This window comes from Streptomyces sp. NPDC037301, from assembly GCF_055602785.1.
The window spans coordinates 1-94,827 of the sequence record NZ_JBVJWD010000032.1; the positions used below are offsets into that span (position 1 = coordinate 1).

A 94,827-nucleotide genomic window follows, 5' to 3' on the forward strand; every position below is an offset into this window, starting at 1 on the left:
AACACCCCCCAGGTCATCGACTTCGACAGGGGGCACACAGCCATACCGGACCCGGGGGCCAGGCGCCCCATTGCGGGGCCACGAAAACGGTAACGTGGGAGAAGGAGCCTGGCTGGGTGCGTGCAGCTGCAAGGCGGAGGATTGAGCCAACGCGATGGGGTCTCCCCTGCTCAAGTGAAGCCGAGGGCTTGGGGAAGCCGGTGATTGACGACAACGCCGCAGGGGGTCCCCCCTTGGGGGAGTGCGTGCCCAGCCCCGCGACGCCCCCTCATTTGCCGGTCGGTCTTAGGTGCCGGACAGGCTTGATCCGGCCGGACGGACGGGCTCGAGGATTCGGTCGGGCAGCCCGTCGGCCCGGGTCAGGGTGTGCTGGGCTGGGTGGGCTTCGTATGCAGGGCTATGGCGCGCTGCATGGCCTTTCGGGCGCGGGGGGTGTCCCTGGCGTCCTGGTAGGCGACGGCCAGGCGGAACCAGCAGCGCCAGTCGTCCGGCGAGTCCTCGGTCTCCTCGCGGCGGCGTGCGAACACGGCGTCGGCCGAGGCGCGGTCGATGCGGCCGGACGGGGTGCGGACCAGCTCGTCGACCGGCAGGCCGCCCTCCGCGTCCAGTTCCGCGGCCAGTGCGTTGGCCCGCGCCACGAACTGGGTGTTCTTCCAGAGGAACCAGATACCGATCACCGGCAGGATCAGCACCGCGACCCCGAAGGTGACCGTCAGCAGCGTGCCGTGCTGGATGAGCAGGACGCCACGGCTGCCGACCAGGGCGAAGTAGAAGACCAGGACGGCAGCGGTGACGATGTAAGTGATCTTTGCGCGCATGGCAGGGCTCAGTCAGTTCAGGTCGAGGAAGTGTTCCAGGCCGAACGTGAGGCCGGGAGTGGTCACCACGCGGCGTGTGCCGAGCAGGATGCCCGGCATGAAGCTGCTGTGGTGCAGGGAGTCGTGGCGGATGGTGAGCGTCTCGCCCTCACCGCCGAGCAGCACTTCCTGGTGGGCCAGGAGACCTCGGAGCCGGATCGCGTGGACCGGGACTCCGTCCACGTCCGCGCCGCGGGCGCCGTCCAAGGCTGTGGTGGTGGCGTCCGGCTGCGGGGCGCAGCCGGCCTTCCTCCGGGCCTCTGCGATCAGCTGGGCAGTGCGGGTGGCGGTGCCCGAAGGGGCGTCGGCCTTGTTGGGGTGGTGCAGTTCGACGACCTCGACGGACTCGAAGTAGCGGGCGGCCTGCTCCGCGAACTTCATCGTGAGGACGGCGCCGATGGAGAAGTTCGGCGCGATGAGCACACCGGTCTCCGGGGAGCCGGAGAGCCAGGTGTTCAGCTGCGCGAGCCGTTCGTCGGACCAGCCCGTCGTACCGACGACGGCGTGGATGCCGTGCCGGATACAGAAGTCGAGATTGCCCATCACCGACGCGGGGGTGGTGAGCTCGACGACGACCTGAACGCCGGATTCCGCGAGGGTCTCCAGCTTGTCGCCACGCCCCAGGGCTGCCACCAGCTCCATGTCGTCGGCGGCCTCGACGGCTCGTACCGCCTCGGATCCGATACGGCCCTTGGCGCCGAGAACGGCCACGCGCAGCTTGCTCATTGCTCTGTTTCCTTAACGGTGGAGTTAGGAGACCGCTTCGTCGAGGCGGTCGGCCTGCTTGTCCTTGAGCGGGCCGATGACGGAGAGTGAGGGGCGGTGTCCGAGGACCTCGCCCGCCACCGTGCGGACGTCATCGGGGGTGACCTGCGCTATCCGGGCCAGCATGTCGTCGACCGACATCTGGTCGCCCCAGCACAGTTCGCTCTTGCCGATACGGTTCATCAGCGCGCCGGTGTCCTCCAGGCCGAGGACCGTGGAGCCGGAGAGCTGCCCGATGGCGCGGCCGATCTCCTCGTCGCTCAGCCCTTCGGACGCTACCCGGTCGAGTTCGTCCCGGCAGATCTTGAGGACATCGTGGACCTGGCTGGGCCGACAGCCCGCGTACACGCCGAAGAGTCCGCAGTCGGCGAAGCCCGAGGTGTACGAGTAGACGCTGTAGGCGAGGCCGCGCTTCTCCCGTACCTCCTGGAAAAGGCGTGAGCTCATGCCGCCGCCGAGCGCGGTGTTGAGTACGCCGAGCGCCCAGCGGCGGTCGTCGGTGCGGGCCAGGCCGGGCACGCCGAGAACGACATGGGCCTGCTCGGTCCTGCGGTTCAGCAGCTCGACGCGGCCCGCGGTGCGCAGGGTGCGGGTGCCCTGGCGCGGGGCGACCGGGACGGCTTCGGTGCGGGACAGGGCGCCCGCGCGCTCGAAGGCCTTGCGGACCTGGCGTACGACCGTGGCGTGGTCGATGTTGCCCGCGGCGGCGACGACCAGGTGCGTGGGGTCGTAGTGCTTCTTGTAGAAGCGGGCGATCCGGCCGCGGTCGAGCGCGTTGATGGTGTCGACGGTGCCGAGGACCGGGCGGCCGAGGGGGGTGTCGCCGAGCAGCGTGTGCGCGAACAGGTCGTGCACGCAGTCGCCCGGGTCGTCCTCGGTCATCGCGATCTCTTCGAGGATGACGCCGCGCTCGGCGTCGACGTCCTCGGCGGTGATGAGCGAGCCGGTCAGCATGTCGCAGACGACATCGATGGCCAGCGGCAGGTCGGTGTCGAGGACCCGCGCGTAGTAGCAGGTGTACTCCTTCGCCGTGAAGGCGTTCATCTCGCCGCCGACCGCGTCGATGGCGGCTGAGATGTCGAGGGCGCTGCGCTTGGCGGTGCCCTTGAAGAGGAGGTGTTCGAGGTAGTGCGTCGCACCGTTCAGGGTGGGGGTCTCGTCGCGTGATCCGACGTTGGCCCAGATCCCGAAGGTGGCGGAGCGGACGGAGGGCAGCGTCTCGGTGACGACCCGGAGACCGCCGGGAAGGACGGTGCGGCGGACCGTACCGATGCCGTTGGTGCCCTTGAGAAGCGTTTGGGTACGGGCGACGGCCCGCGCCTTCGAGGAGGCGCGGGCCGTCGTCACGGAACTACGGGACGTCACTTGGCGGCGTCGTCCTTCTTCTCGTCCTCTTCACCCTCGATGACGGGGATCAGGGAGAGCTTGCCGCGGGAGTCGATCTCGGCGATCTCGACCTGGACCTTGGCTCCGACGCCGACCACGTCCTCGACGTTCTCCACGCGCTTGCCACCGGCGAGCTTGCGGATCTGCGAGATGTGCAGCAGGCCGTCCTTGCCCGGCATGAGGGACACGAACGCACCGAAGGTGGTGGTCTTGACGACCGTACCCAGGTAGCGCTCGCCGACCTCCGGCATGGTCGGGTTGGCGATCGAGTTGATCGTGGCGCGGGCGGCCTCGGCGGCCGGTCCGTCGGCGGCACCGATGTAGATGGTGCCGTCGTCCTCGATCGTGATGTCGGCGCCGGTGTCCTCCTGGATCTGGTTGATCATCTTGCCCTTGGGGCCGATGACCTCACCGATCTTGTCCACCGGGATCTTGACGGTGATGATCCGGGGGGCGTTCGGGGACATCTCGTCCGGAACGTCGATGGCCTCGTTCATCACATCGAGGATGTGGAGGCGGGCGTCGCGTGCCTGCTTCAGCGCGGCGGCCAGGACCGAGGCGGGGATGCCGTCGAGCTTGGTGTCGAGCTGGAGCGCGGTGACGAACTGCTTCGTACCGGCGACCTTGAAGTCCATGTCGCCGAAGGCGTCCTCCGCACCGAGGATGTCGGTGAGGGCGACGTAGTGGGTCTTGCCGTCGATCTCCTGGGAGATCAGGCCCATGGCGATACCGGCGACAGCGGCCTTGAGCGGCACACCGGCGTTCAGCAGCGACATGGTGGAGGCGCAGACCGAGCCCATGGACGTCGAGCCGTTGGAGCCCAGCGCCTCGGAGACCTGGCGGATCGCGTAGGGGAACTCCTCGCGCGTCGGCAGCACCGGCACGATGGCGCGCTCGGCGAGCGCGCCGTGGCCGATCTCGCGGCGCTTGGGCGAGCCCACGCGGCCGGTCTCACCGACGGAGTACGGCGGGAAGTTGTAGTTGTGCATGTAGCGCTTGCGGGTCACCGGGGAGAGGGTGTCCAGCTGCTGCTCCATGCGGAGCATGTTGAGGGTGGTGACGCCCAGGATCTGGGTCTCGCCACGCTCGAACAGCGCCGAGCCGTGCACGCGCGGGATGGCCTCGACCTCGGCGGCGAGCGTACGGATGTCCGTGACGCCACGGCCGTCGATGCGGACCTTGTCCTTGATGACGCGCTCGCGGACCAGCTTCTTGGTCAGCGAACGGTACGCGGCGGAGATCTCCTTCTCGCGGCCTTCGAAGGCCGGGAGAAGCTTCTCGGCGGCGATCTCCTTGACGCGGTCCAGCTCGGCCTCGCGGTCCTGCTTGCCGGCGATGGTGAGCGCCTGGGCCAGCTCGGGCGTGACGGCGGCGGCGAGCGCCTCGAAGACGTCGTCCTGGTAGTCCAGGAAGACCGGGAAGTCGCCGGTGGGCTTGGCAGCCTTGGCGGCGAGGTCCGACTGGGCCTTGCAGAGGACCTTGATGAAGGGCTTCGCGGCCTCGAGACCGGCGGCGACGACCTCTTCGGTCGGGGCCTCGGCGCCGTCCTTGACGAGCTGGATGGTCTTCTCGGTGGCCTCGGCCTCGACCATCATGATCGCGACGTCGCCGTCCTCCAGGACGCGACCGGCGACGACCATGTCGAAGACGGCGTCCTCGAGCTCGGTATGCGTCGGGAAGGCGACCCACTGGCCCTTGATCAGGGCGACACGGGTGCCGCCGACCGGGCCGGAGAAGGGCAGGCCGGCCAGCTGCGTGGAGCAGGAGGCGGCGTTGATCGCGACCACGTCGTACAGGTGGTCGGGGTTGAGCGCCATGATCGTCTCGACGATCTGGATCTCGTTGCGCAGGCCCTTCTTGAAGGAGGGGCGCAGCGGGCGGTCGATCAGCCGGCAGGTGAGGATCGCGTCCTCGGAGGGCCGGCCCTCACGACGGAAGAAGGAGCCGGGGATCTTGCCCGCGGCGTACTGCCGCTCCTCGACGTCCACCGTGAGGGGGAAGAAGTCGAGCTGGTCCTTGGGCTTCTTGGAAGCCGTGGTGGCCGACAGCACCATGGTGTCGTCGTCCAGGTACGCAACGGCGGAGCCGGCGGCCTGCTTGGCCAGGCGGCCCGTCTCGAAGCGGATGGTGCGAGTGCCGAAGGTTCCGTTGTCGATAACGGCCTCGGCGTAGTGGGTCTCGTTCTCCACTAGCGTTTTCTCCGATACATATCGTCTTCTCGCCCCCACGCCCGTGTGGCGGGGGACGGTTGCGGAGAAGCGCTCCATCGGCGGGCCGGTCTTCGATCGAAGCACCCGGGTTGCTGTGTCCGGGGGCCACTACCGAGGACCGGCGGCGGGGAGTCTTCCTCTCGCTCGTCTGTGGGACGTTCTGCGACCAGGTTACTGAGATTCGGCTCAGCTTGGCATTCCGGTCGTGCGGGCGGGCCCGCCACATCCCGTACATACATACGCACGCACAACCGTACGTACAACAAAGGGAGCGGCCCCCTCAGTCGTGGGAACCGCTCCCTTCACGGCGTATTACTTGGCGCCGCCGGCCGCACCGCGGCGGATGCCGAGGCGGTCGACCAGGGCACGGAAGCGCTGGATGTCCTTCTTGGCCAGGTACTGCAGAAGGCGGCGGCGCTGGCCGACCAGGATCAGCAGACCACGACGGGAGTGGTGGTCGTGCTTGTGGACCTTGAGGTGCTCCGTCAGGTCCGAGATGCGACGTGAGAGCATCGCGACCTGGACCTCGGGGGAACCGGTGTCACCCTCCTTGGTGGCGAACTCGGCCATGATCTGCTTCTTCGTAGCGGCGTCGAGCGGCACGCGGTACTCCTCTTTGGTGTTCGATGCGTCCACGAGCGCCCCTGGTCTTGATCGCAGGGGGTCTTCCGTTACTCGGGGGCGAAGGTCCGATGAGCGCAGCTCCCAGGATGATCCGGGAGCGCGTACACAAACGGCCGTCACACAGCGTACCAGTCCAGCGGAGCCGGTTCGGTCGGGGGTGCGGTGGCCCGAGAACGGCCGGGGAGCCGCTTTGTCCTCAATCGCCGGACGGGCTCGTTTGCCCGGCTGAGCCGGGTTCGGCCGGGCGGGCCCCAGGGTCAGCTGGTGAGGGCGCGGATCGAGTGGTAAAGATCGAAAACGGCGAGGCACAGGGGCATCAGCGTCAGGAGCACACACGCCTCGGCGATCTCCAGGAAGCGCCCCCAGAACGGGGTGACCCCCTTGCGCGGCACGATCAGCCCTATGGCAGTGATCAGGGCGGCGGCGCCCGCAACGGCTGCGGTGATCCAGATCGTACGGATGTCGAGCGCGGTGCTGTCCCCCATGACAGCCTCGCGCAGCATTTCGGTCGGCGGATTGAGGGACAGGCCCAGGCCCAGAAGCACAAGTCGTTGGGAAATCCGCAAACCGGTTGTGTGTCTGCGGTTTCAAGCGGTGAGTTCGAGGCGGGCCATGTGGGAGGTTCTGGTCGTGCCGAGCGGGGTGCCGGTGAGTCAGGCGTCGAGGCGGATGATGTTGATCGCGGTGGCGGCGAGGACGTTGCCGAGGCGCGTTTCGGGTAGTCCGGTGCAACGGGTGCGGCGGATGCCGGTGCGGCGGACGGCTTGCGAGATGGTGCCTTCGACGCCTGCCCGGATGTCGTACCGCTTCTTCCACTGTTCGGTTTGCTGTTCCTGGCGGCGCTGGTCCGGAGTTTCTTGCTGCTCGCGGTTGAGCAGCGTCAGGCTGCGTCCGTAGCGGCCCTTCTCGGAGGCCCGGGTGCGGGCCGGCCGAAGCGGGCAGGGGCGGCAGTCGGTGGCGGCGAACTGGACCCGGGTGATCGGGGTGCCGCTGGATTTGACCTGGCCGGACCAGCTGATGCTGACGGCGCCGCGTGGGCAGGTCACCTTGCGCTGGCCCCAGTCGACGGTGAAAGCGCTCTGGGAGAGATCGGGGCATCGCCGTCCGGCTCGCCGTGGTGGGTGTCCAGGCCGACCGGTCCCAGCAGTTCGATGCCGTGCTCGTCGCGGGCGGTGACGATGTGCGCGGCCGTGACATGGCCGGCGTCCACATCGTGCTCATCTGGCGTCAACTCCCGTTCTGCCAGGCTCTGGTGGATGGTCTCGGTCATCTCGGTGTCCGTGACCGTGGCGTCGGTGGTGGCCACGTGGGTGATCAAGTGTGGGGCGTCCGGGTCGCAGGTCTCGCTCAGGTGGGTCCTGTAGCCGCACCAGTCAGAGCCCCGCTTGGTCCCGGAACGGGCGTCGGTGTCGTAGGGCGAGGAGAGCCGGAATCCGCCTGGCGGGAGGTCCTTGCCCTCCCGCCAGCGCACCCCCTCGCCGTCGCGGTGGTCCTGCTCCGCCCAGGCCCGGCGCAGGACCTGGACGGCCGGGACCTCCCGCAGCCGGCGCGGGGCCCGGGCGCGTGGATGGCCTCAAGGATCGTGAAGCCGTCGCGGCCAACCTGCTCGGCCCACTTCTGGCGCACGTTGTCGCCCTTGGGGAAACGGTAGGAGTCGATCCTGGCACCGTAGTGTTTGACCCAGTCGGCGGTGACCAGGGACGACAGCCATGCCGGGGCGGCTGCGGCCAGGGCTTCCAGCGCCGCGCGCAGGGTCTCGCCGACGAACTCCATCCGGTTCAGCGTCCGCACCGCGGCCAGGACATGGGTGGAGTCGGTGCGCTGCCGACCGCCCGCGCGCAGCAGCCCGAGCTCGGAGCACCTGGCCAGGACCAGGTCCAGGACGTGCTCCTCCAGTCCGTGCCCGATCAGTCGGGTGCGGAAGTCACTCAGGACGGAGAAATCGAACCCCGGGTCATCTAACTCCAGGCCGAGGAGGAACTTCCAGTCCATGCGGGCCCGCACCTGGTCAGCGGCCTGCCGATCGGCCAGTCCCTCGGCATACTGCAGCACCGAGACCAACGCCAGCGCCCCCGGCGACACCGCCGGACGCCCCCGGGCCGAGAACTCCTCAGCGAAGGACTCATCCTCAAACAGCGGGCCGAGCGCGTCACGCACCCGGACAGCCGGCGTCCCCTTCGGGAACGACGCCCGCACCACCCGAGCGGACAGCTCCGGCACCCCACCATCGTCCCGAGACTCCAGCGACACCCAACCCCACCCTTCGCTCCGACGAACAGAACGATCAGGAAACCTCAGCGAGTTCAGCGAAGCCGGTTTGCGGATTTCCCAACGGCGTCCTGAAGTCCCGGGCTTGCTGCTCGGGTCATAGATGGCTTCGATGAGTCCGGCTGCGTCCAGCTCTCACGCGATCAGCGTGAGGGCAGGGGCCGTTGACTCGACCCCGCAGACCCACACGTACCTCCCTCTGTGGGCGATGTCGTGGGACGAGTTGTGGTCTGCGTGCTCCACGAAGCCGCAGGGCGCCCGCGCACTTCTTCGCCCACCGCTTCGCGGACTTCGTGCCCTTCTTCTGCAGCTTGGAGCTCAGCTTCCGGTCGTTGGCCCGCCTTCGGTTGACCCGGCGCCCGGAGTATTTGACGCCGTCACTCGTGGCGGCGATGTTCACGATCCCGAGGTCCACACCGATGAACACGGCCGGGTGCGCGTTCGGCACGGTCTCGGGGATCTCGCAGGTCGCGAGCAGATACCACTGCCCGCCCTCACACAGCAGGTCGGACTCGCCCTGCCGGTGCCGGGCCGAGACCTCCAACTGTTGTGCCTGTCCGGTGAAGGCCACGTTCTTCACGCGCCCGCCGGTGGTCCAGAGCGACACCGTGCGCCGCGCGTGCTGCCAGGACAGCATCCGGTCGTCGTACGGCTGCGCCGCTTGGGGCCGGAAGGCGACCGGCTTGCCCGAAGCCCGGGTGTGACGCTGCGAGCCGGGCTTGCCGTATCGGCCGTTACGGAGGTTCGCAGCCAGGGTGGTGTAGGCGTCGCAGGTCTTCTTGACCGCATGCTGGGCGGCCTGCGCCCCGAGCCCCCACCGGGACTTGATCTCCTGGTAGGTCAGCCTGCGCAGCGGCAGGTTCTTGCGCACGCCCTCGTCGAACGCCACCTGTGCGGCCCAGGTCGCGGCCTCGTTGCAGGCGGTCAGGGTCGCCTCAAGCGCCGACGCCTGCACGGGCGTCGGCAGCAGCTTGACCCGCACCACCGGGCGGCTATGTGGACACTCCGCGCCCGCAGGCATGACGCTGCGGCGCTCCGCGCCACCCACCAAGGACGCGATTCCTCCCGGGACCCCGGGGTTCATCGCGAGAATCCGCTGAATACTGTTTCGTTCGCGACCCCGGACCTGCCGCTTCCAGGGAGGATGACCGGGGAACGACACGGTTCGATCGAAGGGACGCCGACATGGGCACCCAGCAGGAAAAGGAAGAGCTCTACGCTCTCGACATCTCGGATGTGGAGTGGCTGAGCGCACCGGGGACCGAGAACGTCGAGGAACGGGTCGAGATCGCGCATCTGCCGGGCGGTGCAGTCGCCATGCGCTCGTCACTGGAACCGGAGACCGTGTTGCGGTACACGGAGGCCGAGTGGCGCGCCTTCGTACTGGGCGCACGGGACGGTGAGTTCGACCTCGCGTAGGCAAAGGTCAGGTGAAAGGGTGGCTGCCCGAACACGGCGGCCACCCTTTCACCACGCCTGGACATGTATCGAATTGACCGCTTCGGTCTGTGTGCTCTGCCGTACTCGGTTCACTTGAGGGCAGTACGTGATGTACGGGACAGCTCTTGCAGTGCCGTACGGCCTGCCGGAGCGGGCCCCATGACGATTAGGGTGGGTCCGGGCGCGGCAGAAGAACCTGCGGGCAGGCGATGCGTGTCCCGGGGGGAGAGCCGGGCGGTTAGGAAGACGGAAACGGTCGCCCCCACCCACCACGGCACAAGGGTGCTCGACCACACCAGGAGGCAAAGTGAACGGCGATCGGGACGAGATCCGCGGGGGCTGGAACAAGCCCGTCGACGAGTCGTCCGACGCGGAGCCCGCCGAGATGACGGGTGAGTTCACCATCGACTACACCCCGCCCGCCTGGTACACGCAGAACGCGCCGGGGGACTCGTCGGGCGGTGCCGGATCGCACCTGGCGCCGCCTCCGCCGCCCAGCGGTGCGCCGTTGTCCGTGCCCGCGCCGGCGGTCGGGGGCGGCTTCGACCCCAACTGGGCTCCGGCGCCGCCCGCGCCGGCACCGGCTCCGGCACCGGCTCCCGCACAGGACCCGGCTCCTGTTCCGGCTCCGGCTCCTGTTCATTCCGCGGCGGGGGACTCCGCTCCTTCTCCTGCTCCTGCGGAGGGGGCAGGGGCGGGGGCATCCGACGGGATGACGGACCCGTTCGGAGGCGGTGATGTGGAGAGCGGCGCGACCGTGCGGTTCGCACCGTCCGCGCTGAAGCGGGAGATCGCGGAACGCGAGGAGGCGTCGAGGAACGCGGACGGGGACGGCTCGGGTTCGGGATCCGGTGCCGTGGGGACCGGTGCTGACGGTGCGGACGAGGGCGAGGCCCCCGGTTCCGGTTCCGCGCAGGCGACGGACTCGGCTGATGAGCCGGACGGCGCTGCCGCCGCGTATTCCGGTGCCGATGCAGAGGCGACTGCCGAGACTCCGGGCGACGCCACAAGCGGTGCTGCCGACGGACCGGAGGGCGCCGCGCCCTCGGAGGCCGTCACGGACGCGGCGCCCCAGGACGTACCGCCCACCGACGCACCGCAGGGCGCCCCGGCGCCCGCCATGCCGACCGCCTGGACCCCGGCGCCGCCGCAGGGCGGTCTGCCGCCGCTGCCGCCCGCCTTCCAGCCCGCCACGCCGCAGCCCTCCGCGCCCCAGTCGGCGCCGCAGTGGCCCGCCCGTACGCCGGCCGACCAGGCGCCCGGCGGCTACGGATTCCCGAACGCCGGAGCGCCTCAGCCGCCTCAGGCACCACAGCCGCCGCACGGTGGCTATGGATTCCCGCAGCAGCCCGCTCCCCCGCTGCAGCAGGGACCGGCGCAGGGCGGTTACGGGTTTCCGCAGCCACCCCAGACGCCGCACACACCGCAGCCACCCCAGACCCCGCAGGCTCCTCAGCAGCCCCAGGGTGCTCACGGCTTCCCCCAGCCGCAGCAGGCCCCCCAGCAGCCCCAGGCACCCCAGTGGCCCGCGCAGCAGGGCGTGCCGCTGCCGCCGCAGGTCCCCCAGGCGCCCCAGCAGCCCGTCCAGGGCACGCCCGATCTGCCCGCGCAGGTCGCCCCGCAGCCGCCCGCGCACCAGCAGCCGGCCCACCCCCAGCCGCAGCAGCAGCAGCCGCAGGGACAGCCCGTCGACCCGCGGACCGGCGCCGCCTGGCCGACCCCGGTCACCCACGACCAGCGCGAGCGCTCCGTGCCCGGCGCCCCGCTCGGGTACACGGCAGCCGTGGAGCTCTCCTCCGACCGACTGCTCCGGAACAAGCAGAAGGCGAAGAGCAGCCGTACGCCGTCCGGCGCGGCCCGTTTCAAGCTGGGCGGCAAGAAGGAGGAGGCCGAGCGGCAGCGCAAGCTCGGCCTGATCCGTACGCCCGTGCTGTCCTGCTACCGGATCGCGGTCATCAGCCTCAAGGGCGGCGTCGGCAAGACCACGACGACCACCGCCCTCGGCTCGACGCTGGCCACCGAGCGGCAGGACAAGATCCTCGCCATCGACGCCAACCCGGACGCGGGCACGCTCGGCCGCCGGGTGCGCCGGGAGACCGGGGCCACCATCCGTGACCTGGTCCAGGCGATCCCGTACCTCAACTCGTACATGGACATCCGCCGCTTCACCTCGCAGGCGCCCTCCGGCCTGGAGATCATCGCCAACGACGTGGACCCGGCGGTCTCCACGACGTTCAACGACGAGGACTACCGGCGCGCGATCGATGTGCTGGGCAAGCAGTACCCGATCATCCTCACCGACTCGGGCACCGGTCTGCTCTACAGCGCGATGCGCGGAGTGCTGGACCTCGCCGACCAGCTGATCATCATCTCGACGCCGTCGGTCGACGGTGCGTCCAGCGCATCCACCACACTGGACTGGCTGTCGGCGCACGGGTACGCGGAGCTCGTGCAGCGCTCCATCACCGTCATCTCGGGTGTCCGCGAGACCGGCAAGATGATCAAGGTCGATGACATCGTGCAGCACTTCGAGACGCGCTGCCGCGGCGTGGTCGTCGTACCGTTCGACGAGCATCTGTCGGCCGGTGCGGAGGTCGACCTCGACATGATGCGGCCCAAGACCCGTGAGGCGTACTTCAACCTCTCCGCGATGGTCGCGGAGGACTTCCCGCGCGCCCAGCAGCAGCAGGGGCTCTGGACGTCGAGCGGCTCCAACCCGCCCCCGCAGTTCGCCCCGCCGATGCCCGGCCAGCAGCAGTACGCCCCGCAGCAGCCGCAGCAGCCGTACCCGCCGCAGCAACAGCCGTACGGCGGGCAGCAGCACCCGCAGTCGTACCCCCCTCAGCCCGGCCCCGGAGTGCAACAGAACGGCTGGCAGCAGTCGTTGCCCTCCCAGGCCCAGTCCGCGGCGAGCCCGGCCGGACCGCCGCCGCCTCACCAGCAGCAGCCCGGTCAGCCGGGTCAACCCGGACAGCCGATCCCGCCCGAACTGCAGGGCCCCGTACCGCCCGCGGGTTGGCCGCAGCAGCCGCCGCCAGCGCCTCAACAGTAAGGCAACAGAGGTCTAAACCAATGAGGGCCCGCACCGTCTCCACGGTGCGGGCCCTCTGCGCATTCCCGCAGACCACACGCCGTTTCGGTGACCGTTGACGCGGCTCGACCCCCGCTGATAAACCTTCGCTTCACCAGCTGGCGAACCACAGATCAACCCGCCTTCTCCGTGCGAGTCATGACGCGAGGTCCCCGACCATGGTCGAAAGAGTTCCATCGCCCTCTGCCCAGCCACGCTCACGTCTGCGTGTCCTCCTGGCCTCCGGGGCCGCTGCTCTGGCGCTGGCCGCCGGATCCATCGTCCCGGGCGTGCCCCTCGGTGCCGCGCCGCAGCAGGCGCAGGCCGCCGACAGCGACAAGTCGACGCTGACCGTCGCCGTCGCACAGAGCGTCGACTCCCTGAGCCCGTTCCTCGCTCAGCGGCTGATGAGCACGAGCATCAGCCGGCTCATGTACGACTTCCTGACGAACTACGACCCCAAGGACAACCACGCGGTCCCCGGCCTCGCCACCAAGTGGCAGCCGTCCGCGGACAAGCTGACCTGGACGTACACGATCCGGTCGGACTCCAAGTGGTCGGACGGCCGGCAGGCCACCGCCGAGGACGCTGCGTGGACGTTCAACAAGATCATGACCGACGAGGGCGCCGCGCAGGCCAACGGCAACTTCGTCGCGAACTTCAAGAAGGTGACGGCCCCGAGCCCCACGCAGCTGGTCATCGAGCTCAAGGAGCCGCAGGCCACCATGGCCGCGCTCGACGTGCCGATAGTCCCGAAACACGTCTGGGAGAAGGTCGGTGACTTCTCCAAGTTCAACAACGACACGAAGTTCCCGATCGTCGGCAACGGGCCGTTCATCCTGACGGACTACAAGGTCGACCAGTACGTGAAGCTCAAGGCCAACAAGAACTTCTGGCGCGGTGCGCCGAAGTTCGACGAGGTGGTCTTCAAGACGTACAAGGACCAGGACGCCGCGGTCGCCGCTCTGCGCAAGGGCGAAGTCTCCTTCGTCGCCGGCTCCCCCGCGCTGACGCCCGCCCAGGCCGCGTCCTTCAAGGGCGAGAAGAACGTCAAGGTCAACGAGGGCCCCGGCCGCCGCTTCTTCGCGCTGGCCACCAACCCGGGCGCGCAGACCAAGGACGGCAAGAAGTTCGGCAACGGCAACAAGGCCCTGCTCGACCAGAAGGTGCGCCAGGCCCTCTTCCTGTCGGTCGACCGCCAGACCATCATCGACAAAGTCTTCCAGGGCCACGCCGTCGAGGGCCAGGGCTACGTCCCGCCGCGCTTCTCGGCGTACTACTGGCAGCCGTCCGCCGACCAGAGCCTCGCCTACGACCCGGCCAAGGCGGCCAAGCTCCTCGACGACGCGGGCTACAAGCTCAAGGGCGACCAGCGCGTCGGCAAGGACGGCAAGCCGCTCGACCTGCGCATCCTGTGCCACGCCACGGACCCGAACGACAAGGCGATCGGCAAGTACCTCAAGGAGTGGTGGGGCAAGCTCGGCATCGGTCTCAAGGTCGACTGCCTCGACGACGTCTCGGTGCCCTGGTACGCCGGTGAGTACGACCTCGCCTTCGACGGCTGGTCCGTAAACCCGGACCCGGACTTCGTCCTCGGCATCCACACCTGCGGCGCGCTGCCCGTCAAGGCGAAGGAGAGCGCCGCCACCGACAACTTCATCTGCGACAAGACGTACGACGAGCTCTACAAGAAGCAGCTCGCCGAGTACGACCCGGCCAAGCGCGCGGACATCGTCAAGCAGATGCAGTCGTGGCTGTACGACTCCGGGTACATGAGCGTCATCGCGTACCCGAACGCGGTCGAGGCCTACCGCACCGACCAGATCAAGTCGATCACGACCATGCCCGAGGCGGCAGGCAACATCTACGGCCAGGACGGGTACTGGAGCTGGTGGTCGGCCGTTCCGGCGGGCAGCAGCAGTTCGGACAGCTCCGGCGAGTCCAGCTCCACCGGAGTCGTCATCGGCATCATCGTGGTGGTCGTGGTGCTCACCGGTGGCGGTCTGTTCTTCGCGATGCGCCGCCGCACCACTGCGGACGACCGCGAGTAATCACGCGGACGGTTCGAGAGGGGCCGGCCGGGGCGACGCGAAGCCGCCCCACCGGTTTCCTCCAGGAACGACCGGCAAATGGGGGTGCGACGCCGCCCTCCATTTGCCGGTCGGTCTCAGTGCAGCACGAGTAGCGAGAGTTCCCTATGACAGCTGAAAGCACTCCGGCGCTCGTGCAGGTCGCGGATGCGGACACCGAAGGCCCGGTTCAGACCGGCCCGTCGGCCGCCCGCGGTCCACGGGCGCGTAACACCAAGGTCTATCTCCAGTACGTCGCGGGCAAGATCGTGGGAGCGGCCGTCTCCCTGTTCGCCGTGCTGGTCACCAGCTTCTTCCTCTTCCGGCTCATTCCCAGCGACCCGGTGAAGCAGATGACCGGCGGCCGCCGCGTCTCCGCCGAACAACTCCAGTCGCTCCGGCACCAGTTCGGGCTCGACCAGCCGCTCTGGAAGCAGTTCACGAGTTACGTGGGCGACGCGCTGACCGGGGACTTCGGTACCTCGTTCCAGTTCCACGCCCCCGTCATCGACAAGATCACCGAGGCACTCCCGGCCACGCTGCTGCTCACCGGGACGGCGTACGTCCTCTACACCGCGCTCGGCATCTGGCTGGGCACCCGTACCGCCTGGCGCAACGGCTCCATGAGCGACCGCTTCAACACCGCGTTCGCGCTCACGCTCTACTCGGTGCCGTCGTTCTGGCTGGGCCTGCTCCTGATCATCGTCTTCTCGGTGGGCGTCGGTCCGGTCCCCGGGATGTTCCCGACGGGCGGTATGGAATCGGGCGGCGAGAGCGGATTCGCGTACATCCTCGATGTGGCGCATCATCTGGTCCTCCCGGTCATCACGCTGGTCGCGGTCGGGTATGCGCAGACGCTTCTGGTGATGCGCTCCTCGCTGCTCGACGAGATGGGCAGCGACTATCTGACGACGGCCCGCGCGAAGGGGCTGCGGGACGATGTCGTACGCCGCAAGCACGCCGTACCGAACGCGATGCTGCCGACGTTCACGCTGATGTTCGTGAACCTGGGGCATGTGGTCGCCGGGCAGATCCTGGTCGAGACGGTCTTCTCCTGGCCCGGCCTCGGCGGTCTCTTCTACCAGGGGCTCAGCGTGCCCGATCTCCCCCTCGTACAGGGGCTGTTCTTCGTCTTCGCCACCGCGGTGATCCTGGCGAACACCCTTGCCGATGTGCTGTATCCGTTGCTCGATCCCCGGGTGGGCCGATGACGACCGAATCCATGCCCACGCCCACGAAGGCCGAAGCGGCGGCCGAGAACCCGCGCGCGCTGGCCCGGGCGCGCAAGCGCCGGTCCGTCGCCCGTTTCTGGCGGGAGTACCGCAGTCACAGGGGCGGACTGTGGGGTCTGGCCGCGCTCGTCCTGATCGCGCTGATCGCCCTGTTCGCGCCGCAGCTCGTCGGCGTCGACTCGCAGAGCGTCACCGGCGCGCCGGGAGGTGCACTGGAGTCGCCGAGCGGTGAATTCCCGCTCGGTACGGACCAGTTCGGACGCAGCGTGCTGGCCCTGCTGGTGTGGGGCGCCCGGGTCTCGTTGACGGTCGGCCTGCTCGCGGCGTTCCTGTGCGTCGCCATCGGTACGGTCGTCGGCATCGTCGCGGGGCACTTCCACGGCTGGTACTCGACGGTCCTGATGCGAGTCACCGACTGGTTCCTGGTGATGCCGACCCTGGTCCTCGCGATCGCGCTCGCCACCGTGATGGACCGCTCGATGTGGACGGTCATCATCGCGATCGGCGTCACGACCTGGCCGACCACGGCCCGGCTGGTCCGTGCCCAGACCCTCGCCGTGGAGTCCCGCCCGTACATCGAGCGTGCCCGCGCCCTGGGCGGCGGCCACGGGCACATCATGGTCCGGCACGTGCTGCCGAACGTGATGCCGCTGGTGCTCGCGCAGACCACGCTGGTGATTTCCAGCGCGATCCTCACCGAGGCCACGCTGGCCTTCCTCGGCCTGAGCGACCCGACCACCACCTCCTGGGGCGGCATGCTCCAGGACGCCCGCGAGGCGGGCGCGGTGAGCGCGGGCGACTGGTGGTACCTGGCACCGCCCGGGATCGCCATCGCCGTGGTGGCCCTGTCGTTCACGCTGTGCGGCCGCGCCATCGAGTCCGTCCTCAATCCCAAGCTGGGGGTGGCCCGTTGAGCACGACGAGCATCCAGAAGACGCCACTTCTCGACGTACGGGACCTCACGGTGACGTACGCGGGTGGGGCGCAGGCCGTCCGTGGCGTGAACCTCACCGTCGATGCGGGGCAGAAGCTCGGCATCGCCGGTGAGTCCGGCTGCGGGAAGTCGACGCTGGCCCTCGCGCTGCTGCGGCTGCTGCCCGCCGGGACGAAGGTCTCCGGCCAGATCCTGCTGAACGGTGAGGACGTCCTCACCATGAAGTGGGGCCAGGTCAGGGCGGTGCGCTGGGCGGGGGCATCGATCGTGTTCCAGGGCGCGATGCACTCGCTCAACGCGGTGCACCGCATCGGGGAGCAGATCGCCGAGCCGATCCTGCTGCACAGGAAGGCGACGCAGGCCGGGGCTGCGAAGAAGGCCGGGGAACTCCTGGAACAGGTGGGGCTGCCGGCCGCCCGCGCGGACGCCTATCCGCACGAGCTGTCCGGCGGGCAGCGGCAGCGCGTGATGATCGCGATGGCGCTGGCCTGCGATCCGGGCCTCATCATCGCGGACGAGCCGACCACGGCTCTCGATGTGATGATCCAGGCCCAGATCCTGCGGCTGATCGAGCAGTTGGTGTCCGAGCAGGACCTCGGCCTGATCATGATCAGCCATGACCTCGCGGTGCTCTCGGACACCTGCGACCGGCTCGCGGTGATGTACGCGGGCCGGGTCGTGGAGGAGGGCCCGGCGTCCGAGGTCTACGAGAACGCGCACCACCCGTACGGCAAAGCCCTGTCCGGCGCCTTTCCGCGCATCGGCGACCCGGCCTCCCGGTTCGCGCCCCGCGGGCTGCCCGGCGATCCGCCGGACCCGTCGGCGCTGCCCGGCGGCTGCACCTTCCACCCGCGCTGCCCGGTGGCCCTGGACTCCTGCACGACGCAGGACCAGGAGCTGCGGGACGCGGGGCCACAGCGGCGGGCCGCCTGTGTGCTGGTGGAGCCGGGGGCGGCCGCGGCCTTGGCCCGGCCGGGTGCCGAGGAAGCAAGGAGCACATCATGACCACCACCACTCCCCTGCTGAGCGCCCAGGGGCTGAAGGTCACCTTCCCCGGCCGGCGCGGGGCTGCCCCGGCGCGTGCCGTGGACAGCGTCGATCTGGACATCCGGCCCGGCGAGATCGTCGCCCTGGTCGGCGAGTCGGGCTGCGGCAAGACGACGCTGGCGCGTTCGCTGCTGGGCCTCGTCCCGCCGACGTCCGGGCAGGTGACCTTCGGCGGGCAGCCGCTCGACTATGCGAGCCGGGCACTGAAGGCGTACCGCAAGCGGGTCCAGTTGGTGCTCCAGGACCCCAGCGGTTCGCTCAACCCGAGGCACACGGTGTACGACGCCGTCGCCGAAGGTCTGCGGATCCACGGGTACGCGGGTGACGAGCGGGCGGCGGTGGCCGAGGCGCTGTCGCGGGCGGGGCTGCGGCCTCCCGAGCGGTTCTTCCTGCGCTATCCGCACGAGCTGTCGGGTGGCCAGCGCCAGCGGGTCGTGATCGCGGGCGCGCTCGTGCTGGAGCCGGAACTCATCGTGGCCGACGAGCCGGTGGCCTCGCTGGACGCTTCGGTGCGCGGCGAGATCCTGGCCCTGCTGCTGCGGCTGCGGGACGAACTGGGTCTGTCCGCTCTGGTGGTCACGCACGACCTCGGCCTGGCGTGGAACATCGCCGACCGGGTCGCGGTGATGTACCTCGGGCGGATCGTGGAGACGGGCGAGGTTGAGCAGATCCTGACGGCTCCGCAGCACCCGTACACCCAGGCGCTGTTGTCGGTGCTGCCGGAGGCCGGGGATGATCCGGTGATTCTGACCGGTGAGCCGCCGGACCCGTCCAGGGTACCGTCCGGGTGCCGGTTCCATGCCCGCTGCCAGGTGCTGGCCTCGGGCGAGGCCGAGCGGGCGGGTGTCGCGGACGCGTGCCGTACGAAGGACCTGCCGGTGCTCGCGGGCGGCGGGCAGACACAGGTGGCGTGCCACTGGGCGGGCGCGGCTGCGAAGGCGCGGGCGTAGCGGGGTGACCTGGGGCCTGTCCGGCGGATCGCCCTCGGACGGGCCCCGGCTCGTGCGGCGGACACCGCGCCGTCAGGCGCCGGGCGGGCTGCCGGTTGCCCGGCCGTGGATCGTTCCGGTCAGCTCGCCGAGCGGCCTGCCTGTCCCGCCCCACCGGTGCTGGATGATCTCCGCGGCGATCGAGACGGCGGTCTCCTCCGGTGTGCGCGCACCGAGGTCCAGCCCGACGGGCGAGGCGAGCCGCGCCAGTTCGGCCGCTTCGACCCCCGCCTCCCGCAGCCGCGCGGCCCGGTCCAGATGGGTGCGCCGGCTGCCCATGACCCCGATGTACGCGGCAGGTGTGCGCAACGCGGCCACCAGCAACGGAACGTCGAACTTCGGATCGTGCGTCAGTACGCAGATGACCGTCCGCTCGTCGATGTCCGTCGCCCCCAGGTAGGTGTGCGGCCAGGCGCAGATCACCTCGTCGGCGGTGGGGAAGCGTTCCCGGGTCGCGAAGGCCGGACGGGCATCGCAGACGGTGACCCGGTATCCGAGGAAGGAACCCATGCGTGCGGTGGCGGCCGCATGGTCGATGGCGCCGAAGACGAGCATCCGGGGCGGTGGCGCGTACGTCTGGACGAAGACGCACACCTCCTGCATCCGGCGCTCGCCGTGCGCCCCGTACCGCAGGGTGCCGGTCGCACCCTGGGCGAGCAGTCCCCGTGCGTCGTCGGTGACGGCCGAGTCGAGCCCTTCGTCGCCGAGCGTTCCCTGTGTGGTCCGTGCCCGGACGACCAGGCAGGCGCCGGGCTCCGCCTCGCCCGAGATGACGGTGGCGACGGCGACGGGCTCGCCCCTGCCGATACTGTCGACGGCCTCCCGCAGCCGGGCCCGGTCGACCGCCGACGCGAAGGACCTGACGAACACCTCGATCGTGCCGCCGCACGTCAGGCCCACGCCGAACGCCTCGTCGTCGCTGATCCCGTACGTCTGCAGCTGAGGGCTCCCGGTGGCGAGGACCTCGCCCGCCGCCTCGTACACCGCGCCCTCGACGCAGCCTCCGGAGACGCTGCCCACCACCGCGCCGTCTGCGGTCACGGCCATCATGGCGCCGGGTGCGCGCGGGGCGCTGCCGCGTACGGAGACGACGGTCGCCAGCGCGAAGGGGATGCCGGCGTCGTGCCAGGCACGCAGTTCCGACAGCAGTTCACGCACGGCACGGACCTCCTCCCGGCCGGATGCGGTCCGGCTCGATGCGGCCTCACCATAGACGATGCTTTAGTAGTCAGATACTGACCACTGGGCGCTCCGGGTGCGGCCCTTCCGTGTGGCCGCTGTGAGCGCCTCGGGGTCGGGCGGGGTCCGTTCGGCCGTTTCCAGGGAGCGTTCCAGCTTTCCGAGCAGCCGGCCGAGCTGGCGGCGCTCGCTCTCGGTCAGCTCGGCCAGCATCCGCTGTTCGTTGGCGAAGTGCGCGACGGCGACCACATCGGCGATCTCGATCCCCCGCTCGGTGAGCCGTGCGTGCACCACCCGGCGGTCGTCGGGATCGCGTTCACGCGTCACCAGGCCGGCCTTCTCCAGACGGTCCAGCCGCAGGGTGATGCCGCCGGTGGTGACCAGGGCGATGTCGGCGAGTTCGCCGGCCGTCTGCCGGTAGGGAGGTCCTGACCTGCGCAGAGCCGCGAGTACGTCGAAGGCCGCCATGTTCAGGTCGAAGCAGTCGAAGAGGTCGGACAGCAGGCCCTGGTAGCGCAGAAAGCTGCGGTGGAGCCGGCCGAGCACCGCCATCGGGGAGGCGTCGAGCTCGGGCAGTTCCCGCTTCCACTGTTCCAGGATGAGGTCGACCGCGTCGGGGCGGCCGGCGGCTCTACGAGTCATGTGCGGTGGGAGGGCGGCGTCGGCGCCGGGACCTCGCGCCTCCTTCCTGGAGTGCCGCGGACGGTGCGGTCGAGGGTGCCCACGATACAACCGGCGCCCGTCGCCGAACCCTTATGGGAGGTATTCCCTAAGTGCTAGAAATCTCAGCATTAGCTGTTTCGGCCATTAAATAACTCTCTGTGGTGACGCCGAGAGTCCAGGAGGCACGGTCCGTATGCTCCTGCTCCCCACCGGGATGGTGGCGCCGACCCAGCGCACCCTTCCCGCTTTCACCCTGGAACGCCCTGCGACGACGGCCGAGGCCGTGGCTGCGGGGGCGCTCCCCGGTGCGGTCCACGCACAGGGCTGCAGTGACCTGTACGCGCAGTTCCGCGAGGGGCTGGGCTGCCGCTCCCTCGTGTCGCTGGAGCGGGTTGCGTAGCTCGGCGCGATCGAGTGGGACGGCACGACGCTGGAGATCGGCTCCGGGGCCGACCGCCACACGGGCTCGCACGACGCCCGGGTGCGGGCCGCCCCGCCGGGACCGGCCGCCGGCTGGGGCAGTATCGCCACCCAGCGCATCCGGCGCCGGGCCACCATCGGCGGAAACCTGATGGCACGGCGTACCCGGTACGAGATGCCGGTGATGCTCGGCGCACTCGGAGCGGAACTGGACTTCCTGACGCCCGACGATGCGGTCACGCCACCCCCGGCGACCCTGCGGGAACGGGCCGAGCCGTCGGGCGGCCCCGCCGGTCGCGACGGCCGTCGCCAATGCCGTGCAGGATGCCACGGGCGCCCGGGTGACCACTCTGCCGCTCTCCCTCGAACGGGTCTTCGACGCAATGCGCCCACTGCCCGGGGAGCGTGTCGACCGGCCTTGATCCCGCCTCACCCACCGGCCCGTAGCACTCGTCACCACGGGCCGGTGAGCCATGTCCACACCTCCGCGCCGGACCCAAAACCCCTGTTCAAACGCGGTTCCACTTCGTTATGAAATCTAAGTGCTTAGTTATTGACCCCTAAGGCACTTCTTCCTAGGGTCACCGCAACTCCTCTGTCCGCGGAAGGATCCCCATGTCAGTCGTGGCCACCGGCCCCACCGTGAGCTCCATCTCGGCCAGGCTCGAACGCCTGCCGAGCTCCCGTTGGCACATCAAGGTCCGCACGCTCATCGGCACCGTCACGTTCTTCGAGGCGTTCGATCAGCTGCTGACCGCCTCCGCACTGCCCGTCCTGACCGAACAGTGGAAGCTGAGCACCGGTCAGGGCACGATGATCGTCACCAGTGGTTCGGTCGGCATGCTGCTCGGTGCACTGGTCGCCGGCTGGCTCGGCGACCGCATCGGCCGGGTCCGAACGGTCGCGCTCGGCGTCGCCGTGACCGCACTGGCCAGCCTCGCCGTCGCCTTCTCCCCGGGCTTCGCCCTCTTCACCGCCTTCCGGTTCGTCCAGGGCCTCGGCATCGGCGGTGTGGTGCCCGTCGCCGCCACGTACATCAACGAGATCGCCCGGGCCGACCACCGCGGCCGGTTCGTACTGCTCTACGAGCTGATCTTCCCGGCCGGTCTCGCCTCGGCGACGCTCGTCGCCAGCTGGGTGGTGCCCAGCTTCGGCTGGCGGGTCATGTTCCTGATCGGCGCTCTGCCCGTGCTGCTGGTGGTCGTCCTGCGCCGCCAGGTCCCCGAGTCGCCCCGCTGGCTGCTTTCGCGCGGCAGGGTCGAGGAGGCCGAGGAGGTCATCGCCCGGATCGAGAAGGACGTGGCCGAGTCCATCGGCTCGCAGCTGCCGGAGCCCGGTCCCGCGACGCCCGTCGAAACCGCACGCGGCGGGCTGCGCGATCTGTTCGCCGGCCGCTACCTGCGGCGCACGCTGGTCGTCTCGGCGCTGTGGTTCGTCGCGTACTACGTCAACCACGGCATCGCGACCTGGCTGCCCTCGCTCTACACCAAGACGTTCGGCCTGGATCTGCGGACCGCCCTGAACTACTCGCTGCTGTCCAATGTGACCGGGCTGATCGGCTGTCTGCTGGTCGCCCTGGTCATCGACAAGGTGGGGCGCAGGATCTCGCTCACCGTCGGGCTCGGCGGCGCAGCGGTCGCGTTGCTCTCGCTGGCCGTCTCAGGCGCCACCTCGGGCGGCCAGGTCGCGGTCTGGGCCTCGGTGGCGACGCTCTTCGTGTTCGCCACCAATGTCAGCCTCTACCTGTACACACCCGAGCTGTACCCGACCCGCAGCCGGGCGCGCGGGGCATCGTTCGGCGGGGTGTGGAACCGGCTCGGCGTCATCCTCGGGCCCATCGTGGTCGGCGCGATCATCGGCTCGGGCGGCAGCCTCGCGATGGTCTTCACCCAGCTGGGCTGCGTCGCGGTGGCCGGCGCCGTGGTCGCATGGTTCGCCGTGGAGACCAAGGGGCGCACACTGGAGGAACTGAACAGCTGATTCCGACACGACCGGGGCCTGGGCCGCGGAGAACGGTCCCGGCCCCGGTCGTGCACGAGGAAAGGTTCAGCCGCGCTCGTACGCGGAGATCAGCTCGCTGCACCGCTTCACATCGGCGGCCATCGCCACGAGCAGGTCGTCGATCGAGTCGAACTTCAGCATCCCGCGTACGTACGCGAGGAAGTCCACCGAGACGTGGAGCCCGTACAGGTCGAGGCCGACGCGGTCGATCGCGTATGCCTCCACCGTCCGCTCCGTAGCGTCGAACTGCGGGTTCGTGCCGACCGAGATCGCGGCGGGCATCGCCTCGCCGTTCACATTGAGCCAGCCCGCGTAGACGCCGTCGGCGGGGATCGCGGTGTGCGGCAGGGTCTCCACGTTGGCCGTGGGGAAGCCCATCTCACGGCCGCGCTGTGCGCCGCGGACCACGACGCCCTCGACCCGGTGCGGCCGGCCCAGGATCTCGGCGGCGCCCGCGACATCGCCCTCGGCGACCAGCCGTCGGGTCAGGGTGGAGGAGAACGGCCGGCCGCCGCCCGCCGCACCGCTCACATACAGGTCGATGACCTCGACTCCGTAGTCGTACGTCTCGCCGAACTCGGTGAGCAGCTGCACATTCCCGGCTGCCTTGTGACCGAAGCGGAAGTTGGGGCCCTCGATGACCAGTTGCGCGTGCAGCTTGTCGACGAGCACCTTCACGATGAAGTCGGCCGGCGCGAACTTCGAGAATTCGGTGGTGAACGGCAGGATCAGCACCGCGTCCACCCCCAGCTCCGCCATCAGCTCGGCGCGCCGGTGGTGCGGGGCGAGCAGCGGCGGGTGGCTGCCGGGCCGTACGACCTCGCTGGGATGCGGATCGAAGGTCACCACGACCGACGGCACACCCAGCTCGCGTGCCCGCTCCACGGCCCGCCCGATGATCAGCTGGTGTCCGCGGTGCACCCCGTCATAGGAGCCGATGGTGACGACGCTGCGTCCCCAGTCCTGGGGGATGTCCTCCAAGCCACGCCAGCGCTGCACTGTGACCGCTCCTCGCCCGAACCTGTGTACGTGAGATTGCCTGTTACGCAGGTCTAAGACTGCCATGCTCACACCCCGCGGCCTGCATCGGCATCGTCCTGGGGCTTCCCAGCGCCTCCACCGTCCGCCGTGCGCTCGGACCGACGAGCGCCACCCACTCCTGCGGGGCGTCGGCCAGCCACCCGGTGACCAGCGCCGCGAATCCGGGCACATCACGAGCGAGTTCGACCAGTCGGCGGTCGAAGCGGACCGCGCCCTCGGGGGTACGGACCAGCAGCATCCCGGTGCGGTGGACCAGGGCGCGGGTGCGGGCCGGTGCGCGTCCGCCGGAGCCGGTCGCGGCAGCCCGCAGCAGGGCGTCGAGCACGGCCGGGTCGCGGTGGGCGTCCTGCTCGAATTCCAGCAGGACCTCCAGCAGCTCGCCCCTCAGCTGCCCGGAGGCGGGGCTGCCGGGCACCGCGAGCACCCCGGCGAGCGCGCCGCGCACCGGCGGCGGGACGGGACGGTCCCGCAGCAATCCGGTCACCAGGGGCAGCAGCAGGGCGCGGGCGGCGGGTCCGTGCTCCAGCCTCCGGTCGATGTACGAGGCGGCGTGCACGGCGTCGTCCGGGTGGCTGTCGATGTACGCCCGCACGAGCCCGGCGGCGTGCAGGGCCAGCGCGGGGGCGTCGATCCCGGCGAGCGAGCACAGCACCTCGCCCGCCCCCTCGTCGGGCCGGGTGAGCCGCTCCCGGAACCCGGTGAGCACCTGCTCCCCATGGGAGGACAGCGCGATGGCGAGCGCGTCCGCGGGCAGCTGCGGCTCGCCCGCGACGAAGGCCCGCAGAGCCTGCGGGAGATAGCGGTCCCTGGTCTGCGGATCCTGTACGAGGAGGGTGAGCGCGGCCCCGTGCAGGGAGGCGTCGGCCGGGCGGGCCAGCAGGGCGAGGGCGGCTCGGCGCAGCAGCTCGCGGTCGGCGTCGAGGGTGACGTGCGCCGCGGTGACCAGTGCGTACGAGGCGGCGGCGGTCCGGCGGGCGTGCCGGTCCTCGTCACGGGCCCATCTGTCGACGGCCCGGCAGAGCGCGGAGGGCTCGTCCTCGGCCAGCGCGGCGAGCAGCTCCTCGGCCCGGGGGTGGGCGGTCGAGACTAGTGCGTCGGTCAGATCGTCGACGGCCAGGTCCCGACGGGCATAGAGCAGCGCCTGAGCGGCGGCGGCCACGGTCGGGCGGATCGTGACGCCCTCATCACCAGGGAGGGGACGCTCGTCGGTGAACCAGCCGCAGAGCAGCGGCTGCATGGTCCGGGGCTGCGCGACGAGCCGCCGCGCGACGGCATCCAGAAACCGCTCGCCGCTGTCGCCGTCGGGGTACGAGTCGCAGGTGCGGTCACCGTCATCGACACGGGGATCGGCGCGGTGCGGGCCGTCGGCGGGAACGAGACGCCGGAACAGATCGATCCGGTCCGCCTCGGGCAGCCTCAGCCGCCGCCAGAACCACGGCCCGAACTCGGCATACACCCCCGCCCCCGGGCTCCCCGGCCCGCGCGTGGCCGCACGCCGGACCATACGGCCGGCAAGCAACCGCAGCACGCCGAGATGGGGCCGGGCATCGGGCACCCGGAGCAGAGTCTCCGAGAGCAGGTGCACCGCCCACCAGCGGGCGTCATGGGCGGTCTCCGCACGCGCCCCCGGCCCCGGCGACATCCGGTCCAGGGCCTCGACCAGATCGGCCAGCCGGTGCGCCAGCACGGCAGGGCCCTGGCGGCGGCCCAGGAGCAGCAGGGCCTGGATCACCGGGCCGATCCGATGGCGCGGTACGGGCAGGGTGCGCGGCCCCGTCGTCACCGCGGCCTCCATTGCCACTTCGGGCACGGGCGCCCGGCTGCGCCCGGTACGCGGGCTCCTCGGCTGCGGAACGCGCGGCTCCACCGCCACCGCTCCCGGTCCCTCCTCCGCATGCCACCGGTGGACCAGCGCGTGCAGCGCCGCGTCCAGGTCCAGGTGGGCGCCCTGCACCCAGTCCCCCAGCTCCTCGTGCGCGAAGCGGTAGCCCGCTCCCGCCGGGACGAGCAGCCCCTCGGTGAGGACCGCCGACGCCCAGCCCGTGCGCCAGGGGAACACCTCCTCGAACGCCGCCCGGTCCAGCTCCCCCTGTCCGGGACCCAGACAGCGCCGCGCCGCTTCGTGGACCTGCCCCGCCACCTGCGCGGCCAGCCGGCGGACCGCGGTGCCGCCGGGCGCCGGGCCCGATACGGCTGCGATGCGGACCGCGATGCGCAGGCACATCAGGTCCAGGTGAGCACCGAAGACGTCCTCCGCGTCCGGCTGCCCGGCGACGTCCCCGGGCAGCGCCTCGCGCACCTCTGCGAGAAGGCGCAGGGTGAGCGGGTGCCGGCCGTGTCCCGGGGCGAGCGCGTCGGGCGGGATGGCGTACCGTTCGCGGGCCTGTTCGGCCTGGCTCGCGGTGAGGTCGCCGAGGCGGACCGCGGACGGCAGCCGCCTCGCAGGCCTGGCGGGGCGGTGCAGGGAACCGGGCGGGCAGAGTGCACCGGCCGCCTCCCAGTGCTCGGGCGTGCACGCGACCACGAGCCGCGCCCCGCACTCCCGCAGCCACTCGACGGTGCCCGCGGTCCACCGGGCCAGCCCGTGGGCCAGTACGGGAGGCATCTCCTCGGGGCCGTCAAGCAGGACGAGCAGCGGACTCCCGGACTCTTCGGCCAGCCCGGCCACCCGCTCGGGGGTGGCGCTCGCCATGTCGCCCCTCGCACCGGCGGCGGTGACGATCCGCCCGGCCCGCCGGAGCGCACGGGCGATCGCGTCGGCGACCGAGGCGTCGTCGGCCAGCAGATCGGCGCCGCGCAGCCAGAGGGTGGGTGCGGGTACGGCGCCGCGGGCCCGGCGGGCGGCGAGTGCGGCCAGTTCGGTGGTGCGGCCGGTGCCCGGCGCTCCGACGAGACCGAGGACCACGGCGGGGCCGTGCAGTGCGGACGAGGGGTGGCCGGGGGTCGAGAAGTCGCTGAACTCCGCGATGACGTCCGGGCGTTCGACCGGATCGGAACAGCCGGCCGGCCCGCCTGCCGAGCCGAGCGATGTCGCGGTGAGGTGCAGGGCGCCCGCGAGATTCAGGTCGCGTCCGTATCCGGGAACGCTCGTCGCGTTGCGCCGCAGCAGCTCGTCCAGCGGACCGTCGGCGCCCGCGCCCCTGAGCGGCACCGCGAACCCTGCGGCGGCACGCCCGGCGCGCAGCGCGGTGCCCAGCACGGCGATGACCGCGCCGCTCTCCGGATCGAGGACGGGCCCGCCCACCGCCGCACCGCCGAGCCGCAGCGCGTCTGTGCCGTCCGTACCGAGCGCCAGCTCCACTGCCGCACCGATCCGATGGGAGCTGCCGTTCGCGGTGTACGTCACCGGGGCGGTACCGAGCACCCGCGCCTCACGCCAGCCGTGGGCGGCGATCGTCACATACGTACCGGTGCCGATCCGGTCCCGTAAGGCGATCGGCGTCGGATCCACACCAAGCGTGGAGAGCCCTGAGGTGCGCAGCAGGGCGAGGTCCAGTTCGGGCAGCGCGGTGACATCGGCGGCCTCGACGGGGCAGCTGCGACCGTCCGTTCCATACAGGACGAGCCGGGTGAGGCCGTCGACCGCTTCGTGGCTGGTCACCACCGTGCCCCGGTCGTCGGCGACGAATCCGGTCCCCCGCGACCGGCCGGCCGAATCGCAGATACGTACCAGCGCTGCCCGGTCCCCGCTTCCCATGGTCCGACGTTAGGCCGACGGTGATCGGCGCGAATACCACTCGGAGTAAAAGCGCCCCCGAATGCACCCCTGATTCACTCCGAGCGCCTGCTCGTTGGGGTGAATTCATGGCGTCCGATGGACAGAAACCGTTGGGGGATCGTGGAGCGGGCACAGGGGCCCCGCCCGCTCCACGACGGGGTCTCAGGACCCGGGTCGCCGGTCAGGCGAAGACGGCGAGGCTCTTGGCCTTGCCCTTCTGTTCCTCGACGAGTACCAGGAACCGCCCGTCGGGCCCGAAGACCCCGACGGGTCCCGGCGGGAAGGCCGGCATGTCCAGCCGCACCCCGTGCAGCAGCAGCTTGGCGCGCTTCTCGTCCACGTCCCAGCGGGGGAACGCCGAGGCGGCGGCCTCGGCCACCGGCATCACGCTGAGCTCCTGCTGGTGCTGGTCGAGCGTCCGCGCCGCATCGAGGCCGTACGGCCCGACCCTGGTGCGCCGCAGCGCGGTCAGATGCCCGCCGACGCCGAGCCCGGCGCCGAGGTCGCGGGCGATCGCGCGGATGTACGTACCCGAGGAGCAGACGACGGAGACGACCAGGTCGACGACCGGCGTCCCGTCCTCGGCGACCGCCTCGCGGACGTCGTAGACGTTGAAGGACGAGATCGTCACCGGCCGGGCCGGGATCTCGAACTCCTCGCCGCCGCGCACCCGTGCGTAGGACCGCTTACCGTCGATCTTGATGGCGCTGACCTTGGACGGCACCTGCATGATCGGTCCGGTCAGGGCCGCCACCCCGGCGTCGATGCCCTCACGCGTCACACCGGACGCATCGGTGGACGAGGTGATCTCGCCCTCCGCATCGTCCGTGACGGTGTTCTGGCCGAGCCGGATCGTGCCGAGGTACTCCTTCTCGGTCAGCGCGAGATGGCCCAGCAGCTTGGTGGCCTTCTCCACACCGAGCACGAGAACGCCCGTCGCCATCGGATCCAGCGTGCCGGCATGGCCGACGCGGCGGGTCCGGGCGATGCCACGCATCTTGGCGACAACGTCGTGCGAAGTGAAGCCGGACGGCTTGTCGACAATGATCAAACCGTCCGGCGTCTTGTTCTGCGATGTCATTCGGAGGCGGTGTCCTCGTCGTTCTCGTCCTCCGCCTTGCGGTACGGGTCCGCCCCACCGGCGTACGTGGCGCCCGAGGACGCCTCGCGCACCCGTGCGTCCGAGGCCCGTGCCCGGTCGAGGAGGTCCTCGATCGCCTTGGCGTTCTCCGGGAGGGCGTCCGCCACGAAGGCCAGCGTGGGGGTGAATTTCGTCCCCGCCGCCGCTCCGACCGCCGAACGCAGGATGCCCTTGGCGCTCTCCAGGCCGGCGGCCGCGCTCGCCCGCTCCTCGTCGTCGCCGTAGACCGTGTAGAAGACCGTGGCCTCCCGCAGGTCACCGGTGACCCGGGTGTCCGTGATGGTCACGTGCGTACCCAGACGCGGGTCCTTGATACCGCGCTGCAGTTTCTCGGCGACCACCTCCTGGATGAGGTCCGCCAGCTTTTTCGCCCGCGCGTTGTCGGCCACTGGTCCGTCTCCTTCTTTGCCTTGCTCAATCGTCTTCGTCGCTGTGCAGCCGTCGTCGTACGGACAACAGCTCCACCTCGGGCCGGCCGGCGATCAGCCGCTCGCACCGGTCGAGTACGTCTGTGAGGTGTCCGGTGTCCCCGGAGACCACGGCGAGGCCGATCTCGGCCCTGCGATGGAGATCCTGACCGCCCACCTCCGCCGCACTCACCGCGTATTTGCGCTGCAGCTCGGCGACGATCGGCCGGACGATGGAGCGTTTCTCCTTCAACGACCGTACGTCGCCGAGAAGCAGATCGAAGGACAGTGTCCCCACATACATGTATGTCCGGATGTCCCGCCGGTTCGGGTTCGTGCCCTGCCAGCGCTTGGCAGGGACACAAGAACCGTACACGGAACGGCCGGGGCCGATCGACGGAAATACGACCCGTCGACCGGCCCCGACTGTTGAGGTACGGGTCAGCCTCGCGGCTTCTCGCGCATCTCGTACGTCGCGATGACGTCGTCGATCTTGATGTCGTTGAAGTTTCCGAGGTTGATACCGCCCTCGAAGCCTTCGCGGATCTCGGTGACGTCGTCCTTGAAGCGGCGCAGACCGGAGATGTTGAGGTTCTCCGCGATGACCTTGCCATCGCGCAGCAAGCGCGCCTTGGTGTTGCGCTTGACCTCGCCGGACCGGACCAGCACACCGGCGATGTTGCCCAGCTTGGACGAGCGGAAGATCTCGCGGATCTCCGCCGTACCGAGCTCGACCTCTTCGTACTCCGGCTTGAGCATGCCCTTGAGGGCCGCTTCGATCTCTTCGATCGCCTGGTAGATGACCGAGTAGTACCGGACGTCCACGCCTTCGCGCTCGGCCATCTGCTGCGCACGCCCTGCGGCGCGCACGTTGAAGCCGATCACGATGGCGTCGGAGCCGGTCGCCAGGTCGATGTCCGACTCGGTGACCGCACCCACACCGCGGTGCAGGACCCGGATGTCGACCTCGTCACCGACGTCGAGCTGGAGCAGCGAGGACTCGAGAGCCTCCACCGAACCGGACGCGTCGCCCTTGATGATGAGGTTGAGTTCCTGGACCAGACCGGCCTTGAGCGCCTCGTCCAGGTTCTCCAGGGAGAACCGGACACCCTTGCGGGCGAAGTTGGCGTTGCGCTCACGGGCGGCACGCTTCTCGGCGATCTGACGGGCCGTACGGTCCTCGTCCACCACCAGGAAGTTGTCGCCGGCGCCCGGGACGTTGGTGAGACCGAGGACGAGGACGGGGGTCGACGGACCCGCTTCCTCGACGTTGTTGCCGTTGTCGTCGAGCATCGCCCGGACACGGCCGTACGCGTCGCCGACGACCATCGTGTCACCGATGCGCAGCGTGCCGCGCTGGACCAGGACGGTCGAAACGGCACCGCGGCCGCGGTCGAGGTGGGACTCGATCGCAATACCCTGCGCGTCCTGCTCCGGGTTGGCCCGCAGGTCGAGCGAGGCGTCGGCGGTGAGGACGACGGCCTCCAGAAGAGCCTCGATGTTGAGGCCCTGCTTGGCGGAGATGTCGACGAACATCGTGTCGCCGCCGTACTCCTCGGCCACCAGACCGAACTCGGTGAGCTGACCGCGCACCTTGGTCGGGTCCGCACCCTCGACGTCGATCTTGTTGACCGCGACCACGATCGGCACGTCGGCCGCCTTGGCGTGGTTCAGCGCCTCGATCGTCTGGGGCATCACACCGTCGTTCGCCGCCACCACGAGGATCGCGATGTCGGTCGACTTCGCACCACGGGCACGCATGGCGGTGAACGCCTCGTGACCCGGGGTGTCGATGAAGGTGATCCTGCGGTCCTCGCCGTTGACCTCGGAGGAGACCTGGTACGCACCGATGTGCTGCGTGATACCGCCGGCCTCGCCCGCAACGACGTTCGTCTTGCGGATCGCGTCCAGAAGTCGGGTCTTGCCGTGGTCGACGTGACCCATGACGGTCACGACCGGCGGACGGGAGACCAGAGCCTCTTCGCCGCCCTCGTCCTCGCCGAACTCGATGTCGAAGGACTCGAGCAGCTCGCGGTCCTCCTCCTCGGGGCTGACGATCTCGAGGACGAAGTTCATCTCGTCCGCGAGGAGCTTCAGCGTCTCGTCGGAGACGGACTGCGTGGCAGTGACCATCTCGCCGAGGTTCATCATCACGCCGACGAGCGACGCCGGGTTGGCGTTGATCTTCTCGGCGAAGTCGGTGAGGGAGGCACCGCGCGACAGACGGACGGACTGACCGTTGCCGCGAGGCAGCATGACGCCGCCCACCGACGGGGCCTGCATGGCCTCGTACTCCTGGCGCCTCTGCCGCTTCGACTTGCGACCACGACGCGCGGGACCGCCGGGACGGCCGAACGCACCCTGTGTGCCACCACGGCCACCGGGGCCGCCGGGACGTCCACCGAAGCCGGGACGACCGCCGAAGCCGCCGCCACCGCCGGGACGACCCGCACCGCCGCCGCCACCGCCGCCACCGGGACGACCGGCGAAACCGCCGCCACCGCCACCGGGACCGGCCGGACGGCCTGCGAAGCCGCCGCCACCGGGACGGCCTGCGCCGCCACCGCCGCCGGGACGACCGCCGCCGCCGGGACCACGGCCACCGCCGGGGCCACCACCGGGACGCGGGCCCGCAGCGGGACGCTGCGGCATCATGCCCGGGTTCGGACGGTTACCACCGGGGGCACCGCCCGGACGGGGAGCCTGCGGACGGGGCATGCCGCCCGGGGTCGGACGGGCACCACCCTGGCCCTGCGGTCGCGGGGCGCCACCGGGGCCGCCCTGCGGACGCGGGGCGCCCGGACGATCCTGGCCGCCACCGGGACGCGGGGCGCCGCCGGGACGGGGCGCCTGCGGACGGGCCATGCCCGTCGAGCCGCCGGAGGTGAAGGGGTTGTTGCCCGGACGGGGACCCGCCGGACGGGCGCCGCCGGGGCGCGGGGCGCCCTGGCCTGCGGGACGGGCCGGACGGTCGCCGCCACGGCCACCGTCGCGCTCGCCACCACGGCCGCCGTCACGCTGACCACCGGCCGGGGCCGGACGGCCACCAGCAGGACGGGGCCCGGGGGTGGCACCCGCGGGACGCGGGGCCTGCTGCGGCGCGGCCGGCTGGGCCGGGGCCGGAGCGGAGAACTCTGCTGCGGGCACCGGGGTGACCGGAGCGGGCTTCGGCGCGGGCTTCGGACCCGGACGCGGGCCCGCCGACGGCGCGGCAGGCGCGGCAGCGGAAGGGGTGCTGCTGAGGGCCTCGGCTGCGGCCGGCTTGGGGGCCGGGGCGCCGGGCTTCGGGGCAGCGGGACGTGCCGCAGCGGCCGGGGAGGGCGCTGCGGGCTTTGCGGGCGTCGCCTTGCGGGGCGCGCCAGGCTTTGCAGCGGACTTGCCGGCGTTGCCGCCGGGCCCCTGCAGTGCGTCAGTCAACTTGCGTACAACCGGCGCCTCGATCGTCGAGGACGCCGAACGGACGAATTCACCGAGCTCTTGGAGCTTGGCCATGACGACCTTGCTCTCGACGCCGAACTCCTTGGCGAGTTCGTATACCCGGACCTTAGCCACTTCGCTCCTTTTAGGTCCGGGTTACCGCCGGACCGTCGCTACTTCATGGGCGTACTCATCGCGTACTCATCGAGTGCTCATCGCAATCTCGACCTACTTCCAACTCGCGAGGTACCTGACCGCACGGGGTCCCGTGCCGTTCATTTCTTACGGTGTCACCCGCTCGACGAACCGCTGCACTGCGGCGGGGTCGAACGGCCCCTTGGCCTTGAAGGCCCGGGGGAATGCCCGGCGGCGAACCGCCAGGTCCAGACAGACAGAGACGGGGTGTATGTATGCACCCCGGCCGGGCAGCGTACCGCGAGGATCAGGGACGCAGGCGTCCTCGTCCGCGACGATGCGCAGCAGCTCACTCTTGGCCGCCCGCTCCCGGCATCCCACACAGGTTCGCTCAGGGCAAGCGCGGGCGTGCGTCCGGCCAGACACGTCTAAGTCTACCTCCCCGCACCGACCTCACCCCTTTGGGGCAAAAATCGAACGGATGTTGTCGTGTTCTCAGCGGCATGCCGCCCAGATGTATTCCCTGCGGCCCGCGCGACCGAGCCCCTGGCACCCCTTCCGGGGAGGCACCAGGAGTCCGGCGCGGGCCGCAGCCCGGCGACCGCCGGGTTGGTCAGCGGCGCTCCGAACGCTCGCGGGCCCGCTCGGCCCGCTCCCGGTCGGCGACGTCGCGCTCGGCGTCGGTCTCGGTGTCCGGACGGATGTCGATGCGCCAGCCGGTGAGGCGGGCGGCGAGGCGGGCATTCTGCCCCTCCTTGCCGATCGCGAGCGACAGCTGGTAGTCCGGAACGGTGACCCGGGCGGACCGTGCGCCGAGGTCCACGACCTCGACCTGGCTCACCCGCGCGGGCGACAGGGCGTTGGCGACCATCTCGGCCGGGTCGTCCGACCAGTCCACGATGTCGATCTTCTCGCCGTGCAGCTCGGCCATGACATTGCGCACCCGGCCGCCCATCGGGCCGATGCAGGCACCCTTGGCGTTCAGCCCGGAACGGGTCGAACGGACCGCGATCTTGGTGCGGTGACCGGCCTCGCGGGCGATCGCACAGATCTCGACGGAACCGTCCGCGATCTCCGGGACCTCCAGCGCGAAGAGCTTCTTCACCAGGTTGGGGTGGGTCCGCGACAGCGTCACGGACGGACCGCGCACGCCCTTGGCGACCCGTACGACATACGTACGCAGACGCAGGCCGTGGGTGTACTCCTCGCCCGGCACCTGCTCCTGCACCGGCAGGATCGCTTCCAGCTTGCCGATGTCGACCAGGACGTTCTTCGGGTCCTTGCCCTGCTGGACGACGCCGGTGACGACATCGCCCTCGTGGCCCGCGTACTCGCCGAACGTCCTGTCGTCCTCGGCGTCGCGCAGTCGCTGCAGGATGACCTGCTTGGCGGTGGTCGCGGCGATCCGGCCGAAACCGGACGGGGTGTCGTCGAACTCCTTGGCCTCCTGGCCCGGTTCGAGGTCGGCCGGGTCCTCCTTCGCCCACACCGTCACGTGGCCGCGCTCGTCGAGCTTCACGCGCGCGCGGCGGTGGCTGCCGTCCGTACGGTGGTAGGCGATGAGGAGGGCCGACTCGATCGCCTCGACGAGCACGTCGAAGGGGATCTCCTTGTCCTGTGCCAAGCCCTTCAAGAGCTTCACATCGATGTCCACGGCTACGCCTCCTCTTCCTTCTTGTCCTTGCGGCTGAATTCGATCTCCACGCGCGCCTTGGTGATCTCGTCGAAGGCGACCCGGCGGGACGTGGGCTTGCGGCCCTTGACGCCCGGCACTTCGAGGTCGAGTCCTTCTTCGTCCACGGCGAGGATGCGAGCCACCAGCTCGCCTCCCTCGCGCAGGTGCAGCTTGGCCAGGCGGCCCGTGGCACGTACGTAGTGGCGGTGCTCCGTCAGCGGACGGTCGGCACCGGGGGAACTGACTTCGAGGACGTACTCGCCCTCGCCCATCGCGTCGGTCTCGTCGAGCTTCTCGGAGATCGCGCGGCTCAGCTCGGCGCAGGTGTCCAGCTCCACGCCTTCTTCGGAGTCCACGGTGATCCGCAGCACCCGGCGGCGGCCCGCCCGGGACACCTCGATCTCTTCGAGATCCAGCTGCTCGGCGCTGACGAGCGGTTCGAGCAGTCCGCGCAGCCTCTCGCTCTGGGTGGTGCTCATCCGGGTGACTCCTCGGCCGCGTGTGCTGTTGTGGGGATCTCGCGTGTCAGGTCAAAGGGTATCCGGTCCCGAGGGGTGTTGCCGTCCGCCCGCTCCGCTGCCGCGGGTACGCTCGCCTGCGGTGATCACTTCAGGACAGATCCAGTCAAGACAGGTCCAAGCCCGAAGGAGAACAAGTGCGGCGCACGGGGACGACGCGCAGAGGTGCGTTCACCGCGACGGGGGCGTTCGCCATGGCGGCGGTGCTGGCCGGCTGCGGCGACGGGACCGGGCCCCGGGAGGGCTCCGCACGGGCCGACGCGGCGACCGCGGCCGAGCAGGCCGCCGCCGCACGGGCGGAGAAGACGCTCCGGGCGGGTGCCGCGCGTACCAGCAGGGAGCTGCTCGCCCGGTACGAACAGGTGGTCAGGGCCTATCCGGCGACCGCCGCCGGGCTCTCGCCGCTGCGGGACGCCGTACGGGCCCATGCCAAGGCGCTGGTGCCTGATGGCGGCAAGACGCTCGTGTTCTCCCGGACACGCACGACCGACGCCGCGGCCGCCCTCAAGGAACTGGCCGCGGCGGAGCGCCGCACCGCGGACGCCCACACGGCGACGCTGCTGAAGGCGCCGCCGGAGCTGGCCCGGCTGCTGGCGTCGATCGCGGCGGCGGGCGCGGCCCATGCCTATCTGCTGACCGAACTGGCCAAGGAGACCTCGTCATGAGCGCCGGAACACAGAAGGCGGCTCAGGCGGCCCTGGCCGCCGAACACGCGGCGGTGTACGGGTACGGGGTGGCCGGCGGCCGGGTCGCCGACGGCCGACGGGCCGAGGCCACTGCGGCCTACCACGCGCACCGGGCCCGACGCGATGCGCTGGCACGGACCGTGCGTGACCTGGGCGGTGAACCTGTGGCGGCTCAGGCCGCGTACGCTCTGCCGTTCGCGGTGCCGGACCCGGCTGCGGCGGTGCGACTGGCCGCCCTGCTGGAGGACCGGGTCGCGGACGTGTACTCCGATCTCGTACGGGCCGCCGCGGGTCCGCTCAGGCGGGAGGCCGCGGATGCGCTGCGGGAGGCCGCGGTGCGTGCGGTCCGCTGGCGCGGCAGCGGCGTACCCTTTCCCGGGCTCGCCGAGCGGACCGCCGCCGGGACCCGCACGACGGCAGGGCCCGATGCGAGCGCCGGGTCCGACGCGATCCACGGGACCGATATGACGAACGGGACCGGCGCGACGCACTGAAGAAGCTCTGAAAGGGAACAAAGCACGTATGGGTTTCGAACCGCCGCAGCGTCTGGTGCGAGCGCTCGGCGAGTCGTACGGGGATGCGGCCGCCGCCGACTGGCTCGCGCAGCTTCCCGCACTGACCGAGGAAGCGCTGTCCTCGACCGGGCAGCAGCTGACCGTGGAACGGGTCGCTGCCCCCGGGGGCCGCAGCAGTCTGGTCCTGCTGGTGACATGCTCCGACGGCACCCCGGCCGCGCTGAAGATCGCTCCGTCCGGGGCCGCGCCCGAGCTGGAGCAAGCGGCGCTCGCTCACTGGAACGGCTGGGGCGCGGTGCAGCTCCTCAACGGCGGCCCCGGCGCACTGCTGCTCGAACGACTGCATCCCGAGGTGTCGCTGCGCTCACTGCCGGAGGCGAAGGCGCTGCTGGAGGCGGCGGGGACGGTGCGCCGGCTCTGGGTCGAGCCGCCGGCCGGCCATGGATTCGAGACGGTCGCCGAGCGGACCGGGCGCCGTACGGAGCCGATGCGCGCCCACGCCGCGGCCGACCCCAGCTTGGAGCCGCTGGTCTCCGCGGCGCTCGCGGCGCGTGCGGAGCTTGTCGCCCACTCCCCCGAACTCCTGCTGCTGCACGGCAATTTCCGCCAGAGCAAGGTGCTCGCGGGCGAGCGGGTGCCCTGGCTGACGGTCGGGCCGGAGCCGCTGGTCGGTGAGCGGGCCTACGATCTGGCGCGCCTGGTGCGTGACCGCGTCGAGGACCTGATCGCCTCCCCCGGCGGCCCGGTGACGGCCCGTCGGCGGATCAAGAAGCTCGCCGATTCGCTGGACGTGGACCGGGAGCGGCTGCACGGCTGGACGCTGTTCCGCGCGGTGGAATCGGGAACCCGGGCGCTGGCGGTCGGCCGTCGCCAGGAGGGCGAGCTGACGCTGGAGTTCGCAGGCTGGCTGTAAATGCCTCGCAAAGCCGTAGGCCCCCGCGGTGCGCGGGGCCTACGGCTTTGCGCTGCGGTGTCAGCCCTGAACGGTCAGGCGGGCGATCGCCTCGTCGACCGTGAGCTCCTCGCGCTCGCCCGTACGGCGGTCCTTGAGCTCCAGGACGCCCTCTGCCGAGCGGCGGCCGGCGACCAGGATCTTCGGGATGCCGATCAGCTCGGCGTCGGTGAACTTCACACCGGGCGAGACGCCCGCGCGGTCGTCGACCATGACCCGCACACCGGCGGCGGCGAGCTTCTCGGCGACGTCGAGGGCCAGCTCCGTCTGGAGCGCCTTGCCCGCCGCGACGACATGGACATCGGCCGGGGCGATCTCGCGGGGCCAGCACAGCCCCTGCTCGTCGGCGGTCTGTTCGGCGAGCGCGGCGACGGCGCGGGAGACGCCGATGCCGTAGGAGCCCATGGTGACCCGGACCGGCTTGCCGTTCTGGCCGAGCACATCGAGCTGGAAGGCGTCCGCGAACTTGCGGCCCAGCTGGAAGATGTGGCCGATCTCGATGGCGCGGTCCAGCTTGAGGCCGGTGCCGCACTTGGGGCACGGGTCGCCCGCCGCGACGACGACGACGTCGAGGTAGTCGTCGACCTCGAAGTCACGGCCGGCGACGACGTTCTTCGCGTGGGTACCGGGCTTGTTCGCGCCGGTGATCCAGGCGGTGCCGGCGGCGATGCGCGGGTCGGCGATGTAGCGGACCTTCTCCAGACCCTGCGGGCCGACGTAGCCGCGTACCAGGTCGCCGCGGCCCTCGAAGTCCTCCGCGGTGACCAGTTCGACGACGGCGGGGGCGAGGTGCTCGCCGAGCTTGCCGAGGTCGACCTCGCGGTCGCCGGGCACGCCCACGGCGACGATCTCGCCGTCGACCTTGACCAGCAGGTTCTTCAGGGTCGCGGAGGCCGGGACGCCCAGGTGCGCGGCGAGCGTCTCGATGGTCGGGGTGTCGGGGGTGTCCAGCTCCTCGACGGGGCCGTGCGCCGAGCCGTCCACGGGGGTGGCCGTGAAGGTCACCGCCTCCGTGTTGGCCGCGTAGTCGCAGGCGGGGCAGTCGGCGAAGGTGTCCTCACCGGCCGGGGCGGGGGCCAGGAATTCCTCGGAGGCCGAGCCGCCCATCGCACCGGAGACGGCGGAGACGATGCGGTGGTCGAGGCCGAGCCGCTCGAAGATCCGGATGTAGGCGGCGCGGTGCAGCTGGTACGCCTCGATGAGCCCCTCGTCCGTGGTGTCGAAGGAGTACGAGTCCTTCATCTGGAACTCGCGGCCGCGCAGCACACCGGCGCGGGGGCGGGCCTCGTCCCGGTACTTGGTCTGGATCTGGTAGAGGATCACGGGCAGGTCCTTGTAGGACGTGATCTGATCCTTGACGACCTGGGTGAAGATCTCTTCGTGCGTGGGGCCGAGGAGGTACTCGGCGCCCTTGCGGTCCTTGAGCTTGAAGAGCAGATCGCCGTACTCGTGGTAGCGGCCGCTGGCGTCGTACGACTCCTTGGGGAGCAGCGCGGGCAGCAGCACTTCCTGGCCGCCGATGGCGTCCATCTCCTCGCGCACGACGCGGGTGATGTTCTCCAGGACCTTCTTGCCGAGCGGCAGCCAGGTCCAGATTCCGGCCGCCGTGCGACGTACGTATCCGGCCCGGACGAGCAGCTTGTGGTTGAGCGTCTCGGCGTCCGCCGGGTCGTCGCGCAGTGTCTTGATCATCAATCGGGACATGCGCTGGACCTGGGCCATGATGAACTCCTGCTCGGAAGGGTGATGTGCAGGAGGTTAGCCGGGTGGTACGGGTGGGCGGAAATCCATTGGCTTCCGTACTAGCCCTTGCGACGCAGCGGAAGCGGGGCTCCCATCACCGCATACGGCTTGGGAGCGCTGGGAAAGAGCACCTGCCGGGCCAGGTCCTGGTAGCCGAGACTGCGATAGAGACCACGTGCCGGGCTCTCCGTGTCGATCGCGGAGAGGATGGACCGGGGCTGGTCGACGGCGTCCGTGATGGCGGTGATCAGCGCGCGGCCGATGCCGCGGTTCTGGAACTTCGGCAGGACGTGCAGTTCGGTGATGACGAACGAGTCGTCGAGCCAGTGCGCGGAGCCGGTGGCGCGGAGGTAGGGCTCGACGACGGTGGACCACCACTGGCCGCGTTCGTTCGGCATACCGTAGACGAAGCCGACGAGCCGGCCGCCCGGGGTGGTGGCGCCCAGCGCGCGGGCGCAGGGGTGGTCGAGGTGTCTGAGGACGATGTGGCGCCGTACCTCGATCTCTTCCGGTCCCAGGCCGAAGGCGACAGCCTGCACCGCGAGCGCCTCGTCCACGCGCGCGGCGAGATCGATCGCTCCGATCCGGACGCTGGGAGTGTGAGGGCCGTCCCCGGAAACTGCTGCCATGCGCCGACCCTACTGGCCCGGGTGGGGTGGGTGGTACGGGTCGGTGGCACCGGCCGCCGACCGGTCAGAACAGCACGCTCATGAACGCGCCGGCCTCGCGGAAGCCGACCCTGGTGTAGGCCTTGCGCGCAGGGGTGTTGTAGTCGTTCACGTACAGGCTGACGACGGGTGCGACATCAGCCAGTGCGTAGCGCAGAACCGCCGCCATGCCGGTCTCGGAGAGTCCTCGGCCGCGGCGTTCGGGGGCGACCCAGACACCCTGGATCTGGCAGGCCTGCGAGGTGGCCGCGCCGATCTCCGCCTTGAAGACGACCCGGCCGTCCTCGATCCGGGCGAACGAGCGGCCGGCACCGACGAGCTCGGCGACGCGTGCCTGGTAGAGGAGTCCGCCGTCGCCCGCGAGCGGGGAAATGCCGACCTCCTCGGTGAACATCGCCACGCAGGCCGGCATCAGGACGTCCATCTCGTCCTTGCGGATCCGGCGGACCAGTGGGTCGGGGGTGACCTCGGCGGACGGGCTCTCGGTGACCATGAGCGGCTGATGGGCCCGGACCTCGCGGGCGGGGCCCCAGCCGGGTTCGAGGAGCCGCCACAGCTGAGTGGTGGGCTCTGCGGGGCCGACGATCGAGGAGCAGCGGCGGCCGACCCGGCGGGCCCGGTCGGCGAAGGCCCTGACGGCCTCGGGGGTGGCGCAGATCGGTACGAGGTTGGCGCCCGAGTAGCACAGCGAGCGCAGCCGTCCATCGGCGTACCAGCCCCACATCTCGCCGCCGAGGCGCCAGGGATCGAGACCTGCGATCTGGACCCGGGACGTCACGAAGGCGTTGGCGACGGGTTCGCTCTCCAGGATGGCGAGAGCGGCGCCGAGGTCGCTGGGTTCGAGGACCCGGGTGGTGGTCTGCGTCAACACGAGGGGGCCTCACCATGCGGTCTGCTGATTTCCGCACTGTACCCAAAGAGGCTCATCGGCGCCGCCCGTGCCCGGGAACAGCGGCCGCGGGGGCCCGTGAGGTCGCTCACGACCGCGCCCCGCCGGGCGGTGTTCGTCCGGCGGGGCGCGGGGGTGCGAGTTCTGGTTCAGCTGATGGAGACCTGGGGCTCGCCCGAGGCGATGCCGTCCTTCTCCATCTGCTCGGCGATCTTCAGGGCTTCTTCGATCAGCGTCTCGACGATCTTCGACTCGGGCACGGTCTTGATGACCTCGCCCTTCACGAAGATCTGCCCCTTGCCGTTCCCGGAAGCAACACCCAGGTCCGCCTCACGGGCCTCACCCGGACCGTTGACGACACAGCCCATCACGGCCACCCGCAACGGCACCTCCATGCCCTCAAGACCCGCACTGACCTGATCCGCCAGCTTGTACACATCCACCTGCGCGCGACCGCACGACGGACACGACACGATCTCCAGCCGCCGCTGCTTCAGATTCAGCGACTCCAGAATCTGCAGCCCGACCTTGACCTCCTCGGCCGGCGGCGCCGACAGCGACACCCGGATCGTGTCCCCGATCCCCTCGCTCAGCAGCGCACCGAACGCCACCGCCGACTTGATCGTCCCCTGGAACGCCGGCCCCGCCTCCGTCACCCCCAGATGCAGCGGATAATCGCACTGCGCCGCCAGCTGACGGTACGCATTGACCATCACCACCGGATCGTTGTGCTTCACCGAGATCTTGATGTCCCGGAAACCGTGCTCCTCGAAGAGCGACGCCTCCCACAGAGCCGACTCCACCAACGCCTCCGGAGTCGCCTTCCCGTACTTCTTCAGCAGCCGCGCATCCAGCGAACCGGCATTCACACCGATCCGGATCGGCGTACCCGCGTCCTTCGCGGCCCGCGCGATCTCCTTCACCTTGTCGTCGAACTGCTTGATGTTCCCCGGATTCACCCGCACCGCCGCACAGCCCGCATCAATCGCCGCGAACACATACTTCGGCTGGAAATGAATGTCCGCGATCACCGGGATCTGCGACTTCCTCGCGATCGTCGCCAGCGCGTCCGCATCATCCTGCGTCGGACACGCCACCCGCACGATCTGACAACCCGACGCCGTCAGCTCCGCGATCTGCTGCAACGTCGCACCGACGTCCGACGTACGCGTCGTGGTCATCGACTGCACCGACACCGGCGCATCCCCGCCCACCGCAACCGACCCGACCTGGATCTGGCGGCTGACCCTCCGGTCGGCGAGCTTGGTCGGAACGGACGGCATTCCGAGAGAAATCGCAGTCATGCGCTGAGCATCCCCAAGGTGTGGATCAAGGTCCCGAGATCGGCGGGCTCCGGGTTTCGAGGTTACGGCACCGGCGACACCCCCGAGCACACCGCGTCCGGGAGTGCCGCGCAATGGGACGGGCCCGTACACACGCTGTGTGCCGGGCCGTCACCCATGGTTCACCGGGCCGGTCGGGAGATCAGGAGATCTTGACCGGGTTGACGATGTCGGCCACCAGCACCAGCAGTGTGAAGCAGATGAATACACCTGCGACGACATAGGCGACCGGCATCAGTTTGGCCACGTCGAAGGGGCCCGGGTCGGGGCGCCTGAAGACCCGTGCCACATTGCGGCGCAGGGCCTCCCAGAGCGCTCCGGCGATGTGCCCGCCGTCGAGCGGCAGCAGGGGCAGCATGTTGAAGAGGAACAGCGAGAGATTGAAGCCGGCCAGCAGGAACAGCATCATCGCGATCTGGTTCGTCGCCGGGACGTCGAGCGTCATCACCTCGCCGCCGATCCTGGCCGCACCGACCACGCCGACCGGGGAGTCCGCTGCGCGCTCACCGTCGCCGAAGGCTGCGCTCCACAGGTCCGGGATCTTGGAGGGCAGGGCGATGATCGAGTCGACGCCGCTCTCGATCATGTCTCCCATGCGGACGACCGAGTCGCCGAAGGAGAGCGGAACGATCTCGGTCTGGGCGGCGAAGCCGAGGTAGCCGGCCGTCACGTACTGACCGGGGACCACCTCCCCCTTGGAGTCCTTCTTCGCCACCGCGTTCTTCTTCAGCACCGCGTGGAGGGTCTGCTCCTGGCCGTCGCGCTGGACCGTGATCGTGGCGGGGCCGATGGTGTCGCGGATCTTGTCGGAGAGCGTGGCCCAGTCGTCGACCTTCTGGCCGTCGAAGGCGACGATCTTGTCGCCCTTCTTCAGTCCTGCGGCCTGTGCGGGCGAGACCGGGTCGGACTTCTTACAGGTGTCGCGGTTCGCGCTCTGGGCGATCACGCACTTCTGGACACCCGCCACCTCCGTGGTCTGGGTCTGGAACCCGAAGGTCATCGCCACACCGAGGAAGATCGCGACGGCGAGGACCAGGTTCATGAACGGTCCGGCGAACATCACGATGACGCGCTTCCACGGCTTGCGCGTGTAGAAGAGCCGCTTCTCGTCACCCGGTTCGAGCTCCTCGAAGGCCGCGGACCTGGCGTCCTCGATCATGCCGCGCCACGGTGACGTGGACCGCGCCTCCAGGCGCCCGTCCGGACCCGGCGGGAACATGCCGATCATGCGGATGTAGCCGCCGGCCGGAATGGCCTTGATCCCGTACTCGGTGTCGCCCTTCTTCCGCGACCAGACCGTCGGTCCGAAGCCGACCATGTACTGGGGGACGCGGATGCCGAAGAGCTTCGCGGTCGACAGGTGCCCCAGCTCGTGCCAGGCGATCGAGAACAGCAGCCCGATGACGAAGACGACGATGCCCAGAATCGTCAACAGGACCGTCGTAATACTCATGCGCGCGCCTCCGCTGTCGCTTTCGCCGAGAGTTCACGGGCCCGGGCGCGTGCCCAGGTCTCCGCTTCGAGGACGTCTGCGACCGTGAGCGAAGTTCCCGTGGCGGGGGTGCCGTGTTCGGCCACCACCGCCGTGACCGTATCCATGATTCCGTTGAACGGCAGCCGTCCTGCCAGGAATGCGTCGACGCATTCCTCGTTCGCAGCGTTGAACACGGCCGGGGCGGTGGCGCCGAGCGTGCCCACGTGCCTGGCCAGTCCCACGGACGGGAAGGCCTCGTTGTCGAGGGGGAAGAACTCCCAGCTGGACGCCTTCGACCAGTCGAAGGCCGGTGCGGCGTCCGGGATGCGCTGGGGCCAGCCGAGGCCGATGGCGATCGGGCCCCTCATGTCCGGGGGTGTGGCCTGGGCGAGGGTGGAGCCGTCGGTGAACTCCACCATGGAGTGAACGTACGACTGGGGGTGGACCACGACCTCGATCCGGTCGAACGGAATGTCGTAGAGGAGATGCGCCTCGATGACCTCCAGTCCCTTGTTGACCAGGGTGGCGGAATTGATCGTGATGACCGGTCCCATGGCCCAGGTCGGGTGCGCGAGGGCCTCCTCGCGGGTGACGCTCACGAGCTCGCTCTTGGTTCGTCCCCGGAAGGGGCCGCCGGACGCTGTGACGACGAGCTTGCGTACGTCGGCCCTGGTCCCGGCGGCGAGCGCCTGGAAGAGGGCGGCGTGCTCGGAGTCGACCGGGATGATCTGGCCGGGCTCGGCCAGCGCCTTGACCAGCGGGCCGCCGACGATCAGCGACTCCTTGTTGGCCAGGGCGAGCGTGCGGCCCGCTTCGAGTGCGGCGAGTGTGGGGGCGAGACCGATCGATCCGGTGATTCCGTTGAGCACGGTGTGGCAGTCGCCGGCGGCGATCTGGGTGGCGGCCTCGGGCCCTGCCAGGATCTCGGGGAGCGGCTCGCCCGCCCCGTACTGCTCGCGCAGCGCCTCGCGGAGAGCCGGTACGGCGTCCGGTGCGGCGACGGCCACGGTACGCACCCGCAGCTGCCGCGCCTGCTCGGCGAGGAGTGCGACCCGGCCGCCCGCGGCGGAGAGCGCGGTGACGCGGAAGCGGTCGGGGTTGCGCAGCACCAGGTCGATGGCCTGGGTGCCGATGGAGCCGGTGGAGCCGAGGATGACGAGATCCCGGGGGCCTTCCGTGGCATCGAAGACGACGTGCGGGTCGGCGAGGGGGGCAGGGCTGTCGCTCATGCCCCCCATTGTTGCCGCATCGGCTGTGAGTGTGGACAGTGCGTCCCCCGCGCCGGGCGGGCGCAGTCCGCCCGGGGCCGATCTCAGCCGTCCTGACGCGGAACCTCGCCCACCGGGCCGCCGTGATCCGTGGAGTCGCCGGGGCGGTCATTTCGACATGGGGTGAGCGCACAGGGTCTTCTTCTCCGCGCTGTACTCCAGGTACAGCAGCCAGTCCTTGCCCCAGCACTTGTCCCCGTCGGAGATCCAGTACTCGGCCTCGGGGGAACTGCAGCCGACCTCTTCGAGGTCCTGCTCGGGCCATTTCGCATGGTTGCGGATGCAGTCACCGGCGGTGAACGTGGGCTGGGTGTGCGGAATCAGCTTCGGGACCACGACCGCGCCCAGGGCCACGACCAGGGCGGCCATGATGACCAGCGCGGGCGGCCGGGCCAGGACCCGGCGCCCCGGGGCGAGTTGGGGCCGCAGATTGCCCACCGGGTGGGGCAGGGCGCGGATCCGGGAGCGGGCGCCGATGTTCATCACCATCGTGACCGGTGCGGCGAACACCGACAGCAGACCCCACCAGCCCTGCCAGAGGGTGTCCGAGGTCATCCTGCGGTACGTGGCCGTTCCGCAGGTCCGGCAGAAGGCGCCCTCCTCGGTCAGGAAGCGCAGTGTGACGACGAGCCCGCGGTGTCCACGCACCACGGCATGGACCGCCGGTATCGCGCCGCAGATGTGGCACGACGCAACGGATCCGTAGGAGGTCGGCAGGTGGTGCGGCGGCGTGGACATGAGAACTCCCAAAGACGGCGTGGGCCCAGGAACCCTAACGGTTCGTGAGTTCCGCGAACCCGGCGAAGGCCTCGTGGAACCCGGGAAACGTCTTCCGTACGCAACCGGGGTCGTCGAACGTGATGCCCGGCACCCGCAGGCCGGCAACGGCGAACGACATGACGATGCGGTGGTCGCCGTGGGTGGCGATCTCGGTGGGGCGGGGTGCGCCGGGGCGGATCTCGATCCAGTCCCGGCCCGTCCCGACCGTGATGCCCATCCGCCTGAGGTTCTGGGCGCAGGCCTCCAACCGGTCGCACTCCTTCACCCGGGTGTTGCCCACGTCCTCGATGCGTACCGGACCCGAGGCGAAGGGGGCGATCGCCGCCAGCGTCGGCATGGTGTCGGAGATGTCGCGCATATTGACGGTGAGGCCCGAGAGAGTGCCGCCGGAGCTGACGGTGGTGGACTGGGCTGTGGTGTGCACCTCGGCGCCCATGCGGCGCAGCACATCGACGAACCGGAGGTCGCCCTGGAGTGCGTCCGTGCCGAGGCCGGGGACGGTGATCTCACTGCCGGTGAGGGCCGCCGCGGCGAAGAAGTAGCTCGCGGTGGAGGCGTCGGGCTCGATGGCGTAGGTGGTGGCCCGGTAGCCGCCGGGTGGCACGGTGAGGACGTTGTTGTCGTGGCTGCCGATGGTCACCTCGACGCCGAAACTGCGCATCATCGCGAGGGTGATCTCGATGTACGGGGCGGAGACCAGGTCGGTGACGGTGATCCGGAGCCCCCGAGCGGTCAGCGGTCCGAGCATCAGGAGCGCGGTGAGGTACTGGGAGGACTCGCCCGCTTCCAGGGTGAGTTCGCCGCCCCTGATGCCGGATGCGCTGATCCGCAGCGGGTGGTGGCCCTCGGCCGCGTCGTGGCGCAGGTCGACGCCGAGCGTGCGCAGGGCCTCGGTGAGCGGGGCGAGGGGGCGGCGGCGCATCTGGGCGGAGGCGTCGAAGCGGTACGTGCCGGAGGCGGCGGCCGCGGCGAGGGTCGGCAGGAAGCGTGCCGTGGTGGCGCCGTCGCGGCAGTAGACGTCGGCGTCGGTGACGGCGGGCCCGGAGGGGCGGCCCTCGATGTGCCAGCGATCCGCTTCCTGCCCGATGCGGTAGCCGAGGCGCGTGAGGCCTTCGGCGAAGCCCTCGGTGTCGTCCGAGCGCAGGGGCCGTACGAGGGTGCTGGTGCCGTTCGCGGCGGCGGCCAGGAACAGGGCACGCGCGGTGACGGACTTGGAGCCGGGGATGTGGATGACGGTCACGGACCGTCATCCTGCCGTACCCCGCACGGCCGGGCGGGGTACGTCCGGTGAGTGGACGTGCGCCCCGCCCGATGGTCCGCGGTTCAGCGAACGGGTCGGTGGACGTTGTCCCGGACGGACGGCCCGGGAGTGGCGTCGGCGATCCACGGGCCTTCGCCGCTCGGGTCGATGATGCCTTCCTCCAGCCACGTGTACGCGCCGGACAGGACGCCGTCGACCACGCGCCGGTCCAGGTCGTCGGTGTTGGACCACAGGCGGGTGAAGAGTTCCTCGACCCGGACGCGGGACTGGCGGCAGAAGGTGTCGGCGAGCCGGTAGGCCTCGCGGCCGTGGTCGTCGGAGGAGCGCAGCAGTTCGGCGCGGACGCAGGCGGCGCTCATCGCGAAGAGTTCCGCGCCGATGTCGACGATCCTGCCGAGGAAGCCCTGCTTGGTCTCCATCCGGCCCTGCCAGCGCGACATGGCGTAGAAGGTGGAGCGCGCGAGCTTGCGGGCGGAGCGTTCGACATAGCGCAGATGGGTGGACAGGTCCGGGTGTCCGGGTGGGTTGAATTCCCCGTAGGTACGCGGGAGTTGTCCCGGACCTGCGACGAGCTTGGGCAGCCAGCGGGCGTAGAAGCCGGCCGCGTTCGCGCCCGCTTTCGCCTTGGCGGAAAGGGGTTTGTCGGGGTCGATGATGTCCCCCGCGACCTTCAGATGGGCGTCGACGGCCTCACGGGCGATCAGCAGATGCATGATCTCGGTGGAGCCCTCGAAGATCCGGTTGATCCGCAGATCGCGCAGGAGCTGTTCGGCGGGGACGGCCCGTTCGCCGCGGGCGGCGAGGGACGCGGCTGTCTCGAAGCCCCGGCCGCCCCGGATCTGGACCAGTTCGTCGGCCATCAGACAGCCCATCTCGGAGCCGTACAGCTTGGCGAGGGCCGCTTCGATCCGGATGTCGTTGCGGTTCTCGTCCGCCATCTGGGAGGAGAGGTCGACCACCGCTTCGAGCGCGAAGGTGGTTGCGGCGATGAAGGAGATCTTGGCGCCGACAGCCTCGTGCCGGGCGACCGGCCTGCCCCACTGCTCACGGACAGCCGACCACTCGCGGGCGATCTTCAGACACCACTTCCCGGCGCCGACGCACATGGCGGGCAGGGAGAGCCGTCCCGTGTTGAGCGTGGTGAGGGCGATCTTGAGCCCTGCGCCTTCGGGGCCGATGCGGTTCGCGGCCGGGACCCGGACCCGGTGGAAGCGGGTGACGCCGTTCTCGAGGCCGCGCAGGCCCATGAAGGCGTTGCGGTTCTCGACGGTGATGCCCGGGGAGTCCGCCTCGACGACGAAGGCCGTGATGCCGCCCTTGTGGCCTTCCGACTTCGGGACGCGGGCCATCACGACGAGGAGGTCGGCGACGACACCGTTGGTCGTCCACAGCTTCACACCGTCGAGGATGTAGTCCGGTCCCTCCGGAACCGCCGAGGTGGCGAGCCTGGCCGGGTCGGAGCCGACGTCCGGTTCGGTGAGCAGGAACGCCGAGATGTCGGTGCTGGCCAACCGGGGCAGGAAGGTGTCCTTCTGTTCCTGGCTGCCGAAGAGTTTCAGCGGCTGCGGTACGCCGATGGACTGGTGGGCGGAGAGCAGTGCACCGATCGCGGGGCTGGCGGAGCCGACCAGGGCGAGGGCCTTGTTGTAGTAGACCTGGGTGAGGCCGAGGCCGCCGTACTTCGGGTCGATCTTCATCCCGAGCGCGCCGATTTCCTTGAGGCCGTTGATCACCTCGTCGGGAATCCTCGCCTCACGCTCGATGAGGGCGCTGTCGATCCTGGTTTCACAGAAATCGCGCAGCCGGGCGAGGAACGCCTCGCCGCGCCGGACGTCGTCCGCGGCCGGCAGCGGATGCGGATGGATCAGGTCGAGCCGGAAGCGTCCGAGGAAGAGTTCCTTGGCGAAACTGGGCTTGTGCCAGTCCTGTTCGCGAGCGGCCTCGGCCACTTGGCGCGCTTCACGCTCAGTGACCTTGGGTGTGTTCTTCGGAGCGGATGGTGCGGACATGAGGAGCTCACCTCGCCGCTTTGTGGGGTGGGCGGACGCGGCCGGTCCGCGCGGAGCGCGCATGGGCGCCTGCCGAGCCGTACCAACCGGTGCTACTTGTCCTGATGTACCCGATTACCGGCACTCCCACCATCCCCCGGACGCCGATCGGGTCGGGAGCCACTCCACTGGCCAGCCCCGCAGTGACACGGTGGCCAGGCCGTGAGCGGGGGAAGCAGAAACTGCGGGTACGCGTGCGCGTCCGCGCTGGTGCGGCCATGGCCACACGGGTGCGGCCACACGATGGTCATGGCCTGACCGGGTAGGACTGGGGCACGATCCCGACATGCACGGCCTTCCACCCGGTCCCGGCGGGCCGGCCCCACGCGAAGGTCCTGACATGCCATTGGCTGGAGCAATGACCAGCCCGAAGCGTTGCAGCGCAGCAGGATGGACGTCTTGACCACGTCATGTGCCAGGAGTCCCGCGTGTACAGGCTGTTTGAGTGGAGCCGCCAGGAGCACCGTCGGCATGCAGGCCCACATGGCGGTTCCGTCCTCCGACTGGGCAGCGTCCGTGCTCGCGCCGCTCGCTCCGCGACGGAATGAGAGCCGTGAGGTGGCCGGGCCGCCCCGGGGCGGTGAGCGACTGGGCAGCGCCGCCCGGCGGTGGGGGCCCGCAGGTGCCGGTCGCGCCCACGTGGATGCGCTGGCTGCCCGCCTTCTATATCGCGGGCATCCTGGTGCTCGAACCCCTTACGCCCGTGCAGTGGCCGGTGAGCTTCCTGCTCATCGCCCTCCCCGTGATCGCCGCCTTCGCCCACGGCCCCACTGCCGTCGCCGGCGTCACCGTGTTCGCGATCGCCTTCGAAGGGGTCCTGGCCGGCACCCCGTGCTGCGCGGGCCGCCCGGTGAGCTACGTGTGGGAGCGCCACTACGTGGCCACCTACCTGAGCACCGCTGTGGTCGGCGTCCTCGGAACAATCCTGGCTGCCCACCGCGTGCGCCGGGAACGCACCCTCGCCAACGTGCGCTTCGTGGCCGAGATCGCGCAGCGTGTCCTGCTCAGCCCGGTCCCGCACCGCATCGGCCCACTTCTGGTTGAAGCCCTTTACCTGTCCGCCGCCGCGGAAGCACGCATCGGCGGTGACCTGTACGAGGCCGTCCCCACCACGTACGGACTCCGCATTGTCATTGGCGACGTCCGCGGCAAGGGACTCCCCGCCGTCGAGACGGCCGCCACCCTCCTCGGCGCCTTTCGCGAGGCCGCCCACGACGAACCCGACCTCGCCGCCGTTGCCCGCCGGGCGGAGACGAGCATGAATCGCAGGGCCGCCCGCCTGGCCGGAAACGATGTGGGCGAGCGCTTCGTCACCGCTGTCTTCGCGGAGATCCCCAGCCGCCACGTGGTCCGCATCGTCAACTGCGGCCATCCCCCACCCCTCCTCATCCGCTCCGACGGGGTCACTGAGCTGGAGACGGCCGACCCCGCACCACCCCTCAACCTGGGCATGCTCCTCACAGAGGCCTACCGGGTCGACGAGTACCCCTTCGGTCCCGGCGACCAGTTGCTGCTCTACACCGACGGCGTCACCGAAGCACGCGACCACACCGGGGCCTTCTACCCCCTCCCCCAGCGTGTCCTCTCCTGGGGTCCTCTCCAGCCCCGGGAACTCCTCGACCGCCTCCACCACGATCTCCTCATCTACAGCGACAACCGCCTCCATGACGACACCGCGGCCCTCGCCGTCTACCACCTGCCCGACTAGTCGGGCCCGGTCAAGCCCCGCCGGCCACGGAGTGCGGGAGAGGGAGGCACAAGCCGCGTCCCCCCCGGGGACGGCGGGCGGACGCGTCGTCTCGAACCCGGCTGAAAACGTGCAGCTACGCGAGTGCAGCAAGCGGAAAGCCGGAACGGAGTGCCGACGCCAGATCGTCCCGCCTGATGTACGTCGCCGGGAGCTCTCCGAGCGGCCGCTCCGGGACGGCCGGCTCGGTGAGCGACGCGCCCGGGTGCGGCATGGAGCCGTCGACGACCCGGGCGATCTGCTCGTCGGTGAGCCCCTGCCCCGCGTACTCGGGCACGGTCATCGGCGCCCAGTCGCCGCCGTTCTCGGCGAGCGCCGTCTCGAAGACCGCCTGCCCCTGCCACCAGGCGGAGGCCATCGAAGCCCCGTGCGTCGGCACGCCGGAGTCAACGAAGACGACCCGGGTCAGCCGGTCACCGATCCGCTCGGCAGCCTGTCCAACGGGGGTGCCCGAGTAGCTGTGCCCGACGAGCGCAGCCCGAGCCGCTCGACCCGGAGCACGAGTTCGATGCTCGTCACCCCCTCACGCTCTGCGGTCTGACCGCCTCTCGGGCACCTGCCCCGGAGAGCCCAGGCGTTGCCCCGTCCGGTCAGACCACACTGCCCCTGGATACCTGGACCAGCGCACGCTCACCGCGTATCCAGGAAGAGTTGGACGCCCCACGCCGGAAAGAGGGTCCCTTGCGCGATCACGAGATCCACCGAACCACCGGAGCCGACAGCGGGCGCATCACCTCCTTCAAGCCTGCGGCCACGCCACATACGGCCCCTCTCGGCCTCTTCGCTCTTCAGGCCGGCATCGGGAACGCCGCCGTCGTCCAGATGCTCCGTCGGGCCGGCCATCTCGCAGCGCAATCCGACCAGCACCAGCAAGGCCCCGACTGCGGCCACCAGGAAGGCCAGACGACGGAACGACCCGCAGCGCAGCGCTCCGCGGTGCACGAGGTCCTGCGCACCAGAGGCCGGCCGTTGGACAAGGCGACCCGCACCGACATGGAAGCCCGGCTCGATGCGGACTTCTCCGACGTCCGCATTCACAACGACAGCACGGCGAAGGCGTCCGCGGCCGAGATCGGCGCCCGCGCCTACACCTCCGGGAACCACATCGTCCTCGGCGACGACGGCGGCACCAAGCACACCTTGGCCCACGAACTGACCCATGTCATTCAGCAACGTCAAGGCCCCGTCACCGGGACCGACAACGGTTCGGGGCTGAAGGTCTCCGACCCCTCTGACCGGTTTGAACGCGAGGCCGAAGAAAACGCCACACGGCTGATGAGCGCCCCCAGCCCACAGGGTGGACGCCTGGACGACGGACAGAACCAGGCAGACCGAACGACCGAGAGCGGGGGGGCCCACCGTCCAACGAGCGATCGGGCTGGAGATCGAGGTCGACCGTCCCGTCGTCCGGCACGGCGGCACGAACGTCATGAGTGGCAGCAGCACCGGATTTACCTTGGTTGAAAATCAGCAGCGCGGCATCAAGGTTGTCTCGGATGCGCGCTGGCTCCCTGGCAAATCGGGGCTCTACACGAATGCGGAAATCGTGTCGGGACCCGCTTCAGTACTGCCTGGCGAGGAGTTCCCTCCCCTCAGTGACACCCTCGATCATCTTGAGGATGCTCACAGGCGGCTCTATGGCCCGACCGCGGGCTCCCTGAAATCCGAGAAGGAGATGAAGACTCTCTTTGCCGACGACGGCTATGTCGCCAAAGAGGGGTTCAAGACGGCCAGAGTGGCACCCGAGAACCCTCACGTGGAGCGCGGCGGACCAGGCGGTGACGGGCTGTTCGTCCATCAGACCGTGGGAGTTCCCCTGCATGGCATGGCAGGGTTCTTCACCAAAGCACTCAACGAACCTGACGGTAAAAACAGCTCCGGGAACAAGATCCGCACCACGAATAACCATTCAGAGAGACACCTCGCCAAGTCACTCGAATTCGGTTCGACTCTGGCTGAAATGTACGCGACCAGCACGTTTGCGAATGATCAGACGATGCACTTGGATCGCGAGGAGCTGCGCGGGTTCGGCGCCTTGTTCTACACTCAGGTGGCCGCCTTGGCCGACAAGGGCCGCAAGAACAGTCCCGAACTCTCCATCGGCCAGATAAAGAACAAGACCGCCGCACTGTCCCGCGTCGGTCTCGAATCGGTACGGCACACTCTTTCCGGAAGTGCTCAAGAATTCCTGCGGGAGAACTTCGAGAAAATCGATCAGGCCTTCTGGAGGCACTACGGGGAAGTCAACCCGATGAAGGAAGGTGAGCACATAGCCACCGAGGACGCGAAGATCTTGAAAACTTACGCCACGTCCGCTCTTCAGGGTGAACAACCCATTGAATCCGGATCTCAGAACTACGCCTTCGGCGGCATGACGGAGCTGCCGGGTCCGGACAATGTCCAGGGCGTCCCGGTGGTTCCCCTGGAAATGCGCTCATTCGGCCCCTTACTCACAAACTTTCAGGACTTGCGAGGAGACGTTGGGCTGCTGGAGAACTGGTCCCAGGAAGCATTTGCCGGCGCCCTGGCGGCACGCAATGGGCCAGCTACCCCGTCGGCGCAACAGGAACCGGCCGGCCAGCCGACCGTCACGTGGGAAGTTTTCGCCGAACAGGCAGCAGACGAAGCCAGTCGCCTCTACTACGAAGACCAAAGCCGTCAACGCCAAATGGTGGCCACGCTTGTCCAGATCACCGCACGCAGTGCCATATCTCCCGAATCGCAGCAAGCGGCCGCAGAGTGCATCAGTCGCCTCATACGAATCCTCAAGAATGAGCTGGCTTTGCAGGAGATCGGCGGAATAATGGATGCCCTGACCCCGATGGTCCCTGCGAATCCCCTACTCGCAACAATCAGGCGAAAGTTGACACCGCTCGGAGCACCATCGTGATCAGTGTTTCCTGAGGTGTTTCCTGAGGCGTTCCCCCTCGTACGGTTCTCGATGGACTCTCGGGACCAGCGGCCGAAGCGGTAACGCAGCTCGTCGGTAGCCGTGGGGGCGATGTACTCCTCGCCCTTCACCCAGCCGGGGGGGCCAGTTCTGCCCGGCCTCGTCAACGGCCTCCTTGAAGACCTGGGCCGACTTCTCGTCATCGAAGCGTTCGGTCTGCCGCCTACCAGACTGCGTGCCGCCGCCTTTCCACCGCACCTGGTAGCTGTGGATCTCCCCGTCCTTGTTCCTACGCGGAACGTTGCTCGCCATCGCGGGAGACCAGCTCCGTTTTCCCACCGTTTTCCCAGCCGCCTGTTTGAAGCAGCCAAAATCCAGCGGTACTTGCAGGTCGGAGCCGATAGAGACGAAGACGGCCGGAGCCCCCGCACAGTGGGCTCCGGCCGTTCATCTGCCGCCTGCTGTCGTGCTGTCCAGGCGGATCACAGGCGACGCTGGTGGATCGGTTCGATCCTGTTCACGGACCTACAGGGCGAGGCCGGTGAGGACCAGCACGCGCTCGTAGGTGTAGTCGTCCATGGCGTAGCGGACGCCCTCACGGCCGACGCCGGACTGCTTGGCGCCGCCGTACGGCATCTGGTCCGCGCGGTAGGAGGGGACGTCGCCGATGATCACGCCGCCGACCTCGAGGGCGCGATGGGCGCGGAAGGCGGTCTGCAGGTCGTGCGTGAACACACCTGCCTGCAGGCCGTACTTGGAGGAGTTGACGGCTGCGAAGGCCTGGGCCTCACCGTCCACCTTCTGCACGGACAGCACCGGTCCGAAGACCTCCTCGGAGAAGAGGGTGACGTTGTCCGGGAGTTCGGCGAGCACGGTCGGCGCGTAGGTGGCACCGTCCCGCTTGCCGCCGGTGAGCAGCTGGGCGCCGGCCTCCACGGCCTCGTCGACCCAGGACTCGACGCGCTTGGCGGCGTCCTCGTTGACCAGCGGGCCGACGTCGGTGGCGGCGTCGGACGGGTCGCCGGTGACCTGGGCCTCGACGGCCGCGACGATCTTCGGGAGGAGCCGGTCGTAAACCGCGGCGTCCGCGATGACGCGCTGCACCGAGATGCAGGACTGGCCGCCCTGGTAGTTGGAGAAGGTCGCGATACGGGTCGCGGCCCAGTCCAGGTCCTCGTCGGAGGCGTAGTCGCCGAGGACGACCGCAGCGCCGTTGCCGCCGAGCTCCAGGGTGCAGTGCTTGCGCGGCACCGACTCCATGATCGAGTAGCCGACCGGGGCGGACCCGGTGAAGGAGATCACGGGCAGCCGCTCGTCCTGGACGAGGGCGGGCATCCGGTCGTTGGGGACCGTCAGCACGGACCACGAACCGGCGGGCAGGTCGGTCTCGGCCAGCAGCTCACCCAGGATCAGCGACGAGATCGGGGTGGCCGGGGCGGGCTTCAGGATGATCGGGGCACCGACGGCGATGGCCGGGGCCACCTTGTGGGCGCTCAGGTTCAGCGGGAAGTTGAACGGTGCGATGCCGAGGACCGTGCCGCGCGGGAAGCGCCGGGTCAGGCCGAGACGGCCGGTGCCACCGGCGTCGGTGTCGAGGCGCTGGGCGTCACCGCTGTTGAAGCGGCGGGCTTCCTCGGAGGCGAACCGGAACACGGAGACGGCACGGCCGACCTCGCCGCGCGCCCACTTGATGGGCTTGCCGTTCTCGGCGGAGATCAGCTGGGCGATCTCCTCCGTGCGCTCCACCAGGCGCCGTACGACGTGATCGAGCGCGGCGGCCCGGACGTGGGCCGGGGTCGCGGCGAACTCCTCGCGCACGGCGTGCGCGGCCGCGACGGCCTCCTCGATCTGCGCGTCGGTCGGCACGCTGACCGTGCCGACGAGACGGCCGTCCCAGGGGTTGGTGACGTCGAAGCTGTCCTCGCCGGTGGCCTGGCGGCCGGCGAGCCAGAAGGCGTGGGTGGAAGTCATGGAGGTTCCGGCCCTTCGGAGTCGTGGGGTGTGTTGCCCCCACCGTAGGGCCGTGCGGCCGACCTGGCGTTTGTCCGGCGTGGAGCAGAGCGCGACGGGTACACGCCGGTTTGTCGGATGCGTCGGCGTGAGCAGGGGCGCATGGCCTTCCGGCAGCGGCTACGGCACCGGCTCCGGCGTCGGCGGGGAACTCGTTGCCCTTCCGCCGACGACGACGGCAACCGCTACGGCTCCGGCGTCGACGGGGAGCTCGTGGCCTTCAGCGCCAGCCACAGCTCCATCCGGACGTCCGGATCGTCCAGTGAACGGCCCAGGATCTCCTCCACCCGGCGCATCCGGTAACGCAGGGTGTGGCGGTGCACTCCCAGGTCCGCCGCTGCCGCGTCCCACTGGCCGTGGTGGGAGAGCCAGGCCCGCAGCGAGGCGACCAGGTCGCCGCGGCCCTTGGCATCGTGTTCGTGCAGGGCGCGGAGCATTCCGTCGGCGAAGGCCCGTACGGCGTCGTCCGCCAGCAGCGGCAGCACCGAGCCGGTCGCCAGCTCCTCGTGCTCGACCAGCGCCCTGCCCCGGCGGCGGGCCACCGACAGGGCCTGCTCCGCCTGCTTGTACGCGGCGGAGACGGCGATGGGGCCCGCCGGTGCGGACAGACCGACGACCACCTGGCCCTCCTCCGCCGTCGCCGGTTCGCGCGGGGGCCGCGACTCCTGGGCCTCCTGTGCCTCCGCGTACGCCGCACAGGCCGCGACCGCCGCTCCGCCGTCCGCGGCCAGGACAACGAGCCGTTCACCCTCGGGCACGGCCAGCAGGGTCTCTCCGGTCCGGAAGGCCGCCGCCTCCATCGCCTCGCCGAGCGGGGCCGGTGTCGAGGGGGCGGACGCCTCCGCGATGAGCAGCCGGAACGGGGCGTCGAGCAGCCCGCCGTACAGATCCCCGGCGACGGCCCGTGCGTGGTCCGGCTGGCCGGCGAGCAGCATGCGCAGCACCGCCGCGCCCAGTCGCTGCTCCGCGCCCTGGAGGGACCGGGAGCGGGCGGTGGTCAGGGTCAGCAGCGCGACCGCCGAGTGCACGGCGTACCGCTCGGCGGTGCCCAGTGCCGCGCCCGTACCGACGGCCAGCGCGCCCCGGACCCGGCGGCCGGTGCCCAGAGACTGGAGCTCGACCCGGTCGTCGGTGTCGCCGACGACCATGCTGGCCGGGGCGGGGCGCTCCCGCAGCCGTTCCACATCGGGGGTGAGCCGGGCGGCCCGGCGGGCGGCCCAGTCGGGGGCCGCGGCGACGACCGCGCCGGAGGCGTCGTACAGCGCCGCCCAGCCGTCGACATGAGCGGCGAGCCGGGTGAGGATTTCGCCGGGGCCGTCGCCCGCGAGTGCGGCCTTCGTCAGCTCCCGCTGGGCCTCGAACCCCGCTGTCACCGCCCGGTACTGATCTGCGGCGATCTCCGACGACACGGCCTTGGCGATGGCGAGGAACGGGGTGCGGCGCGGCACTTCGAGAAGCGGCAGTCCCGATTCCTCGGCGGCGTCGATCAGCGCCTGCGGTACGTCGTCGTAGTGGACGCCGACGGCGAAGCCCAGCCCGACGACTCCGGCCCCGGCCAGCCGCCGCACGTACCGCCGCATCGCCTCGGGATTCCCGGCGTCGAGGTTGGTGGCGGTGACGAGCAGGAGCTCGCCGCCCTCCATGTACGGGACGGGGTCGGTCAGCTCGCTGGCGTGCGCCCAGCGGATGGGCGCGTCGAGCCGGTCCGCCCCCGCACGCACCGTGAGTTTGAGCGCCGAATGCTGGACGAGCGAGGCGAGAGTGGGGGGCATGGGGACCGCGGGACCTCAGGGAGTCGATTTTCGCCGTCCCGTACGAACGGCTCCTACCGATTCTGCCAGGGCGGCAGGGTCCGCCGTAACCGCTCCGGCGCCGCGGACCACTCTGCGTACCACTCAGCCGTTCAGATCCACCAGCAGGGGCGGCGCGTGCTCCCCCCGTACGGTCGTCAGGGACAGCACCGCGTGTCCGGCGGGTACCCGGTGGGCCAGTTCGGAGGCCGACCAGCGTTCCCGCTCGACCTGGCGCACGGTCACCGCGTCCGTGGTGACCGCCTTGCCGGTGACCAGTTTGCGGAAGGCGTGGATGGCCCGGGTCATCGGCTGGTCGGCGAAGACGGTGCGCTGGGTGACGTCGCGGGTCTCGACCCACTCCGTTCCCCAGGCCTCGGCGAACTTCTTCCCGTCCCACGTCGTGATGCCGGAGAACGCCATCCGGCAGCCGACCGCACCGAGCAGCGCCGTGTGCAGTTGCTCCGGTACGTCGTCGAGGGTGCGCAGGGTGAGTACGGCCCCGGCGTGCGCGGAGCGCAGCCGCTGGATTCCGCGGACGGTGTCGGGGGTCAGGGTGTGGGTCGCGTCGTCGAGGACCAGACAGGCGAAGAGGGAACGGTCGGTACGGGCCGCGGCGCTCGCGGTGAACTGGGCGAGTACCAGACGTGCCAGTACCCGGGACGCCTCGGCGTGGCCGCGTTCGGGTAGATCGATACGGACCCGGAGCGGGTGTTCCAGGGCGCGCAGCGAGAAGGGGCGGGCCTTGCCCGTGGTGTCGAAGAACTCGGTGAAGGCGGGCCGGTCGAGCAGGGCGACGCGATCGGCGAGAGCCGGGCCCGGATCGCCGGGCGCACCGGACTGGCGGGCGCGGCCGTCGAGCTCGCGCTGCATGCCGGGGTGCCCCGTCGCGTCGAGCGTCTCCCGCAGAGCGGCGAGGGCACCGGGCACACCGTCCAGGAGTTCCCGCAGCTCCGGTACGGAGGGGAAACGGCCGTGGGCGGCCCGGAAGGGGCCGAGGAGCTGGGCCAGGGCCGTGGCGGCGCGTCTGCTGTCCACCTCGGGAAGGTCACCGACCAGGCCGTCGGCGAGGACGGTCGCGGCCTCGTCGGGGTCGGTGGTGCCACCGTACAGATCGAGATCGTGCACGGATGACGGGTCGCCGACCTTGATGACGACGTCGAACCCCTGGTCGCCGCCGAGCTGGGTACCGGCGGCGCACACGGCGACGACGGCGGCCTGTCCGGCGAGCGCCTGCAGTGCGAGGGATTCGACGACGGGCCGGATCAGTGCCCGGCTCTTGCCCGCGCCGGGCGGGCCGACGGCGAGCAGGGACGTGCCCAGCAGCCCGGGATCGAGGGCGATGCCGCTGCCGCGGCGGGCGTACGGGTTGCGCTCGCCGTCCTCGACAGTGCCGAGCCTGACCTGCTGGACCAGCAGATCGTGCCGGGCGGCGCGGACCGGGAGGTCACGTGCGCCGGAGGGATGGGTACAGGCGGCGGAGCCGTTGCGCAGCACGGTGTCGGTGAAGGCGGAGAGCCTGGAGTGGTCGGCGCGCACGGATGTCCAGGCGCGGCGGATGCGGGCGTAGTCGACATCGTTCATCCGTCCGGACCTGGTTTCCCTGGCGAGCGCGGCGGCGGCCTGGTGCTGTCCGGCGGCGCGCAGATCGGGCCACTCGGCCGGGTCCTCCTCGCTGCCTTCGACGATGGCGTCCGCACCGCCGGGCGTGTGCGGCTTCGCCGGGTCGCGCCCGTCCCGGCCCGGTGCCTGTTGCGGGGACCGGCCGCGGCGCCACATCTCGGTCCAGCGCCCCAGCTTGGCGAAAGGCCACACGATCACCAGGGTGAGCACGATGTACAGCCCGTAGCTGATCACCGGGGACATCGGCTGGTCGGGGCCGAGCCAGGAGCCGGGGACCAGGCCGAAGGCCAGCCCCATCCCCGGCACTGTCCCGTTCCAGACGAGGATCCAGACCAGCAGCGCACCGATCGCCGCACCGCCCGCCCGTGCGGCGGCCCCCTTGGCGGCGACGCACCGCTCGAAGGCGGCGGGCCAGTTGCCCAGCCGGCCGAATCCGTAGACAAGGCCCCCGGTGATCAGCAGACGGTAGATGTCGAGCGCACGTACCGCGCCCCGGGTCTGTGGCTCGTCGCCGAACGGCCCCCACCAGTCGCCGGGGGTGAAGAGCTTCAGCGGAACCCGCCAGTACGGGATGTAGTTGTTGCGCCAGAGCGACCAGACGAGGATGCAGGCCAGCAGCGAGATCACCGCGCCGCTCACCAGCGTGCGGTCCGGGGTGAGCTCCTTCTCCTCGGCGGGCCGGGGGGCATGGCCGAGCCGCCAGACACCGGGTTCCGCGGCGGGCCTCGGGGTGCGGAGCCAGTCCCCGAGGGAGGGGCCCGAGGCGGGGGCGTAGCCCGGCCTGGGCGGCAGTCCGGGCGGTGGCGGGCCGGCCGGGCGCGGCACCGGATGGCCGGAGCGGGTGCCGCGTGAGTCGTACGTGCCCTCGGTGTCCATGTGCTGTCCCTCGTCCCCTGACCAGCGCCGACCGGTAACTCCGGGCGCAGGCGCCCGAGGTCATCAATCTAGTGCCCCGTACCACCCCGTCAGACGCGGTCCGGCGGGAAGTCTTCGCCCGTGCCCCGGGGCCCTTCGTCCCGCCCGTGCACCGCCGCAGCCCGGCCCCCGCACCCCGTCGCTATGTCCGTGGAGGACAACCGCGTCCGGCCATCACTCCCGAACGGAACATGCCGGACCCCGGGCCTCGCCCATAGCCTGCAGAAAGAGAAGCGTCCGAAACACCCCACAGGAGCCCCTCATGACCGCAATTCCGCAGGAGCGCCGCGTCGTCACTGCCATTCCCGGCCCGAAGTCGGTGGAGCTGCAGGCCCGCCGTCTCGCGACGGTGGCCGCAGGTGTGGGCTCCACCCTGCCGGTGTTCACCGCCCGCGCCGGTGGCGGGATCATCGAGGACGTGGACGGCAACCGTCTGATCGACCTCGGTTCCGGTATCGCCGTGACGTCGGTCGGCGCCTCCGCCGAGGCCGTCGTACGCCGTGCGTCCGCGCAGCTCGCCGACTTCACCCACACCTGTTTCATGGTCACGCCGTACGAGGGGTACGTCGAGGTCTGTGAGCAGCTCGCCGAGCTGACGCCGGGCGACCACGACAAGAAGTCCGCGCTGTTCAACTCGGGCGCCGAGGCCGTCGAGAACGCCGTGAAGATCGCCCGCGCGTACACCAAGCGCACCGCGGTCGTCGTCTTCGACCACGGCTACCACGGCCGCACCAACCTCACGATGGCGCTGACCGCCAAGAACATGCCGTACAAGCAGGGCTTCGGCCCGTTCGCACCCGAGGTCTACCGGGTGCCGGTGGCGTACGGCTACCGCTGGCCGACCGGTGCCGAGAACGCCGGCGCCGAGGCGTCCGCCCAGGCCATCGACCAGATCACCAAGCAGATCGGCGCGGACAACGTCGCCGCGATCATCATCGAGCCGGTGCTCGGCGAGGGCGGCTTCATCGAGCCGGCCAAGGGCTTCCTCCCGGCGATCGCGCAGTTCGCCAAGGACAACGGCATCGTCTTCGTCGCCGACGAGATCCAGTCCGGCTTCTGCCGTACCGGCCAGTGGTTCGCCTGCGAGGACGAGGGCATCGTCCCCGACCTGATCACCACCGCCAAGGGCATCGCGGGCGGTCTGCCGCTCTCTGCCGTGACCGGCCGCGCCGAGATCATGGACGCCGCCCACGCCGGTGGCCTCGGTGGCACCTACGGCGGAAACCCGGTGGCCTGCGCGGGCGCGCTCGGTGCCATCGAGACAATGCGCGAGCTGGACCTGAACGGTAAGGCGAAGCGCATCGAGGAGGTCATGAAGGGCCGCCTCGCCGAGATGCAGGCGAAGCTGCCGAACGGCGATGTCATCGGTGACATCCGCGGCCGCGGTGCGATGATCGCGATCGAGCTGGTGAAGTCCGGCACGAAGGACCCGAACCCGGAGGCCGCCGCGAAGCTCGCCAAGGCCTGCCACGCGGAGGGCGTGCTGGTCCTGACCTGTGGCACGTACGGCAACGTCCTGCGCTTCCTGCCGCCGCTGGTGATCGGCGAGGACCTGCTGACCGAGGCTCTCGACGTCATCGAGCAGGCTTTCGGCCAGATCTGATCTGTACGAACCCCGGCGGTGACGGAAGGCGTTTTCGCCGGGATGGGCCGCGTGAAGGCCTGTCACCTTCCCGGCCGTGAACGGCCGAGTGTGTATGTACTCGGTCGTCCACACCTTGCCGCGCTCCCGACTGCCCCCTATGACGGAACGGTCACGGGTCGCACCCGCACCCTCCCCCGGACGAAGGTCAGGGGGAGGGTGCGGGTGCGGTGACGAACACCCACGCCGAGCGTGCGCGATCACGCACATTGACCCCGGCGACGACATCGGCGAGCCCGCACCGACGACACTGAAAGTGTCCCGGTCGGGCCGGTTGGCCCGACCGGTGTGCCCGCAGCGCGGACAGCGTTGCGAGGTGTAGGCCGCATCCACGTCAAGGAATGGCACACCGGCTCGGCGGGCCTTGTACGCGAGGTGCCGGCCGAGCTGGTGGAAAGGCCAGGAGGAGAGCGTGCCCCTCCCCCAAGCTCTCGGCTTCACTCGAGCAGGGGGCACCCCCTCGTCGCGGCGTAGCCGTACCCGCTCGCGGATGCCGCCGAGGTCCTCGACGGCGATCCCGCGACCGGTGCGTTGCGCGACGGACACGGTCTCCTTGCCGATGGTGTGGTTCATCTGCGTGGCATGACGCTTCTCCTTCTGCGCGCGGTGGGCGAGGCGGCGGGTGGCGGAGCGGTGCTCCTGGCCTGGAGTTCGGCGCGTTTGCGGGCCTGCCATCGCCGGTAGCGCGACAGAGTCGCCTCGAGCGCCGACGCTTGCTCGGGCGTCGGCAGCAGCTTCACCTGAACCACCAGCTTCATGACACCGGACCGCAGTACGACCACCACCTACATGACCGCCGCTCCCTCGGCCCTCACCGGCTCCAGCGACAAATGGGAGACTTGTTCGAATCACCTGGCTTCGCCGGGGGCGGGAGGTGAAGAAGGTGTGCGGGGCCGATGGCGGGATCCGTTTCCATCTGTCGGTCCGCCATCGGCTGACGTACGGTTTCTGCAGATGAGAGAAACACCCCGCCCGCAGGGGACTGCCGGCGACGCCGGGCCGGAGCTTCCCCAGCACCGTCCTGGCTGTGCCTTCGCGCACACCACTGGAGCCTCTGGCTCCGGAACTCCTCACCGATCGGATGGCCGCTCGCCCCAAACCCCCCGGGGCGCGCGGCAAACCGATCCGACCGGCCGCCCCGGAACCACCCCCCCTGTTCCCGGGCGGCCGGCTCTTTTCATTTCTCTGGTGTCGTCCCTCCTGGCGCTGTTCGCGCTCACCACCTGGCAGGTCGCAGCCGACGGTCCATTGCGCTCGCTGGACGAGCGGACCGGCCGGGCCGTCGTGGGACACGGCCCCGCCCGGCTGACCGAATTCCTCGCCGATCTCGGCAATATGCAGCTCGCACTCCCGGTGCTGGGTTGCGCGATCGTCTGGGCTCTGGTGCGCGGCGCCCGCCGTGCCCCGTTGTACGCGGCGCTCACCATGGCAGCGGTGCCTCTGCTGGTCGTCCCGCTGAAGGAGTGGATCGCCCGCCCTGGACCGCTGACCGACGCCACCGGCTACTATCCGTCCGGCCATGCGGCGACGGCGATGGTGGCGTACGGCGCCGCGGCGCTGCTGACCGCGCGGTACACGAGGCGGGCATGGATGATGCCCGTCGCCGCTGCCCTGCTGACAGTGGCGGCGGGCATCGGTCTGGTGCTGCGCGGCTATCACTGGCCGCTGGATGTGCTGGGCAGCTGGTTCCTGTGCGGGCTGCTGCTCCTGCCGCTCGGCCTCAGCTGCCCGCCGCTCCCCGTCAGTCCCCGCCGCTCTCGGCCCTCCCCGCCGCCGCCTCATGTATCGCAAGCTCCAGAAGTGTCGCGTCGGTGAGCGTTCCCGAACCGTCCGGCGGGATCAGCCGGCGCGCCCCGCCCGCGGCCCCCGCCCCGGGTGCGGCACGACTGTCCAGGTCCCCCGCCCCACTCCCCGTACACCGGTGCCGACCCAGCGGGTGACGGTGCCCGGCCGCACGACGAAGCCCATGCGGGCATCGCCGAAATCGGAGAGAACCGGCCCGGGGCGGTCGATGAGACGGGTGAGCACATCAAGCGTGGGACAGCCCAGCTCCCCCGGAAGAATCAGTACGTCCCAGCGCCGGCCGGCGGGAAGGAGCGCACCCCCCTGGGGATTGCGCTCCCACTCCCACCGGCAGGCGTCCGGCTCCGGTGCCACCGATGCGAGCCACTCGACTGCTGCTCCGACCACCGTGCCGGCCATGACCGGCCTCCATTCCGTGTGCACCGGCCATGCGTTGCCGGTGCGTCCACACGGAAGAGAGGGGTGGCGCCGATCCGTTACGCGGGTTCGGGCTACCGGCTGGCAGTGAACTGGACCCCCGCCCCCGGGGGCGGGGGTCCGCCCTGCTCAGCTGTCGAAGCCGAGCCCCAGCCGGTCCATCGTCCGCAGCCACAGGTTGCGATGCCCGCCATTGCTGTCCGCCCTGGCCAGGGACCGCTTGGTGAGCTCGATCCCGGCCCAGGCGAAGGGCTCCGGCGGGAACGGCATCGGCTTGCTGCGGACCATTTCCAGAGCGGTCCGCTCATTCTGTTCGCCCGCCAGCAGATCGAGCATCACATCGGCCCCGAACCGGGTGGCTCCGACGCCGAGTCCGGTATATCCGGCGGCATAGGCGACACGGCCCTGATGGGCCGTACCGAAGAATGCGGAAAAGCGGGAACAGGTGTCGATCGCCCCGCCCCAGGCATGGCTGAAACGGACCCCGGCCAGCTGCGGGAAACAGTCGAAGAACTGGCCCGCGAGCTTGAGGAAGGTCTCCGGTCGCTGATCGAGATCGGCGCTCAGCCGGCCCCCGTACGGATAGATCGCGTCATAGCCGCCCCACAGAATCCGGTTGTCGGCCGACATCCGGAAGTAGTGGAACTGATTGGCGCTGTCGCCCAGTCCCTGCCGGTTCTTCCAGCCGATCGAGGCGAGCTGGTCGGCGGTGAGCGGCTCGGTCATCAGCGCGTAGTCGTAGACCGGCACGGTGTACGGCCGTACCCGCTTGACCAGCGAAGGGAAGATGTTCGTACCGAGGGCGACACGGCGTGCGAAGACCCTCCCGTACGGCGTGCGGACCGCCATTCCGGTGGTGGACCTGGCCAGTTCGAGGCCCCGGGTGTGCTCGTACATCCGCACCCCGAGGTCGAGACAGGCCCGCTTCAGGCCCCAGGCCAGCTTGGCGGGATGCAGCATGGCGACCCCGCGCCGGTCCCAGAGCCCGCCCAGGAACGTGGGCGAGTCGACCTCGGCGCGCAGCGCGTCCCGGTCCAGGAATTCCACCCCCGTGAAGCCGAGCTTCTCGGCCTCCTGGTGCCATTCCTGAAGTTCTGCGAGCTGGTGGGGTTCGGTGGCGACATCGATTTCGCCGGTGCGCTCGAATTCGCAGTCGATGGAGTAGCGGGCGACGGCGGCCTCGATGGCGTCGAGGTTCCGCTCGCCCAGTTCCTCCAGCTTCCTGATCTCGTCCGGCCAGCGCTCCAGGCCGTTGGGCAGGCCATGGGTGAGGGAGGCGGCGCAGAATCCGCCGTTGCGGCCCGAGGCGGCCCAGCCCACCTCGTGCCCCTCGATCAGTACGACGTCCCGCTCCGGGTCGCGTTCCTTGGCGATGAGCGCGGTCCACAGTCCGCTGTAGCCGCCGCCGATGACGAGGAGATCGCAGTGCTCGTCACCGGTGAGCGCGGGCAGTGCGTCGGGCCTGCCGGGGTCGTCCAGCCAGAACGAGACCGGCTTGGCGTCGGAGAGTGATTGTGCAGCAGTACGCATGGCAACCGGGGCCATGGTTTCCAACTCCTTCGTGGCTTTCTATCGTGCGTTGTTCTTCCGCCGGTTCGCGATCAGCTGGCCGGCGACAACCACCAGCACAGCAATGATGAACATCGCCGTACCGATGACGTTGATCTGCACGGGCGTGCCGCGCTGTGCCGATCCCCAGACGAACATGGGGAAGGTCACGGTGGAGCCCGCGTTGAAATTGGTGATGATGAAATCGTCGAAGGAGAGCGCGAAGGCGAGCAGCGCTCCCGCCGCGATTCCGGGGGCGGCGATCGGCAGCGTCACCCGCAGGAAGGTCTGCACAGGTCCCGCGTACAGATCGCGGGCCGCCTCCTCCAGCCGCGGGTCCATCGACATCACACGCGCCTTGACAGCCGTCACGACGAAGCTCAGGCAGAACATGATGTGCGCGATCAGGATCGTCCAGAAGCCCAGCTGTGCGCCCATGTTGAGGAAGAGCGTGAGCAGCGAGGCGGCCATGACGACCTCGGGCATCGCCATCGGCAGGAAGATCAGCGAGTTGATCGCGCCGCGCGCCCGGAAGCGGTAGCGGACCAGGGCGAAGGAGATCATCGTGCCCAGGACGGTCGCACCGATCGTCGCCCACGTGGCGATCTGGAGGGAGAGCGAGAGCGAGCCGCACATGTCGGCGACACCACAGGGGTCCTTCCAGGCGTCCAGCGAGAACCGCTGCCAGGCGTAGTTGAAGCGCCCGTTCGGTTTGTTGAACGAGAACACCATCACGACGACGTTCGGAAGGATCATGTAGGCGAGGGTCAGCAGACCCGCGATGACGATCAGGTTCCGGCGAATCCAGCGCAGTACGGGCATCAGACCAGGTCCTCCGTCCCGGAGCGGCGGATGTAGACGGTGACCATGATCAGGACGACCGCCATGAGGATGAAGGAGAGCGCGGCCGCCGTCGGATAGTCGAGGACGCGCAGGAACTGGGTCTGGATGACGCTGCCGACCATCTTGGTGTCGGTGGAGCCCAGCAGTTCCGCGTTGACGTAGTCACCGCTGGCCGGGATGAAGGTCAGCAGTGTTCCGGAGACGACACCCGGCATGGAGAGCGGGAAGGTCACCTTGCGGAAGGTGGTGGCGGGGGTGGCGTACAGATCGCCGGCCGCCTCGTGCAGCCTGCCGTCGATCCGCTCCAGCGAGGTGTAGAGCGGCAGGATCATGAACGGCAGGAAATTGTACGTGAGACCGCAGACCACCGCCATCGGCGTGGCCAGCACTCGGTTGGACTCGGTCCAGCCGAGCCAGCTGGTGACGTCCAGGATGTGCAGTGTGTTCAGTACGTCGACGACCGCGCCGCCGTCGGCGAGGATCGTCTTCCAGGCGAGCGTACGGATCAGGAAGCTGGTGAAGAACGGCGCGATCACCAGGACGAGGACGACATTGCGCCAGCGGCCGGCCTTGAACGCGATGAGATACGCGAGCGGGTAGCCGAGCAGCAGGCACAGGAGCGTGGCGGTGCCCGCGTACAGCAGGGACCGGATGAACTGCGGGTAGTAGTCCTTCAGCGCGTCCCAGTAGGTCTGAAAGTGCCAGGTGACCTCGAATCCCTTCTCCAGGGATCCCGTCTGTACGGAGGTCGATGCCTGGTAGACCAGCGGCAGCGCGAAGAAGACGACCAGCCAAAGGATGCCGGGGAGCAGCAGCCAGTAGGGGACGAGGCGCTTGCGCGTGGAGGCTTTGCGCACCTTCAGCTCCGTGATGGGCGCGGGTGGCGCCTCCTTGGTGACGGTCACGCCGCGTCCTCCACCGTCTCCACACCGGCGTCGATGTCCTGGGCAGCGTCCAAGCCGAAAGTGTGGGCCGGGTTCCAGTGCAGGACGACCTCGGCGCCGGGGGCGAGCCGGATGTCACGCTCGATATTCTGCTCGTACACCTGCAGCGCCTTGCCGGCCGGGCTCTCCACCACGTACTGCGTGGACACTCCGATGAAGCTGGAGTCGACGATCCGGCCGGTGACCCGGTTGCGGCCGTCGGCTATCGCGTCCGCGTCGTCGGCGTGCGCGAGCGAGATCTTCTCCGGGCGTACGCCGAGGAGCAGCTTGCCGCCGTTGGCGGTCGGGGCCGAACACCGCTCGGTGGGCAGCCGCAGCTTTCCGCCGCCGGCCGCCACGACGATGTCCGTGCCCGCGGAGACGATCTCGCCCTCGATGAGGTTGGACGTGCCGAGGAAGTTGGCGACGAAGGTCGTCTTCGGGTTCTCGTACAGATCGGCGGGGGCGCCGAGCTGCTCGACCCGGCCCCCGTTCATCACCGCGACGGTGTCGGCCATGGTCATGGCCTCTTCCTGGTCGTGGGTGACATGGATGAACGTGATGCCGACCTCGGTCTGGATGCGCTTGAGCTCCAGCTGCATCTGGCGGCGCAGCTTGAGGTCGAGGGCGCCGAGCGGCTCGTCGAGGAGGAGCACCTGCGGGTGGTTGATCAGGGCGCGGGCGACGGCGACGCGCTGTTGCTGGCCGCCGGAGAGCTGGTGCGGCTTGCGCTTGGCGAAGTCGCCGAGCTGGACGAGCTCCAGCATCTCGTCGACCTGCTTCTTCACCGACTTGATGCCGCGCCGGCGCAGACCGAAGGCGACGTTCTCGGTGATGTCGAGGTGCGGGAAGAGCGCATAGCTCTGGAAGACCGTGTTGACGGGCCGCTTGTACGGGGGCAGGTCGGTGATGTCCCGGCCGCCGAGCGACACGGTGCCGGTGGTCGCCTCCTCCAGGCCCGCGATCATCCGCAGGGTGGTGGTCTTGCCGCAGCCGGACGCGCCGAGCAGCGCGAAGAAGGAGCCCTGCGGGACGGTCAGATCGAGCGGCTTGACGGCGGCGAAGGAGCCGTACGTCTTGCTGATCCCGGTGAGGCGGACGTCGCCGCCTGTCTGCTGCTGTGTCATGGATCGCGGTCCCATTGGTGTCAGGGGAGATCGGGGAAAGGGAAATGCGCGGCGGTCAGGCACCGATGAGCTTGGCGAACTTCTCCTCGTACGCCGTCTCTTCCTCGGCCGTCAGGGAGCGGAAGGCGTGCGACTTGGCCGCCATCTCCTTGTCCGGAAGGATCAGGACGTTGTCGGCCATCGCCTTGTCGATCTTCGCCAGTTCGTCGCGGACTCCGTCGACCGGACAGACGAAGTTGATGTACGCGGCGAGCTGGGCGGCGACCGTCGGCTCGTAGTAGTAGTCGATGAGCTTCTCGGCGTTGGTCTTGTGTCTGGCCTTCACCGGGACGAGCAGGTTGTCGCTGGATATGACGTATCCGGCGGCCGGGACGGCGTACTTGATGTCCGGGTTTCCGGCTTGGAGCTGAATGATGTCACCGGCCCAGGCGACACAGGCGGCGATGTCACCCTTGTCGAGGTCGGCCGTGTAGTCGTTGCCGGTGAACCGCCGGATCTGGTTCTTGTCGACGCCCTTCTGGAGCCGGCCGATCGCGGCGTCGTAGTCGGCGTCGGTGAATGTGCCGAGGTCCTTGCCCATGTCGAGCAGGGTCAGACCGATGGAGTCGCGCATCTCCGAGAGGAAGCTGACCCGTCCCTTGAGCTTCGGGTCGTCGAGCAGCTGGCTGACGGAATCGACCTTGCGGCCCCCGGTCGCCTTGGAGTTGTAGGCGATGACGGCGGGGATGCCCGCCCACGGGTACGAGTAGGCGCGGCCGGGGTCCCAGTCCGGGGAGCGGAACTGCGCCGACAGGTTCGCGTAGGCGTGCGGCAGGTGCGAGGGGTCGAGCTTCTGCGCCCAGCCGAGTCGGACGATGCGGGCGGCGAGCCAGTCGGTGACACAGATGATGTCGCGGCCGGTGTCCTGGCCGGCCGCGAGCTGCGGCTTGATCTTGCCGAAGAACTCGACGTTGTCGTTGATGTCCTCGGTGTACTTGACCTTGATCCCGGTGCGCTCCGTGAACGCCTCCAGGGTGGGCCGGTGCTTGCCGTCGTCGGTGACGTCCATGTACTCGGTCCAGTTGGAGAAGTTGACCTGCTTCTCCTTCGCCGAGTGGTCGTCGGAAGCCGCCGCGGCGTCCCCCTCCCGCTTTGCCGGCGGGATGCCGCACGCGCTCAGCGTGCCGAGACCGCCGATCGCGAGCGCCCCCATGCCGGAGGCGCGCAGCAGCGATCGGCGGGTCAGGGCGCCCCGGCCGCCGGTCAGACTGCGTCGTATCGCGGCCAGTTGGGCCGCGGAGAGACGCTCGGGCTCGTACTGCTCCATGCGCGTTGCCCTTTCGGGTGTGTGTGGCCGGGGTCGGCCGGGCTATCGGTCTCCGAAGATCGTGCGGTGCCAGTCCTTCCGGGCGACCGCGGTGTTGTCGTACATGACGTGCTTGACCTGCGTGTACTCCTCGAAGGAGTACGCCGACATGTCCTTGCCGAAGCCGCTGGCCTTGTATCCGCCGTGCGGCATCTCGCTGATGATCGGAATGTGGTCGTTGATCCAGACGCAGCCCGCCTTGATCTCGCGGGTGGCGCGGTTCGCCCGGTACAGGTCGCGGCTCCAGGCGGAGGCGGCGAGTCCGTACGGGGTGTCGTTGGCGAGGCGGATGCCCTCGTCGTCGGTGTCGAAGGGCAGCACGACCAGGACCGGGCCGAAGATCTCCGACTGGACGATCTCGCTGTCCTGGGCGGCACCGGCGACCAGGGTCGGCCGGTAGTAGGCACCGGCCGCCAGTTCGCCGCCGGGGGCCTCGCCGCCGGTCACGACGGTGGCGTAGGCGCGGGCTCGCTCGACGAATCCGGCGACCCGGTCCCGCTGGGCGTGGCTGATCAGCGGGCCGAGGTCGGTCGACGGGTCGAAGGGGTCGCCGAGCCGGACGGTTTCCATCAGCTCGGCGACGCCCTGCACGAAGGCGTCGTAAAGCGGGCGCTGGACATAGGCGCGGGTGGCGGCGGTGCAGTCCTGGCCGGTGTTGATGAGCGCTCCGGCGACCGCGCCGTGGACCGCGGCTTCGAGGTCGGCGTCGTCGAAGACCACGAAGGGAGCCTTGCCGCCGAGTTCGAGGTGGAGGCGCTTGACGGTGGAGGTGGCGATCTCGGCGACCCGCTTGCCGACGGCGGTGGAGCCGGTGAATGAGGTCATGACGACGTCCGGGTGGCCGACGAGATGCTCGCCGGCCTCCTTGCCCGCCCCGGTGACGATGTTGATCACGCCGTCCGGGATGCCTGCCACGGTGGCCGCCTGGGCGAACATCAGCGAGGTGAGCGGAGTGATCTCTGCGGGCTTCAGCACGATCGTGTTTCCCGCGGCGATGGCCGGGAGGATCTTCCAGGCGGCCATCTGGAGCGGGTAGTTCCAGGGCGCGATGGAACCGACGACGCCGATCGCCTCACGGCGTACGTAGGAGGTGTGGTCGCCGTCGTACTCGGCGGCCGACTTGCCCTCCAGATGGCGGGCGGCACCCGCGAAGAAGAAGGTGTTGTCGACGGTGCCGGGCACATCGAACTCGGTGGAGAGCTTGATCGGCTTGCCGCACTGGAGGGACTCGACGTAGGCGAAGTCGTCGGCCTGCTCGGCGAGGACGGCGGCGAAGCGGTGCATCGCCTCGGACCGCTCCGCCGGAGTCGCACCCGACCAGCCGGGGAACGCCTCGCGTGCGGCGGCGACGGCCGCGTCGACATCGGCGGTGCCCGCCAGTTCGTAGGTGTAGACGGTCTCGCCCGTCGCCGGGTTCACCACCTCGTGATGACGTCCCGATGTACCGGACCGCAGCTTTCCGCCGATGAATTGTGCGCCGTCCGCGAAGCGGTCCCGCACCTGGATGCCGTTGCCCATGACGCTCTCCTCCGCCGCAGTCCCCGGAATGTGGGGCGGCGTAGCCTCTACTAGATTTGAGTGCCGATCCTGACAGAGCGGATCAACCCCAACAAGTGATTCCGTTGTTGCCTTTTGGTTACGCGACGAAATCTGTCGACCATGTGTCGCGTCGTTGCGGAATTCCCCGTACGGAGTGTCAGTGGCGGATGCCAGACTCGCGTGCCATGGAACACATGCACGATCTCCTGGCTCGGACCGGGCGCGGCGAGAAGGTGAAGTATCTGCACTTCTGGGGGCACCGCCCACGGCCCGACGGCAGCATCGGTGCGAGCTGTCTCAGTCAGTGGTGGCCGGCCCCCTTCACGGTCGACGGGGTGACGTATGCGTCGGCCGAGCACTGGATGATGGCCGCCAAGGCGCGGCTCTTCGGCGACGCGGAGTCGGAGGCCAAGGCGGTGTCGGCGAAGAGCCCGGCCCAGGCGAAGAAGGTGGGCCGGCTGGTCCGCGGTTTCGACGAGGCGGTGTGGGAGCGCGAGCGGTACGCACTGGTGGTGGCCGGCAGCGTCCACAAGTTCGCCCAGGCCCCGGAGCTGCGGGAGTACCTGCTGAACACCGGGGACCGGGTGCTGGTCGAGGCGAGCCCGATGGACCGGATCTGGGGCATCGGGCTGGCGGCGGACGACCCGCGTGCGGAGAATCCGGCGACCTGGCGGGGGCTGAATCTGCTGGGGTTCGCGCTGATGGACGCGCGGGCGGAACTGCGCGCTCCATGAGGCGGCCGGGATGACCGATGGCCGGGCGGGCCGGAGTCCGGCCCGCCCGGCCATCGGGTGGGATACGGCACCGGCACCGCAAGGGATCCGGCACCGGCGCTCGACGTCGGCTATCGAGCGATGTCGACGACCAGAGACGTGGAGTACGGGTCGTCGTTGTACGAGTTGTCGTCGAATTCATCGGCGTGGGTGACGAACAGCCAGATGAAGAAGCTGATGATCGCCACACCGATAACGATGCCGATGGACCCCATGATGATCCCGGCGAGCGCCTGACCGCTGTTGGTCGCCTCGCCGCGCTGCGCCCGCTTGCGTCCCAGGATGCCGAAGATCAGGGCGAGTGCGCCCAGGATCAGGCTGGGTATCCCGTAGATGCAGAACAGGCAGATGGCCAGGATGCCGAGCACCATGGCCGCCGTACCCATGCCGTTGGACGGCGTGGTTCCGCCCCAGGGTGCCTGGTTGTAGCCGGCGTACCCCGGGTAGCTGCCGTACTGCGGGGCCGGCGCGGCAGGGTAGCCGAACTGCCCCGCGGCCGGCGGGACCTGCTGACCCGGTCCGTTCGGTGCGATCGGCGGCGGCGGTACCTCCCCGGGGCCGAACCCGGCCCCGGAACCGGACACCGGCCCGGTCTGCCCTCCCGCGCCGAACCCCGGTCCCGTGGCCGGCGCGGGACCGTCCGCCACACCCGGCATCGAGGTCACCGTCGGCTGATTGTGCACAGCAGGCGGCCGGGGATCACCGGCCGGCTTCTCCAGCGGCACCCTGCTGTCCGGCGGAGCCCACGGATCGCGCGGCGCGGCCCCGCCCGCGGGCTGCTCTGTGTTGTCTGACATGGGCCTCCCCCATCGTGATCCCGTCATGCTACGGCCCACCACCGTCCGGCAGGACCCGGCCTACGATGATGCCCGTCCCCTGCCCGGCCGACCGCGCCCGGCACCCGAACCGTCCCACGCCCCCGGAGTATCCGATGACCGATCTGCACCCCTTCATCGCGGGGCTGCCCAAGGCGGAACTGCATGTCCACCATGTCGGGTCCGCCTCTCCCCGTATCGTCGCCGAGCTGGCCGCGCACCACCCCGACTCCAAGGTCCCCACCGACCCCGAGGCACTGGCCGACTACTTCACGTTCACGGACTTCAGCCACTTCATCGACGTGTATCTCTCCGTCGTGGACCTGATCCGCACCCCGGAGGACGTCCGGCTGCTGACCTTCGAGGTCGCCCGTGACATGGCCCGGCAGAACATCCGTTACGCGGAGCTGACCGTCACCCCGTTCAGCTCGACCCGGCGCGGCATCCCGGAGCAGGGGTTCATGGAGGCGATAGAGGACGCCCGCAAGGCCGCCGAGGCCGAGCTCGGGGTCGTTCTGCGCTGGTGCTTCGACATACCCGGCGAGGCCGGACTCGAAGCAGCCGAGGAGACCACCAGGCTCGCCGTGGACCTCCGTCCCGAGGGCCTCGTCTCGTTCGGGCTCGGCGGCCCGGAGGTCGGCGTGGAGCGCCCGCAGTTCAAGCCCTACTTCGACCGGGCGATCGCCGAGGGCCTGCACTCCGTGCCGCACGCCGGGGAGACCACCGGGCCGCAGACCGTCTGGGACGCGCTGACCCATCTGCGCGCCGAACGCATCGGTCACGGCACCAACTCCGTCCATGACCCGAAGCTGCTGGCCCACCTCGCCGAGCACCGCATCCCGCTGGAGGTCTGCCCGACCTCGAACATCGCGACCCGCGCGGTGGCCGACATCGAGCAGCACCCGGTCAGGGAGATGGTGCAGGCGGGCGTCCTGGTCACCATCAACAGCGACGACCCGCCGATGTTCGGCACGGACCTCAACAACGAGTACGGGGTGGCCGCCCGTCTCCTCGGTCTGGACGAGCGGGGTCTCGCGGCGCTGGCGAAGAACGCGGTCGAGGCGTCGTACCTCGACGCGGCCGGCAAGCGGACGCTGGCCGCCGAGATCGACACGTACACGACGAACTGGCTGGAGCGCACCGGCCGCTGACCCCGGTGGCCACAATGGCCCCATGGCCACCACTGTCACCGCCGTAGCCCATCGCGGCGATCCATACCGTGTCCGCGAGAACACGCTGCCCTCGATCCGCTCCGCCCTCGAACGGGGGGCGGACGCGGTCGAGGTCGATGCGCGAGTCACCCGCGACGGTGTACCGGTCCTGCTGCACGACTCCACGCTGGAGCGGCTGTGGGGCCATGACGTGCGTCTCGACCGACTGACCCACAAGGAGCTCACCGAGCTGACCGCGGGCGGTGTGCCCACATTGCGCGACGCGCTGCTCGCCGCCGGGACGCACCGCGTCATGGTCGATCTGCCCGGCTCCACCGATGATTCGGTACGCAGGATCGTCGGCGTGGTGCGCGAGTGCGGGGCCGGTGAGCGGGCGTACTACTGCGCGGGCCCGGATGCCATGCTGCGGGTGCGCGCCGCCGATCCGTCCGCGGAGATCGCCCTGACCTGGACGACACTCGCACCACCACGCGCCGCGCTGCTCGACGCGGTGAGGCCGAGGTGGCTGAACTACCGGTTCGGCCTGGTGGACAGGGAGCTGACGGACCGTCTCCACCGGGACGGACTGCTGGTCTCCGCCTGGACGGCCGACACCAAGCGCACCATGCGCCGCCTCGTCCGGCAGGGGGTTGACTCGATCACCACCAACCGGATCGACGCCCTGCAGAGAGTCCTCACCAACTCCACGGCCACCGGCTCCACTTGATCGGTCCAGCATTATGGAAAGCGCCGCATCCGCCGTGATGCCAGGCCCGGAGCCAGAGGAGCAAGGACGTGACCGAAGCCCGCACCACCCCTCTCGACGACCGCATCCGTTCGGACATCGCCCACAACGCGCGGGTCTGGAACTACTGGCTCGGCGGCAAGGACAACCACCCCGTGGATCGCGCCGTCGGCGACCAGGTCACCGGCATGTATCCGAGCATCGGCGAAGTGGCGCGCGCCGACCGGGCGTTCCTGGGACGGGCCGTCCGGTATCTCGCCGGTGAGGCGGGGATCGGCCAGTTCCTCGACATAGGCACCGGCCTGCCGACCGCCGACAACACGCACGAGGTCGCCCAGCACACCGCCCCCGCCTCCCGCATCGTGTACGTCGACAACGACCCGATCGTGCTGACGCACGCCCGCGCGCTGCTCGCCAGCTCACCAGAGGGCGCGACCGAGTACATCGACGCGGACGCCCACCACCCGGAGCGGATCCTGCGGGCCGTCGAACCGACGCTGGACCTGAAGAAGCCGGTCGCGGTCATGCTGCTCGGCATCCTCAACTTCGTCCTCGACACGGACGAGGCGCAGCGCATCGTCCGGACGCTGATGGACGCGATGCCGTCCGGCAGCCATCTGGTGCTCACCCACCCCACGCTGGAACTGGGCGGCGAGGGCAACGAGGCGGCGATGCGGTTCTGGAACGAGAACGCCACCCCGCCGATCACCGCGCGCAGCCGCGCCGAGTTCGCCGCGTTCCTGACAGGGCTCGAACTCGTGGAGCCGGGCATCGTGTCGTGCGCACGCTGGCGCGCCGAGCCCGGTGCGGTGAAGGTCGCCCAGTTCGGCGCGGTGGCGCGGAAGCCGTAATGGACATACGGGGGGTGTGGGCGCGCGCCCGGGAACTGTGGAGCACCGGCCCCTGGGCGACGGACATCGGGGTGGCACTGCTGGTGCAGGCCGCGGTGTCGATGCCGTGGGTCGTCCCCCGGGATCCCCGTCTGGAGCCGGCGACGGCGACGGCGTATCTGCTGACCACTCTCGCCGTGTTGCCGCTGGTGTGGCGGCGCCGGGCGCCGGTGCGCGTGCTCCTCGCCGTCTTCGCGGCCCAGGCGCTGTACGGGCTCGCCGTCGACGGCCCCGGACAGACCCTGCCGTACACGGGCCTGGTCGCCCTCTACACCGTGGCGGCGCTCTCGCCGTCGCCCAGGCGCCAGGTCCTCGGAGCCCTGACCCTCGCCGTGGTCTTCCCGTCGACCGCGTTCAACACGGGTGAGGCGCGTGAGCTGGTGTTCTCGCTCATCGTCTTCACCGCGGCGTACGCCTTCGGCCGGTTCACCCACACCCGGCAGGCGTACACCCGGGCCGTGGAGGACCGGGCCAGGCAGCTGGAGCTGACGCACCGGATAGAGGCGGAACAGGCCGCGGCCCGTGAACGGGCGCGGATCGCACGGGAGATGCACGACATACTGTCCCACGCGGTGAGCCTGATGATCGTGCAGGCGGAGGCAGGTCCGGTGGCGGTCCGTACGGCGCCGGAGCGCGCGGAGGCGGCGTTCGAGGCGATCTCGGAGACGGGCCGGGACGCGATGGTGCAGCTGCGCCGGATGCTCGGCGTGCTGCGCGAGAGGGAGGCGGACCCGGAGTCACCGCGCGCGCCCCAGCCCGCACTGGCCGCGCTGCCCGGCCTCGTCGAGCGGGTCCGCGGCAGTGGCCTGGAGGTCTCCTTCGAGGTCATGGGCCCGGCCCGGCCGTTGGCGCTGGACACCGAGGCCGCGGTCCACCGGATCGTGCAGGAGGCCCTGACGAACGTGGTCAGGCACGCCGCCGCCCGGACGGTGTCCGTGCGGCTGGTCTACGGCCCCGGCGAGCTGGTCGTCCGCATCGTCGACGACGGGCGCGGTCCCGGCACGGGGACCGGCGCCGGACTCGGCCTGGTGGGCATCGCCGAACGGGCGGCCGCCCACGGCGGAACGGCCCGCACCGGACCCGGCCCGGACGGCCGGGGGTTCCGGGTGGAGGTCACCCTGCCCGTAGTAACGTCACAGGCGGAGGTGGGCAGTTGACGATTCGCGTGATGGTGGCCGACGACCAGGAGCTGGTACGCAGCGGCTTCGCGATGATCCTGGACGCACAGCCGGACATCGAGGTCGTCGCGGAGGCCGGTGACGGTGCGCAGGCGGTCGAGGCGGTGCGCCGACTGAAGCCCAAAGTCGCCCTGCTGGACATCCGGATGCCGGTCATGGACGGGATCGAGGCCTGCCGCACCATCAGCGCGGAGACCGGCTGCCGGACGGTCATGCTCACCACGTTCGACTCCGACGAGTACGTCTACGAGGCTCTGCACGCCGGCGCGAGCGGCTTTCTGCTCAAGGATGTCCGCAGGGACGATCTGGTGCACGCGGTACGGGTGGTGGCGGCCGGTGACTCCCTCCTCGCCCCCTCGGTGGCCCGTCGGCTGATCGCCGACTACACCTCCCGCCCCGTCGGCGGCGCCGTCTCCTGCGAACGGCTCGATGTACTGACCGCCCGCGAGCGCGAGACGCTGCTGCATCTGGCCCGCGGTCTGTCGAACGCGGAGATCGCGGCGGCACTGGTCGTCAGCGAGCACACGGTGAAGACCCATGTGGGCAATGTGCTCGCCAAACTGGGGCTGCGCGACCGCATCCAGGCAGTCATCTGCGCGTACGAGACCGGTCTTGTCGCTCCCTCGCCGGAGGGAGCCGAAGCGCTCCTCTCCCCCGCGCAGGTGAGAAGAACTCCCTCCTGAGACCCCCCGCTCCGGGGATCCGCCGGGGCCCGGCGCTCACCAGGATGGAATCCGACAACAGCGACGGCTCAGCGACTGGGCCGTCATGGATTCCACGCCCCGGAGGCCCCACGATGAACGCCCGCACCCGCACCGTCCTCGCCGCCGCCCTGGTCCTCGGTATCGCGGCGGGCCCGGCCGCTCCGGCTCTGGCCGCAGGCGCCCCGAAGCCCGCCGCCACGGGCACCGTGGCAAACGCCCCGGCGTACGGCGCCCCGGACGCGAAGGCGCTGGCCGCCGCCATCGCCGGGCTGCCGGACGACAACGCGACGGCCGCGCTGGCACGGCTCTCGGGCACCTCCGGTGCCTGGCGCGGCAGCTCCGGCGTCCATGATCTGAGGTCCGGCAGCCCGGCCGACCCGGATGCCCGGTTCCGGGCGGGTTCGGTGACCAAGGTCTTCACGGCGGCCACGGTGCTCCAGCTCGCCACCGAGAAGAGGGTCGACCTTGACCGGCCGGTGCGAGCCTATCTTCCGGAGCTGATCCCGGTGGCGTACGAGCAGGTCACCGTGCGTCAGTTGCTGAACCACACCAGCGGTCTGCCCTCCGCCGACTTCCGCGGCACGACCGTGGAGGAGTGGTACGAGAACCGCTTCCTGATCCACACCCCGCGCGAGATGGTCGCATCGGCGACGGCGAAGCCGCCGGAGTTCCCGGCCGGGAAGCGCCAGCACTACCTGAACATCAACTACACCGTGGCCGGGCTGCTGATCGAGAGGGTCACCGGCCACACCTACGAGAGCGAGGTCACCCGCCGCATCATCGAGCCGCTCGGTCTGCACGGCACTTCGTACCCCGGCGCCGATCCCCGCATCCACGGTCCGCACAACCACGGCTACCAGACGATGAGGCTCGACGACGGAACGACCGGACTGCGCGATGTGAGCGTCTGGGGCGCGACCGACGGCTGGGCGGCGGGCGACATCATCTCCACCACCGCCGATCTGGAGCGGTTCACCGAGGCCCTGTTCCGCGGCCGGGTGGTGCGCGGGCCGTTGCTGGAGGAGATGTTCACTCTGCCCGGGCCCTCGGTCCGTGACTACGAGTCCGGCGCGCCCGCGGCGTACAGCGCGGGCCTGACCTCGTGGCAGCTCGGCGGCCACGAGGTCTGGGGCAAGACCGGTGGCCGCTGGGGTTACAACGCGGGAATAGGGGGCACCCGCGATCTCTCCCGCACCCTCGTCTACAGCGTGAACTCCACGGACGCGAAGGGGCAGGGCACCAACGACGTCGTGATGGGCCTGATCGTCAGCGCCTTCGGAGCCCCGGCGCGGGAGTGACTCAGGCGGCCGTCACGGCGGAGAGCGGTTCCGCTGACGGCGGCTGCGGCAGGGCCTCCAGCCGCTTGATCATGCGGCGTACGACGAGCAGCGGGATCACCCCGAAGACCCCGAACGACATGTCGATGACCGACCACCAGAAGGGGATGTCCCGGATCGGTCCGCAGATCAGGGCGAGCGGGATGATCCCCGCGCAGGCGATCATGCCGAACTCGACGACCCAGACGTTGCGGACCGGGTCTCGGTAGGGGCCGTAGAAGGCGACCGCGATGACGAGGTGCGCGAAGGCCAGCCAGTCGGTGCCGTACAGCACGAAGGGGTACTTCGCGTCTGCCTCGTCGAGACCGGTGCGGACCCGGGTGATCCACTCCATCAGGGCCGGGAAGTGCTCGGGTACCGGAGAGGCCGAGGACTTCAACAGGTCCTCGGCCCAGTGGAGTTCATGGACGAGCGGGAAGGCGGTCAGCCCGCTCAGCGCCAGACAGACGATAAAGACGACCAACCACACGCGTATGCGCCTCAGCAGGGCTCTTCGCTCGCTCATGTCCGCAGCGTACGCCCGTATTTACCGGCTCTTTACGCCACCCCCGGTACGGCTACAGGCCGACGATGGAGTTCCACTTCTTTGCGAACTCGGGCCGCTCCTCGGACGTGATGTCCCGGGCGATCGCCAGCCGCTTGCGCATCGCGTCGTCGGGGAAGATCAGCGAATCCTCGGCGAGCGCGGCGGTCTCCTCGTCCTTGGAGGAGGCCAGCACCTCCCGGGCGGCCGGGACGGGGCAGACGTAGTTGACCCAGGTCGCGAGTTCGGCGGCGACCTCCGGCTCGTAGTAGTAGTCGATCAGCTTCTCGGCGTTGCGCTTGTGCCGGGCAAGGTTGGGGATCATCAGTGATTCCGCCCAGAGTTCGGCGCCCTCCTCGGGCACCACGAACTCGATCTCGGGGTTGTCCGCCTGGAGCTGGATGACATCGCCGGAGTACGCCTGACAGGCGAGTACGTCGCCGGTCGACAGGTCCTTGATGTAGTCGTTGCCGGTGAAGCGGCGGATGTGCTTGCTCTTGACGAGCTTCTCGACCTGGTCGCAGACCTCGTAGAAGTCGTCCTGCTTCCAGCGGGTGATGTCGACGCCATTGCCCTGCATCAGCAGCGCCATGGACTCGTCGAGCCCGGACAGCAGCGTCACCTTGCCGCGCAATTCGTCCGCCCACAGATCGCTCAGGTGTTTGATCTCGCGGCCGAGCCTCTTGCGGTTGTACGCGATGCCGGTGATCCCGGACTGCCAGGGGACGCTGTGCATCCGGTCCTTGTCGAAGGCCGGTGAACGCAGCTGCGGATCAAGATACTTGGCGACATTGGGCTGCTTGGCCCGGTCCATCTCCTGCACCCAGCCCAGCCGTACGAACCGTGCGGCCATCCAGTCGCTGATGACGATCAGGTCCCGGCCGGTCTGCTGGTGGTTCATCAGCGCGGGGCTGATCTTCCCGAAGAACTCGTCGTTGTCGTTGATCTCCTCGGTGTACGTGACGGAGATCCGGGTCCGCTCGGAGAACCCGTCGAGGGTGGGGCGCTTCGACGCGTTCTTGTCGTCGGTGTCGATGTAGAGCGGCCAGTTCGCGAAGTGCAGGGAGTGGTCGCTCGCGGAGGAGTCGCGTCCGGCCCGGTCACCGGGCTGCACATAGGCGGCGGGCACTCCGCAGCCGGCCAGCGTGACTCCGGCGGCTGTGGCCCCGAAGGCGCGCAGCAGGGACCGGCGGGACATGGGGTTCTTCGGGATTGCTCGCACCTGCGCAGGATGCCGGTCGGGCGGCGTGCGGGCAATGGACCAACCGTCCAGCGGCGCACCCTCCGTCCGCACACCCTGTCGATGCCCCGAGGGATGCGGGAGTACGGAAACGGCCCCGGGCCGGAGCCCGGGGCCGTACCGACAGCGGACGAAGGTCAGCCGTCGAGCGAGGTCATGACGTGCTTGATGCGGGTGTAGTCCTCGAAGCCGTACGCGGAGAGGTCCTTGCCGTAGCCGGACTTCTTGAACCCGCCGTGCGGCATCTCGGCGACGAGCGGAATGTGGGTGTTGATCCACACGCAGCCGAAGTCGAGGTTCTTGGACATCCGCATGGCGCGGGAGTGGTCCTTGGTCCACACCGAGGAGGCCAGGGCGTACTCGACACCGTTGGCGTACTCGACGGCCTGGGTCTCGTCCGTGAACTTCTGGACGGTGATGACCGGGCCGAAGACCTCGTTCTGGATGATCTCGTCGTCCTGCTGGAGGCCGGAGACGACGGTCGGGGCGTAGAAGTAGCCCTTCTCGCCGACCCGGTGGCCGCCCGCCTCGACCTTGGCGTGGGCAGGGAGCCGCTCGATGAAACCGCTGACCTGCTTCAGCTGGTTGGCGTTGTTGAGCGGGCCGTACAGCACGTCCTCGTCGTCCGGCTGCCCCGTCTTGGTGTCGGCGGCGGCCTTGGCGAGGGCGGTGACGAACTCGTCGTGGATGGACTCGTGGACCAGAACGCGGGTCGCGGCCGTACAGTCCTGGCCCGCGTTGAAGAAGCCCGCGACGGAGATGCCCTCGACGGCCTTGGCGATGTCGGTGTCCTCGAACACGACGACCGGGGCCTTGCCGCCGAGCTCCAGGTGCACCCGCTTGACGTCCTTGGCGGCGGACTCGGCGACCTGCATGCCGGCCCGGACCGAACCGGTGATGGAGGCCATCGCCGGGGTCGGGTGCTCGACCATCGCGCGGCCGGTGTCGCGGTCGCCGCAGATGACGTTGAAGACGCCCTTGGGAAGGATCTGGCCGATGATCTCGGCGATCAGCACGGTCGACGCCGGGGTGGTGTCGGACGGCTTGATGACGACGGTGTTGCCTGCGGCGAGCGCCGGGGCGAACTTCCAGACAGCCATCATCATCGGGTAGTTCCACGGCGCGACCTGTGCGCAGACGCCGACCGGTTCGCGGCGGATGATGGAGGTGAGGCCCTCCATGTACTCGCCGGCCGAGCGGCCCTCGAGCATCCGCGCGGCACCCGCGAAGAAGCGGATCTGGTCCACCATCGGCGGGATCTCTTCGGTGCGGGTGAGCTCGATCGGCTTGCCCGTGTTCTCCGACTCGGCGGCGATGAGGTCCTCGGCGCGCTCCTCGAAGGCGTCCGCGATCTTCAGCAGGGCCTTCTGGCGCTCGGCGGGCGTGGCGTCGCGCCAGGCGGGGAAAGCGGCCGCGGCGGCGTCCATCGCGGCATCGACATCGGCCTGGCCGGAGAGCGGCGAGGTCGCGTAGACCTCTTCCGTCGCCGGATTGACCACGTCGATGGTCCGCCCGTCAGCGGCGTCCCGGAACTCTCCGTTGATGTAGTTGCGCAGACGGCGCACCTCGGTGGTCACAACCACCCCTCCTGTCGACACGTCCAATGTGTGAGATGACCAGCCTAGTCGCTCAGGTATCGCTTTCGACATGCCCAACCGCCGTGAACTTCGGATTCAGTGAGATCGAGACCCTCAGACAACGAATTTCATCGATCTGGGGTTGCCAGACCGACGAGTCCCGGTGCACAGTGGATGCGTGGCCAGTCGCAGCGCAGACTCCAGGACCGGGAACGGATCGTCCCCAACGGTCGATGCCGTGTCCCTCGCAATCATCGAGCAGCTCCAGGAGGACGGGCGTCGTCCGTACGCCGCGATCGGCAAGGCCGTCGGCCTCTCCGAGGCGGCCGTGCGGCAGCGCGTCCAGAAGCTGCTCGACCAGGGCGTGATGCAGATCGTCGCCGTCACGGACCCGCTCACCGTGGGATTCCGACGGCAGGCGATGGTCGGCATCAATGTCGACGGCGACCTCGATCCCGTCGCCGAGGCGCTGTCGGCCATGGCCGAGTGCGAGTACGTGGTGATGACCGCGGGCTCCTTCGACCTGATGGTGGAGATCGTCTGCGAGGACGACGACCACCTGCTGGAAACGATCAACAAACGCATCCGGGCCATCCCCGGTGTGCGCTCCACCGAGAGCTTTGTGTACCTGAAGCTCAAGAAGCAGACCTATATGTGGGGAACCCGATAGCCGTGAGCAAGGACCTCAGCCGAACCGCGTACGACCACCTGTGGATGCATTTCACCCGCATGTCGGACTACGAGAACGCGCCCGTTCCCACCATCGTGCGTGGCGAGGGCACCTACATCTACGACGACCAGGGCAAGCGCTACCTCGACGGCCTGTCCGGCCTGTTCGTGGTCAACGCCGGTCACGGCCGTCACGAGCTCGCCGAGGCGGCGTACAAGCAGGGCCAGGAGCTGGCCTTCTTCCCGGTGTGGTCCTACGCCCACCCGAAGGCCGTCGAGCTGGCCGAGCGCCTCGCCGACTACGCGCCGGGCGACCTCAACAAGGTCTTCTTCACCACCGGTGGCGGCGAGGCCGTGGAGACCGCCTGGAAGCTTGCCAAGCAGTACTTCAAGCTCCAGGGCAAGCCGACCAAGTACAAGGTCATCTCGCGCGCGGTCGCCTACCACGGCACCCCGCAGGGCGCCCTGTCGATCACCGGCCTGCCGGCCCTGAAGGCCCCCTTCGAGCCGCTGGTCCCCGGCGCGCACAAGGTGCCGAACACGAACATCTACCGCGCCCCGATCCACGGCGACGACCCGGAGGCCTTCGGCCGCTGGGCCGCCGACCAGATCGAGCAGGAGATCCTCTTCGAGGGCCCGGACACCGTCGCCGCGGTCTTCCTGGAGCCGGTGCAGAACGCAGGCGGCTGCTTCCCGCCGCCGCCCGGATACTTCCAGCGCGTGCGCGAGATCTGCGACAAGTACGACGTGCTGCTCGTCTCCGACGAGGTCATCTGCGCCTTCGGCCGTCTCGGCACGATGTTCGCCTGCGACAAGTTCGGCTACGTGCCGGACATGATCACCTGCGCCAAGGGCATGACCTCGGGCTACTCCCCGATCGGTGCCTGCATCGTCTCGGACCGCATCGCCGCGCCGTTCTACGAGGGTGACAACACCTTCCTGCACGGCTACACCTTCGGTGGCCACCCGGTCTCCGCGGCGGTCGGCCTCGCCAACCTCGACATCTTCGAGCGCGAGGGCCTCAACCAGCACGTCCTGGACAACGAGAACGCCTTCTACACGACGCTGCAGAAGCTGCTCGACCTGCCGATCGTCGGCGACGTCCGCGGCAACGGCTTCTTCTACGGCATCGAGCTGGTGAAGGACAAGGCCACCAAGGAGACCTTCACCGACGAGGAGACCGAGCGCGTCCTGTACGGCTTCCTCTCCAAGGCGCTGTACGACAACGGCCTGTACTGCCGGGCCGACGACCGCGGCGACCCGGTCGTCCAGCTCGCGCCGCCGCTGGTCTCCGACCAGTCGACGTTCGACGAGATCGAGGGCATTCTGCGGACCGTCCTCACCGAGGCGTGGACCAAGCTCTGACCGGCGGTTCGATCGGCTGACCGGCCACGGACCGGGCAGCCGATCGCCCCTGTCCGCCCGTCCGCCCGACGGGCAAGGATCTGTCCGGCCGCGATCGGCCGGACGGCCCTGCGGCTTGACCACCGGCTGACCACCGCTTGACCGGCTTCCAGCGGTCATTTCATACGGTCCACACGGCCCGGATGCGACCATTCGAGTGGGATGGAGCGCACCCGGGCCGTGTGCTGTGCCCACACCGCGGTTCGAATCCTTACGGTGCCGAGTGACCGATCGGCCCCCTCTTCGTTCCCCCGTAAGGGGGACGGGACATACGATCTGAACCGAGGTGTACGCCATGGCGGCCCCGCCGGACAACGACGTGATCTGGGCGCGTTCCCTGCACCACTCCCACAACGGCTCACCCGCGCTCGGTGGCGTCTCCATGGGTGTCCACGACGGCGAGATCCTCGCCGTGACCGGCCCCAGAGGCAGCGGCAAGACGACCCTGCTGCACTGCCTCTCCGGTCAACTGGTGCCCCAGCAGGGCGAGGTGTGGTTCAACAGCGTCCCCGTCCACACCATGGGCCCCCGCTTGCGCGAACGGCTGCGCCGCGACAAGTTCGGCTGGATCGCCCCCGAGCCCCAGCTCGTACCGGAGCTGAACACCTGGGAGAACGTGGCTCTTCCGCTGCTGCTGCGCGGTGCCGCGCACCGGGAGGCGAAGAAGACCGGCCTGGAGTGGCTGGAGCGGCTGGACATCGGCGCGTGCGCCAAGAAGCGACCGCACACGCTGCTCCAGGGGCAGCGCCAGCGGATCGCCGTAGCCCGCGCGCTGGCCGCCTCCCCCTCGGTGATCTTCGCCGACGAGCCGACCGCGACCCTGCACCGCGCCGACCGGACGCATGTGCTGCGCACCCTCACCAGCGCGGCCCGCTCGCACGGCATCACGGTCGTGCTCGCCACCCACGACGCGGAGGTCGCCGCCCTCGCCGACCGTACGGTCCCGCTGCTGGACGGCCGCCCCGTCGCCACCGTCGCCCTGCCCGGCGTATCCGATGCGGAGGGCAGGGCGGCGTGCTCGCTCTCCGTCTAGCCCGGGGTTCCCATCCGCTGGTCCTGATGCGGCGGCTGCTGGTCGCAGCCGCCTCCGCCGGGGTCGGCTTCCTGCTGCTGTGCGCCCTGGGCTACGCATCGGGGCACCCGGCGGACTCCGCCGCGGCTGTGCTGCGGCTGCTGTGGTGCTTCGTACCGCTCGCCGCCACCGTGCAGCTCGCGGTCGCGGTGGCCCGTACGGACCCGAGCACCCGGCCACGCTCCGGGCTGTCCGCCGTGGGCCTCGGGCCGGTCAGGCTCACGGTGCTCGCCGCAGTCTCCACGGCCGTCTCCTGCACCCTCGGGTCGATGGTGGCGCTGCTGTTCTTCCTGCATCTGCGCGGCGATCTGTCCGGGCTGCCGTTCGACGGTGCGGCGGCAGGGCTGCTCGACGCGGACACCCCGCTGCCGCTCGCGGCCGTGCTCATGCTGCTGGCCCTGGTCCCGGTGGCCGCGGCGACGGCGAGCGGGCTGGCGCTGCGCATCCGGCCGGTCCAGACAGCGGCCCCGGACGACGTCTCCTCGGACGACGCGCCGGAGGACCGGCCGCCCACTCCGGCGGCGCCCCCGACCGGGCTGCCGTGGGGGGTGGCGCTGATCGCGGCCGGTCTCGCCGTAGAGGCCTACCTGAGCCGCGGTGACGGGCGCAGCCTGCTCCCGCTTCCCGGCAGGTTCGACGCCACCCCGGCCGGAGTGCTGGCGGGGTGGACGCTGACGGCGATCGGTCTGGCCGTGGCAGGACCCGGCCTGGCACATCTCTGCGGGCGGCTGCTGCAGGCGGTGGGCCCCGGCGCCGTACGGCTGCTGGCCGGCCGGGTGCTGATGGGCGAGGCGCGCCGGATCGGCGGGCCGCTCGGTGTGGTCTGTGCGGTGCTCTCCGCGATGATCGCCGCCTACGCGCTGTACGGGACGGGGCCACGCACCTTCGGCCCGCTCACGGCACTGGGCGCGGTGCTCGTCCTCGGCTGTACGTCGGCGACGCTGCTGACCTCGGCGTTGGAGGCGAAGCAGGACCGCACCCGGACGGCGCAGGCGCTCTCGCGGCTGGGTGCCCCGGCCTCGGTGCTGTGGGCAGCGACGGCCCTTCGCGCCGCCGCGCTGCTGGTCGTCTTCGCCCCGTTGACCTGGCTGGTCGCCGAGCTGGCGGCGCTGCCGCTGACGGCCTGAGGACGCCGTGTCCCGGCCACGCCCGTGCACCTCGGCCGCTACGTAGCATGACAACGTGGACAACCCGGACGACAGCAGTCCCATACCCGGCCCGGAGATCGAGTCGCTCGCCGAATTCGACGCGGCGGTGGCCTCCGGGAGGCTGGCCGGACACCGGGTCCAGTCCGTCGACCTGACGGGCCGGGGCGCCGCCCTGCTGGCCGCCGATACGGCCGGTGCCGTCTTTCTCGGCTGTCTGATGACGCCCGGAACGACGGCGAAGGTACGGGCCGACGGTGCGTTCGTCTTCCCGCCCGTGCCCGGTCTGCCCTTCGATCCGTACCGCGGCCTGCTCTACTCCCCCGACGCGCTCTACGAAGGGCTGACGGGCGGCGGCTACGCGGCGACGCCCGATGCCCGCGCGTACCGCTGGTTCCAGGAGACCCGGGCGAGTGGCGACACCTTCGCTTCGATGCTGCGTGCGCTCCACGACGACGCGGTCTCCGACGCGCTGGACGAACACCTCGCCGGCGCTTTTGTCGTCGGGGTGATGGGCGGCCATACGACGGCCCGCGGCAGCGCGGAGTACGCGGCCGCGGCCCGGCTGGGCCGGACGCTGGCCCGGAGCGGCCTGACGGTGGCCACCGGTGGCGGGCCGGGCGCGATGGAGGCCGCGAACCTCGGGGCGTACGCGGCGCCGCACCCCGATCCGATGCTGGACAAGGCCTGCGAACTCCTGGCCGCCACCCCCTCGTTCACCCCGTCGGTCACCGACTGGGCGCTGGCCGCCTTCGCCGTACGGGAGCGCTGGCCGGGTGGCGGTGGCTCGGTCTCGATCCCCACCTGGTTCTACGGACATGAGCCGCCGAACCCGTTCGCGGATCACATCGCCAAGTACTTCGCCAACGCACTGCGCGAGGACGGGCTGCTCGCCCGCTCCACGGCGGGCGTGATCTTCCTGCCGGGCGCGGCCGGCACCGTACAGGAGATCTTCGACAACGCGACGCCGAACTACTACTGCTCCCGCGGCAGGCCGGCCCCGATGGTGCTGGTGGGCCGCGCGCACTGGACGAGGGAACTGCCCGCGTGGCCACTGCTGCGCGCGTTGGCCGACAGCCGGCCGATGGAGTCCCGTATCGCGCTCGTCGGCACGGTGGACGAGGCCGCCGGGGCACTCGCCCGGTTGTCGGCGAAGCGGTAGGCCGAGGCCGGTTCAGAGGGACGCGAGACGGGCCACGAGCGCGTCGAAGAAGGCTTCCCAGCCGTCCTCGGCGGCTGCGTACTGCTCTGCCGTGAGGTTGCCGCCGCGCTGCTTGAAGACCATTTCGGTGGTCTTGTCGCCGCGGTCGGTGAAGGTGACGGTGACGGTCTCGCCCTCGATGTCGGCGGGTGCGGTGGCGTCCTTCAACGTGAACACCAGTCGCTCGGGTGCAAGGACCTCGCGGTAGACCCCGTGGAAGGCCATCTCGGTGCCCGGCACCACGATGACCAGGCTCCAGGCGCCGCCCGGCCTGACATCCATCGAAACCCGGTCGAGCGGCACCTCGGCGTCCCCGCCGTACCAGGCGGCGAAGTGCTCGGGCGCCGTCCAGGCCTCGAAGACCAGTTCCCGCGGGGCGTCGAGGATGCGGGTGATGTCGATGCCCTCGCGTGCTGACTCAGTCATTGTTCCCGTCCTTCCCGAGGTGGTTCCGGATCTGCCGCATGTCCTCCTCCAGCTTGCACGGACACCACTGCGCAGACCCGCCGCGTGTGATCGGTCCGGGCCGCTCCAGCAGTTCCGGAGGCCGGGAGACGGCGGGCGGGATCGTCCGATACGGCTCGGCCGGTCAAGTGAACCCGGCCGCGTCCTTTGCCGGACGCGCGAGGCCGGTCAGAAGACGGCGGGCAGGACGACGGTCTCCGCCGCGTCGAAGCCGACCCCGACCGTCGCGCCCTCCTCCGGGGCGTCCCGCAGCGCACACTCCGCCTCCAGGACCGGACCGACCACCGGCGTCAGCCGCACGGCGACATGGTTGCCCCGGAACGTACGCGTCCCGACCGTGCAGCGCAGCCCTCCGTCCGGGGAGCCGATCCGGACCCCGGCCGGGCGCACCAGCAGATCGCACGCCCCCTGCGGCGAGCCGTCGGGCACCGGCACCTTGCCCCACACCGTGTCGGCGGCCGTGCCGGCCACCGTCGCCTCCACCACGTTGTCGAAGCCGAGGAACCGGGCGACGAAGGCGGAGGCGGGCTGCTGCCAGACCTCCAGTGGGGTGCCCACCTGGGCGATCCGCCCGTCGCGCATCACCACCACCCGGTCGGCGAGGGCGAACGCCTCGCCCTGGTCGTGGGTGACGGCGAGCACCGTCGTGCCCAACCGTCCGAAGAGCGTGCGCAGTTCGACGACGAGCCGTTCACGCAGGCCGCGGTCGAGCTGGCCGAGCGGCTCGTCCAGCATCAGCAGCTTCGGGCTCGGCGCGAGCGCCCGCGCGAGGGCGACGCGCTGCTGTTCACCGCCGGACAGCGCGGCGACGGCCCGCCGTTCGGAGCCGGGCAGGCCCACCAGGTAGAGGAGTTCACCGACTTTGCGCTCCTGATCGCGCCGCGACACCCCGTGCATCCGCAGCCCGAAGGCGACATTGGCGCCGACATCCCGGTGCGGGAAGAGCTGGTGGTCCTGGAACATCAGGCCGAGTCCGCGCCGGTGCACCGGCACCCCGGCCTGGTCCGCGCCGTCCAGCAGCACCCGGCCGCCGTCCGGCGGGTGCAGTCCGGCGACCACCCGTAGCAGGGTCGACTTGCCGCTGCCACTCGGCCCCAGCACGCACACGATCTCGTGCTCGGCGACCTCCAGATCCACCCTGTCGAGTGCCGCCCGCTCGCCGAAGCGGACCGTGGCCGATTCCAGTGTCAGCATCTCTAGAACTCCCCGGATCGGTCCGTGCGGATACGTTCGAGCAGCAGCAGCGAGAGGGCGCAGACCACCATCAGAATGGTGCTGAGGGCCATCGCCTGGCCGTAGTTGAGCTCCCCGGCCCGCCCCAGCAGCCGGGCCACGGCCACCGGCAGCGTCGGGCGGTCGGGCCGTGCGATGAACACCGTCGCGCCGAACTCACCGAGCGAAACGGCGAACGCGAACCCGGCCGCGACCAGCAACGCCCGCCGCACCAGCGGCAGATCGACCTCCCGCCAGGCCCGCAGGGGTGAAGCCCCGAGCACCGCGGCCGCCTCCCTCAGCCGGCCGTCCACCGCCCGCAGGACCGGCAGCATGGTCCGTACGACGAAGGGCACACCGACCAGCGCCTGGGCGAGCGGCACCAGAATCCATGAAGTCCGCAGATCCAGCGGCGGCTTGTCCAGGGTGATCAGAAAACCGAAGCCGACGGTCACCGCGGACACCCCGAGCGGCAGCATCAGCAAGGCGTCGAAGCCGCGGACGAGCCGCCCCGCGCGCCGGGTCAGCGCCGCGGCGGCGAGCCCGCCGATGACCAGTGCGATGACGGTCGCGACCAGTGCGTACTGAGTTGAGTTCCAGATCGCTTCGAGCGGGGCGACCAGGAACGTGCCGCCGCCGGCGTCGGCGGACCGCAGGGCGCGGTAGAAGTCGAAGCCATGGCCGCCGGGTGTGTCCAGCGAGCGCTCGACCAGCACCCCGAGCGGCAGCAGTATCAGCACGAGCACGGTCAGCAGCACCCCGCAGAGCAGCGCCCACTGCCCGGCGCCGCGCGGCCTGCGGGCGGTCTGTGCCGGGTCGACCAGCTTCAGCGCGGTCTCCCTGCGTCGCACGGTCCACGCGTGGACGGCGAGGATCGCGCCGACCGCGGCGAACTGCACCAGCGTCAGCACGGCGGCTGTCGGCAGGGCGAGCAATTGGGCGGTCTGCCGGTAGATCTCCACCTCCAGCGTGGAGTACCCCGGGCCGCCGAGGATCTGTACGACCCCGAAGGAGGTGAAGGTGAAGAGGAAGACCATCAGCGCGGCGGCGGCCACGGCGGGCGCGAGGGCCGGCAGGGTGACCCGCCGCCAGGCGGCGAACCGCCCGGCGCCCAGCACCCGGGCGGCCTCCTCCTGCCGTGGGTCGAGCTGTGACCACAGCCCGCCCACGGTCCGCACGACCACCGCGTAGTTGAAGAAGACATGGGCGAGCAGAATTGCCCAGACGGTGGTGTCGAGCCGTACGCCCCAGAGTTCGTCGAGGAACCCGCCGCGTCCCAGCAGCGCCAGGAAGGCGGTCCCGACGACGACGGTCGGCAGCACGAACGGCACGGTGACGACCGCCCGCAGCAGTTGTTTGCCGGGGAAGTCGAAGCGGGCGAAGACATAGGCGCCGGGCAGCGCGATCAGCAGGGTCAGCGCGGTCGAGGCGAGCGCCTGCCAGGTGGTGAACCACAGGACGTCGCGCATGTCCGGCCGGGTCAGCACCTCGCCGATCCGGCCGAACTGCCAGACACCGTCCGCCCTCAGCCCGCGGCCGACGATCGCGGCGACAGGGTAGGCGAAGAACAGCGCGAAGAACGCGACGGGCACAGCCATCAGGCCTAGCCGCACCGCGCTCGCGCGCCACGCCTTTACGCGCGCCACGTTCTCGTGCCCGGAGCGGGCGCGCCGCCCCTTCCCGCGCGGCCCCTCCCCGTGCTCGCTCTTCCCGCCCGCGTCCGTTCCGCGTACGGGGGTCTTCGCTACTTCACTACGAGCGAGGACCACGACTGGACCCACTGCTCACGGTTCTTGGAGATCTTGTCGGGGGCGACGGTGGTCGGCTTGTCCACTGTCGCGCCGAACTTCGTGAAGAGTTTTGGCAGTTCCGCGCTCTTGGTGACCGGGTTCACGAACATGTTGAGCGGCATGTCCTCCTGGAACTTCTTGCTGATCAGGAAGTCCAGCAGGGCCTTGCCGCCCGCTTCGTTCTTCGCACCGTTCAGCAGACCCGCGAACTCGATCTGGCGGAAGCAGGTCCCGGTGGCGACCCCGGTCGGGGCCTCGGCCGGCTGCGGCTTCGCGTACAGCACCTCGACGGGCGGGCTGGAGGCGTACGAGACGACGAGCGGCCGGTCGGCCTTGGCCTTCTTGCCACCCGCGGAGCCGGAGAACTCCTCGTTGTACGCCTGCTCCCAGCCGTCGACGACCTTGACGCCGTTGCTCTTCAGCTTCTTCCAGTAGTCCTGGTAGCCCTTCTCGCCGTAGGTGGCGACGGTGCCGAGGAGGAAGCCGAGGCCGGGCGAGGAGGTCCCGGCGTTCTCCGTGACGAGGAGGTTCTTGTACGCGGGCTTCGCCAGGTCGTCGAAGGACTGAGGCGGCGCGAGCTTCTTGTCGGCGAAGTACTTCTTGTCGTAGTTGATGCAGATGTCGCCGGTGTCGACCGGGGTGACCCGGTGCTCTGCGTCCAGTTGGGTGTCGGCCGCCACCTGGTCGATGCCCTTCGCCTCATACGGCGTGAAGAGACCGCTGTCGAGAGCGCGGGAGAGCAGGGTGTTGTCGACGCCGAAGAACACATCGCCGCGCGGGGAGCCCTTGGTCAGGATCTCCTGGTTGAGCGCGACACCCGCGTCGCCGCTCTTCAGCACCTTGACGGTGTAGCCGGTCTCCTCCGTGAACTCCTTGAGCACATCCTTGGAGGCGTTGAAGGAGTCATGGCTGACGAGAGTCACGGTCTTCGAGCCCGAACTCTTCGTGCCGCCGGAACCGGAGTCCGACGTGTCGGAACTCCCGCATCCGGCAAGTGCCGTGACGCCGAGCGCGGCTACGACAGCCGACGCCGCAAGCTGCTTGGTTCTGCGGGTGGTGCTCATTGTGGATTCCTCCTGGGTTTTGGCCAGGAAGAGACGCGGCCCTACCCCTGGAGAAGCGGGCAGGGCGCAACAGCATGAGTTGATGACCGAACTTCCTACCCGGAATGACCCGGGCGAGGTTCAGAGGGTCTGCGGCCGACCTCTTCTCGGTGCCGCACTCTCAGCGCTGTGGCGCTCCCCTGTCGGAATATGAAGTTGATTTCAGGCCCAGGCTACACGGGCTGTTCCGGCCTCAGCGCTCGGCTGCCGCCAACTGCCCGCAGGCCCCGTCGATCTCCTGACCGCGGGTGTCCCGCACGGTCACCGGCACTCCGTGTGCCGCGATCGCCTCGACGAACGCCTTCTCGTCCTCGGGCCGCGAGGCGGTCCACTTGGAGCCGGGCGTCGGGTTCAGCGGGATCAGGTTGACGTGCACACGCTTGCCCTTGAGGAGCCGGCCGAGCCGGTCACCGCGCCACGCCTGGTCGTTGATGTCCCGGATCAGCGCGTACTCGATGGAGATGCGGCGGCCGGACTTCTCCGCGTACTCCCACGCGGCGTCCAGCACCTCGCCCACCTTCCAGCGCGTGTTCACGGGGACGAGCGTGTCGCGCAGCTCGTCGTCCGGTGCGTGCAGGGAGACGGCGAGGCGGCACTTGAAGCCCTCGTCGGCGAAGCGGAGCATCGCGGGCACCAGGCCCACGGTGGAGACGGTGATCCCGCGCTGCGAGAGCCCCAGCCCGTCCGGTTCCGGGTCGGTCAGCCGGCGGATCGCTCCGACCACCCGGTTGTAGTTGGCTAGCGGCTCACCCATGCCCATGAAGACGATGTTGGAGAGCCGCGCCGGACCACCGGGGACCTCCCCGTCGCGCAGCGTGCGCATGCCGTCCACGATCTGGTGGACGATCTCCGCGGTCGACAGATTGCGGTCGAGACCGGCCTGTCCCGTGGCGCAGAACGGGCAGTTCATCCCGCATCCCGCCTGCGACGAGATGCACATCGTCACCCGCTCCGGGTAACGCATCAGGACGGACTCGACGAGCGTCCCGTCGTGCAGTTTCCACAGCGTCTTACGGGTCGTGTCGTCGTCACAGCTGATGTGGCGGACCACCGACATCAGGTCGGGGAACATCGCCTCGGCGAGCTTGTCCCGCGAACCGGCCGGGATGTTGGTCCACTCGGCCGGGTCGTGCGCGTACCGCGCGAAGTAGTGCTGTGAGAGCTGCTGGGCGCGGAACGGCTTCTCGCCGATCGCGGCGACGGCTTCCTTGCGCTCGGCGGGCGTGAGGTCGGCGAGGTGCCGCGGCGGCTTCTTGGCTCCGCGGGGCGCGACGAAAGTGAGTTCTCCGGGCTTAGGCATGGTCAATCCAGTGTCGCAGACACGCCGTGGTAGTAGCGGTCGTCGCCAGCTCAGACGGGGCCAGGCCCGACCACAGCCGGTCGACGTTGGTCGTTGTCAGTCGACGTCGGCGGCCCTATGACGGCCCACAGGCGGCCCCGACAGGGGGGCGAGTGTGACCGATCGCACCAAAGGCGAGTGGTACACGCAGCGTCGCACCGAGTCCAGAATCGAATATATGTCCGAGAACCTCAGTCGCCTGGTCGGCTACGCATCGTCCGCGAGTGGCAGGCGTACCAGCTCGGCCGAACCGATCGGACGATCGCCGAGCTGACGGACTGCTGGTGATCTACGCCGCCCGGCATCAGGGACAGGGTCCTTGCTGCGCGCTCCCTGCGCCCCGGATGCCTGGCCTTGAAGTGGTCCACCCAGTGGAGTGGGGTCTTCGTGTCCGGGCGGCTGGCATGGATCAAGGCTCGCAGGCCAGCGGCGACGACGCGGACGTTCCAGTCCTCCTCCTCGGGACCACGAGCGCAGTCATCGCGAAGAAGGGAGACCCGAGGGCGCCGCGGTCGCCGGTTTCGTCCACGTAGACACGCAGCTTGGGGAGAATGCCGAACTCGGAGGCCGTGAGCGGGGCGTTGATCGGCGCTGCGCGTGAGTGAGCGCGCGCGTGTGCGCGCTGTAGTGGGTCCGCACCATGGGAGGCCAATTCCCCTCCGAACTTGCGTCCCTGGCGAAGTCCCGTCCGCCAGGAGCGCGTTGGCTGCGCTACATGCGACTTGGGCCTGCGGGCGCACGACAGCATGGGCTTCACCGGCAATGCCGTCGTCCACGGGAGTGCGGGGAAGGCTGCTGCCGTTGGCCCCCCGTTTGGCCCCCGCGCCCTGGCCAATCATCGGTTTGGTTGGTGCACGCTTTCCAACTCTGCCTGGTTCGTACACGTCCACTCACCCAAGCAACGTCCGGTCTCAGCGGGAAGATGAACGACCGCGTACAGCCGCGAACGAGACTGCGGATGAGACTGCGCCGGCTGGACCCGGGAGCATGTCTCATCGCAGCTCCTACCGCTTCTTGCGGATCTTGCGCTTTTTCGCCGCAGCTTCCTTTTCCTTGCGCTGTGCGACCCCGTAGGCCGACCAAGGGCCTTGGTGCCTAGCGCAACGGGAGGTGCCGAGCACTGCAAGGCTCCGGCACGCTGCACCAGCTTTGGTGCGTGCGCCGCACCTGGACTGAGATGCCACTCCATACCCTCCTACCAAGAGGCCAGGTAACCCGAGACCTTAGGAAGCTCCCACCCAGCGCTTTCGCTAGGGGAGGCGTATGCGCGATGCATCGAAGCACGCTTCTGGCCGCCACCGCCGAGGGCGGCGATCGCGCTTGCGTGACCACCCAAGTCTGTTGTCAGTGGCCTCATCTACGGTGTCGCCATGGCACCTTCCGAGATCACACGCGCGGGCATCCGGGAGTGTCTAATCAACGGCGGATCTGATGATCAAGGAGACGCCAGAGATGACCGAGTCCGTTGTCGAGCAGGAGTCCGTGGAGAAGTCGGCGGT

General features: G+C 69.9%; 76 protein-coding genes and 4 pseudogenes. 30 read left to right on the forward strand and 50 right to left on the reverse strand.

Annotation, left to right across the window (positions count from 1 at the left end; genetic code table 11):
- Nucleotides 1–359: 359 nt before the first annotated feature.
- The 8 genes and pseudogenes from ACZ7IB_RS34630 to ACZ7IB_RS34665 all read right to left on the reverse strand — a co-directional run bounded on the left by ACZ7IB_RS34630 (nucleotide 360) and on the right by ACZ7IB_RS34665 (nucleotide 9,161).
- The gene (locus ACZ7IB_RS34630; RefSeq protein WP_470918053.1) at nucleotides 360–818 is read right to left on the reverse strand and encodes a hypothetical protein; all 459 of its coding nucleotides are present in this window, start codon (nucleotides 816–818) and stop codon (nucleotides 360–362) included.
- Nucleotides 819–830: 12 nt separating this feature from the next.
- The gene (gene dapB, locus ACZ7IB_RS34635) at nucleotides 831–1,583 is read right to left on the reverse strand and encodes a 4-hydroxy-tetrahydrodipicolinate reductase (protein ID WP_382908727.1); all 753 of its coding nucleotides are present in this window, start codon (nucleotides 1,581–1,583) and stop codon (nucleotides 831–833) included.
- 24 nt (nucleotides 1,584–1,607) lie between these two features.
- Nucleotides 1,608–2,987, reverse strand: coding sequence for a M16 family metallopeptidase (locus ACZ7IB_RS34640; protein WP_470918055.1), 1,380 nt, complete (start codon nucleotides 2,985–2,987; stop codon nucleotides 1,608–1,610).
- The gene (locus ACZ7IB_RS34645; RefSeq protein ID WP_470918057.1) at nucleotides 2,984–5,197 is read right to left on the reverse strand and encodes a polyribonucleotide nucleotidyltransferase; all 2,214 of its coding nucleotides are present in this window, start codon (nucleotides 5,195–5,197) and stop codon (nucleotides 2,984–2,986) included. Before ACZ7IB_RS34645 ends, ACZ7IB_RS34640 begins: the two co-directional genes overlap by 4 nt.
- 333 nt (nucleotides 5,198–5,530) lie before the next feature.
- Nucleotides 5,531–5,821 (reverse strand): 30S ribosomal protein S15, encoded by a 291-nt coding sequence (gene rpsO, locus ACZ7IB_RS34650; RefSeq protein WP_470918175.1) that lies wholly within the window; start codon nucleotides 5,819–5,821, stop codon nucleotides 5,531–5,533.
- 278 nt (nucleotides 5,822–6,099) lie between these two features.
- Nucleotides 6,100–6,390, reverse strand: a pseudogene (locus tag ACZ7IB_RS34655) (type VII secretion integral membrane protein EccD); the annotation flags it as partial.
- 108 nt (nucleotides 6,391–6,498) lie between these two features.
- Nucleotides 6,499–8,092, reverse strand: a pseudogene (locus tag ACZ7IB_RS34660) (IS1182 family transposase); the annotation flags it as partial.
- Nucleotides 8,093–8,207: 115 nt separating this feature from the next.
- Nucleotides 8,208–9,161, reverse strand: a complete 954-nt coding sequence (locus ACZ7IB_RS34665) for a nuclease/transposase family protein (RefSeq protein ID WP_470918059.1) — start codon at nucleotides 9,159–9,161, stop codon at nucleotides 8,208–8,210.
- Between the two features lie 134 nt (nucleotides 9,162–9,295).
- Between ACZ7IB_RS34665 and ACZ7IB_RS34670 the strand changes: the two genes are divergently transcribed.
- The 7 genes from ACZ7IB_RS34670 to ACZ7IB_RS34700 all read left to right on the forward strand — a co-directional run bounded on the left by ACZ7IB_RS34670 (nucleotide 9,296) and on the right by ACZ7IB_RS34700 (nucleotide 18,852).
- Nucleotides 9,296–9,529, forward strand: a complete 234-nt coding sequence (locus ACZ7IB_RS34670; RefSeq protein ID WP_470918061.1) for a DUF397 domain-containing protein — start codon at nucleotides 9,296–9,298, stop codon at nucleotides 9,527–9,529.
- A gap of 328 nt (nucleotides 9,530–9,857) precedes the next feature.
- Nucleotides 9,858–12,602 carry an SCO5717 family growth-regulating ATPase gene (locus ACZ7IB_RS34675; protein ID WP_470918063.1) on the forward strand — a complete coding sequence of 915 codons (2,745 nt, stop codon included), beginning with the start codon at nucleotides 9,858–9,860 and terminating at the stop codon, nucleotides 12,600–12,602.
- Between the two features lie 197 nt (nucleotides 12,603–12,799).
- Entirely contained in the window at nucleotides 12,800–14,671 is a 1,872-nt protein-coding gene (locus ACZ7IB_RS34680) for an ABC transporter substrate-binding protein (protein WP_470918065.1), read from the forward strand.
- Between the two features lie 146 nt (nucleotides 14,672–14,817).
- Nucleotides 14,818–15,900, forward strand: a complete 1,083-nt coding sequence (locus ACZ7IB_RS34685; RefSeq protein ID WP_470918067.1) for an ABC transporter permease — start codon at nucleotides 14,818–14,820, stop codon at nucleotides 15,898–15,900.
- Nucleotides 15,897–16,835: an ABC transporter permease gene (locus ACZ7IB_RS34690; protein WP_470918069.1), complete on the forward strand. Its 939-nt coding sequence runs from the start codon at nucleotides 15,897–15,899 to the stop codon at nucleotides 16,833–16,835. Before ACZ7IB_RS34685 ends, ACZ7IB_RS34690 begins: the two co-directional genes overlap by 4 nt.
- On the forward strand, nucleotides 16,832–17,860 hold the full coding sequence (locus ACZ7IB_RS34695) for an ABC transporter ATP-binding protein (protein ID WP_470918071.1): 1,029 nt from the start codon (nucleotides 16,832–16,834) through the stop codon (nucleotides 17,858–17,860). The genes ACZ7IB_RS34690 and ACZ7IB_RS34695 overlap by 4 nt, the downstream gene beginning before the upstream one ends.
- Nucleotides 17,857–18,852: an oligopeptide/dipeptide ABC transporter ATP-binding protein gene (locus ACZ7IB_RS34700; protein ID WP_470918073.1), complete on the forward strand. Its 996-nt coding sequence runs from the start codon at nucleotides 17,857–17,859 to the stop codon at nucleotides 18,850–18,852. The genes ACZ7IB_RS34695 and ACZ7IB_RS34700 overlap by 4 nt, the downstream gene beginning before the upstream one ends.
- Nucleotides 18,853–18,924: 72 nt before the next feature.
- Here the strand turns inward: ACZ7IB_RS34700 and ACZ7IB_RS34705 are convergent, their stop codons facing one another.
- Nucleotides 18,925–20,049 (reverse strand): XdhC family protein, encoded by a 1,125-nt coding sequence (locus tag ACZ7IB_RS34705; RefSeq protein ID WP_470918075.1) that lies wholly within the window; start codon nucleotides 20,047–20,049, stop codon nucleotides 18,925–18,927.
- Nucleotides 20,050–20,112: 63 nt separating this feature from the next.
- Nucleotides 20,113–20,712 carry a MarR family winged helix-turn-helix transcriptional regulator gene (locus ACZ7IB_RS34710; protein ID WP_470918077.1) on the reverse strand — a complete coding sequence of 200 codons (600 nt, stop codon included), beginning with the start codon at nucleotides 20,710–20,712 and terminating at the stop codon, nucleotides 20,113–20,115.
- 214 nt (nucleotides 20,713–20,926) lie between these two features.
- Here ACZ7IB_RS34710 and ACZ7IB_RS34715 point away from each other — a divergent pair, with 214 nt between their 5' ends.
- The 3 genes from ACZ7IB_RS34715 to ACZ7IB_RS34725 all read left to right on the forward strand — a co-directional run bounded on the left by ACZ7IB_RS34715 (nucleotide 20,927) and on the right by ACZ7IB_RS34725 (nucleotide 23,133).
- A complete protein-coding gene (locus ACZ7IB_RS34715) occupies nucleotides 20,927–21,133 on the forward strand; it encodes a hypothetical protein (RefSeq protein ID WP_470918079.1) in 207 nt (68 codons plus the stop codon).
- Nucleotides 21,134–21,142: 9 nt separating this feature from the next.
- Complete coding sequence (locus ACZ7IB_RS34720) at nucleotides 21,143–21,688, forward strand: FAD binding domain-containing protein (protein WP_470918177.1); 546 nt, start codon at nucleotides 21,143–21,145, stop codon at nucleotides 21,686–21,688.
- An 80-nt stretch (nucleotides 21,689–21,768) separates the two neighbouring features.
- A complete protein-coding gene (locus tag ACZ7IB_RS34725; RefSeq protein WP_470918080.1) occupies nucleotides 21,769–23,133 on the forward strand; it encodes an MFS transporter in 1,365 nt (454 codons plus the stop codon).
- Nucleotides 23,134–23,199: 66 nt separating this feature from the next.
- Here ACZ7IB_RS34725 and ACZ7IB_RS34730 read toward each other — a convergent pair whose 3' ends face one another.
- From ACZ7IB_RS34730 to rimP, 9 genes are all read right to left on the reverse strand, one after another.
- The gene (locus tag ACZ7IB_RS34730; RefSeq protein ID WP_470918082.1) at nucleotides 23,200–24,153 is read right to left on the reverse strand and encodes a bifunctional riboflavin kinase/FAD synthetase; all 954 of its coding nucleotides are present in this window, start codon (nucleotides 24,151–24,153) and stop codon (nucleotides 23,200–23,202) included.
- Between the two features lie 43 nt (nucleotides 24,154–24,196).
- Nucleotides 24,197–27,892 (reverse strand): trypsin-like peptidase domain-containing protein, encoded by a 3,696-nt coding sequence (locus ACZ7IB_RS34735; RefSeq protein WP_470918083.1) that lies wholly within the window; start codon nucleotides 27,890–27,892, stop codon nucleotides 24,197–24,199.
- A gap of 202 nt (nucleotides 27,893–28,094) precedes the next feature.
- Nucleotides 28,095–28,994 carry a tRNA pseudouridine(55) synthase TruB gene (truB, locus tag ACZ7IB_RS34740; RefSeq protein ID WP_470918085.1) on the reverse strand — a complete coding sequence of 300 codons (900 nt, stop codon included), beginning with the start codon at nucleotides 28,992–28,994 and terminating at the stop codon, nucleotides 28,095–28,097.
- Complete coding sequence (gene rbfA / locus ACZ7IB_RS34745) at nucleotides 28,991–29,443, reverse strand: 30S ribosome-binding factor RbfA (RefSeq protein ID WP_093894187.1); 453 nt, start codon at nucleotides 29,441–29,443, stop codon at nucleotides 28,991–28,993. The genes truB and rbfA overlap by 4 nt, the downstream gene beginning before the upstream one ends.
- Nucleotides 29,444–29,468: 25 nt before the next feature.
- Entirely contained in the window at nucleotides 29,469–29,765 is a 297-nt protein-coding gene (locus ACZ7IB_RS34750; RefSeq protein ID WP_093894188.1) for a DUF503 domain-containing protein, read from the reverse strand.
- Between the two features lie 137 nt (nucleotides 29,766–29,902).
- Nucleotides 29,903–33,013 (reverse strand): translation initiation factor IF-2, encoded by a 3,111-nt coding sequence (gene infB, locus ACZ7IB_RS34755; RefSeq protein WP_470918088.1) that lies wholly within the window; start codon nucleotides 33,011–33,013, stop codon nucleotides 29,903–29,905.
- Nucleotides 33,014–33,160: 147 nt separating this feature from the next.
- Nucleotides 33,161–33,439: a YlxR family protein gene (locus ACZ7IB_RS34760; RefSeq protein ID WP_470918090.1), complete on the reverse strand. Its 279-nt coding sequence runs from the start codon at nucleotides 33,437–33,439 to the stop codon at nucleotides 33,161–33,163.
- 187 nt (nucleotides 33,440–33,626) lie between these two features.
- Nucleotides 33,627–34,667 (reverse strand): transcription termination factor NusA, encoded by a 1,041-nt coding sequence (gene nusA / locus ACZ7IB_RS34765; RefSeq protein ID WP_327272597.1) that lies wholly within the window; start codon nucleotides 34,665–34,667, stop codon nucleotides 33,627–33,629.
- Between the two features lie 2 nt (nucleotides 34,668–34,669).
- The gene (gene rimP / locus ACZ7IB_RS34770) at nucleotides 34,670–35,167 is read right to left on the reverse strand and encodes a ribosome maturation factor RimP (RefSeq protein WP_383079548.1); all 498 of its coding nucleotides are present in this window, start codon (nucleotides 35,165–35,167) and stop codon (nucleotides 34,670–34,672) included.
- 176 nt (nucleotides 35,168–35,343) lie between these two features.
- On the opposite strand from rimP, the gene ACZ7IB_RS34775 reads away from it, so the two are divergent.
- The 3 genes from ACZ7IB_RS34775 to ACZ7IB_RS34785 are packed head-to-tail and all read left to right on the forward strand — an operon-like array spanning nucleotide 35,344 to nucleotide 37,320.
- Nucleotides 35,344–35,871 (forward strand): hypothetical protein, encoded by a 528-nt coding sequence (locus tag ACZ7IB_RS34775; protein ID WP_470918092.1) that lies wholly within the window; start codon nucleotides 35,344–35,346, stop codon nucleotides 35,869–35,871.
- On the forward strand, nucleotides 35,868–36,386 hold the full coding sequence (locus ACZ7IB_RS34780) for a ferritin-like domain-containing protein (RefSeq protein ID WP_470918094.1): 519 nt from the start codon (nucleotides 35,868–35,870) through the stop codon (nucleotides 36,384–36,386). Before ACZ7IB_RS34775 ends, ACZ7IB_RS34780 begins: the two co-directional genes overlap by 4 nt.
- A 28-nt stretch (nucleotides 36,387–36,414) precedes the next feature.
- Nucleotides 36,415–37,320, forward strand: a complete 906-nt coding sequence (locus tag ACZ7IB_RS34785) for an aminoglycoside phosphotransferase family protein (protein ID WP_470918096.1) — start codon at nucleotides 36,415–36,417, stop codon at nucleotides 37,318–37,320.
- Between the two features lie 60 nt (nucleotides 37,321–37,380).
- Here ACZ7IB_RS34785 and ACZ7IB_RS34790 read toward each other — a convergent pair whose 3' ends face one another.
- The 9 genes from ACZ7IB_RS34790 to ACZ7IB_RS34830 form a co-directional block, all read right to left on the reverse strand.
- A complete protein-coding gene (locus tag ACZ7IB_RS34790; protein WP_470918098.1) occupies nucleotides 37,381–39,081 on the reverse strand; it encodes a proline--tRNA ligase in 1,701 nt (566 codons plus the stop codon).
- An 80-nt stretch (nucleotides 39,082–39,161) separates the two neighbouring features.
- Entirely contained in the window at nucleotides 39,162–39,731 is a 570-nt protein-coding gene (locus tag ACZ7IB_RS34795) for a GNAT family N-acetyltransferase (protein WP_470918100.1), read from the reverse strand.
- A gap of 64 nt (nucleotides 39,732–39,795) precedes the next feature.
- On the reverse strand, nucleotides 39,796–40,641 hold the full coding sequence (locus ACZ7IB_RS34800) for a GNAT family N-acetyltransferase (protein WP_470918101.1): 846 nt from the start codon (nucleotides 40,639–40,641) through the stop codon (nucleotides 39,796–39,798).
- 167 nt (nucleotides 40,642–40,808) lie between these two features.
- The gene (ispG, locus tag ACZ7IB_RS34805; RefSeq protein ID WP_327272605.1) at nucleotides 40,809–41,963 is read right to left on the reverse strand and encodes a flavodoxin-dependent (E)-4-hydroxy-3-methylbut-2-enyl-diphosphate synthase; all 1,155 of its coding nucleotides are present in this window, start codon (nucleotides 41,961–41,963) and stop codon (nucleotides 40,809–40,811) included.
- 181 nt (nucleotides 41,964–42,144) lie between these two features.
- On the reverse strand, nucleotides 42,145–43,455 hold the full coding sequence (locus tag ACZ7IB_RS34810; RefSeq protein WP_470918103.1) for a M50 family metallopeptidase: 1,311 nt from the start codon (nucleotides 43,453–43,455) through the stop codon (nucleotides 42,145–42,147).
- Nucleotides 43,452–44,705 (reverse strand): 1-deoxy-D-xylulose-5-phosphate reductoisomerase, encoded by a 1,254-nt coding sequence (gene dxr / locus ACZ7IB_RS34815; protein ID WP_470918105.1) that lies wholly within the window; start codon nucleotides 44,703–44,705, stop codon nucleotides 43,452–43,454. The genes ACZ7IB_RS34810 and dxr overlap by 4 nt, the downstream gene beginning before the upstream one ends.
- A gap of 147 nt (nucleotides 44,706–44,852) precedes the next feature.
- On the reverse strand, nucleotides 44,853–45,482 hold the full coding sequence (locus ACZ7IB_RS34820) for an LppU/SCO3897 family protein (protein ID WP_470918107.1): 630 nt from the start codon (nucleotides 45,480–45,482) through the stop codon (nucleotides 44,853–44,855).
- A 34-nt stretch (nucleotides 45,483–45,516) separates the two neighbouring features.
- Nucleotides 45,517–46,764 carry a 3-phosphoshikimate 1-carboxyvinyltransferase gene (gene aroA, locus ACZ7IB_RS34825; protein WP_470918109.1) on the reverse strand — a complete coding sequence of 416 codons (1,248 nt, stop codon included), beginning with the start codon at nucleotides 46,762–46,764 and terminating at the stop codon, nucleotides 45,517–45,519.
- 83 nt (nucleotides 46,765–46,847) lie between these two features.
- Nucleotides 46,848–48,794 carry an acyl-CoA dehydrogenase family protein gene (locus ACZ7IB_RS34830; protein ID WP_470918111.1) on the reverse strand — a complete coding sequence of 649 codons (1,947 nt, stop codon included), beginning with the start codon at nucleotides 48,792–48,794 and terminating at the stop codon, nucleotides 46,848–46,850.
- A gap of 583 nt (nucleotides 48,795–49,377) precedes the next feature.
- Between ACZ7IB_RS34830 and ACZ7IB_RS34835 the strand changes: the two genes are divergently transcribed.
- Nucleotides 49,378–50,541, forward strand: a complete 1,164-nt coding sequence (locus tag ACZ7IB_RS34835; protein ID WP_470918113.1) for a PP2C family protein-serine/threonine phosphatase — start codon at nucleotides 49,378–49,380, stop codon at nucleotides 50,539–50,541.
- A gap of 115 nt (nucleotides 50,542–50,656) precedes the next feature.
- Here the strand turns inward: ACZ7IB_RS34835 and ACZ7IB_RS34840 are convergent, their stop codons facing one another.
- Nucleotides 50,657–50,938 (reverse strand): hypothetical protein, encoded by a 282-nt coding sequence (locus ACZ7IB_RS34840; RefSeq protein ID WP_470918115.1) that lies wholly within the window; start codon nucleotides 50,936–50,938, stop codon nucleotides 50,657–50,659.
- A 323-nt stretch (nucleotides 50,939–51,261) separates the two neighbouring features.
- Between ACZ7IB_RS34840 and ACZ7IB_RS34845 the strand changes: the two genes are divergently transcribed.
- A complete protein-coding gene (locus ACZ7IB_RS34845; RefSeq protein WP_470918117.1) occupies nucleotides 51,262–52,044 on the forward strand; it encodes an eCIS core domain-containing protein in 783 nt (260 codons plus the stop codon).
- Nucleotides 52,010–53,470: a hypothetical protein gene (locus ACZ7IB_RS34850; protein ID WP_470918119.1), complete on the forward strand. Its 1,461-nt coding sequence runs from the start codon at nucleotides 52,010–52,012 to the stop codon at nucleotides 53,468–53,470. Before ACZ7IB_RS34845 ends, ACZ7IB_RS34850 begins: the two co-directional genes overlap by 35 nt.
- Before the next feature lie 525 nt (nucleotides 53,471–53,995).
- Here the strand turns inward: ACZ7IB_RS34850 and ACZ7IB_RS34855 are convergent.
- The 3 genes from ACZ7IB_RS34855 to ACZ7IB_RS34865 form a co-directional block, all read right to left on the reverse strand.
- Entirely contained in the window at nucleotides 53,996–55,441 is a 1,446-nt protein-coding gene (locus tag ACZ7IB_RS34855) for an aldehyde dehydrogenase family protein (RefSeq protein ID WP_470918121.1), read from the reverse strand.
- Nucleotides 55,442–55,665: 224 nt separating this feature from the next.
- Nucleotides 55,666–57,252 (reverse strand): PucR family transcriptional regulator, encoded by a 1,587-nt coding sequence (locus tag ACZ7IB_RS34860; protein ID WP_470918123.1) that lies wholly within the window; start codon nucleotides 57,250–57,252, stop codon nucleotides 55,666–55,668.
- A gap of 123 nt (nucleotides 57,253–57,375) precedes the next feature.
- On the reverse strand, nucleotides 57,376–59,769 hold the full coding sequence (locus ACZ7IB_RS34865; RefSeq protein WP_470918125.1) for a type IV secretory system conjugative DNA transfer family protein: 2,394 nt from the start codon (nucleotides 59,767–59,769) through the stop codon (nucleotides 57,376–57,378).
- Nucleotides 59,770–60,070: 301 nt separating this feature from the next.
- Here ACZ7IB_RS34865 and gabT point away from each other — a divergent pair, with 301 nt between their 5' ends.
- A complete protein-coding gene (gene gabT / locus ACZ7IB_RS34870; RefSeq protein ID WP_470918127.1) occupies nucleotides 60,071–61,411 on the forward strand; it encodes a 4-aminobutyrate--2-oxoglutarate transaminase in 1,341 nt (446 codons plus the stop codon).
- A gap of 366 nt (nucleotides 61,412–61,777) precedes the next feature.
- On the opposite strand, the pseudogene ACZ7IB_RS34875 reads toward gabT, so the two are convergent.
- Nucleotides 61,778–62,023 (reverse strand): annotated as a pseudogene (locus tag ACZ7IB_RS34875) (hypothetical protein); the annotation flags it as partial.
- Nucleotides 62,020–62,235: a hypothetical protein gene (locus ACZ7IB_RS34880; RefSeq protein ID WP_470918129.1), complete on the reverse strand. Its 216-nt coding sequence runs from the start codon at nucleotides 62,233–62,235 to the stop codon at nucleotides 62,020–62,022. The gene ACZ7IB_RS34880 and the pseudogene ACZ7IB_RS34875, both read right to left, overlap by 4 nt.
- A gap of 169 nt (nucleotides 62,236–62,404) precedes the next feature.
- Here ACZ7IB_RS34880 and ACZ7IB_RS34885 point away from each other — a divergent pair, with 169 nt between their 5' ends.
- Entirely contained in the window at nucleotides 62,405–63,265 is an 861-nt protein-coding gene (locus tag ACZ7IB_RS34885) for a phosphatase PAP2 family protein (protein ID WP_470918130.1), read from the forward strand.
- Here the strand turns inward: ACZ7IB_RS34885 and ACZ7IB_RS34890 are convergent.
- The 7 genes and pseudogenes from ACZ7IB_RS34890 to ACZ7IB_RS34920 form a co-directional block, all read right to left on the reverse strand.
- Nucleotides 63,192–63,652 (reverse strand): annotated as a pseudogene (locus tag ACZ7IB_RS34890) (hypothetical protein). The gene ACZ7IB_RS34885 and the pseudogene ACZ7IB_RS34890 overlap by 74 nt on opposite strands.
- 147 nt (nucleotides 63,653–63,799) lie before the next feature.
- Nucleotides 63,800–65,215 (reverse strand): NAD(P)/FAD-dependent oxidoreductase, encoded by a 1,416-nt coding sequence (locus tag ACZ7IB_RS34895; RefSeq protein ID WP_470918132.1) that lies wholly within the window; start codon nucleotides 65,213–65,215, stop codon nucleotides 63,800–63,802.
- Between the two features lie 24 nt (nucleotides 65,216–65,239).
- Nucleotides 65,240–66,040 (reverse strand): ABC transporter permease, encoded by an 801-nt coding sequence (locus tag ACZ7IB_RS34900; protein ID WP_470918134.1) that lies wholly within the window; start codon nucleotides 66,038–66,040, stop codon nucleotides 65,240–65,242.
- Nucleotides 66,040–66,966, reverse strand: a complete 927-nt coding sequence (locus tag ACZ7IB_RS34905; RefSeq protein ID WP_470918136.1) for an ABC transporter permease — start codon at nucleotides 66,964–66,966, stop codon at nucleotides 66,040–66,042. The genes ACZ7IB_RS34900 and ACZ7IB_RS34905 overlap by 1 nt, the downstream gene beginning before the upstream one ends.
- A complete protein-coding gene (locus tag ACZ7IB_RS34910) occupies nucleotides 66,963–68,111 on the reverse strand; it encodes an ABC transporter ATP-binding protein (RefSeq protein ID WP_470918138.1) in 1,149 nt (382 codons plus the stop codon). Before ACZ7IB_RS34910 ends, ACZ7IB_RS34905 begins: the two co-directional genes overlap by 4 nt.
- Nucleotides 68,112–68,166: 55 nt before the next feature.
- The gene (locus tag ACZ7IB_RS34915; protein ID WP_470918139.1) at nucleotides 68,167–69,417 is read right to left on the reverse strand and encodes a polyamine ABC transporter substrate-binding protein; all 1,251 of its coding nucleotides are present in this window, start codon (nucleotides 69,415–69,417) and stop codon (nucleotides 68,167–68,169) included.
- A gap of 42 nt (nucleotides 69,418–69,459) precedes the next feature.
- Nucleotides 69,460–70,974 carry a gamma-aminobutyraldehyde dehydrogenase gene (locus ACZ7IB_RS34920; protein WP_470918141.1) on the reverse strand — a complete coding sequence of 505 codons (1,515 nt, stop codon included), beginning with the start codon at nucleotides 70,972–70,974 and terminating at the stop codon, nucleotides 69,460–69,462.
- A gap of 215 nt (nucleotides 70,975–71,189) precedes the next feature.
- Between ACZ7IB_RS34920 and ACZ7IB_RS34925 the strand changes: the two genes are divergently transcribed.
- Nucleotides 71,190–71,729, forward strand: coding sequence for an NADAR family protein (locus tag ACZ7IB_RS34925; RefSeq protein ID WP_470918143.1), 540 nt, complete (start codon nucleotides 71,190–71,192; stop codon nucleotides 71,727–71,729).
- Between the two features lie 110 nt (nucleotides 71,730–71,839).
- Here the strand turns inward: ACZ7IB_RS34925 and ACZ7IB_RS34930 are convergent, their stop codons facing one another.
- Complete coding sequence (locus ACZ7IB_RS34930) at nucleotides 71,840–72,565, reverse strand: DUF4190 domain-containing protein (RefSeq protein WP_470918145.1); 726 nt, start codon at nucleotides 72,563–72,565, stop codon at nucleotides 71,840–71,842.
- 134 nt (nucleotides 72,566–72,699) lie between these two features.
- On the opposite strand from ACZ7IB_RS34930, the gene ACZ7IB_RS34935 reads away from it, so the two are divergent.
- The 6 genes from ACZ7IB_RS34935 (at nucleotide 72,700) to ACZ7IB_RS34960 (ending at nucleotide 78,549) form a co-directional block, all read left to right on the forward strand.
- Entirely contained in the window at nucleotides 72,700–73,734 is a 1,035-nt protein-coding gene (locus ACZ7IB_RS34935; protein ID WP_470918146.1) for an adenosine deaminase, read from the forward strand.
- A gap of 22 nt (nucleotides 73,735–73,756) precedes the next feature.
- Complete coding sequence (locus tag ACZ7IB_RS34940; protein WP_470918148.1) at nucleotides 73,757–74,461, forward strand: glycerophosphodiester phosphodiesterase; 705 nt, start codon at nucleotides 73,757–73,759, stop codon at nucleotides 74,459–74,461.
- A gap of 68 nt (nucleotides 74,462–74,529) precedes the next feature.
- Complete coding sequence (locus tag ACZ7IB_RS34945; protein ID WP_470918150.1) at nucleotides 74,530–75,330, forward strand: SAM-dependent methyltransferase; 801 nt, start codon at nucleotides 74,530–74,532, stop codon at nucleotides 75,328–75,330.
- Nucleotides 75,330–76,526 (forward strand): sensor histidine kinase, encoded by a 1,197-nt coding sequence (locus tag ACZ7IB_RS34950; RefSeq protein ID WP_470918152.1) that lies wholly within the window; start codon nucleotides 75,330–75,332, stop codon nucleotides 76,524–76,526. The genes ACZ7IB_RS34945 and ACZ7IB_RS34950 overlap by 1 nt, the downstream gene beginning before the upstream one ends.
- Entirely contained in the window at nucleotides 76,523–77,230 is a 708-nt protein-coding gene (locus tag ACZ7IB_RS34955) for a response regulator transcription factor (RefSeq protein ID WP_470918154.1), read from the forward strand. Before ACZ7IB_RS34950 ends, ACZ7IB_RS34955 begins: the two co-directional genes overlap by 4 nt.
- A 113-nt stretch (nucleotides 77,231–77,343) precedes the next feature.
- A complete protein-coding gene (locus ACZ7IB_RS34960; RefSeq protein ID WP_470918156.1) occupies nucleotides 77,344–78,549 on the forward strand; it encodes a serine hydrolase domain-containing protein in 1,206 nt (401 codons plus the stop codon).
- 1 nt (nucleotide 78,550) lies between these two features.
- On the opposite strand, the gene ACZ7IB_RS34965 is transcribed toward ACZ7IB_RS34960, so the two are convergent.
- The 3 genes from ACZ7IB_RS34965 to ACZ7IB_RS34975 form a co-directional block, all read right to left on the reverse strand.
- Nucleotides 78,551–79,093 carry a hypothetical protein gene (locus ACZ7IB_RS34965; protein ID WP_470918158.1) on the reverse strand — a complete coding sequence of 181 codons (543 nt, stop codon included), beginning with the start codon at nucleotides 79,091–79,093 and terminating at the stop codon, nucleotides 78,551–78,553.
- A gap of 52 nt (nucleotides 79,094–79,145) precedes the next feature.
- The gene (locus tag ACZ7IB_RS34970) at nucleotides 79,146–80,309 is read right to left on the reverse strand and encodes an ABC transporter substrate-binding protein (protein ID WP_470918178.1); all 1,164 of its coding nucleotides are present in this window, start codon (nucleotides 80,307–80,309) and stop codon (nucleotides 79,146–79,148) included.
- Nucleotides 80,310–80,488: 179 nt separating this feature from the next.
- Nucleotides 80,489–81,928, reverse strand: coding sequence for a gamma-aminobutyraldehyde dehydrogenase (locus ACZ7IB_RS34975; protein WP_383077318.1), 1,440 nt, complete (start codon nucleotides 81,926–81,928; stop codon nucleotides 80,489–80,491).
- A gap of 178 nt (nucleotides 81,929–82,106) precedes the next feature.
- Between ACZ7IB_RS34975 and ACZ7IB_RS34980 the strand changes: the two genes are divergently transcribed.
- From ACZ7IB_RS34980 to ACZ7IB_RS35000, 5 genes are all read left to right on the forward strand, one after another.
- Nucleotides 82,107–82,598 (forward strand): Lrp/AsnC family transcriptional regulator, encoded by a 492-nt coding sequence (locus ACZ7IB_RS34980; protein WP_383971956.1) that lies wholly within the window; start codon nucleotides 82,107–82,109, stop codon nucleotides 82,596–82,598.
- Nucleotides 82,583–83,962, forward strand: coding sequence for an aspartate aminotransferase family protein (locus ACZ7IB_RS34985; protein WP_470918160.1), 1,380 nt, complete (start codon nucleotides 82,583–82,585; stop codon nucleotides 83,960–83,962). Before ACZ7IB_RS34980 ends, ACZ7IB_RS34985 begins: the two co-directional genes overlap by 16 nt.
- Before the next feature lie 334 nt (nucleotides 83,963–84,296).
- Nucleotides 84,297–85,034, forward strand: coding sequence for an ABC transporter ATP-binding protein (locus ACZ7IB_RS34990; RefSeq protein WP_470918162.1), 738 nt, complete (start codon nucleotides 84,297–84,299; stop codon nucleotides 85,032–85,034).
- A complete protein-coding gene (locus tag ACZ7IB_RS34995; protein ID WP_470918164.1) occupies nucleotides 85,016–86,200 on the forward strand; it encodes a hypothetical protein in 1,185 nt (394 codons plus the stop codon). The genes ACZ7IB_RS34990 and ACZ7IB_RS34995 overlap by 19 nt, the downstream gene beginning before the upstream one ends.
- Nucleotides 86,201–86,255: 55 nt before the next feature.
- Complete coding sequence (locus ACZ7IB_RS35000; RefSeq protein ID WP_470918166.1) at nucleotides 86,256–87,380, forward strand: LOG family protein; 1,125 nt, start codon at nucleotides 86,256–86,258, stop codon at nucleotides 87,378–87,380.
- Nucleotides 87,381–87,392: 12 nt separating this feature from the next.
- On the opposite strand, the gene ACZ7IB_RS35005 is transcribed toward ACZ7IB_RS35000, so the two are convergent.
- From ACZ7IB_RS35005 to rlmN, 5 genes are all read right to left on the reverse strand, one after another.
- A complete protein-coding gene (locus tag ACZ7IB_RS35005; RefSeq protein WP_470918167.1) occupies nucleotides 87,393–87,845 on the reverse strand; it encodes an SRPBCC domain-containing protein in 453 nt (150 codons plus the stop codon).
- A gap of 207 nt (nucleotides 87,846–88,052) precedes the next feature.
- Nucleotides 88,053–89,078 (reverse strand): ABC transporter ATP-binding protein, encoded by a 1,026-nt coding sequence (locus ACZ7IB_RS35010; protein ID WP_470918169.1) that lies wholly within the window; start codon nucleotides 89,076–89,078, stop codon nucleotides 88,053–88,055.
- Nucleotides 89,079–89,080: 2 nt separating this feature from the next.
- Nucleotides 89,081–90,694, reverse strand: coding sequence for an ABC transporter permease (locus ACZ7IB_RS35015; RefSeq protein ID WP_470918180.1), 1,614 nt, complete (start codon nucleotides 90,692–90,694; stop codon nucleotides 89,081–89,083).
- Between the two features lie 146 nt (nucleotides 90,695–90,840).
- Nucleotides 90,841–91,950 (reverse strand): thiamine ABC transporter substrate-binding protein, encoded by a 1,110-nt coding sequence (locus ACZ7IB_RS35020; protein ID WP_470918171.1) that lies wholly within the window; start codon nucleotides 91,948–91,950, stop codon nucleotides 90,841–90,843.
- 232 nt (nucleotides 91,951–92,182) lie between these two features.
- The gene (gene rlmN / locus ACZ7IB_RS35025) at nucleotides 92,183–93,289 is read right to left on the reverse strand and encodes a dual-specificity RNA methyltransferase RlmN (RefSeq protein WP_470918173.1); all 1,107 of its coding nucleotides are present in this window, start codon (nucleotides 93,287–93,289) and stop codon (nucleotides 92,183–92,185) included.
- Nucleotides 93,290–94,827: the final 1,538 nt, after the last annotated feature.

Bases quoted from the DNA above. Each gene is read 5' to 3' on its own strand.
- ACZ7IB_RS34630 (WP_470918053.1), bottom strand. From the start codon at position 818: ATGCGCGCAAAGATCACTTACATCGTCACCGCTGCCGTCCTGGTCTTC.
- dapB (WP_382908727.1), bottom strand. From the start codon at position 1,583: ATGAGCAAGCTGCGCGTGGCCGTTCTCGGCGCCAAGGGCCGTATCGGA.
- ACZ7IB_RS34670 (WP_470918061.1), top strand. From the start codon at position 9,296: ATGGGCACCCAGCAGGAAAAGGAAGAGCTCTACGCTCTCGACATCTCG.
- ACZ7IB_RS34680 (WP_470918065.1), top strand. From the start codon at position 12,800: ATGGTCGAAAGAGTTCCATCGCCCTCTGCCCAGCCACGCTCACGTCTG.
- ACZ7IB_RS34685 (WP_470918067.1), top strand. From the start codon at position 14,818: ATGACAGCTGAAAGCACTCCGGCGCTCGTGCAGGTCGCGGATGCGGAC.
- ACZ7IB_RS34690 (WP_470918069.1), top strand. From the start codon at position 15,897: ATGACGACCGAATCCATGCCCACGCCCACGAAGGCCGAAGCGGCGGCC.
- ACZ7IB_RS34700 (WP_470918073.1), top strand. From the start codon at position 17,857: ATGACCACCACCACTCCCCTGCTGAGCGCCCAGGGGCTGAAGGTCACC.
- ACZ7IB_RS34710 (WP_470918077.1), bottom strand. From the start codon at position 20,712: ATGACTCGTAGAGCCGCCGGCCGCCCCGACGCGGTCGACCTCATCCTG.
- ACZ7IB_RS34715 (WP_470918079.1), top strand. From the start codon at position 20,927: ATGCTCCTGCTCCCCACCGGGATGGTGGCGCCGACCCAGCGCACCCTT.
- ACZ7IB_RS34725 (WP_470918080.1), top strand. From the start codon at position 21,769: ATGTCAGTCGTGGCCACCGGCCCCACCGTGAGCTCCATCTCGGCCAGG.
- ACZ7IB_RS34735 (WP_470918083.1), bottom strand. From the start codon at position 27,892: ATGGGAAGCGGGGACCGGGCAGCGCTGGTACGTATCTGCGATTCGGCC.
- truB (WP_470918085.1), bottom strand. From the start codon at position 28,994: ATGACATCGCAGAACAAGACGCCGGACGGTTTGATCATTGTCGACAAG.
- ACZ7IB_RS34750 (WP_093894188.1), bottom strand. From the start codon at position 29,765: ATGTATGTGGGGACACTGTCCTTCGATCTGCTTCTCGGCGACGTACGG.
- rimP (WP_383079548.1), bottom strand. From the start codon at position 35,167: ATGAGCACCACCCAGAGCGAGAGGCTGCGCGGACTGCTCGAACCGCTC.
- ACZ7IB_RS34780 (WP_470918094.1), top strand. From the start codon at position 35,868: ATGAGCGCCGGAACACAGAAGGCGGCTCAGGCGGCCCTGGCCGCCGAA.
- ACZ7IB_RS34785 (WP_470918096.1), top strand. From the start codon at position 36,415: ATGGGTTTCGAACCGCCGCAGCGTCTGGTGCGAGCGCTCGGCGAGTCG.
- ACZ7IB_RS34790 (WP_470918098.1), bottom strand. From the start codon at position 39,081: ATGGCCCAGGTCCAGCGCATGTCCCGATTGATGATCAAGACACTGCGC.
- ACZ7IB_RS34795 (WP_470918100.1), bottom strand. From the start codon at position 39,731: ATGGCAGCAGTTTCCGGGGACGGCCCTCACACTCCCAGCGTCCGGATC.
- ispG (WP_327272605.1), bottom strand. From the start codon at position 41,963: ATGACTGCGATTTCTCTCGGAATGCCGTCCGTTCCGACCAAGCTCGCC.
- ACZ7IB_RS34810 (WP_470918103.1), bottom strand. From the start codon at position 43,455: ATGAGTATTACGACGGTCCTGTTGACGATTCTGGGCATCGTCGTCTTC.
- dxr (WP_470918105.1), bottom strand. From the start codon at position 44,705: ATGAGCGACAGCCCTGCCCCCCTCGCCGACCCGCACGTCGTCTTCGAT.
- ACZ7IB_RS34820 (WP_470918107.1), bottom strand. From the start codon at position 45,482: ATGTCCACGCCGCCGCACCACCTGCCGACCTCCTACGGATCCGTTGCG.
- ACZ7IB_RS34830 (WP_470918111.1), bottom strand. From the start codon at position 48,794: ATGTCCGCACCATCCGCTCCGAAGAACACACCCAAGGTCACTGAGCGT.
- ACZ7IB_RS34835 (WP_470918113.1), top strand. From the start codon at position 49,378: ATGAGAGCCGTGAGGTGGCCGGGCCGCCCCGGGGCGGTGAGCGACTGG.
- ACZ7IB_RS34840 (WP_470918115.1), bottom strand. From the start codon at position 50,938: ATGGCCTCCGCCTGGTGGCAGGGGCAGGCGGTCTTCGAGACGGCGCTC.
- ACZ7IB_RS34850 (WP_470918119.1), top strand. From the start codon at position 52,010: ATGAGTGGCAGCAGCACCGGATTTACCTTGGTTGAAAATCAGCAGCGC.
- ACZ7IB_RS34855 (WP_470918121.1), bottom strand. From the start codon at position 55,441: ATGACTTCCACCCACGCCTTCTGGCTCGCCGGCCGCCAGGCCACCGGC.
- ACZ7IB_RS34860 (WP_470918123.1), bottom strand. From the start codon at position 57,252: ATGCCCCCCACTCTCGCCTCGCTCGTCCAGCATTCGGCGCTCAAACTC.
- ACZ7IB_RS34865 (WP_470918125.1), bottom strand. From the start codon at position 59,769: ATGGACACCGAGGGCACGTACGACTCACGCGGCACCCGCTCCGGCCAT.
- gabT (WP_470918127.1), top strand. From the start codon at position 60,071: ATGACCGCAATTCCGCAGGAGCGCCGCGTCGTCACTGCCATTCCCGGC.
- ACZ7IB_RS34885 (WP_470918130.1), top strand. From the start codon at position 62,405: ATGAGAGAAACACCCCGCCCGCAGGGGACTGCCGGCGACGCCGGGCCG.
- ACZ7IB_RS34895 (WP_470918132.1), bottom strand. From the start codon at position 65,215: ATGGCCCCGGTTGCCATGCGTACTGCTGCACAATCACTCTCCGACGCC.
- ACZ7IB_RS34900 (WP_470918134.1), bottom strand. From the start codon at position 66,040: ATGCCCGTACTGCGCTGGATTCGCCGGAACCTGATCGTCATCGCGGGT.
- ACZ7IB_RS34910 (WP_470918138.1), bottom strand. From the start codon at position 68,111: ATGACACAGCAGCAGACAGGCGGCGACGTCCGCCTCACCGGGATCAGC.
- ACZ7IB_RS34915 (WP_470918139.1), bottom strand. From the start codon at position 69,417: ATGGAGCAGTACGAGCCCGAGCGTCTCTCCGCGGCCCAACTGGCCGCG.
- ACZ7IB_RS34920 (WP_470918141.1), bottom strand. From the start codon at position 70,974: ATGGGCAACGGCATCCAGGTGCGGGACCGCTTCGCGGACGGCGCACAA.
- ACZ7IB_RS34925 (WP_470918143.1), top strand. From the start codon at position 71,190: ATGCACGATCTCCTGGCTCGGACCGGGCGCGGCGAGAAGGTGAAGTAT.
- ACZ7IB_RS34930 (WP_470918145.1), bottom strand. From the start codon at position 72,565: ATGTCAGACAACACAGAGCAGCCCGCGGGCGGGGCCGCGCCGCGCGAT.
- ACZ7IB_RS34935 (WP_470918146.1), top strand. From the start codon at position 72,700: ATGACCGATCTGCACCCCTTCATCGCGGGGCTGCCCAAGGCGGAACTG.
- ACZ7IB_RS34940 (WP_470918148.1), top strand. From the start codon at position 73,757: ATGGCCACCACTGTCACCGCCGTAGCCCATCGCGGCGATCCATACCGT.
- ACZ7IB_RS34950 (WP_470918152.1), top strand. From the start codon at position 75,330: ATGGACATACGGGGGGTGTGGGCGCGCGCCCGGGAACTGTGGAGCACC.
- ACZ7IB_RS34960 (WP_470918156.1), top strand. From the start codon at position 77,344: ATGAACGCCCGCACCCGCACCGTCCTCGCCGCCGCCCTGGTCCTCGGT.
- ACZ7IB_RS34965 (WP_470918158.1), bottom strand. From the start codon at position 79,093: ATGAGCGAGCGAAGAGCCCTGCTGAGGCGCATACGCGTGTGGTTGGTC.
- ACZ7IB_RS34970 (WP_470918178.1), bottom strand. From the start codon at position 80,309: ATGTCCCGCCGGTCCCTGCTGCGCGCCTTCGGGGCCACAGCCGCCGGA.
- ACZ7IB_RS34990 (WP_470918162.1), top strand. From the start codon at position 84,297: ATGGCGGCCCCGCCGGACAACGACGTGATCTGGGCGCGTTCCCTGCAC.
- ACZ7IB_RS35005 (WP_470918167.1), bottom strand. From the start codon at position 87,845: ATGACTGAGTCAGCACGCGAGGGCATCGACATCACCCGCATCCTCGAC.
- ACZ7IB_RS35010 (WP_470918169.1), bottom strand. From the start codon at position 89,078: ATGCTGACACTGGAATCGGCCACGGTCCGCTTCGGCGAGCGGGCGGCA.
- ACZ7IB_RS35015 (WP_470918180.1), bottom strand. From the start codon at position 90,694: ATGGCTGTGCCCGTCGCGTTCTTCGCGCTGTTCTTCGCCTACCCTGTC.
- ACZ7IB_RS35020 (WP_470918171.1), bottom strand. From the start codon at position 91,950: ATGAGCACCACCCGCAGAACCAAGCAGCTTGCGGCGTCGGCTGTCGTA.
- rlmN (WP_470918173.1), bottom strand. From the start codon at position 93,289: ATGCCTAAGCCCGGAGAACTCACTTTCGTCGCGCCCCGCGGAGCCAAG.